110 protein-coding genes (2 of these 110 cut by a window edge) are annotated in these 115343 nt (G+C 41.5%); 73 read left to right on the top strand and 37 right to left on the bottom strand.

Annotated elements, in window-relative coordinates; all coding sequences use genetic code 11:
* From ACTHRG_RS09115 to ACTHRG_RS09100, 4 genes are all read left to right on the top strand, one after another.
* A protein-coding gene (locus tag ACTHRG_RS09115; protein WP_076261093.1) for a metallophosphoesterase family protein crosses the window boundary here: on the top strand, positions 1–835 show its 3' portion. Its footprint begins 386 nt before the window's first position; the window shows 835 of its 1221 coding nt (coding positions 387–1221); its start codon lies off the left edge, out of view; the stop codon is at positions 833–835.
* Positions 836–858: 23 nt separating this feature from the next.
* Complete coding sequence (locus tag ACTHRG_RS09110; RefSeq protein WP_076261096.1) at positions 859–3852, top strand: ATP-binding protein; 2994 nt, start codon at positions 859–861, stop codon at positions 3850–3852.
* A 244-nt stretch (positions 3853–4096) separates the two neighbouring features.
* The gene (gene yhaM, locus ACTHRG_RS09105) at positions 4097–5041 is read left to right on the top strand and encodes a 3'-5' exoribonuclease YhaM (RefSeq protein WP_048010717.1); all 945 of its coding nucleotides are present in this window, start codon (positions 4097–4099) and stop codon (positions 5039–5041) included.
* A gap of 273 nt (positions 5042–5314) precedes the next feature.
* The gene (locus ACTHRG_RS09100) at positions 5315–5500 is read left to right on the top strand and encodes a sporulation YhaL family protein (RefSeq protein WP_061794339.1); all 186 of its coding nucleotides are present in this window, start codon (positions 5315–5317) and stop codon (positions 5498–5500) included.
* 55 nt (positions 5501–5555) lie between these two features.
* Here ACTHRG_RS09100 and ACTHRG_RS09095 read toward each other — a convergent pair whose 3' ends face one another.
* Positions 5556–6446 carry a peptidylprolyl isomerase gene (locus ACTHRG_RS09095; protein ID WP_076261099.1) on the bottom strand — a complete coding sequence of 297 codons (891 nt, stop codon included), beginning with the start codon at positions 6444–6446 and terminating at the stop codon, positions 5556–5558.
* A gap of 378 nt (positions 6447–6824) precedes the next feature.
* Here ACTHRG_RS09095 and ACTHRG_RS09090 point away from each other — a divergent pair, with 378 nt between their 5' ends.
* A complete protein-coding gene (locus ACTHRG_RS09090; RefSeq protein ID WP_064503397.1) occupies positions 6825–6908 on the top strand; it encodes a YjcZ family sporulation protein in 84 nt (27 codons plus the stop codon).
* A gap of 64 nt (positions 6909–6972) precedes the next feature.
* On the top strand, positions 6973–7065 hold the full coding sequence (locus ACTHRG_RS09085) for a YjcZ family sporulation protein (RefSeq protein ID WP_076261102.1): 93 nt from the start codon (positions 6973–6975) through the stop codon (positions 7063–7065).
* A gap of 77 nt (positions 7066–7142) precedes the next feature.
* Here the strand turns inward: ACTHRG_RS09085 and ACTHRG_RS09080 are convergent, their stop codons facing one another.
* The 4 genes from ACTHRG_RS09080 to ACTHRG_RS09065 all read right to left on the bottom strand — a co-directional run bounded on the left by ACTHRG_RS09080 (position 7143) and on the right by ACTHRG_RS09065 (position 9460).
* Complete coding sequence (locus tag ACTHRG_RS09080) at positions 7143–7322, bottom strand: hypothetical protein (RefSeq protein ID WP_009331432.1); 180 nt, start codon at positions 7320–7322, stop codon at positions 7143–7145.
* Between the two features lie 150 nt (positions 7323–7472).
* Positions 7473–8021: a DUF3267 domain-containing protein gene (locus ACTHRG_RS09075; RefSeq protein WP_076261104.1), complete on the bottom strand. Its 549-nt coding sequence runs from the start codon at positions 8019–8021 to the stop codon at positions 7473–7475.
* 228 nt (positions 8022–8249) lie between these two features.
* Positions 8250–8822 carry an HTH-type transcriptional regulator Hpr gene (locus tag ACTHRG_RS09070; protein ID WP_076261107.1) on the bottom strand — a complete coding sequence of 191 codons (573 nt, stop codon included), beginning with the start codon at positions 8820–8822 and terminating at the stop codon, positions 8250–8252.
* 287 nt (positions 8823–9109) lie between these two features.
* Positions 9110–9460, bottom strand: a complete 351-nt coding sequence (locus tag ACTHRG_RS09065; protein ID WP_076261109.1) for a YtxH domain-containing protein — start codon at positions 9458–9460, stop codon at positions 9110–9112.
* Between the two features lie 188 nt (positions 9461–9648).
* Between ACTHRG_RS09065 and ACTHRG_RS09060 the strand changes: the two genes are divergently transcribed.
* On the top strand, positions 9649–9837 hold the full coding sequence (locus ACTHRG_RS09060; protein WP_076261112.1) for a hypothetical protein: 189 nt from the start codon (positions 9649–9651) through the stop codon (positions 9835–9837).
* A gap of 47 nt (positions 9838–9884) precedes the next feature.
* On the opposite strand, the gene ACTHRG_RS09055 is transcribed toward ACTHRG_RS09060, so the two are convergent.
* From ACTHRG_RS09055 to ACTHRG_RS09045, 3 genes are all read right to left on the bottom strand, one after another.
* Positions 9885–10412 (bottom strand): tryptophan transporter, encoded by a 528-nt coding sequence (locus ACTHRG_RS09055; protein WP_076261114.1) that lies wholly within the window; start codon positions 10410–10412, stop codon positions 9885–9887.
* 128 nt (positions 10413–10540) lie between these two features.
* A complete protein-coding gene (gene serC / locus ACTHRG_RS09050; protein WP_076261117.1) occupies positions 10541–11623 on the bottom strand; it encodes a 3-phosphoserine/phosphohydroxythreonine transaminase in 1083 nt (360 codons plus the stop codon).
* Positions 11624–11786: 163 nt separating this feature from the next.
* On the bottom strand, positions 11787–12206 hold the full coding sequence (locus tag ACTHRG_RS09045; RefSeq protein ID WP_076261119.1) for an HIT family protein: 420 nt from the start codon (positions 12204–12206) through the stop codon (positions 11787–11789).
* 625 nt (positions 12207–12831) lie between these two features.
* Between ACTHRG_RS09045 and ACTHRG_RS09040 the strand changes: the two genes are divergently transcribed.
* The 3 genes from ACTHRG_RS09040 (at position 12832) to ACTHRG_RS09030 (ending at position 15572) form a co-directional block, all read left to right on the top strand.
* Entirely contained in the window at positions 12832–13572 is a 741-nt protein-coding gene (locus ACTHRG_RS09040; RefSeq protein WP_076261122.1) for an ABC transporter ATP-binding protein, read from the top strand.
* The gene (locus ACTHRG_RS09035) at positions 13565–14785 is read left to right on the top strand and encodes an ABC transporter permease (protein ID WP_076261125.1); all 1221 of its coding nucleotides are present in this window, start codon (positions 13565–13567) and stop codon (positions 14783–14785) included. Before ACTHRG_RS09040 ends, ACTHRG_RS09035 begins: the two co-directional genes overlap by 8 nt.
* Before the next feature lie 64 nt (positions 14786–14849).
* Positions 14850–15572: an EcsC family protein gene (locus ACTHRG_RS09030; RefSeq protein WP_076261128.1), complete on the top strand. Its 723-nt coding sequence runs from the start codon at positions 14850–14852 to the stop codon at positions 15570–15572.
* A 37-nt stretch (positions 15573–15609) separates the two neighbouring features.
* Here ACTHRG_RS09030 and ACTHRG_RS09025 read toward each other — a convergent pair whose 3' ends face one another.
* The gene (locus ACTHRG_RS09025) at positions 15610–16818 is read right to left on the bottom strand and encodes a M20 family metallopeptidase (RefSeq protein WP_076261131.1); all 1209 of its coding nucleotides are present in this window, start codon (positions 16816–16818) and stop codon (positions 15610–15612) included.
* A gap of 157 nt (positions 16819–16975) precedes the next feature.
* Here ACTHRG_RS09025 and ACTHRG_RS09020 point away from each other — a divergent pair, with 157 nt between their 5' ends.
* Positions 16976–17632, top strand: coding sequence for a phosphatase PAP2 family protein (locus ACTHRG_RS09020; RefSeq protein ID WP_286149048.1), 657 nt, complete (start codon positions 16976–16978; stop codon positions 17630–17632).
* Between the two features lie 38 nt (positions 17633–17670).
* Here ACTHRG_RS09020 and ACTHRG_RS09015 read toward each other — a convergent pair whose 3' ends face one another.
* Positions 17671–19077: a hypothetical protein gene (locus ACTHRG_RS09015; protein WP_076261136.1), complete on the bottom strand. Its 1407-nt coding sequence runs from the start codon at positions 19075–19077 to the stop codon at positions 17671–17673.
* Positions 19078–19326: 249 nt separating this feature from the next.
* Here ACTHRG_RS09015 and liaF point away from each other — a divergent pair, with 249 nt between their 5' ends.
* The 3 genes from liaF to ACTHRG_RS09000 are packed head-to-tail and all read left to right on the top strand — an operon-like array spanning position 19327 to position 21848.
* Positions 19327–20151, top strand: a complete 825-nt coding sequence (liaF, locus tag ACTHRG_RS09010; protein WP_076261138.1) for a cell wall-active antibiotics response protein LiaF — start codon at positions 19327–19329, stop codon at positions 20149–20151.
* Between the two features lie 9 nt (positions 20152–20160).
* On the top strand, positions 20161–21204 hold the full coding sequence (locus ACTHRG_RS09005; protein ID WP_076261140.1) for a sensor histidine kinase: 1044 nt from the start codon (positions 20161–20163) through the stop codon (positions 21202–21204).
* Entirely contained in the window at positions 21201–21848 is a 648-nt protein-coding gene (locus ACTHRG_RS09000) for a response regulator transcription factor (protein WP_076261142.1), read from the top strand. The genes ACTHRG_RS09005 and ACTHRG_RS09000 overlap by 4 nt, the downstream gene beginning before the upstream one ends.
* A 73-nt stretch (positions 21849–21921) precedes the next feature.
* Here ACTHRG_RS09000 and ACTHRG_RS08995 read toward each other — a convergent pair whose 3' ends face one another.
* Positions 21922–22431 carry an antibiotic biosynthesis monooxygenase family protein gene (locus ACTHRG_RS08995; RefSeq protein ID WP_076261144.1) on the bottom strand — a complete coding sequence of 170 codons (510 nt, stop codon included), beginning with the start codon at positions 22429–22431 and terminating at the stop codon, positions 21922–21924.
* Positions 22432–22714: 283 nt separating this feature from the next.
* Here ACTHRG_RS08995 and hemE point away from each other — a divergent pair, with 283 nt between their 5' ends.
* From hemE to ACTHRG_RS08970, 5 genes are all read left to right on the top strand, one after another.
* Positions 22715–23761, top strand: a complete 1047-nt coding sequence (gene hemE / locus ACTHRG_RS08990) for a uroporphyrinogen decarboxylase (RefSeq protein WP_048010698.1) — start codon at positions 22715–22717, stop codon at positions 23759–23761.
* 120 nt (positions 23762–23881) lie between these two features.
* On the top strand, positions 23882–24814 hold the full coding sequence (gene hemH, locus ACTHRG_RS08985) for a ferrochelatase (RefSeq protein ID WP_076261147.1): 933 nt from the start codon (positions 23882–23884) through the stop codon (positions 24812–24814).
* 79 nt (positions 24815–24893) lie between these two features.
* Positions 24894–26333: a protoporphyrinogen oxidase gene (hemY, locus tag ACTHRG_RS08980; protein ID WP_076261149.1), complete on the top strand. Its 1440-nt coding sequence runs from the start codon at positions 24894–24896 to the stop codon at positions 26331–26333.
* A gap of 113 nt (positions 26334–26446) precedes the next feature.
* Positions 26447–27019, top strand: coding sequence for a TetR/AcrR family transcriptional regulator (locus tag ACTHRG_RS08975; RefSeq protein ID WP_035327005.1), 573 nt, complete (start codon positions 26447–26449; stop codon positions 27017–27019).
* A gap of 72 nt (positions 27020–27091) precedes the next feature.
* Complete coding sequence (locus tag ACTHRG_RS08970) at positions 27092–29260, top strand: YhgE/Pip family protein (protein ID WP_076261151.1); 2169 nt, start codon at positions 27092–27094, stop codon at positions 29258–29260.
* Between the two features lie 54 nt (positions 29261–29314).
* Here ACTHRG_RS08970 and yhfH read toward each other — a convergent pair whose 3' ends face one another.
* Positions 29315–29449: a protein YhfH gene (gene yhfH / locus ACTHRG_RS08965; protein WP_076261153.1), complete on the bottom strand. Its 135-nt coding sequence runs from the start codon at positions 29447–29449 to the stop codon at positions 29315–29317.
* Between the two features lie 187 nt (positions 29450–29636).
* Between yhfH and ACTHRG_RS08960 the strand changes: the two genes are divergently transcribed.
* From ACTHRG_RS08960 to ACTHRG_RS08915, 10 genes are all read left to right on the top strand, one after another.
* Positions 29637–30371: an MBL fold metallo-hydrolase gene (locus ACTHRG_RS08960; protein ID WP_076261156.1), complete on the top strand. Its 735-nt coding sequence runs from the start codon at positions 29637–29639 to the stop codon at positions 30369–30371.
* A 12-nt stretch (positions 30372–30383) separates the two neighbouring features.
* Entirely contained in the window at positions 30384–31373 is a 990-nt protein-coding gene (locus ACTHRG_RS08955) for a lipoate--protein ligase (protein WP_076261159.1), read from the top strand.
* A 191-nt stretch (positions 31374–31564) separates the two neighbouring features.
* On the top strand, positions 31565–33121 hold the full coding sequence (locus tag ACTHRG_RS08950; RefSeq protein ID WP_076261162.1) for a fatty acid--CoA ligase family protein: 1557 nt from the start codon (positions 31565–31567) through the stop codon (positions 33119–33121).
* 124 nt (positions 33122–33245) lie between these two features.
* The gene (locus ACTHRG_RS08945; protein WP_076261164.1) at positions 33246–34022 is read left to right on the top strand and encodes an enoyl-CoA hydratase-related protein; all 777 of its coding nucleotides are present in this window, start codon (positions 33246–33248) and stop codon (positions 34020–34022) included.
* A 190-nt stretch (positions 34023–34212) separates the two neighbouring features.
* Positions 34213–35223 carry an ABC transporter substrate-binding protein gene (locus ACTHRG_RS08940; RefSeq protein WP_076261166.1) on the top strand — a complete coding sequence of 337 codons (1011 nt, stop codon included), beginning with the start codon at positions 34213–34215 and terminating at the stop codon, positions 35221–35223.
* 60 nt (positions 35224–35283) lie between these two features.
* Entirely contained in the window at positions 35284–36306 is a 1023-nt protein-coding gene (locus ACTHRG_RS08935; RefSeq protein WP_076261169.1) for an ABC transporter permease, read from the top strand.
* A complete protein-coding gene (locus ACTHRG_RS08930; RefSeq protein WP_076261171.1) occupies positions 36281–37075 on the top strand; it encodes an ABC transporter ATP-binding protein in 795 nt (264 codons plus the stop codon). The genes ACTHRG_RS08935 and ACTHRG_RS08930 overlap by 26 nt, the downstream gene beginning before the upstream one ends.
* Positions 37076–37227: 152 nt before the next feature.
* A complete protein-coding gene (locus tag ACTHRG_RS08925) occupies positions 37228–37956 on the top strand; it encodes an AzlC family ABC transporter permease (RefSeq protein WP_076261173.1) in 729 nt (242 codons plus the stop codon).
* Positions 37949–38254, top strand: a complete 306-nt coding sequence (locus ACTHRG_RS08920) for an AzlD domain-containing protein (RefSeq protein WP_076261176.1) — start codon at positions 37949–37951, stop codon at positions 38252–38254. Before ACTHRG_RS08925 ends, ACTHRG_RS08920 begins: the two co-directional genes overlap by 8 nt.
* Before the next feature lie 163 nt (positions 38255–38417).
* Positions 38418–39710, top strand: a complete 1293-nt coding sequence (locus tag ACTHRG_RS08915) for a M48 family metallopeptidase (protein ID WP_076261178.1) — start codon at positions 38418–38420, stop codon at positions 39708–39710.
* A gap of 44 nt (positions 39711–39754) precedes the next feature.
* Here the strand turns inward: ACTHRG_RS08915 and ACTHRG_RS08910 are convergent, their stop codons facing one another.
* On the bottom strand, positions 39755–40399 hold the full coding sequence (locus tag ACTHRG_RS08910) for a Type 1 glutamine amidotransferase-like domain-containing protein (RefSeq protein ID WP_076261179.1): 645 nt from the start codon (positions 40397–40399) through the stop codon (positions 39755–39757).
* A 62-nt stretch (positions 40400–40461) separates the two neighbouring features.
* Positions 40462–40698: an IDEAL domain-containing protein gene (locus tag ACTHRG_RS08905; RefSeq protein WP_076261182.1), complete on the bottom strand. Its 237-nt coding sequence runs from the start codon at positions 40696–40698 to the stop codon at positions 40462–40464.
* Positions 40699–40896: 198 nt separating this feature from the next.
* On the opposite strand from ACTHRG_RS08905, the gene ACTHRG_RS08900 reads away from it, so the two are divergent.
* The gene (locus tag ACTHRG_RS08900) at positions 40897–41451 is read left to right on the top strand and encodes a competence protein ComK (protein ID WP_076261184.1); all 555 of its coding nucleotides are present in this window, start codon (positions 40897–40899) and stop codon (positions 41449–41451) included.
* Between the two features lie 104 nt (positions 41452–41555).
* On the opposite strand, the gene ACTHRG_RS08895 is transcribed toward ACTHRG_RS08900, so the two are convergent.
* The gene (locus tag ACTHRG_RS08895; RefSeq protein WP_076261187.1) at positions 41556–41945 is read right to left on the bottom strand and encodes a hypothetical protein; all 390 of its coding nucleotides are present in this window, start codon (positions 41943–41945) and stop codon (positions 41556–41558) included.
* A gap of 230 nt (positions 41946–42175) precedes the next feature.
* Here ACTHRG_RS08895 and ACTHRG_RS08890 point away from each other — a divergent pair, with 230 nt between their 5' ends.
* From ACTHRG_RS08890 to lepB, 4 genes are all read left to right on the top strand, one after another.
* Positions 42176–44161 (top strand): S9 family peptidase, encoded by a 1986-nt coding sequence (locus ACTHRG_RS08890; protein WP_076261190.1) that lies wholly within the window; start codon positions 42176–42178, stop codon positions 44159–44161.
* A gap of 264 nt (positions 44162–44425) precedes the next feature.
* Complete coding sequence (locus tag ACTHRG_RS08885) at positions 44426–45355, top strand: LCP family protein (protein ID WP_175609148.1); 930 nt, start codon at positions 44426–44428, stop codon at positions 45353–45355.
* Positions 45356–45869: 514 nt separating this feature from the next.
* The gene (locus tag ACTHRG_RS08880; RefSeq protein WP_076261195.1) at positions 45870–46493 is read left to right on the top strand and encodes a TVP38/TMEM64 family protein; all 624 of its coding nucleotides are present in this window, start codon (positions 45870–45872) and stop codon (positions 46491–46493) included.
* Positions 46494–46520: 27 nt separating this feature from the next.
* Positions 46521–47075, top strand: coding sequence for a signal peptidase I (gene lepB, locus ACTHRG_RS08875; RefSeq protein WP_076261283.1), 555 nt, complete (start codon positions 46521–46523; stop codon positions 47073–47075).
* Between the two features lie 63 nt (positions 47076–47138).
* Here the strand turns inward: lepB and ACTHRG_RS08870 are convergent, their stop codons facing one another.
* Positions 47139–47465 carry a hypothetical protein gene (locus tag ACTHRG_RS08870; RefSeq protein ID WP_076261197.1) on the bottom strand — a complete coding sequence of 109 codons (327 nt, stop codon included), beginning with the start codon at positions 47463–47465 and terminating at the stop codon, positions 47139–47141.
* Positions 47466–47711: 246 nt separating this feature from the next.
* Here ACTHRG_RS08870 and fabG point away from each other — a divergent pair, with 246 nt between their 5' ends.
* The 3 genes from fabG to ACTHRG_RS08855 all read left to right on the top strand — a co-directional run bounded on the left by fabG (position 47712) and on the right by ACTHRG_RS08855 (position 50306).
* Positions 47712–48452, top strand: a complete 741-nt coding sequence (gene fabG / locus ACTHRG_RS08865; RefSeq protein WP_076261200.1) for a 3-oxoacyl-ACP reductase FabG — start codon at positions 47712–47714, stop codon at positions 48450–48452.
* 55 nt (positions 48453–48507) lie between these two features.
* Positions 48508–49686 (top strand): thiolase family protein, encoded by a 1179-nt coding sequence (locus tag ACTHRG_RS08860; protein WP_076261202.1) that lies wholly within the window; start codon positions 48508–48510, stop codon positions 49684–49686.
* 80 nt (positions 49687–49766) lie between these two features.
* On the top strand, positions 49767–50306 hold the full coding sequence (locus ACTHRG_RS08855) for a GNAT family N-acetyltransferase (protein ID WP_076261205.1): 540 nt from the start codon (positions 49767–49769) through the stop codon (positions 50304–50306).
* A 33-nt stretch (positions 50307–50339) separates the two neighbouring features.
* On the opposite strand, the gene ACTHRG_RS08850 is transcribed toward ACTHRG_RS08855, so the two are convergent.
* The gene (locus tag ACTHRG_RS08850) at positions 50340–51494 is read right to left on the bottom strand and encodes an MFS transporter (protein WP_076261208.1); all 1155 of its coding nucleotides are present in this window, start codon (positions 51492–51494) and stop codon (positions 50340–50342) included.
* A 149-nt stretch (positions 51495–51643) separates the two neighbouring features.
* Here ACTHRG_RS08850 and addB point away from each other — a divergent pair, with 149 nt between their 5' ends.
* From addB to ACTHRG_RS08835, 3 genes are all read left to right on the top strand, one after another.
* Positions 51644–55150: a helicase-exonuclease AddAB subunit AddB gene (gene addB / locus ACTHRG_RS08845; RefSeq protein WP_076261211.1), complete on the top strand. Its 3507-nt coding sequence runs from the start codon at positions 51644–51646 to the stop codon at positions 55148–55150.
* Entirely contained in the window at positions 55128–58886 is a 3759-nt protein-coding gene (gene addA / locus ACTHRG_RS08840; RefSeq protein ID WP_076261214.1) for a helicase-exonuclease AddAB subunit AddA, read from the top strand. The genes addB and addA overlap by 23 nt, the downstream gene beginning before the upstream one ends.
* Before the next feature lie 154 nt (positions 58887–59040).
* Positions 59041–59352 carry a hypothetical protein gene (locus tag ACTHRG_RS08835; protein WP_076261217.1) on the top strand — a complete coding sequence of 104 codons (312 nt, stop codon included), beginning with the start codon at positions 59041–59043 and terminating at the stop codon, positions 59350–59352.
* Between the two features lie 34 nt (positions 59353–59386).
* On the opposite strand, the gene ACTHRG_RS08830 is transcribed toward ACTHRG_RS08835, so the two are convergent.
* Genes ACTHRG_RS08830 through ACTHRG_RS08805 form a run of 6 tightly spaced genes read right to left on the bottom strand, consistent with a single transcriptional unit; the run spans position 59387 to position 61308 of the window.
* On the bottom strand, positions 59387–59605 hold the full coding sequence (locus ACTHRG_RS08830) for a spore germination protein (protein WP_035327074.1): 219 nt from the start codon (positions 59603–59605) through the stop codon (positions 59387–59389).
* Positions 59606–59630: 25 nt separating this feature from the next.
* Positions 59631–60017 carry a spore germination protein GerPE gene (locus ACTHRG_RS08825; RefSeq protein WP_076261219.1) on the bottom strand — a complete coding sequence of 129 codons (387 nt, stop codon included), beginning with the start codon at positions 60015–60017 and terminating at the stop codon, positions 59631–59633.
* A 7-nt stretch (positions 60018–60024) separates the two neighbouring features.
* Positions 60025–60201 carry a germination protein GerPD gene (locus ACTHRG_RS08820; RefSeq protein WP_009331284.1) on the bottom strand — a complete coding sequence of 59 codons (177 nt, stop codon included), beginning with the start codon at positions 60199–60201 and terminating at the stop codon, positions 60025–60027.
* The gene (gene gerPC / locus ACTHRG_RS08815) at positions 60198–60809 is read right to left on the bottom strand and encodes a spore germination protein GerPC (RefSeq protein WP_440231021.1); all 612 of its coding nucleotides are present in this window, start codon (positions 60807–60809) and stop codon (positions 60198–60200) included. Before gerPC ends, ACTHRG_RS08820 begins: the two co-directional genes overlap by 4 nt.
* 24 nt (positions 60810–60833) lie before the next feature.
* Positions 60834–61073 carry a spore germination protein GerPB gene (locus ACTHRG_RS08810; protein WP_076261285.1) on the bottom strand — a complete coding sequence of 80 codons (240 nt, stop codon included), beginning with the start codon at positions 61071–61073 and terminating at the stop codon, positions 60834–60836.
* 13 nt (positions 61074–61086) lie between these two features.
* The gene (locus ACTHRG_RS08805) at positions 61087–61308 is read right to left on the bottom strand and encodes a spore germination protein (protein ID WP_076261223.1); all 222 of its coding nucleotides are present in this window, start codon (positions 61306–61308) and stop codon (positions 61087–61089) included.
* A 199-nt stretch (positions 61309–61507) separates the two neighbouring features.
* Between ACTHRG_RS08805 and ACTHRG_RS08800 the strand changes: the two genes are divergently transcribed.
* The 5 genes from ACTHRG_RS08800 (at position 61508) to ACTHRG_RS08780 (ending at position 69072) form a co-directional block, all read left to right on the top strand.
* Positions 61508–63100: a long-chain-fatty-acid--CoA ligase gene (locus ACTHRG_RS08800; protein WP_076261225.1), complete on the top strand. Its 1593-nt coding sequence runs from the start codon at positions 61508–61510 to the stop codon at positions 63098–63100.
* Between the two features lie 143 nt (positions 63101–63243).
* On the top strand, positions 63244–64431 hold the full coding sequence (locus ACTHRG_RS08795) for a DUF418 domain-containing protein (RefSeq protein WP_076261228.1): 1188 nt from the start codon (positions 63244–63246) through the stop codon (positions 64429–64431).
* 66 nt (positions 64432–64497) lie between these two features.
* Positions 64498–65406, top strand: coding sequence for a fumarylacetoacetate hydrolase family protein (locus ACTHRG_RS08790; RefSeq protein ID WP_076261230.1), 909 nt, complete (start codon positions 64498–64500; stop codon positions 65404–65406).
* 197 nt (positions 65407–65603) lie between these two features.
* Positions 65604–65960 (top strand): YisL family protein, encoded by a 357-nt coding sequence (locus tag ACTHRG_RS08785; protein ID WP_076261232.1) that lies wholly within the window; start codon positions 65604–65606, stop codon positions 65958–65960.
* Between the two features lie 190 nt (positions 65961–66150).
* Complete coding sequence (locus tag ACTHRG_RS08780; RefSeq protein WP_076261234.1) at positions 66151–69072, top strand: EAL domain-containing protein; 2922 nt, start codon at positions 66151–66153, stop codon at positions 69070–69072.
* A 49-nt stretch (positions 69073–69121) separates the two neighbouring features.
* On the opposite strand, the gene ACTHRG_RS08775 is transcribed toward ACTHRG_RS08780, so the two are convergent.
* A complete protein-coding gene (locus tag ACTHRG_RS08775; protein ID WP_048008486.1) occupies positions 69122–69685 on the bottom strand; it encodes a DUF2777 domain-containing protein in 564 nt (187 codons plus the stop codon).
* Positions 69686–69842: 157 nt separating this feature from the next.
* On the opposite strand from ACTHRG_RS08775, the gene asnB reads away from it, so the two are divergent.
* The gene (asnB, locus tag ACTHRG_RS08770; RefSeq protein ID WP_076261236.1) at positions 69843–71690 is read left to right on the top strand and encodes an asparagine synthase (glutamine-hydrolyzing); all 1848 of its coding nucleotides are present in this window, start codon (positions 69843–69845) and stop codon (positions 71688–71690) included.
* Between the two features lie 346 nt (positions 71691–72036).
* Here the strand turns inward: asnB and ACTHRG_RS08765 are convergent, their stop codons facing one another.
* Together ACTHRG_RS08765 and ACTHRG_RS08760 are read right to left on the bottom strand one after the other, a co-directional pair.
* A complete protein-coding gene (locus tag ACTHRG_RS08765) occupies positions 72037–73386 on the bottom strand; it encodes an MATE family efflux transporter (RefSeq protein WP_076261240.1) in 1350 nt (449 codons plus the stop codon).
* 125 nt (positions 73387–73511) lie between these two features.
* The gene (locus ACTHRG_RS08760; protein WP_076261242.1) at positions 73512–75281 is read right to left on the bottom strand and encodes an alpha-glycosidase; all 1770 of its coding nucleotides are present in this window, start codon (positions 75279–75281) and stop codon (positions 73512–73514) included.
* 311 nt (positions 75282–75592) lie between these two features.
* Between ACTHRG_RS08760 and ACTHRG_RS08755 the strand changes: the two genes are divergently transcribed.
* The 6 genes from ACTHRG_RS08755 (at position 75593) to ACTHRG_RS08730 (ending at position 84289) form a co-directional block, all read left to right on the top strand.
* Entirely contained in the window at positions 75593–76870 is a 1278-nt protein-coding gene (locus ACTHRG_RS08755; RefSeq protein ID WP_076261244.1) for an extracellular solute-binding protein, read from the top strand.
* A 126-nt stretch (positions 76871–76996) separates the two neighbouring features.
* Positions 76997–78301, top strand: a complete 1305-nt coding sequence (locus ACTHRG_RS08750) for an ABC transporter permease subunit (RefSeq protein WP_386852630.1) — start codon at positions 76997–76999, stop codon at positions 78299–78301.
* Complete coding sequence (locus tag ACTHRG_RS08745; protein ID WP_061794119.1) at positions 78302–79144, top strand: sugar ABC transporter permease; 843 nt, start codon at positions 78302–78304, stop codon at positions 79142–79144.
* 76 nt (positions 79145–79220) lie between these two features.
* Positions 79221–80765 (top strand): alpha-amylase family glycosyl hydrolase, encoded by a 1545-nt coding sequence (locus ACTHRG_RS08740; protein WP_076261247.1) that lies wholly within the window; start codon positions 79221–79223, stop codon positions 80763–80765.
* Between the two features lie 71 nt (positions 80766–80836).
* Entirely contained in the window at positions 80837–83200 is a 2364-nt protein-coding gene (locus ACTHRG_RS08735; protein WP_076261249.1) for a glycoside hydrolase family 31 protein, read from the top strand.
* Between the two features lie 42 nt (positions 83201–83242).
* The gene (locus ACTHRG_RS08730) at positions 83243–84289 is read left to right on the top strand and encodes a LacI family DNA-binding transcriptional regulator (RefSeq protein ID WP_076261251.1); all 1047 of its coding nucleotides are present in this window, start codon (positions 83243–83245) and stop codon (positions 84287–84289) included.
* A gap of 493 nt (positions 84290–84782) precedes the next feature.
* Here ACTHRG_RS08730 and ACTHRG_RS08725 read toward each other — a convergent pair whose 3' ends face one another.
* A complete protein-coding gene (locus ACTHRG_RS08725; RefSeq protein ID WP_076261255.1) occupies positions 84783–85652 on the bottom strand; it encodes an SDR family oxidoreductase in 870 nt (289 codons plus the stop codon).
* A 120-nt stretch (positions 85653–85772) separates the two neighbouring features.
* Between ACTHRG_RS08725 and ACTHRG_RS08720 the strand changes: the two genes are divergently transcribed.
* On the top strand, positions 85773–86276 hold the full coding sequence (locus ACTHRG_RS08720; protein WP_083675398.1) for a GNAT family N-acetyltransferase: 504 nt from the start codon (positions 85773–85775) through the stop codon (positions 86274–86276).
* A gap of 63 nt (positions 86277–86339) precedes the next feature.
* On the opposite strand, the gene ACTHRG_RS08715 is transcribed toward ACTHRG_RS08720, so the two are convergent.
* Positions 86340–86831, bottom strand: coding sequence for a YajQ family cyclic di-GMP-binding protein (locus tag ACTHRG_RS08715; protein ID WP_035327116.1), 492 nt, complete (start codon positions 86829–86831; stop codon positions 86340–86342).
* 157 nt (positions 86832–86988) lie between these two features.
* Between ACTHRG_RS08715 and ACTHRG_RS08710 the strand changes: the two genes are divergently transcribed.
* Positions 86989–87852, top strand: a complete 864-nt coding sequence (locus ACTHRG_RS08710; protein WP_076261259.1) for a CvfB family protein — start codon at positions 86989–86991, stop codon at positions 87850–87852.
* A gap of 52 nt (positions 87853–87904) precedes the next feature.
* On the opposite strand, the gene ACTHRG_RS08705 is transcribed toward ACTHRG_RS08710, so the two are convergent.
* The gene (locus ACTHRG_RS08705) at positions 87905–88036 is read right to left on the bottom strand and encodes a DUF3941 domain-containing protein (protein WP_009331260.1); all 132 of its coding nucleotides are present in this window, start codon (positions 88034–88036) and stop codon (positions 87905–87907) included.
* A 109-nt stretch (positions 88037–88145) separates the two neighbouring features.
* Positions 88146–89000 carry a DegV family protein gene (locus ACTHRG_RS08700; protein WP_076261261.1) on the bottom strand — a complete coding sequence of 285 codons (855 nt, stop codon included), beginning with the start codon at positions 88998–89000 and terminating at the stop codon, positions 88146–88148.
* Between the two features lie 125 nt (positions 89001–89125).
* Between ACTHRG_RS08700 and ACTHRG_RS08695 the strand changes: the two genes are divergently transcribed.
* Both ACTHRG_RS08695 and ACTHRG_RS08690 read left to right on the top strand, forming a co-directional pair.
* Positions 89126–89956 carry a YitT family protein gene (locus ACTHRG_RS08695; protein ID WP_440231017.1) on the top strand — a complete coding sequence of 277 codons (831 nt, stop codon included), beginning with the start codon at positions 89126–89128 and terminating at the stop codon, positions 89954–89956.
* Positions 89957–89975: 19 nt separating this feature from the next.
* Complete coding sequence (locus ACTHRG_RS08690; protein WP_076261265.1) at positions 89976–90725, top strand: BsuPI-related putative proteinase inhibitor; 750 nt, start codon at positions 89976–89978, stop codon at positions 90723–90725.
* 35 nt (positions 90726–90760) lie between these two features.
* On the opposite strand, the gene ACTHRG_RS08685 is transcribed toward ACTHRG_RS08690, so the two are convergent.
* The 3 genes from ACTHRG_RS08685 to ACTHRG_RS08675 all read right to left on the bottom strand — a co-directional run bounded on the left by ACTHRG_RS08685 (position 90761) and on the right by ACTHRG_RS08675 (position 92043).
* Complete coding sequence (locus ACTHRG_RS08685; RefSeq protein WP_048011909.1) at positions 90761–90946, bottom strand: DUF3813 domain-containing protein; 186 nt, start codon at positions 90944–90946, stop codon at positions 90761–90763.
* Between the two features lie 2 nt (positions 90947–90948).
* Entirely contained in the window at positions 90949–91101 is a 153-nt protein-coding gene (locus ACTHRG_RS08680) for a hypothetical protein (protein ID WP_174750431.1), read from the bottom strand.
* 123 nt (positions 91102–91224) lie between these two features.
* Entirely contained in the window at positions 91225–92043 is an 819-nt protein-coding gene (locus ACTHRG_RS08675) for a Cof-type HAD-IIB family hydrolase (protein ID WP_076261267.1), read from the bottom strand.
* A 280-nt stretch (positions 92044–92323) separates the two neighbouring features.
* On the opposite strand from ACTHRG_RS08675, the gene ACTHRG_RS08670 reads away from it, so the two are divergent.
* From ACTHRG_RS08670 to ACTHRG_RS08660, 3 genes are all read left to right on the top strand, one after another.
* Positions 92324–93091, top strand: a complete 768-nt coding sequence (locus ACTHRG_RS08670) for an alpha/beta fold hydrolase (RefSeq protein ID WP_076261269.1) — start codon at positions 92324–92326, stop codon at positions 93089–93091.
* A 71-nt stretch (positions 93092–93162) separates the two neighbouring features.
* Positions 93163–93471 carry a metal-sulfur cluster assembly factor gene (locus ACTHRG_RS08665; protein ID WP_048011912.1) on the top strand — a complete coding sequence of 103 codons (309 nt, stop codon included), beginning with the start codon at positions 93163–93165 and terminating at the stop codon, positions 93469–93471.
* Between the two features lie 171 nt (positions 93472–93642).
* Positions 93643–94770, top strand: coding sequence for a TIGR04053 family radical SAM/SPASM domain-containing protein (locus ACTHRG_RS08660; RefSeq protein ID WP_076261271.1), 1128 nt, complete (start codon positions 93643–93645; stop codon positions 94768–94770).
* 30 nt (positions 94771–94800) lie between these two features.
* Here ACTHRG_RS08660 and ACTHRG_RS08655 read toward each other — a convergent pair whose 3' ends face one another.
* On the bottom strand, positions 94801–95502 hold the full coding sequence (locus ACTHRG_RS08655) for a Crp/Fnr family transcriptional regulator (RefSeq protein WP_076261273.1): 702 nt from the start codon (positions 95500–95502) through the stop codon (positions 94801–94803).
* 285 nt (positions 95503–95787) lie between these two features.
* Between ACTHRG_RS08655 and moaA the strand changes: the two genes are divergently transcribed.
* The gene (gene moaA / locus ACTHRG_RS08650; protein ID WP_076261274.1) at positions 95788–96804 is read left to right on the top strand and encodes a GTP 3',8-cyclase MoaA; all 1017 of its coding nucleotides are present in this window, start codon (positions 95788–95790) and stop codon (positions 96802–96804) included.
* 112 nt (positions 96805–96916) lie between these two features.
* On the opposite strand, the gene ric is transcribed toward moaA, so the two are convergent.
* On the bottom strand, positions 96917–97609 hold the full coding sequence (ric, locus tag ACTHRG_RS08645; protein ID WP_076261276.1) for an iron-sulfur cluster repair di-iron protein: 693 nt from the start codon (positions 97607–97609) through the stop codon (positions 96917–96919).
* 226 nt (positions 97610–97835) lie between these two features.
* Here ric and ACTHRG_RS08640 point away from each other — a divergent pair, with 226 nt between their 5' ends.
* The 10 genes from ACTHRG_RS08640 to argF all read left to right on the top strand — a co-directional run bounded on the left by ACTHRG_RS08640 (position 97836) and on the right by argF (position 110391).
* On the top strand, positions 97836–99101 hold the full coding sequence (locus ACTHRG_RS08640) for a molybdopterin molybdotransferase MoeA (protein WP_076261278.1): 1266 nt from the start codon (positions 97836–97838) through the stop codon (positions 99099–99101).
* Entirely contained in the window at positions 99095–99625 is a 531-nt protein-coding gene (gene mobB / locus ACTHRG_RS08635; protein ID WP_286149047.1) for a molybdopterin-guanine dinucleotide biosynthesis protein B, read from the top strand. Before ACTHRG_RS08640 ends, mobB begins: the two co-directional genes overlap by 7 nt.
* Before the next feature lie 418 nt (positions 99626–100043).
* Positions 100044–100763, top strand: a complete 720-nt coding sequence (locus ACTHRG_RS08630) for a YwiC-like family protein (RefSeq protein ID WP_076256644.1) — start codon at positions 100044–100046, stop codon at positions 100761–100763.
* Positions 100764–100948: 185 nt separating this feature from the next.
* The gene (argC, locus tag ACTHRG_RS08625; RefSeq protein WP_076256646.1) at positions 100949–101980 is read left to right on the top strand and encodes an N-acetyl-gamma-glutamyl-phosphate reductase; all 1032 of its coding nucleotides are present in this window, start codon (positions 100949–100951) and stop codon (positions 101978–101980) included.
* 13 nt (positions 101981–101993) lie between these two features.
* On the top strand, positions 101994–103223 hold the full coding sequence (gene argJ / locus ACTHRG_RS08620) for a bifunctional ornithine acetyltransferase/N-acetylglutamate synthase (RefSeq protein ID WP_076256648.1): 1230 nt from the start codon (positions 101994–101996) through the stop codon (positions 103221–103223).
* 12 nt (positions 103224–103235) lie between these two features.
* Positions 103236–104009: an acetylglutamate kinase gene (argB, locus tag ACTHRG_RS08615; RefSeq protein WP_076256650.1), complete on the top strand. Its 774-nt coding sequence runs from the start codon at positions 103236–103238 to the stop codon at positions 104007–104009.
* Positions 104006–105163: an acetylornithine transaminase gene (locus tag ACTHRG_RS08610; RefSeq protein WP_076256651.1), complete on the top strand. Its 1158-nt coding sequence runs from the start codon at positions 104006–104008 to the stop codon at positions 105161–105163. Before argB ends, ACTHRG_RS08610 begins: the two co-directional genes overlap by 4 nt.
* A gap of 77 nt (positions 105164–105240) precedes the next feature.
* On the top strand, positions 105241–106320 hold the full coding sequence (locus tag ACTHRG_RS08605) for a carbamoyl phosphate synthase small subunit (protein ID WP_076256653.1): 1080 nt from the start codon (positions 105241–105243) through the stop codon (positions 106318–106320).
* Complete coding sequence (locus ACTHRG_RS08600; protein ID WP_440231013.1) at positions 106313–109438, top strand: carbamoyl phosphate synthase large subunit; 3126 nt, start codon at positions 106313–106315, stop codon at positions 109436–109438. The genes ACTHRG_RS08605 and ACTHRG_RS08600 overlap by 8 nt, the downstream gene beginning before the upstream one ends.
* Positions 109435–110391 carry an ornithine carbamoyltransferase gene (gene argF / locus ACTHRG_RS08595; protein WP_440231011.1) on the top strand — a complete coding sequence of 319 codons (957 nt, stop codon included), beginning with the start codon at positions 109435–109437 and terminating at the stop codon, positions 110389–110391. The genes ACTHRG_RS08600 and argF overlap by 4 nt, the downstream gene beginning before the upstream one ends.
* 36 nt (positions 110392–110427) lie before the next feature.
* On the opposite strand, the gene ACTHRG_RS08590 is transcribed toward argF, so the two are convergent.
* Positions 110428–111240, bottom strand: coding sequence for an undecaprenyl-diphosphate phosphatase (locus ACTHRG_RS08590; protein ID WP_420485111.1), 813 nt, complete (start codon positions 111238–111240; stop codon positions 110428–110430).
* A 171-nt stretch (positions 111241–111411) separates the two neighbouring features.
* Between ACTHRG_RS08590 and ACTHRG_RS08585 the strand changes: the two genes are divergently transcribed.
* Both ACTHRG_RS08585 and clpB read left to right on the top strand, forming a co-directional pair.
* A complete protein-coding gene (locus ACTHRG_RS08585; RefSeq protein WP_076256660.1) occupies positions 111412–111591 on the top strand; it encodes a YjzC family protein in 180 nt (59 codons plus the stop codon).
* Between the two features lie 152 nt (positions 111592–111743).
* On the top strand, positions 111744–114341 hold the full coding sequence (gene clpB, locus ACTHRG_RS08580; protein WP_440231009.1) for an ATP-dependent chaperone ClpB: 2598 nt from the start codon (positions 111744–111746) through the stop codon (positions 114339–114341).
* Between the two features lie 69 nt (positions 114342–114410).
* Here the strand turns inward: clpB and ACTHRG_RS08575 are convergent, their stop codons facing one another.
* On the bottom strand, positions 114411–114602 hold the full coding sequence (locus ACTHRG_RS08575) for a DUF2929 family protein (protein ID WP_440231008.1): 192 nt from the start codon (positions 114600–114602) through the stop codon (positions 114411–114413).
* A 181-nt stretch (positions 114603–114783) separates the two neighbouring features.
* Here ACTHRG_RS08575 and ACTHRG_RS08570 point away from each other — a divergent pair, with 181 nt between their 5' ends.
* On the top strand, positions 114784–115343 hold the 5' portion of the coding sequence (locus ACTHRG_RS08570; protein ID WP_076256663.1) for a serine aminopeptidase domain-containing protein. Its footprint extends 178 nt past the window's final position; the window shows 560 of its 738 coding nt (coding positions 1–560); the start codon lies at positions 114784–114786; its stop codon lies beyond the right edge, outside the window.

The raw sequence follows: 115343 nt of genomic DNA, 5'->3' as shown, positions 1-115343 counted from the left end.
TACATCTGTTCATCTCTACGGTTTCAGCTATCCTAAGAGACATGTGCTGGAAAGGATGATCGATCAATACAGCAGGGAAGATGGAGCTGATCTGCATATTGGAATACTTCATGGCTCTTTTGAAGGCAGCAGTGATCATGATCCATATGCGCCGTTCCGAATAAATGATTTGCTGGGAAAAGGCTTTGATTATTGGGCTCTTGGACATATACATAAACGGGAAGTCATCATTTCCGAGCCGCCCGTCATATACCCCGGTAATATACAGGGGAGAAACCGGAAAGAAACCGGTCCCAAAGGATGCTATTTAGTTGAGCTTAATACTTCTGGTGCAAAGACGGAGTTTCTGGAAGCTGCTCCTGTAATCTGGGAAAATGCAGAAATAGATGCTTCAGGACTGGAGAACTATCAGGAAGTATATGATATTTGCTTAAATTTGATGGAAGAAAAGCGCCAAAACAGGCGGGGAACAGTCCTGAATCTGACACTTACAGAAACAGGCATGCCTGATCACGAATTAAGAAGCATAACCAATGGCGAGCTCCTCGAAACGCTGCAGGAGGAAGAGGCAGATGAGGAATCATTTGTATGGATTTCAGGTATTACAGTAAACGAAAAAAGAATGTGGAATAAAGAAAAGCTGGCACATGAATCAGATTTTTTCAGTGAGCTTTTTAAAACTGCGGATCAGTTTGCAGAGCGCACTCAAAGTGCCTTGCCCTTGTATTCACATCCCTTGGCAAGAAGATTTATGAATGAACTCACGAAGGATGAAAAACAGAGAATCGCAGAGGAAGCCGAAGCACTGCTGGTGGGCCTATTATACAAAGATTGAGGACAATGAATGGAGGTGGACCCTTGATAATTACAGACATACAAATTTACGGTTATGGAAAGCTTACTGACTTTATACTTGACGATATTCAATCCCTGCAGGTTATTTACGGAGAAAATGAGGCAGGCAAATCTACCATCATGTCTTTTATTCATAGCGTTCTTTTTGGCTTTCCGGCAAAGACCCAATCGGAATTAAGGTATGAGCCTAAGGAAGGTGCAAAATATGGCGGCAGGATTACCGCTGTTTTTCCTGATAGAGGGAAGGCGGTCATAGAGCGGGTTAAAGGCAAAGCGTCAGGTGATGTCAGCGTCCTTCTTGAGGATGGTACCAGGGGAGGAGAAGACCTTTTAAGCGAACTCCTTCACCATATTGACAAAAACTTATACCAATCTGTTTTCTCTTTTAATATTCATGGACTGCAAAATGTGAACCAAATGAAGGGTGAGGATTTGGGCAGGTATTTGTTTTCAGCAGGTTCACTTGGTACGGATCATCTCGTTTCTGCTGAAAATATACTTCAAAAGGAATTGGAAAGCCGCTTTAAGCCAAACGGAAAAAAGCCAACTCTTAATGTAAAGCTGAAAGAGATGAAGCAGCTGCATCGGGATTTGAAAAAAGCGGAGCAGAATAATGAGCATTATTGGATATTGCTGCAGGAAAAAGAAAGTATCGCAAACGATTTACAGAGAATACAGCATGAGTTGGAGCAATACCAGCAGAAGCTATCCCGTCTAAAAGAGTGGAACGAATTCTATCCTTTATTAGCTATGGAGCAGGAGCTGATCAAAGAAAGGGGAAGATTTAAAGACTTGCATTTTCCGGCAAATGGGCTTTCTCTATTGGAGAAGCTTGAAAGCCTGATAAAGCCGCTGGAAGGGCGAAGAGCCAGTCTGGAATCCAGAATAAGCATTTTGGAACAAGAGCTGGAAAGCAGTCAGGCTGATCATTTGCTCCTAAAGCATGAGCCGCAAATCAATGCAGCAGTTGAGGGGCTGCCGCTGCTGGATAGATTAATTCAAGAGGAAAAAGAATTATCAATAAAGCTGGGTAATATCTCAGAGGAAATTATAAATCTTCAGGAAAGACTTCATCTTCAAATTGAAGAACAGCAGCTTGAACAGGCTGATACGAGTGTTTTTATGAAGGAAAAGATTAATGCGGTTAATTCCCGGCGAAATCATCAGCAAGCAATGAAACTGGAGCTGGACGGGCGGTTTAACGATGAAAGGTCGGCGCTGGAGAATACGGAACAGAAAATTGGCGAATTGACTGGGCTGCTTCTTACGGAGGACGAACGTGCGGCCATTGAAGAAACACTGAGCTTCACCGCGAATAAGAATAATATCGAAAAAGAGCTGCAGGATACTCAGGAAAGGCTTCAGTTCCTTCATAAAACAGAAAAAAAGGAACAGGAAAAAAGACAGCAAAAAGCATACCGGGAAAAGAGGCAGCTTTTGTTTTTAGGAGTTCTGTTTGCTGCTTTTGCAGGCTGGGGAATCTTTAGTCAATTATGGGTGATTGCCGGTGCAGGTTTGATAGGCGCAGCCTTTTGTATTGCCAGTGCAAACAAAAAGGAGCCTAAGGGAGAGGTCAGCTTTATTAAAGAGGAGATAAAAGCCCTGAGTGAAAAAGAACAATCACTGCTGGAGAAATTGAAGCATCCTGACATTCAGCATGCTGCGAGCCTGGAGGCGCAGCTGAAGAAAGACAGCGAAAGGCAAAATCAGCTTATCCAATTACAATTTCAGCTTGAACAAACAAATGAAAAATATGAAAAGGTCATTAACTCCTTTGAAAAATGGGAAAAGGAATCTGCCGAACTTGAATGTGAACTCCTGCAGCTGGGGAAACAGCTGCTGCTTCCTTCTGAAATTGCCAAAAACTATTTAAGCGAGGCTTTTAGTCTGATTGAAAAGCTGAAAGTCCTTACCAGGGAAAAAAAATACACCCTTGAAAGAAAGGCATCAGCAGAAAAGGGAATCAATGAGAAGCTCCAAACTTTTCAAAAGCTAAAGACTCTATTAAACAGCGAGCCGGGAAGTATTCAGGAAATCGGCTATCAGCTGAAAAAAAGACTGAAGGAAGAAACGGAAAAACAGATCAAGCAGGGTGAAAGAGAAGCCAAGCTTCAAGAGTTAAAGCTGGAACTCAGCACAGTGCTTGCCGAACTTAGCCACTTTCAAAATGAATGCAAGAACCTGTTCTCAAGCGCAGGCACTGATAATTCGGATGAATACCGGGAAAAAGCAGCTGAAGCACAGAAATTAGCAGAACTTGAAGAACAGATAAAACAGGTCCGCAAGCAAATGAACCATAACTCTTTTTCACAGGAGGAAATCGGAAAATATTCCAATGTGACAAAACCGGAAGCGGAGATCCAAGCCGTTAGCGAAAAAGCTGCTCAGCTCAAGGAAAGAATTCCTGGTCTGCAGAGCAAGCTTGCAGAAGTAAAACATGAAATTGGAATTCTAGAAGAGGGCGGAACATATGCGGAACTTCTGCATAAATTCGCTTTGCTGAAATCTGAGTTTGAAGCAGAAGCAAGGGAGTGGGCAAAATATGCTGCTGCCAAGGATATATTAGATCGAACGATAAGAAGCTTTAAAAATGAGCGCTTGCCAAAAATGCTGGATAAAGCAGAGCACTATCTTTCTTATTTAACCAATGGCCGCTATGTACGGATTTTTCCTAAAGAGGAAGGGAGCGGTTTTCTCATAGAAAGCAGGACAGGAGCAATTTTTGAAGCCAAAGAGCTGAGCCAGGCGACTGCGGAACAGATATACGTATCCTTTAGACTTGCACTCGCCATGACGATTTATGGAAAATACCCATTTCCCATTATTATTGATGATAGCTTTGTAAATTTTGATCATGTCCGAACAGAAAGAATGATTAATCTGTTAAAAAGCCTTACAAATCGGCAAGTTTTATTTTTCACTTGTCATAAACATCTTCTGCCGTATTTTCAGGAAGAGCAGATACAGTCCGTTATAAAGGAAAAGCTGTCTGTCTAATGATGACAGAGGTACCATTCCTTAAAGACATCGAGAGGATTTACTGCATTGTATTAATAGAACCCATTCATGTAAAAGTGAATGGGTTTTAATGGCGGGCAAATGACATGATTATTTAGGAGAGTGCCGTATCAGTATGGTATACTAGGTTAATAGAATTGCATGTTTAAAGAGGCTGCAAAAGATTTATCTGTTTCTGAATGCCCTTTTTAAACAACCTCGTGAAGGGAGCGTCGGCGCGCGTATGTCAAAAGGAATTGTTTATTACGAAGTAGGAGAACAAATCGAGCTTTTTCTGCTCATCAAAAATGCAACTAAGGGAATTGCGAGTAATGGAAAGCCGTTCTTGACCCTTATCTTCCAGGACCAAAGCGGGGAAATTGAAGCAAAGCTTTGGGATGTGTCTGATGAAGATGCCAAAAATTACAGTCCTGAAACTATTGTAAAAGTGGCGGGGGATATTTTAAATTACCGTGGACGCAATCAGTTAAGAATCCGCCAAATACGGCCGGCCTCTCCAACTGATCCGGTGAAGCTGGCAGACTTTCTCGAAACAGCACCCCTAAGTACTGATGAAATGATGAGTAAAATCACTCAATATATATTTGAAATGAAAAATCCAAACATCCAGCGGATCACCCGTCATTTACTGAAGAAGCATCAGAAAGACTTTCTTGAATATCCGGCCGCTACCAAGAATCATCATGAATTCGTTTCCGGTCTTGCCTATCATGTTGTTTCTATGCTGGATTTGGCTAAAGTAATTTCCGGTTTGTACCCAAGCCTGGATAAGGACTTATTGTACGCTGGAGTCATCCTGCACGATTTAGGGAAAATTACTGAGCTGTCCGGACCGATATCAACATCCTACACAATAGAAGGAAACCTGCTAGGGCATATAACCATTATGATCAATGAAATAGGAAAAGCTGCTGAGGAACTGGGAATCAGCGGTGAAGAGATTATGGTCCTTCAGCACCTGGTCTTGTCCCATCACGGTAAAGCAGAATGGGGCAGTCCGAAGCCGCCGCTAATCAAGGAAGCAGAAATACTTCATTATATTGATAATATTGATGCAAAAATGAATATGCTTGATAGAGCTCTTGAAAGGGTAAAACCTGGAGAATTCTCGGAGCGGGTATTTGCTCTGGATAACCGTTCATTCTATAAACCTAGTTTTCATAAATAAAAAATGCCATCCTTCCTAATGGGAAAGGATGGCATTTTTATTGCAGTCTAAAGGGAAGTAAGGACCCCACTTCAAAACTCAGAGAAATCAGAGGAGGATAAGTGGGGGGCAAACTGCCCGTATATGCCCGATTGGTTCAACTAACAATCAGTGGGGGATAAAAAACCCCACTGATTGAAGTTTCACTTTATTGCTTGTCTATCATATTTTACCGGGATTAGCATACATTTTATAGTAAATGGACAACCATATGAAAAGAAAGAGGGGAAACAGATGATTCCAATTTGGGTATATTTTGTTGCAGCCGGAATCGTTATAAGTGCATATATGGCGGTAAGAACAGGCAGGGAAGAGAAAAAAGTGGAGCATGACAGCATAGAACGCGAGGGTGAAATTTATATGAAGCGTCTTGAACGGGAAAAAGAAGAGCGGAAATCCGCTAAAGCATCAGCAGGCTGACTTTAATAACACATAAAAAACGGGACTCCAGCATGCAGCATGGAGCCCCGTTTTTTTATTTTGCTTCAGTTCCAGCTTCACCTTCAGCTTTAGGTTTATCAAGAACTCCTTTTAGTTCCTTATCTTTAATATCAACATCAGCAGCCTTTAGTTCACGATCCATTGCCTGCTGTATTTTCTCGCCATCAAGCTTGGAGACTTTTACTTGATATTCCATTTCCTTCTTCATTTCATCAAAGGACTTCTTCTCTTTTTTCTCAGTTACCTGAATAATATGGAAACCATGTTCTGATTGAACAGGAGCGCTGATTTCATTCACATCAAGGGCATAAGCTGCCTCTTCGAATTCAGGAACCATTTTACCTGGGCCGAACCAGCCTAAATCTCCGCCATTTGCAGCAGATCCAGGATCTTTAGAGTATTCTTTGGCCAGATCTTCAAATTTTCCGCCTTCATCAAGCTTTTTCTTTACTTCGTTCGCCGTTTTTTCATCCTCTACCAGGATATGGCGTGCTTTAATTTCCGGCTTGTAGTTATCGTAGTATTCTTTAACTTCTTTTTCTGTTGCTTCAATATCTTTAATAGCGGCTTTTTCCTGAAGTAAGCCTGTTTTAAAGGTTTCCCTTAAATCTTCTTCATCCTTATAGCCATATTGCATAAGTGCCATCTCGAAGTTAGCGCCAAGCTGCTGTTTTAGTTCATCAATTTTCGCGTTAAGTTCCTTGTCTGTTACTTTGTATTTATCAGAAAGAACTTTTTCATAAATGAGCTCCTGGAGCGCCTGTTCGCCGTATTTTTCCTTCATTGCTTCATAAAGCTCGTCCTTCGTAATGTTTCCGCTCTTTGTTTCAACAACAACATCTCCTGAGTCGCCGCCGGTGCTGCTGCATGCGCTTAATCCAATTACTCCAGCTGCAATGGAGAGCGATAGCATCCATTTTTTCATGTTGAACACTCCTAAATTAATTTTCAAATTTGGCTCTGGAGAGCTTGACTGCTGTCTTCTGCTGAACTTTTAGACTTCTAAAAACCAGCAATTGCCTTCACAGTGCCTTCAATTATCACATTCTCTACTATACCATAAATGAAAAAAATAACAAAAGAAGAAAGTAATGCTTGGTCCATAAACCATTGTTTTTTAAAAAAATTTGGGTGTTCGCCCATCCCATTCAGGACAATTGTACATATGATACATGGAATCCTCTGATGGGAGGTTTCAAATTCAAGCAGCCTAAAAAAGTTTGGATAGCCGGGATAGTAGCCTATCCGACCACAGAGGCAAATGAATAGGATATGGTAGCAGCCTAAAGGGGAGGTGTTATCCATGGGTGCAGGATACGGCGGAGGTTTCGCGTTAATCGTTGTATTGTTTATCTTATTGATAATTGTAGGCGCAGCTTGGCTGTAAGCCTAGTTTGGGTATAGAGTCCATCTGCTGGGCTCTGTGCCGCAAATCGAAAGGAGGATTCCAAATGTCCGGAGGATGCGGATACGGCGGAGGTTTTGCGCTAATTGTCGTGTTATTCATTTTGCTGATCATCATAGGAGCATCTTGGCTTTACTAAGATAAAAACCTTCACAATATAAAAAGCGGCGGAAATTTTCCGCCGCTTTTGCTCATGGTAAGAGCGCTCAGGATATCCTAAGCATACAAGATTTCTACAAATGAAGAGATTAGCAATATGGTGATAAGAATGTTAATGGTTCTGAATACTTTGGGCTGCCGTTCCTCAGGAATCTCTTTTTGGAGACAAAGCGAATTTGTCATCTTGTTGATATAAAATAAAATAAAAACGGCAAAAATAATAAAGATGGAGATCATCCAAGATTCCCTCCTTGGGCAGTCATATGATTGCTGTAACATGTTTTGTCTGTTAATTACAATAACAAAGTTTACAAAAAAAAGATAGTATTTAAGATTGCCTGTCAGGTAAGTAAAAGGTATCCTTTGTCAGGATACCCGGGATTTTTGCTAATAGTTCGAACGAAGTAAAATCTCAAATCCATCTTCATTTTCTTCTACATAAGATTGATTTGGAGCATTAAGGACGTTTTTGGCGCAGACAATGTCAGAAAAAGAAAGGCCTGCATGGAAAGCAAACAGAATGACTAAATAATGTACATAATGAGGAAAAACAAAGCAAGCAGCCAGAATCAGACTGTTTATAATGAACATAGGGGCCAGAGTGGCAGTCAGGAAAAGCCGTTTTGAAATAGGCTCCGTTATTCGGATATATATAATTGGCATAAATCCATATTTAATTATCAGCTGTTTTTTTACGATAATTCCAAGGTGTGCAATCGGAAGGTAGTGAAGCAGCTTATGGACTGGATACATCAGCCATAATCCCGCTGCAAAGAAAATGAAGTAATTATCGTAAAAGGAACCTGGCATAAATACATACGTTGCAGGAACATATGTAAATATGAAAGTAGCCAGCATAGTTAAGGAAGACAAAATAAAAAGTCTCTGCGATCCATATTGCTTCGTGAAGTTAATCGTCTTCCAGCAATTCATCATAAAAATACCTCCACAAGGAGTAAAATAGTAATCTTTCAAACTCACTTATGATACTTTACGATGAATAAATAAAAAAATCAATAGGGAAAACAAACAGATTTTGTCGAAAAAAAACTTTAATAAAATGAAACTAATGTGAAGCAGTGAGCAACCGTTTTCATAAATACAAAGCGAATGCATGTGATTCGCTTTGTAAGGGTTTACATATTGCTGGAGGAACTTTTTTAATTAAACAAGTTCCTTTTCTGCTTGTTTTTTCTTTAATTTGCCATCATCTTCATCAAATTGATTTTCTAGGTTTGCAAAGGATTTTTCAAAAATCTCCATGAAATCGTCACCATATATATTACGGACTATCGCCATGATTTCGATGATGTCAGGAAATTTTCCATAAAGCTCTCTTAGTGGCATTGCACCAGAGAACACGGCGTTTTTTTCAGGTGAATAGGTTTCCATAAGACTTAATAATACCTTTTCGCCATCCTCAGTCAATTTAATGTAGGTATTTCTTTTATCGCTTTCTTTCTTAGAAAATTGAAGAAAACCCCGTTCTTCGAGCTTTTTGGAAAAGTTGAATGCAGTAGAAACATGCATTACACCAAACTTGGCAACATCGGAAATCGATGCTCCGTTTAAATGGTAGGCAATCCATAAAATATGATGTTCATTAATGTTTAAATCGTAGGGTTTTATCCATTGCTGCCAATCCTTTTCTATAGACTTCCACAGGGCTTTACTCAGCTGTGCCACTCTCTGGCTGAAAATCATTGCTTCCTTTATAGAAATTGCTTTGTCCGACATTCAAAAGTTCACCTACTTTGTAAAATTAATTATTCTGGCTATTCGGCCGGAAGTTCATTTTTCTTTTATAGTATCATTATGCCAATAAAACAAAAATTAATAAAGATATAAATTTACAAAATTTTTAGAAATATAATTAAATATTTCTATAAAAGGCTTAAGGTCAAGGGATGAGAGCCCAATTAAAGTTTTAAAAAAATTTGAAGCATTTTAATAATATATTAGTTTTCGTTCAAAAATAAAAAAATCCTTCTTTTTAACTAAAGAAAAAAGAAGGGTTTTTTTATTTACTTTATATTTGTTTCAAGTTCGTGTATGGCTGCTTCAATTTCCTGCAAATCACGCTGCAGCCTGTGCTGATGGGGAAGGATCTCGTTTTTCCAATTGCTGATTGAATATTTGATGTCACTTGAGAATTCCTTAAAGGCTGTTTTACCTTCCTTAGAAGCAAATGAAGCTGAATCCTTTATGGCCATCAATTCGGTTTTTAATTCTAAAAGCTGCTCTTTCAGAAGGTTTGTGTTTTCTTTTAACTGCTGACGGGTATCCCTTCCTGAAGCAGGTGCAGTTAATAAGGTGGATATGCCGGCTGCAGCACCGCCAGCTAATAGTCCAAGCAATAACGATTTGGCTTTCATAACCATCACCTCAGAATCTTATTTATAAGTCTATTTTACTGCAATCTTCATTTTTCTACAGCTGAAAATAAAAGTGTTCTTTCTATATCTATATCACAAAACATATAAGAGTAAACCATATCCTCATAGCTCCCGGCAAATAGGCATACAATTCAATAGAAGAATGTTTTGAGAAAGGGGGAGGCAGGTTGTCCGGAGCAGCGGCGGGAATTTTTGCGTTAAGTGTGGTGCTGTTTTTAGGAGGTATTCATTTTTTCCTTTCAATAAAGAAACCCGGAGTCTATCCTCCGAAGTATGTTTTTAAAAAAAGGGCGGCTGCTTTAGCGGCAGGCGGGGCGTTTTTGTTCCTGCTGGGCCTGATTGTCGGCAGTTTCTAATAGTTTCCAAATAAAAAAGCCCGCTTATTTGCGGGCTTTCTGTATAATTATTGGCTGATCGTCACTTTAGTCAGCTTCGTTCTGTTTGCAATTGATTGTGCTACAGGAAAAAGGATTACCATTGCAGCGGTGTTAACTGCAGCTGCAGGAAGTACAACTGCTGCAAATAATGCTGTGAAAGGTCCCGGCAGTCCGACAATCTGGTATGCCGAAGTTAAAAACACAATTCCGGATACGATGGTTCCTGCTGCTGTTAAGACAGCTGCACTGACGATATTCTTCCTGAATTTCTTTACGATCAGGAACAAGGCGAAAAAGGTAAATGCAGTAACCGGCTTATCAATGATATTCGGGATTAATCCTCCAGGAAAGGTTGTGGTAAATCCGGAAATCAGGCCTGTAACTAAACCTAAAAGCAAAACGCTTCTGGTGTCTGGAAAAAGGATTATGCCTAAAAACATCATGGTAAGCATCATGTCCGGTTTCATTCCGAGAAAGAACCCTGGAACAACGGCATGAAGCACTGCGCCCATCCCGACCAATAGGGATAAGGCTACTAAATTTTTTGTATTCAATTCTCATCTCTCCTCTGCTATTCTCTGACTAGGCTCTGTCGTCTCTCCTGCAGTGCACTCTTTGCCTGCAGCGAAAAACTTTAACTTATTATAACATATTTTACTGTAATTCAAAGGTGTTTTATTTACTAATTATTATTTTTAAAAGCTTTCATAAATGCGGCCAGCTTTTCAACATGGTCCTCTGGCACAGCGTTGTAAATGGATGCGCGGCACCCCCCGATAGAACGGTGTCCGCCAAGCCCGATGAACCCTGCTTCTTTTGCCTGTATCTGAAATTCCCTGGAGAGATCTTCGCTGTGAAGATTAAAAGTAACATTCATACGGGACCTGCTGTTTTTATGGGCATGCCCTATGTAAAAGCCTTCACTTTCATCAATAACATCATAGAGCATTTTTGCCTTCTTCTCATTGGCCTTTTCAATCTGCGCAAGGCCGCCTATCTGCTCTGCCCACTGAAGCACAAGTGACAGTAAATAGATTGAAAGAGTAGGAGGTGTGTTATATAAAGAGTTGTTATTGGCAAATGTATTGTAATTCAGCATTACAGGGAGCGTTTCAGAAGATCTTTTTAATAGTTCTTTTCGGATTATCACTACTGTTACACCGGAAGGGCCGAGATTTTTCTGGGCACCGGCATAGATCAAATCAAATTGGTCTACTTTCAAAGGACGGCTTAAAATATCGCTTGACATATCTGCTGCTACAGGTGTTTTTTTATTTGAAGGAAAGCTTTGCCATTGTGTGCCGTAAATTGTATTGTTGCTGGTAATATGAAGATAGGCAGCATTGTCCGGCATATCATCTTGACTAAATTCGGGGATAAAGCTGTATTTTTGATCCTTGCTGGAGGCAGAAATGACGGTTTCGCCAATTTTATCTGCTTCTTTTAAAGCTTTCTCTGACCAGGAACCACTAAGAACATAATGGGCTGTCTGGTCTTTTCCCAGCATGTTCATCGGCACCATGGAAAACTGGAGACTTGCCCCGCCCTGAATAAAAAGCACTTCAAAGTCATCCGGGATGGCCAGCAGTCTTCTTAAGCGTGTAATTGCCTGATCATGTACTGCCTGATATTCCTTGCTTCTATGGCTCAGCTCCATTATGCCCATTCCTGTATTGCCAAAGTTCAGCAAACTCTTTTCCGCTTCTTTTAATACCTCTTCCGGCAGGGCTGCGGGACCTGCATTAAAATTTAGAGCACGGTACATTTTTCTCCCTCCAAATATAAAATCAATTCACTATAACGCTGTGAAGAAATAAAGATAGTTAATATGTTAACAAATTATATTGATTTGTACAGAGAAAAAAATGAACATTTTGAAAAATTGGAGGAAAAAAAATTCCCCCTGCAGAAACAGGAGGATCAGAGGGTTACAGATGCTTGTTTATAGCATCAGAGATTTCCTTGAGATCTGAAGCTGAGTAATCAGATTGATGTGATTTCCACACAACCCCTAAGCCATCTCCATTACCATAACGGGGAATAAGATGGGAGTGGAAATGGAAAACGGTCTGCCCGGCGTGTTCACCGTTGTTATTAATTAAATTCAGGCCAATTGGATCGAATTCGGCCTTGATGGCTCTGGCAATCTCCGGAATAGATTCGAAATAGTTCCGGGCTGTTTCAGCATCCATTTCATACAAGTTTTCTTTATGTACTTTCGGAATGACAAGTGTATGCCCTTTTGTGACCTGGCTTATATCCAGAAATGCCATAACATGGTCATTTTCAAATACTTTGGCTGAAGGAATCTCGCCATTGATTATTTTACAGAAAATACAATCGTTCATTATGTCAGCTCCTAACCAAATATCTTTTTCACAATTCTACCATATCCTCCAAGAAACAAAAAAGCAGAAGGGGATGGATAGTATAATTCATAAAATAAAAGGCAGGATCCGCTTGGAATCCTGCCTTCGTGAAGGGGAAGCTTCTATTGGTACGTTTCTATTTCAGGTAAATTCTCTTTAACAAACACCTCATTTATGAATGAATTGTGTTCATATCTAGAGAAAATCGATCTTTGTTCAATCGGACCATCCCCTTATTTTCTTTATAAGCTTTTACAGGCGTATAAAGCATGGATGATAGTCTTTAACAAACACCTCATTTGAAAAATGACTTAGTGACCACTTTCGGGTAAAGCGATCAAGTGTTTAAGATCATCAGGTTTCATGTGCAATGCAACCATCCCCTTATTAGGAACGTTTGAAGCTTATACTGAAAGGAAACTGTCTGCGACAGACACCTCATTTCAAGTTTTGATCATCTGAATGATGTTCAAATGATTTGTTTCCCCTTCATAGATTAGAATGTCCCGCCCCGTAATTTATATACAGGAATTTTGCCCAAACTGGACAATTTACTTTGGCTTTTTTTACAATGGACTTATACATAGTAGGAAGGACGTTGAGAATGGCGCTGCTTGAAATTAAAAACGTTACCGGCGGCTATACGAGAAACCCGGTCTTAAAGGATGTCTCCTTTGAAGTGGGTGAAAATGAAATCGTCGGCCTGATTGGCCTTAATGGAGCCGGAAAAAGTACGACCATCAAACATGTAATTGGCTTAATGGAACCGAAGGAGGGCGAAATATCGATCAATGGCATGCAATTCCTTAAGGATAAGGAAGGATATCGCAAGCAATTCACTTTTGTTCCGGAAACCCCGATTTTGTATGATGAACTGACATTAGAAGAGCATTTGCGTATTACAGCCATGGCATACGGTCTGCCTGAAACAGAGTATAAACAAAGAGTGGAAACATTGCTGAAGGAATTCAGAATGGAAAAAAGACTGAAATGGTTTCCGGCTCATTTTTCTAAAGGGATGAAGCAGAAAGTAATGATCATGTGCGCTTTTTTGGTGCAGCCGTCATTATACATTGTTGATGAACCATTTGTAGGCCTGGACCCGCTTGGCATTCAGTCACTTCTTGATTTGATGAAGAAAATGAAAGAGAGCGGTGCCGGCATCCTTATGTCCACCCATATTCTTGCTACCGCTGAAAGATATTGTGATCGTTTTGTGATTTTACATGAAGGAAAAGTAAGAGCGAAGGGGACATTAGCGGAGCTGCAGCAGCAATTTGCAATGCCGGGAGCAACCCTCGATGATTTATATATCCAGCTAACAAAGGAAGAAGATTATGTTTAATGAAAAACAATTATGGAAGGAGAGATTCGGGAGGACGGTCAAAGAGCTTTCCCGCTATCTCCGTTATATTTTTAATGGCCATATTGTCATTGTCATGGTGTTTCTTCTGGGAACTGCAGCTTTTTATTATCAGGAGTGGATAAAAACCCTGCCCGGTGATTTTCCTGCTGCAGTGATTATCGGAATCATCTTAGCTCTCCTGGTTACATACAGCCCCATTTATACATTCTTTTCTGAAGCAGACAAAATTTTCCTGCTTCCGCTTGAAGACAGGCTTTCAGGTTATTTCAGACGTTCGATGGCAGTCAGTTTTTTTGTGCATGCATATCTTCTTGTAATGGGTCTGGGAGTTTTAATGCCGATGTATGCAGCGGTGAATGATGGCAATTTTAAAGTGTTTTTACCCTTTCTGCTGATCCTGCTGACGCTAAAAATGATCAATTTGCTGATACGCTGGAAGATACAATATTATATCGAAACAAGCGTACACCTATTGGATGCATGTGTCCGTTATGCTGTTAACGCTGTGTTTCTATATTTTCTTTTTAGCGGCGCTTCCCCTATTTTCATGCTGGCAGCAGGTGTGCTGCTGATCCTGCTGTATTTGTTCTTTACCATGAAATCCAGGGATAAAGGGCTGAAATGGGAATATTTGATTGATCAGGAAGAGAGAAGAATGACCTCCTTCTACAGGCTGGCCAATATGTTTACAGATGTTCCAAAGCTGAAAGACCGAGTGAAGAGAAGGAAGTGGCTTGATTGGCTGCTTTCAGGTATTCCATTCAAACAGGATGCAACTTTTAAAAATCTATATGTCCGTACATTTCTCCGTTCGGGTGATTACTTCGGTTTATTCATTCGTTTAACTCTTATTGGGGCTGGAGCAATTTATTTGATTTCGTATGGAATGGGACAAATCCTGCTTGTGCCGCTATTCATGTACCTAACCGGATTTCAGCTGCTGCCCTTATGGAATCACCATCAGGATAAGCTGTGGGTGAATTTATATCCGGTTAAAGGGGGTATAAAGGAGAAGTCCTTTAAACAGCTGCTGACAGGAATACTGTATGTTCAGGCACTCTTATTATCGATGGCTGTACTGGCAAATGGCGGCTGGCTGGCTTCGCTTTTGGCTTTAGCCGTGGGAGTTTTATTTGCATATATATATACTCATATCTATATTCAGAAACGGCTGGCAGGCAGCCGGGCTTAAAATGAAACCATTTCTGTCTTTTGTGCGTATATAGAGTCATCCTGAAAAAAAGGCAGGTAGGAAAATGAAGGAGTATGAATTAAAGGCATATTATGAAATTGAAGAGTGGAAGAGACGGATCAACAAGCGCTCCGGTCTGCTGAATCGTCTATCCAAAAAAGCTCAGACAAAGGTAAATAGTATAATACCTGAAAAAGCTCATCAAATTATCACAGACAGCATAAAGAATATGGTAAAGGCCACTTTGGTTGGTTCGAATGCACTCACCAGAAAAAAATCTGCCGGCTGCAGCCTGGAAATGATGGATCACATGCTGGAAGAGAAGATTTCGACATACCGCAAAACAGCTGCTGTCGAGGGTGCCGGAACCGGGGCAGGGGGAATACTCCTTGGCATAGCTGATTTTCCCTTACTGCTGAGCATTAAGATGAAATTTCTTTTTGAATCTGCCTCCATATATGGATTTGATACAAATGATTATGAAGAACGCCTGTTTCTCCTCCACGTTTTTCAGCTCGCATTTTCCAGTGATGATAAAAGGAAAGAAACACTGAAGCTGATTGAAGAATGGGATGACCGGAAGGAAACATTGGCTGATATGGACTGGAAGGTATTTCAGCAGGAATACCGGGATTATATTGACTTTGTTAAAATGCTCCAGCTGGTGCCGGGTATAGGTGCTGCTGTCGGGGCGTATGCGAACTATAATTTGCTTGATCACTTAGGTGAAACCGCTAAAAATGCTTACCGTCTGCGGGTATTGAAAACAGCCCCAAGGCCTGATTAGGCTTGGGGCTGTTTTTTACTTACACTCGAATTTCTTCTTATTGTCCTACTTCAACAGAGTCCTTGCTTTCCTGATAGCTATGATAGTTTAAAGCTGCTGCTCCCAGTGTTTTTGCTGCAATTAGCATGGCTTTTTCATCAATATCAAATTTGGGGTGATGGTGCGGGTAATTTTCTGATGTATTTTCAGGTCTTGCCCCGGTAAAGAAGAAGGTCCCTTTCACATGCTGAAGATAGTATGCGAAATCTTCACCGCCCATTTCAGGGTCTGTCTCTTCTGCCCATTTGACTTCATCAATTTTCCCTGCCAGTTCAGCCAGGTATTCAGTCTCCCTTTTATGATTTACAACTGCAGGGTAGCCTCTGTGGAACCGATACTCATAGCCACTGTCTGCTGTGTAGCATGTTCCTTTGACAATGCGCTCGATTTCCTCTTCGATATTAGTGCGGACGTCCTCGTTAAATGTGCGGACAGTACCAATCAATTTTGCTCTATCTGCAATTACATTAAATGCGTTATCAGCTACGAAAGAACCAACTGTTACAACAGCAGAGTCAATTGGATTTACTTTTCTGCTGACGATTTGCTGAAGATTGACAACCAGCTGGGAGGCAGTTACAATCGCATCTTTCGTTTTGTGAGGCTGTGCTCCGTGCCCGCCTTTTCCTTGGATGGTAACTTCAAACCTGTCTGCTGCCGCCATAAATGGGCCAACCCGATATTGGATCTTCCCTGTTGGTTCTGATGCCCACAGGTGTGTTCCAAAAATGGCATCGACACCCTCAAGGCAGCCATCTTTGATCATCGAAATAGCTCCGCCCGGAGCATATTCCTCGGCGTGCTGGTGAATCATTACATATGTACCTTCTAATTCATCGCGAAGTTCATTTAGTGCCTTCGCCAGTACAAGTAAAGTTGCCGTATGTCCATCATGTCCGCAAGCATGCATTACCCCAGGAACCAATGATTTATATGGGACATCCTTTTCATCCTGGATAGGAAGTGCATCAAAATCGGCTCTTAAAGCGATGGTCTTTCCTGGTTTGCTGCCATGAATCCTGGCAACCACTCCATTTCCCCCTACATGGCTCCGGACTTCGATCCCCAGATTTTCATAAAAGGTTTTGATATAGTGAGCCGTTTTCTCTTCCTTAAAAGATACTTCAGGGTTCTGATGAAGATAGCGCCGGATGGAGACCATTTCATCATAATAGCTTTCCAATTTTTTAAATAGTGTTTCAGACATGATTCCCTCTCCTATCGACGTAATTTTTCCATTATTATAACATTCTTTAATAGGATAAAGAGAAAAATGTTTTTTCTGCAAACATAACATAATAAAATTGAAGAAGAAATGATACTATAAATGAAGACCAATATGGGAGGTATTAGTAAGATTGGAAATGCTTAAATCTAAATGGACCTATTTTTTTCTGGCTGTATCCGCATCCATTTTTCTATATTTTCTTGTTGCCGTTACTAACGGACAACCTCTTGATTTTGACCGTTACTTGTCAAAGTTCTTTACAGAATTATTTTCAGAAAGCACCCATCCTTTTTTTGAAGCCATGGACAATATGGGGAGTAAAATCGGTGTAGGGATTATTACATTGGCTTTCTTATTGTTGCTTTGGCTCAAGTATAGGAATTATGAGGCGATGGCAGCTGTTGTTTTTGCTGTTGCAGCGGGAAATGAAGTAAATAAGTGGCTTAAAGAGGCTGTTGGAAGGCCGCGCCCTGATCAGGAGCATCTTGTTGATGTGGCGAGTCTCAGCTTTCCGAGCGGACACGCGATGATTGGGATGATTCTATATACGTGGATAGGCTATTTTATCATTACCGAGCTGAAGAAAGCGTCAGCGAAATGGATCACGGCAATTATTGCAGGCATTTGGATTTTTCTAATGGGGATCAGCCGGATAGTGATGGGGGTACATTATCCGTCGGATATCACAGCAGGATTTGCAGCAGGCTATATTTGGGTATTCATATCAATTTCCCTTTATGCGGCCTTAAAGTCAATGTTCAGAAGGAAATCATATGAGAGAGAATCAGCTTAACAGCCAAAGAGACTATCGCCGATAGTCTCTTTGTTGTTTTAAATGAGGAACATGGCTGCAATAGTTGTCACGATTAAGCCAATTGTGACAGGAAGCAGGTTCCGTCGGGCCAGTTCAAAAGCATCTACATTGCAGATTGCGGCTGCAGGTATAAGGGCCCAGGGAACCAAAGTGCCACCGCCCACCCAGATGGCAGCTACCTGCCCGAGAGCCGTTAAGGTTGCAGCACCTGTGCCGATAGCTGTCGCAAATAGATTTGCAATGGAGCCGGCAAGTGAGATGCCGGAAAAGCCGGATCCATCAAGCCCTGTTATGGCTCCAACGACAGTCAGTGTAATGGCGCCTACCTCTTTGCTTAAAGGGACAACAGATGCCAGCCCCACTCCAAGATCATTAACAATTCCATGAGAGCCCTTTGGCAAAAAGTCTCCTATCATCTGAGAAAATCCAGCGTCCCCCAGATAAAAGAAAGCTGCAATTGGAATGACAGGGCCAAATACTCTAAATCCAAACTGGAAGCCTTCAACTAAATAGGCTGTTGTTTTTTCAAGACCTTTATTACGATGGGCAGCGAGCGTAATCATCAGGAGGATAAATATTGATGTCCCGCCTACCAAGGCGGTTGCGTCACCGCCCTGAAGATCTAACGCAAACATGGCTGCTACATCAGCAGCAAATAAGATTGGAATTAATAACGCAAAAAAACGTTTTTGTTTAAGTGAAAGCAGATGTTTTTGACTGGAATCAGCCTGCAGTTCAGCTGGTGTATCCCCAGTAAGCCCAGTATCTGCAGTCAGCTTGCCGCTTTTCATATCTCTCTTGATAAGATAAAAAGCAGTTATAGTCGTGACTGCACCCATAATAATAACAAGCGGAACACTGGCTGATATGACCTCGCCTACAGGAAGACCTGCCGCGTCGGCAGTTAACTTCGGGGCAGCCTGGATTATAAAATCTCCGGATAGTGCGATGCCATGACCGAACAGGTTCATGGCCATTGCCACACCCAGAGCAGGTAATCCTACCCGGATGGCTACGGGAAGAAGTACGGCCCCCATTAAGGCAACAGCAGGAGATGGCCAAAAAAACCAGGAGATGACCATCATCAAAATTCCGATCGTCCAATAGGCAAGTGCCGGTGTTCTGATTAACCTGGTAAAAGGAGAGATCATGACATCATTAATTCCGGTTGTGGTCAGTGTCCGGCTCATGGCCACTATAATGGAAATGACCAGTATAGTGGAAAGAAGTTCTGTTATCGCAAATATAAAACTGGTGAAAATACTGCTGACTGAACCGCTTAAGGAGCCGGTAGCTGTAATGGCAATTAAAAAGATGCCCGCAATACAGACCAGCGTTGTATCTCTCTTCATAACCATGAAGCCGATGATGAAGACAATAAAAAGAACATATATCCAATGAATGGCTGTCAGCTCAACTCCCACTTGATTTTCCCCCTTTCAAAATTCCATAAGAGAAGCGCCGGTTTAGGCGAATCACCCGATTCGGAATGTAGTACAGAATATGATGGAATGAAATAAATGGTGATATGAATTAAATCCGTCCAGAGGAGGAGGCTGAAACACACCGGGGGATGTTTCAATAGAATTGCTGACTGATAAAATGAATGCAGAAGGAAAATGTTTTTGCATTAGCGAATACAAGAATAGAAGAAAAGAGGGAAGGGAAAGCCTATGAGATACAGGTCCGTTAATCAAATAATCTTCGCGATAAGTTTATCAGCTATTGGGGTTTTGCTTCTTCTTATGAACATAGGTGTCATTTCCTTGGAAATAAAAGAGGTATTTGTCGTAATTTACCCCTTTATCCTAATGGCTGCCGGGTGTTATTATCTGCTTTCATACATACTGAAGAATAGCCGGAGCGGGATGTTTCCCGGGTTATTTCTAATTGTATTTTCATTACTATTAATCCTTGATCGTCTCGGAGTCATTGCATTCAGGTTTATGGAAATCTGGAAACTCTGGCCCCTGTTTCTTATTTTTATCGGCATTAATATTCTTTTGAAAAAAGATCGTTTAAAGATACATTTTGAACAGGATTTCCCGGCAGATATCTATGGGAAAGACAAAGGTGCAGCGGAGAAAAAAGTTATTAATATCTCAAAATATGAAAGTCCTCAGCCGCTTAAAAATATAAGAGGCTTTTCAATTGGCGATGTGGATTTTAAACAGCCGAATTGGTCTCTCGAGCCGATGGATTTATATACAATGATCGGTGATTATTTTATCGATTTCAGCAAAGCTTTCATCCCGGAGAAAGAGACGCCTGTCATTGTGAGAGGGTGGATTGGCGATGTGAAAATGATCATCCCCGAAAACATTCCGGTGATGATCCAGTCAAATATTAATATAGGAGACATCCGCATTTTTGATCAAAAGACAGGTGACATCAACCGCAGTCTTCACTACAAGTCGCCCGGTTATGATGAGGCCTCAAGAAAGCTGAAAATCGCTGTACAAGTAAAAATTGGATCCATTAGGATCGATAAAGTATAGGGGTATAAGATGAAAAAAAGCGGAATCAGGTATTGGTTTGTGCAGAGCTTTATTATGATGGCCATTATAAGTTCATTAATCTTTTTTGTCGGATTGCAGGTCTATCTATTTTACAATTCTGAATCGCCATTGACTATAAAGAGCACCTTTTGGCTGTTTTTGTATGTTTTAACGGTATTACTCCTTACGGGTGCCTATTTTGGGCTCAAGGGCAGCTACTTAATAAAAGGGCGGCTCGGTGATATCCTGTTATTTGTTTCGACCTTAAGAAGCGGCAAGTATGCTGATCGGATGGAATCGTATGAAAAAGATGAAATAGGATTAATATCAGATGAACTGAATCAGCTGGCCGAAAATATTCAGGAGCAGGTTTATTCTATGCAGCGGCTTGCCGATGAAAAGTCTGCATTGGCACAAACAGCCCATTCAGCAGCTGTAATGGAAGAAAGACAGCGCCTGGCCAGGGATCTCCATGATGTAGTGAGCCAGCAGCTTTTCGCATTAAGTATGATGTCTTCAGCAGCCCTGAGAGTTTTTGATTTGGATAGTGATAAAGCGAGAGAACAGTTAAATGAAATCTCTGAAATCGCTGCGAAAGCCCAGGGGGAAATGAGGGCGCTTCTCCTCCATCTTAGGCCCGTTCAGCTGAGTAATGACAGTCTCTGTGATGGTATTATTAAGCTGATTCAGGAGTTAAAGGCAAAGACAAACATCGAATTCCATGCAAGTATTGATGAGATTGTAAACCTTTCCAAAGCAGCGGAAGAGCATTTATTCCGGATTGTCCAGGAGGCTTTATCTAATGTGCTCCGTCATGCGGATGCAGGAAAGATCAAAGTAACCCTAACGGAAGAGGATGATTACATCTTTCTTTTTATTGCTGATAATGGAAAAGGGTTTAATCCTCATAAAGAGAGAATCACTTCTTACGGGCTGAAAACTATGAGGGAACGCTGCGAGGAGGTTGGCGGAATATTCAAAATACGATCCAAAGAAAACGAAGGAACTTATATAGATATTAAAATTCCGGCAAAAGGGGAGAGGCTGAAATGATCAGGGTAGCAGTTGTGGATGATCATGAAATGGTAAGAAGGGGCATTATTTCTTATTTGGCAACTGAGTCTGGCATAGAGGTCATTGGGGAAGCAGGCAGTGGGAATGAAGCTGTAAAGCTTGTGCTGAAAGAGCGGCCGGAAATTGTTTTGATGGACCTCCTGATGGAAAATGGGAACGGAATAGAAGCGACTAGGGAGATTCTAAAATGCTATCCTGAATGCAAGGTTATCATCATAACCAGCTTTTACGATGATGAACAGGTTTTTCCGGCGATTGAAGCGGGTGCCTTCAGCTATATGCTGAAAACGGCAAATGCTGCCGAAGTTGTAACTGCCATTAAGAAAGCTGTGCAGGGTGAACCTGTCATTGAGTCAAAGGTTGCAGGGAAAATGGTAAGCCGTTTCAGAGAAAAAGAAAAAAAGCCTCATGATGATTTAACTGAAAGGGAGTTTGATGTCCTGCTCTGCATTGGGGAAGGGATGACAAACCAGGAAATCAGCGAGGAATTGTTCATTGGCATCAAAACCGTCAAAACACACGTAAGCAATATCCTCAGTAAACTTGGCGTTACAGACCGTACACAGGCAGCCGTTTATGCCAACCGAAACGGAATTATAAAAAAACAGGCAAAAAAAGGATGAGTCATAATGGCTCATCCTTTTTTTACAAGATAAGAAAGATACAATTGCACTTCCAGGTCCAGCATGCTTCTTGTTACTCTTCTTTAGGGATATAATATTGGGTCACGTATGGAGAGCTGGAAAAAATATTCGGTGTCTTATCAATGCCGCTCTCCGTACCGCGTTTTTCATGTGCTTTTTCATATGCTTTGGAATTCTGCCAGTTTTTAAATGACTTTTCATCCTGCCATAGCGTTAGGGTGACATATGTGTTTGATTCAAGAGGCCGCAGGACACGGATAGCCATAAATCCCGGTTCATTTTCGATAAGCCCTGCCCTGTTTTTCAGCCGGTGCTCAAATAGCGGCCTGCCTTCATCTGTAACTGGTACATTATTCAGAACGGCAAATCCTGCGCCCGAGAAGGTTCCGGAAGAATCGATGACTTCATAGGAACGGGGCTCTTTAAAGATAGAGGCGCCTGATGTTTCATGAATTAATAAGGCAGTATCAGTATTCTGCATTGTAACCATGTTTTCATCGGGGTGCTTTTCCTCAATTTTTTTCAAAAAATCGTAAGTTCCTCTGGCCATATAAAGCTTCATTTTTTTTTTCACTCCACTTGGATAAGTTTTATAGTGTTCTCTCTGGAGTATAAACACTACATTATTTAAAATATATTTATATTGTGCTTATATCCTTACAATCTTCAATTTTCCCTTATTTAAACAGTTAAAAACGTCAATTTTTTGACATTTGACGTTCATATCTATAAAAAACAAAGAAAAAAGGATATAGTCATAAAGGATAGATCTTCGAGATTTCTAATTTGGTTACATATATATTACAATAATACGCAGACAAGTCTTGAAAGGTGGATAAAATTTAATGACGAACTCATTTAATGATACATTTCTGAAGGCAGCAAGAGGAGAACAGACAGAGCATGTTCCTGTTTGGTATATGCGCCAGGCTGGCCGCTCACAGCCGGAGTATAGAGCAATTAAAGAAAAATACTCCCTATTCGAAATTACACACCAGCCTGAACTTTGTGCTTATGTAACAAGGCTGCCCGTAGAGCAGTATAACAATGATGCTGCGATTCTTTATAAAGACATTATGTCACCGCTTCCAGCCATTGGGGTGGATGTGGAAATTAAATCAGGAATCGGCCCTGTTATATCAAATCCAATCCGTTCCAAAGCAGATGTAGAGAAGCTTGGTGAAATCAATCCGGAAGAGGATGTTCCATATGTCCTGGATACCATTAAGCTTCTTACTCAAGAGCAGCTGACTGTTCCTCTTATCGGTTTTGCAGGTGCTCCGTTTACTCTTGCAAGTTATATGATTGAAGGCGGTCCATCAAAGAATTACAACAAAACAAAAGCATTCATGTATGCAGAGCCTGAAGCATGGTTTGCGTTAATGGATAAGCTTGGAGAAATGACTATTACCTACGTGAAGTCCCAAGTCAAAGCAGGTGCAAAAGCCATCCAGATTTTCGATTCATGGGTTGGTGCCTTGAATGTGGAAGATTACCGCTATTTTATTAAGCCGGTAATGAATCGAATTTTCTCTGCCTTGAAAGAAGAGAATGTTCCGCTGATCATGTTCGGTGTAGGCGCAAGCCATCTTGCACTGGAGTGGCATGATCTGCCGCTTGATGTAGTGGGGCTTGATTGGAGACTTCCGATTCAGGAAGCAAGGGCAAAAGGCATCACCAAAACAGTTCAGGGTAATTTAGACCCTGCGATTCTCCTTGCACCTTGGGAGGTTATCGAGGAAAAAGCAAAAGCTATTCTTGATCAGGGAATGGCTCAGCCGGGTTATATTTTCAACCTTGGACACGGTGTATTCCCGGAGGTTAATCCTGACACATTAAAGAAATTAACTGCTTTTATTCACGAATACTCTGCCTCAAAATTAAGCAAGTAGCCTCCGGCTGGCTTAAAGCGATAGCAGGCTGCACTTGCATATTGCTATGAGCATTAGTTTTGGTAATCGATTATTTTTTTGGCACAATAAAAACTGGAGACAGAATTTGAGGTGGATGACATGGGTAAAAAAAGAATGGGTTTACTTGTAATGGCTTATGGAACTCCCTATAAGGAAGAAGACATTGAGCGTTACTATACACATATCCGCAGAGGAAGAAAGCCTTCTGAGGAAATGCTTGAAGATTTAAGAAGCAGGTATGAAGCGATCGGCGGAATATCGCCGCTTGCAGAAATTACTAAAGATCAGGCTGAAAAACTTGAGCAGCATTTAAATGATATTCAGGACGAGTATGAATTCAAAATGTATATTGGGTTGAAGCATATCGAACCTTTCATAGAAGATGCAGTTAAACAAATGCATGAGGATGGGATTGAGGAAGCTGTCAGCATTGTTCTTGCGCCGCATTTCTCAACCTTCAGCGTGAAATCATATAACGGCAGAGCCAAGGAAGAGGCTGAAAAGCTTGGCGGCCTTGAAATAAGGTCAGTTGAAAGCTGGTATAAAGAGCCTAAGTTTATTAAATATTGGGCTGATCGGGTAAAAGAAACCTTCGATAAAATGCCTGCTGACAAAAAAGATTCTGCAGTATTAATTGTTTCTGCACATAGTTTGCCGGAGAAAATCCTGCAATCCGGGGATCCATACCCGCACCAGCTGCAGGAAACAGCTGACCTCATAGCCGAACAGGCTGGTGTCAAAAACTATGCTGTGGGCTGGCAAAGTGCAGGAAACACACCTGAGCCATGGCTTGGGCCTGATGTCCAGGATTTGACAAGAGATCTTTATGAAAATAAAGGCTACAAAGCATTCGTTTACACACCTGTAGGTTTTGTGTCTGATCATCTTGAAGTGCTGTACGATAATGATTATGAATGCAAAGTTGTCACTGATGAGCTGGGAGCAAGCTATTACCGCCCTGAAATGCCGAATTCTCAGCCTGAGTTCATTGATGCAATGTCAGATGCCATTTTTAAATTGCTGAATAGATAAAGCGAAAATTCACTCAGTGGGGGCTTACTGCCTGTTAGACTGCGATAATGCAAAAAATTAGAAAAGAAGGCGATTTACCGTGCAGGGAGAGAGACAGAAAGTTATTGTTGCCGGAGGAGGAATTACGGGTCTTGCTGCAGCTTACTATCTGCAGAAGGAAGCTAAAGAAAAGGGCTTGGCTCTGGACGTTAAGCTCATAGAGGCTTCACATCGCCTTGGCGGCAAGATTCAAACAATAATACGAGACGGTTTTGTGATCGAACGAGGGCCCGACTCCTTTTTGGCCCGTAAGCAAAGTGCAGCGCGCCTTGCCAGGGAAGCGGGCCTTGAAAAGGAACTTGTGAGAAATACTTCTGGCAAGTCCTATGTCCTTGTAAGGCAGCGGCTATATCCAATGCCTGGCGGATCCATCATGGGCATCCCGACACAAGTTGCTCCCTTTATAACAACCGGCTTATTCTCTCCTGCAGGAAAGGCAAGAGCTGCGGCAGATTTTGTGCTGCCTCGCTCCAATCCTTCCACAGATCAGTCTCTGGGTGCCTTTTTCAGAAGAAGGCTTGGTGACGAAGTTGTCGATAATTTGATTGAACCGCTTCTCTCTGGCATATATGCAGGCGATATTGATCAATTGAGCCTTATGGCCACCTTCCCGCAGTTTTATCAGGTTGAGCAGAAGTATAGAAGCTTAATAATGGGAATGAAGAAGGCTGCAGGCTCTCAGCCGAAACAAGCCGGAACCAGCAAAAGCAAAGAAGGAATGTTTCTTACTTTCAAATCAGGGCTTCAATCACTTGTCGATGCCCTCGAAAGCAAGCTTGAACCCGGGACTGTGCTGAAAGGCCATCGCATTGAATCGGTTGTTAAGAATGGCGAAAGCTATACCGTTGAAATAAATGGGGGAGAAAGCCTTAATGCAGATTGCATAGTTATGGCTGTTCCCCACCATGCATTGTGCAGCATCTTCTCCGGCTGGGGACTTTTTGAGCAGTTTAAAGAAATGCCGTCCACTTCAGTGGCAACTGTAGCTCTGGCTTTTCCAGAGGATGCGATTGAAAGGGATATAGACGGAACGGGTTTTGTTGTTTCACGTCATAGTGATTACACCATTACTGCCTGTACCTGGACACATAAAAAATGGCCTCATTCTACCCCAAAAGGAAAAGTGCTTCTGCGCTGTTACGTTGGCAAAGCCGGGGATGAAGCAGTTGTGGATCTGTCAGATGATCAAATTGTTAAAGTTGTGCTCGATGATTTAAATAAAACGATGAATATTAATATGAATCCTGAATTTAGTTATGTAACCAGATGGAAAGATTCCATGCCTCAGTATACCGTTGGACATAAAGAACGCGTCGGACTGGCAAAGAAACAGGCGCAGGATGAGCTGCCGGGCATTTTTCTGGCAGGAAGCTCGTTTGAAGGTCTTGGTGTTCCTGACTGCATAGATCAGGCAGAAGAGGCAGTTCGAAATACAGTAGAATACCTGCAAAGCAACAAGCCAAAAGCTGTCCGTGTGTGACAGCTTTTTAAATTGGCATCATTTCAGGTTGCTTTTTCAAATAGAGTATGATAAATTACTCCTTGTACTAATGACCAAATCGTTCATTTAGTCATTTTCAAAGAGGTGAGTTTATGTCAGCAGATCGGAAACAGCAGATTCTTGAAGCAGCCACAAAATCATTTTCTCTTTTTGGCTATAAAGCAACCACTATGGACCAGGTTGCAAAGCTTGCGAATGTTGGAAAAGGCACTATCTATAATTTCTTTAAAAATAAAGAAGAGCTGTTTGATGAAATTATCCATACGCTCATCACGGAAATGAAAAATGCAGCCGATGAAGCGCTTGATCCTTCTTTGCCCTTTCACAAAAATGTTCATCGGGGATTGTATAAAATACTTGAATTCCGCATGAAGCATCAGCTTACAATCAAGCTTTTCCAGGAAGCAAAGGAAATGGGAACTCCTGCTGTTACAGATGTAATTGGGAAAGTGGAGGATGCGATAATTAAATATGTAAAAGACAAAGTTACACTTGCCATTGAAAGAGGAGAAATCCGGGAATGCGATCCGGAACTGACTTCCTTTGTCATGCTTAAGCTTTATATTGCTCTTATTTTTGATTGGGAGCAGCGTCATGAACCATTGGAAAAAGAAAAAATAGCTCTTCTTTTTGAGCAATATATTATGAAAGGATTATCGAACTAGATAGTCCTCTATTTTTTCAGAAAAATGACCAGATGAGAAAAATAGTCAAAAAGTAATTTGGAGGGATTTAAGGTGAAAAACAAACTTTTCCTTAAGGAGTTTTCAGCCATTATAAAAAACAAGAAGCTGCTGATTCCGATTATAGCAGTTATGTTTATTCCGGTTTTATACAGTGGAATGTTCCTGTGGGCATTCTGGGATCCATACGATCATTTAGATGATCTCCCGGTTGCCATCGTTAATGAAGATGCCGGTGCTGTATTGGAAGGAAATGAATTGCACCTGGGCAATGATCTTGTTGATAATTTAAAGGAAAGCAAGGACTTTAACTTTCAATTTGTTGATAAAGAAGAGGCATACAAGGATCTAAATGATCAGCAATACTATATGCTGGTTGAAATTCCCAAGGATTTTTCCAAGAATGCTACCACTCTGCTGGAAGACAAACCGCAGAAAATGAATCTGATTTACGTTCCCAATGAGAGCTACAATTTCTTATCTGCTCAAATCGGCGGGACAGCTGTTGAAAAAATTAAAGCGTCACTGTCAGAAAAAGTAACTGAAACATATGCAGAAACCATGTTTGATAAGGTAGGGGAACTTGCAGATGGCATTGGACAGGCAAGTGATGGTGCCCTTCAAATCAGTGAAGGAGCAGCTGATCTAAAGGACGGATCCAGAACCTTGCATGAGAAGCTTGAGCTTTTGGCCAATAAATCCATTGAGTTCAATAACGGTGTAAGCACAGCAAGCAAGGGTTCTAAGGAAATGGCAGAAGGAGCTAAATCTCTTTCAGAAGGTTTAGGCAAACTTGCAGGAGGCCAATCGGAATTGAGAAATGCTTCTGATCAGCTAAAGTCAGGTAGTGAAGATCTTTCTGCAGGTGTTACACAAACAAAAGAAGGAATCTTAACGGTAAAAGAAAAACTTCCAGTTATGATCGATGGAACCGAACAGCTTGAAAATGGAGCAAACACATTATCTTCATCTCTGGAGCAATGGCAGACGGAAGCGCAAAAGCTCAGCGGAGGCACTGCTCTTTTAGAACAAAGGCTGCAGGGCATCTTATCGCAGCTTCCAGAAGGTTCTCCTGAAAAGGCTGAGCTTCAGACTGCACTTGCACAGCTGAAGACCGGATCAGCCCAGCTTGCCGAATCAGCCGGCAAACTATCTGGTGGAGGAGCTGAATTGTCCCAAAGAATGGGGCAGTTAAAGGCAGGACAGCAGCAGCTCCAGCAGGGAATAAATCAGCTTGCCCAGGGAACAGCCGAGCTGGAAAATGGCTCCCTTAAGCTGGTACAGGGCCATAAAGATTTCGATGCAGGAATGGAAACATTTGCTCAGAAGTTTGGTGAAGCACAGGCCGGAGCAGACAGGCTGGCAGGCGGTGCAGCAGATTTGTCAGGAGGTCTTGGCAAACTGACACAAGGTTCAGCTGCATTTGCAGACGGCTCGAAGCAGCTTGAAGCTGGTGCAGGCAAAGTTGCTGAGGGTAATTCACGAATTTATGAAGGATCGTCTGAGTTAGCAAATAAATTAGCCGATGGCGCTGATAATGCTTCTTCAGTAAATGCCAGCGATAAAACATATAACATGATGGCAAATCCGGTGGAAATAGATAATGAGAAGATTACAGAAGTACCAAATTATGGTACGGGATTTGCACCTTATTTTCTGTCTCTTGGTCTTTTTGTTGGAGCTCTGCTGCTTTCCATTGTATTCCCGCTCAGGGAACCGGCTGGCGTTCCGCGCTCAGGATTCAGCTGGTTTGCAAGCAAGTTTGGAATTCTTGCAGGAATAGGCATTATTCAGGGTCTTATTGCAGCGATGATTCTATTGCTGGGACTTGGCCTGGAAGTGCAGAGTGTCCCATTGTTTCTTCTTTTTACAATCCTAACCAGCCTGACTTTCATAGCGCTTATTCAATTCTTTGTCACTGTCATGGGTGATCCAGGCCGGTTTGTTGCGATCATTATTTTAATACTCCAGCTGACAACAAGTGCCGGGACTTTTCCACTTGAGCTGATTCCTAATGCACTTCAGCCAATCAGTTCATATTTGCCTATGACCTATTCTGTTTCCGGTTTTAAGGCAGTCATTTCAAGCGGCAATTTTGATTTTATGTGGGAGAATGCGGTAATTCTCCTGAGCTTTGGAGCCTTGTTCATTGCAGGATCTTTTGTTTACTTTACTGCCATGCACAAGAAAAGATTTGCAGCTGCTGCAGAGCAGACTGATTGATTATAAGTAAAAGCAAAGCCAGCCCTGTATGGGGCTGGCTTTAAATATATTATTCTATAAATCTGTCATTCCCATGCACTTTTCACACTTGTTTCCGTAGCATTCATGCTGTTCTTCGATCGACTTCCCGCATTCTGAACATTGTTTTGCCGGCAGGTTTCTGAAAAACTCCATAATGTTTTGAATCATGTTGAAGCCTCCTAATTTGTGTTTTTGTTCTAAATAGTTTGATTATTTAAGTTCATTGTATTATAACAGTGTTTTTGTGTCAACATCTGTTTCAATACAATTTTAAAAAAGTGAAAAAATAGGCATAATCGAGTATATTGGACATAGGAAAGCCAGGTTATCCAGTTATAGTAGGAGGGAATTTGTGATGAAGTTAACTGTAATCGGCAGCTGGGGCGGTTATCCTAAAGCAGATGGGGCCAGTTCCGGGTATTTGCTGGAGCATGAAGGATTTCATTTGCTGGTAGACTGCGGGAGCGGCGTGCTTTCAAAAATGCAGAATTTTTTCCAGCCAGAAGACTTAGATGGGCTGATTATCTCGCATTACCATCCAGATCATATTGCGGATATAGGAGTGCTGCAGCATGCAAGGCTCATTCAGGGCTTCCTGGGCAAGAAAACAGCTGCACTCCCGATTTATGGACATTCTTTCGACCAGCCTGAATTTGCCAAACTTACATATAAGGATATTACTAAAGGAGTTGCCTATGATCCTGAAGGCACTCTCACAGCAGGACCATTTCAAATTCGCTTTATGAAAACCAATCATCCTGTGCCATGCTATGCAATGAGAATTGAAGCAGGCGGCAAATCACTTGTTTACACGGCAGATACTTCTTATAAAGAAGAGCTGGTGGCATTTAGCGAAAATGCTGATCTATTAGTTTGCGAGTGTAATTTTTATGGGCATCAGAACGGGGGAAATGCGGGGCATATGACAAGCCTGGATGCTGGAACATTGGCAAGCCTTGCAAAGGTGAATAATCTGCTGCTGACACATTTGCCTCATTATGGTGAACTTCGAAAGCTGAAGGAGGAGGCATCGGCTAAATATGCCGGTCCTATTTCTATAGCGGATTACCAATGGTCTCATATATTTTAAGGAGGAAAACTGATGCTTTTTATCGACAACCAGGGAATCACAGATCCCAGAATTAATCTTGCCATTGAGGAATATGCACTAAAGAATCTTGATATTGAAGAAACCTATTTGCTGTTTTATATTAATGAACCTTCCATTATTATCGGAAAAAACCAGAATACAGTAGAAGAGATTAATACGGAATACGTTGAGGACAATGGCATCCATGTTGTCAGAAGGCTATCTGGAGGAGGTGCCGTTTATCATGATTTAGGCAATCTCAACTTCAGTTTTATTACAAAAGATGATGGTGATAGCTTTCACAACTTCCAAAAGTTTACCGAACCGGTTACAGAAGCTTTGCAGAAGCTTGGTGTGAATGCTGAATTAAGCGGCCGGAATGATCTGATGGCAGAAGGCAGAAAAATATCCGGGAATGCCCAGTTTTCCACCAAAGGGAGAATGTTTAGCCATGGCACCCTCTTGTTTAACTCCGAAATTGAAAGTGTCGTTTCAGCGCTAAAGGTAAAGAAGGATAAAATTGAATCAAAGGGCATTAAATCAATTCGAAGCCGGGTTGCTAATATCTCGGAGTTCCTGGACAAAAAAATCACGATTGAAGAATTTCGCACTTTGCTTCTAAAGAATATTTTTGGAGATTTAGGTGAAATTCCGGAGTACAAGCTTACGGATGAGGACTGGGAAAGAATTCACCAGCTGTCCAGGGAGCGCTATCAGAACTGGGATTGGAATTATGGAAGATCACCTAAATTTGATCTTCAGCATTCTCATCGCTTCCCAGTTGGTCAAATTGATATCAGACTTAATGTCACAAAAGGAAAAATTGAGGGATGCAAAATATATGGGGACTTCTTTGGGGTTGGCGATGTAAGTGAAATAGAAAACAAGCTAACAGGAATTCGCTATGAAAAGTCAGAGATTGAAAAAGCTCTTGAAGGAATGGAAATCAAGCATTACTTCGGTAATGTGACTAAAGAAGAATTCGTCAACCTGGTGTATTAAAGAGAGAGCTGGCATAATGCCGGCTTTTCTTATTGTTATATAAGTTCTTGCGAGCCAGTCACTCTGAAAAAAAGAAATTGTGAAAGATTCGCTTTCCTACTTGAATACGAAAATTTCTTTCAATATAATATATTTAGAAAATTTATTTAATAAAAATGAATGACTATTCATTCATTATAGGGGGAGTGTAAATGAATTTAACAGAGCAGCTGCATGAAACGGCGATTAAGATGGGCGATAAGACTGCCTATTATTTTATGGATCAGTCCAGTACGTACGCTGAGCTTGATGGTGCTGTAACCAAATTTGCGGATGGGCTTTCAAAGCTGGGAGTGAAAAAAGGGGATCATATTGCTCTTTTACTGGGTAATTCACCGCATTTTGTTATCGGCCTGCATGGAGCACTGCGGCTTGGAGCAACTGTTATACCGATCAACCCAATTTATACACCTGATGAAATCGGCTACATTGTAAATAATGGTGATGTAAAAGCGGTTGTCACGCTTGATCTATTAGTGCCTTTAATTGAAAAGATGCATCAGGCGCTTCCAAAGGTAGAGAACTATATTATTTGTGATACACCCCAGGGACAAGCTTCAGAACAGGATCTCTCTGCATTATCTGCTTTTTCAAAAATGAAATCGTTTACACAATTAATTGCTTTAGGAGATATTGGGTTTAAGGGCCCTGAACTCGAAGAAGATGATACAGCCGTTATCCTGTATACATCCGGTACGACAGGAAAGCCAAAAGGTGCCATGCTTACACATAAAAACCTCTACAGCAATGCAAAGGATGTAAGCGACTATTTACACATGAATGAGAATGACCGGGTTATTACTACTCTGCCTATGTTCCATGTTTTCTGTTTAACGGTTGCTCTCAATGCACCTCTGATGAATGGGGCTACCATTTTAATAGATCCAAAATTCAGCCCGAAAGAGATTTTCAGGCTAGCAAAAAAATATGAACCTACAGTTTTTGCCGGAGTTCCGACCATGTACAATTTCCTTCTTCAGTATGAAGATGGCAGTCCGGAAGATCTGAAATCATTAAGGCTGTGCATATCAGGCGGTGCTGCCATGCCGGTTGCGCTTCTCCATGGTTTTGAGAAAAAATTCAATGTCATTGTATCGGAAGGATACGGTCTTTCAGAAGCTTCTCCGGTTACATGCTTCAATCCGCTTGATAAACCGCGTAAAGCAGGCTCGATCGGGCAATCCATTATGAACGTTGAGAATAAAGTCGTAAATGAATTGGGAGAGGAAGTTTCTGTTGGCGAAGTTGGTGAATTGATCGTACGCGGGCCAAACGTAATGAAGGGGTACTACAAGCTGCCGGAAGAAACCGCGGCCACAATCCGTGACGGCTGGCTTTATACAGGAGACCTTGCAAGAAGGGATGAGGAAGGCTATTTTTATATCGTTGACCGTAAAAAGGACCTTATTTTAGTCGGCGGCTATAATGTGTATCCGCGGGAAGTGGAAGAGGTGCTCTATAATCACCGGGAGGTCGTAGAAGCTGCTGTATTGGGCGTGCCTGACCCGAATCTGGGTGAAGCGGTAAAGTGTTATGTAGTAACAAATAACCCCCAGCTGACAGAAGAATTGCTGCTCGCATACTGTGCAGAGCATCTGGCTAGATATAAAGTGCCATCATCGATCGAATTTTTAGAGGAGCTTCCAAAGAATACAACTGGCAAAATCTTACGAAGGGCATTGAAGAATCAGGTTCTTCAGGCTAAATAGGCTTTAAGGGCAGGCATGGCATGTGTCTGTCCTTTTCTATTCTTCATTTGAATTGCTAAGTTTGAAAGGGTTTTCGCGAAATTTATCGAATTATTAGGTAGCAAAAGAAAGAGGAGAGATACATATGAGTTCTATTGCAGTCGAAAAAAAAGGTCATATTGCGGTAGTAACAATTAACCGCCCTGATGCAATGAATGCTTTTAATTATGAAACTTTGTCGGAGCTCCAGGAATCAGTTGAAAAACTGCGCACCAGTCCTGATGTTCGTGTTGTTATTTTTACAGGGGCTGGAGAAAAAGCATTCAGCGTCGGAGCGGATCTTAAAGAGCGCAGGACATTATCTGATGAGGAAGTACGCAGGAATGTATATAAAATAGGTGAGGTATTCTCCCTGGTGGATCAGCTTCCACAGCCTACTATTGCTGCCATAAACGGTTTTGCGTTCGGAGGCGGGATGGAATTGGCACTATCCTGCGACTTCCGCATTGCAGTTTCCGGCACATCCATGGGACTTACAGAAACAAGCTTAGCCATCATACCGGGTGCAGGAGGCACACAGAGGCTTCCAAGACTGATTGGCCAGGCTAAAGCCCTTGAGTTAATTTTGACGGCAAAGAGGCTCACCTCTGAAGAAGCGCTTAATTACGGCATCCTTACTAAAGTGACTGAAAAGGATAATTTATTAAATGAATGCTTTGAGTTTGCCGGACAAATGCTTAACAACGGGCCAATTGCCCTTCAGCAGGCTAAATTTGCTGTAAAGCATGGCATGGGTGTTGATTTGCAGACTGGGCTGCAGATTGAAAGGAAGGCATACGAAGTTATTATCCCAACGGAAGATAGAGTTGAAGCTCTTTCAGCTTTTGCCGAAAAAAGAAAACCTGAGTTTAAAGGGAAATAAAATAAATTAGTAATATGAGACACCGCAGAATTTATTGCGGTGTTTTTTTATTAATATAATAAATTTTTTGAAAATTATTAAAAAATCACTTGAATCGTACAGCTATTGACTATATAATTTAGTGAATAAAAGCATAAAAGCATAAAAGTGCTGAAGTAAAAAGATAGAGATTAAAGGGGGATCAACCAGTATGTTAGAGAGAGTAAAAACATTTAAAGCTATAGCAGCGGCAGGCCTTATAGGAACTTTACTGCTAAGCGGCTGCGGAAGTGATAGTGCAAACGGGGAAGCCGGCTCTTCGGATAAAGAAAAGGGAGAGTCAATTAATATAGGAGTTACTCAGATTGTCGAACATCCTTCGTTAGATGCGGCGCTGGAGGGCTTTAGAAAGGCATTGGAGGATTCAGGCATTAAAGCAAGCTACGATGTCCAGATTGCCCAGGGGGACCAGAATAATAATCAATCCATTGCCAATAATTTTGCCGGAGATGGAGTGGACCTGATCTTTGCCAACTCTACACCCAGTGCATTAAGTGCACTGAATGCAACGAAGGATATACCAATTGTATTTACTTCAGTAACTGATCCAGTGGGTGCGCAATTAGTAAAATCACTGGATGCACCTGAAGGAAATATTACTGGTACAACAGATACACATCCTGATGCGATACCCAGCATGGTTAAATTTATAGATGAACAATTTGAGGCTGGAACGGTAGGTGTTATTTACAATTCAGGAGAACAAAATTCAGAGGTGCAGATTGATAAGGTGAAGGAAGCACTTTCAGGTACAAATATGAAATTGGCCGAAGCTACCGTATCCAATTCTTCTGAAGTGAAACAGGCTGCAGAATCACTTGTCGGAAAAGCAGATGCCATCTATATTATTACCGATAATACTGTCGTTTCCGCTTTGGAATCTGTCATTCAGGTTTCAAACGACAATGATATCCCGCTTTTTGTGGGAGAGCTGGATTCTGTTAAACGCGGGGGATTTGCTGCATACGGATTTGACTATGAAGATATCGGATATGAAGCCGGGGAAATGGCGGCAAAAATTTTAAAAGAAGGCAAGAAGCCATCCGAACTGCCTGTCCAATATCCGCAGAACCTAAAGCTGGTAATCAATAAAAAGGCTGCAGAAGAAATGGGCATTGACTTAAAAGATGAATGGAACGGGCTTGCTGAGTTTGTGGAATAGAACCAGCACCAGCACTTAACCACCAGTGCTTGCGTTTTTCTAATAGAAAGGAAGATTACTATGCCAACTGCCATCTTTGGCTCCATTGAAGCAGGTGCTATTTATGCCTTAATGGCGCTGGGCGTTTACCTCTCATTCAGAATTTTGGATTTCCCCGATCTGACGGTGGATGGAAGCTTTGTAACGGGTGCATCTGTTGCTGCTGTCATGATAACAGGAGGGTACAATCCATTTTTGGCAACAATGGCAGCTATGCTTGCAGGCTTTGCCGCCGGATGTTTCACTGGGCTGCTTCATACAAAGGGCAAGATAAATGCCCTGCTGTCAGGTATTTTAATGATGATAGCATTATACTCTATAAATCTCAGGATTATGGGTAAGTCAAATGTTCCTCTGCTGTCTGAGGAAACGGCTATCACAAAGATTACAGCATTCTGGCAGGGACTTGGAATTGATCAGACTATCGGAAGCCTGCTCGGAGCGCTGGGAATGAATTTTGTTCCTAAGACCTGGGGGATTCTATTGCTTATGCTGGTTTTGGCATTTGCTGTTAAGGCACTGATTGATCTATTTTTAAAGACAGATATTGGTTTGGCTATACGGGCGACAGGAGACAATGAGACGATGATCCGCAGCTTTTCTGCTGATACAGACCTCCTGAAGATTGCCGGATTGGGTATTTCAAACGCACTGGTGGCATTTTCAGGAGCCTTGGTGGCACAGTATAACGGATTCAGTGATGTCGGAATGGGAATCGGGATGATAATCATCGGACTTGCATCCGTAATCATCGGGGAAGCAATCTTTGGTGCAAAAACGATTGTCCGGGCAACGCTGGCTGTCATCGGAGGAGCCATCTTATATCGTATTATAGTCACTCTTGCATTAAGGGTTGAATTCCTTGAAACAGGAGATATGAAGCTAATCACAGCAGTAATCGTGATTGGCGCGCTGATTCTGCCAAAGATTATTCAGCAGCAAAAAGAAAAGCAGAGAAAGCGGCGGAGATTAGCGGAAGCGAAAAAAACGAATGCTTACGGGAAAAGTGGTGAACATCTTGCTGCAATTAAATCAGATTCATAAAGTGTTTAATGAGGGAACTCCAGACGAAAAAACAGCACTTCAAAGAATTGATCTTCATTTAAAGCCAGGCGACTTCATGACGGTTATCGGCAGTAATGGAGCGGGAAAATCTACTCTCATGAATATGATCTCAGGCAAATTGATTCCTGATATAGGAGAAGTGCTGGTTGATGGCACTGATGTCACTCTTGTGAAGGAACATAAAAGATCCAGGCTGATTGGACGCGTTTTCCAGGATCCGATGGCCGGAACAGCACCTTCCATGACGATAGAGGAAAATCTGGCCATTGCTTATGCGAGAACTATGGCGCGCGGCCTTCGCAAAGGTGTTTCCAAGAAACGCCGCGACTTTTTCCAGGAAAAGCTGGAAATGCTGCATCTTGGATTGGAAAACAGGCTTTCAGCAAAAGTCGGACTGCTGTCAGGCGGGGAGAGGCAGGCATTATCCCTGTTGATGGCGACTTTTACAGAGCCTAAAATATTGCTTTTGGACGAACATACCGCTGCCTTGGACCCGGCTCGTGCTGAATTGATTACCAGCCTTACGAAAGAGATTGTGGAAACATATAAACTTACAACCTTAATGGTGACCCACAATATGCAGCAGGCGCTTGACCTGGGAAATAGGCTGATCATGATGGACAAAGGCCAGATCATTTTTGAAACAAATGAGGACGAGAAGAAAGACTTGACAGTAGAAAAACTGCTGGAGGAATTCCAGAAAATCCGTGGAGAGAAAATGAGCAGCGACAAGGCGATTCTTATTTAGATGTGTGGACCGGACAAGGTTTTTACCTTGTTCGGATTTTTTGTTCAAGCGGCATTATATCCAAAACAATCCGATAACAGTTTCTTCTAATTTTAAGTCTAGTATAGTATAATTTTTAGAACCTTTTATTATATTTTTAGGCGGTGAGCATCATGGCAGAACTTGCAGTCGGCAAGCCTTCCGGTGAAGTTAGAAAGGGGGTGCAGGCGGGAATCAGCATCGCGATAGGATATGCACCCATTGCTTTAACATTTGGACTGCTTGCCAAAACAACCGGTCTTACAATAGGTGAAACAGTTTTAATGAGTTTGCTCGTATTTGCCGGGGCAGCACAGTACATATCCCTGAGCCTGCTTACACTTGGGACAGGCATATTTGAAATTGTTTTAACAACTTTTATCGTGAATATCAGGCACTTTTTGATGTCTACCTCTCTTAATGAAAAGTGGGAAGATGAACAGGCTGCCAACAAGGTGATTTTGTCTTTTGGGATTACGGATGAAACCTTTTCAGTTGCAGCTGTGCGTGAAGAAAAGGTAACAAGCGGGTATATGCTTGGGCTCATATCGGTTTCCTATGCAAGCTGGGTCATTTGTTCGGGACTTGGGCATCTTATTGGGGCGAGCCTTCCGCAAACCTTGCAGGAAAGCATGTCTGTTGCTCTTTATGCCATGTTTGTCGGCCTTCTCGTTCCGTCTATGAAAAAGAGTGCAAAAGTTGTTTTTCTTGCCGCACTTGCAGCGTGTTTTAACACGATTTTCACTTTGACTAATACGCTATCGACAGGATGGGCAATTGTAACGGCAACGCTTTTATCGGCTGTAATAGTTGAATGGATTGAAAGTGTAAAAAACGGGAACAGGGGGCAGGAGCATGAGTAGCCATATTGTGTGGATGATTGTTGGGATGGCAGCAGTTACTTATATCCCAAGGCTGCTGCCTTTTGTGCTTTTTAAGGGGAAGGAGCTTCCCGTCTTTGTTCAGGGGATATTAAAGAATGTGCCTTATGCGACATTAGGGGCACTCATTTTTCCGGGTATTCTGTTTATTAATGAAGATATTTGGTTTGGTCTGCTCGGTGCAGCTGCTGCTTTTCTGGCAGCCTTTTTAGGCGCAAATGTAATTGTCGTTGTGCTGGGATCGATCGCTGTGTTATCTGTATATTCTTTTTTGTTTTAGAAAAGATAATGATGGATGTTCTTTAGCCGGTTCCTTCTTGAACCGGCTTTTTCAATAGAACTGATGGATTAGAAAGAAATGATTGTCCCATCAAATGAGTTCTATTTACAGATTTTTATACTAAACTAAATATAGAAAGGTTGTACCATAGGAGGGGAATTGAATGGCGCGGAAATTAGGTTTTTATGGGGCTCTGGCCTTTTTCGTATACGGTTTATTTTTTTATTGGTATCTATTCTATTTTGCTGACACCAGTCTGCCCTTTGAGTATGAAGGGTCACGGGCAGATCCGGCAACTTTCCTGAACGGCAGGGAATTGATGCTCAGTGAGGAATATTCTAAAATAAGAAACCTGCTGTTTTTTATTTCTACTCCTTTTGAATGGATATTTTATTTATTTATTCTCTTATTTGGCTTTTCAAATGCTTTTAAAAAGTGGGCGGAACAGACAGCGCCATATAAATTCCTGCAAACGGCAATCTATTTGATTTGGCTTTCTTTTTTCGCCTTTATTGCCACGATGCCATTAAGCTATATCAGCTTTTCGCTTTCAAAAACGTATAATATCTCCACTCAGAGCTTTAGTGGGTGGATGAAGGATGAACTCATTGATTTTTGGGTTAATTATGGAATGATGCTTCTTATCGTGTCTGTTCTTTACTGGCTGATTAATAAGAGCAGGAAAAGATGGTGGCTTTACGCATGGCTATTATCAGTTCCATTTACCTTATTTATGATGTTTCTCCAGCCGGTTGTCATTGACCCTCTGTATAATGATTTTTATCCTTTAAAAGATAAGGAACTTGAAACGAAAATTCTTGATTTGGCCAATCAGGCTAAAATACCGGCTGAACATGTCTTTGAGGTCGATATGGCCGAAAAAACGAATGCGCTGAATGCATATGTAACAGGGATCGGCTCAAATTCAAGAATTGTTCTTTGGGACACAACTCTGAATAAATTAACTGAAGATCAAATTCTGTTTATAATGGCACATGAAATGGCCCACTACGTGGAGAAGCATATTTACATCGGAATTGGAGGATACTTGCTGCTTTCTCTGCTGGGGCTGTATTTGACAGCTAAATTAATGGAAAAAGCAGTAGAAAAATGGGGAAGGGCCTTAAAAATCCCTGCAGTAAATGATATACGTTCCCTGCCGCTTTTTTTGATGATTCTTTCAATGCTGCTCTTTATTTCAAGCCCTCTATCCAATCTTGTTTCACGGTATCAGGAAACAAGGGCAGACCGCTATGCCATTGAAATGACAAAGGATTCAAAAGCCGCAATAGAAACATTTCAGGAGCTGACACGTGCCGGTTTAAGCCAGGTAAATCCGCCGCTTCTTGTGAAAGTATTCCGATATGGGCATCCAACGATGCTTGAGCGCATTTCTATGCTGGAAGAATTTGAAATGGAACAGAGGCAGAAAGAACGGAAGCAGGCAGAGGAATGATTTGCTCATTATAACTAAAAAAGCAGGCCAAACGGCTTGCTTTTTTAAATTTCATTTTTATAAATATGTATGTTTCCTTCATCGTCAGCCTGAATTTCATTGTGAAAATAGACGCCTGCATCATCGTCAATTCCATAACCGATCGCTGCATTGACTTTTCCTGCCGCTTCCTTGAGATTTTCCCGTTCATTCCACTTGGTAAAATGGACACTGATGGCGCAATTCCTGATTAACCCGAGCCCTTTCAAAAAGAGGTGCTGTCTTTTAAGGTTATCAATAGGGGGAATGATGCAATGTTCCGGAATGATCAGGGCGCCTGCCGAAAAGCCTGCTACAGGAATACCATTCATGTACATCTTTCTAATGCATTCTCCGGTTTCACTATCCACGATGAATTTTCTGTAATTTTCTGTGTCACCGCCTCCAATAATGATGCCGGAACAGGACATTAATTCTTGAAGATAAGATTCTGCTGGGCCAGAGGAAAGCGGGAGATAGCAGAAATTCCCGGCTCCATTAGGAACTAAGGCAGAAGTATACTTATTCATATACATCTCCCAGCCATCCCTTTCCAAAAAGAGTATAGCTATTTTGCCATCCGAGCCGCAGGCAAGCTCTGTAAACATTTTACCTAACCTTTGCCCGAATGGAGGGCTTCCGCCCATTAAAAATAAATGCCTGCTGTTCATTATTCCCCGCCTTCCTGACTAAAAATAAAATACCCCGCTGATTGGCGGGGGCAAGCTGCTTTTTAAGTGCCAAAACGCTTGGAAAGTTCTTTGTATTGCTTCGAAAAATGCATAAATGCCGGTTTATTTCCTTCATCAATCGCCGAGTCTACTTTTTTCATCAGCTTTTCTTTTTCATTATTCAGCAGTATCTCGGAAATAAGCATATCCAGGTAAAGATCCAATACAAAAGATTCCTTAAGGTTTTTTCGCTTAGATCCACTCGTTTTCATTAAGTCGGTGTATGATTTTTCCTTCATGGAAACCACCCCTGAGCTTTTTAATATTATATGGAATTGCTTCTGAATATTCAACTAATTTTTTAAATTTTTAGAAAATATTTTCAGAATGTCGAAAATGTGAACAATTTCAGAACTATTGAATAAATTAGTAATTTTTAGATAAATTGGTGTTAATATGGAAAAGTGAGCACGAAATAGAAAAGGAGATGAAAATGTATGACCCAAAATATTCAAATAATCGAAGAATATGAAATCAATCCCAATACGATGATTATTAAACCTCTCTCTTATGGGATAAAAGTTTATTCGCAAATCTGGGAGCTTGATGATGAAGTAACTTCTCCCTTTAAGCCGATTGAAATAATTAAAAGCAGCTGCAAATATTTTGGATCAAGCTATGAAGGAAGAAAAGAGGGTACACGCCAATTAACCGGCTTCACCCATAAAGCTCCGATAACGATTGACCCCACAAATTTCATTTATTTTTTCCCGACAGCTTCTCCAAGCAATCCGGAATGTATGTGGATTGCATTGGATCACATCAATTACTTCAAGCGAGCGGAGAACGCACAAACCCAAGTAGTTTTTAAGAACAAGCAAAGCTTTGTAATTCCAGTCTCTTATACGACTCTTAATAACCAGGTGCTCAGAACAGCACTGCTGAAAACGACATTGACAAAAAGGATAGAAGATTCAGAGAGAAAGTCTCTTTACTATGCGAATGGTTCCAAAATAATGAATGCTTCGGAGAGAAAAGGAGCCTACCAATAGAGAAGGGCTGGAATTGAAGGATAACCAAGAAGCATGCGGAGTTTCATGCTTCTATTTTCCGTAGTATATTGCCTTATTAGCTGCAGGCTTTCTTATTGCAAAAATTAATTGGCTTTCCGATTTTTCCCTGGTCCAGGCAAAGGTTTTTTTATAAGATAATAGGTCATTAGCTCCTGAACTTTATTGCGGATCCGGGGATTAAAATAATTATGATGCTCCTCATATCCTTTGTACAGGAACATAAACATAGTAAATGCCTCATCCCTCTTTATTTCCTGTACCTTTAGCTGGTTTTTATTCATATAGCGTTTTACCTCAGAGAGTTCACTTTGAATGACCTTCATTGTTTCTTCAACCAAATCAAGATAAGGCTGTTTTAGTTTAAACGGGCTTTTATTAATGACAATAGAGTCGCGATTTAAAACCGTCAGCACCATTGGCAGATAAATAGCCTGTTCCATGATATTACGGTCTTCCTCAGGAATTCTGGTCATATTGTTCTGCTCCCCTTAAATAATAGTATCCTGCCTTGTTAAAGAACGTATGTTCTTATCTAATTTTACAAAGGAATGTTTTATCTTGCAAGAGCCTATATTTGTCGAAATACTGTTATACTTCATCATTTCCAATAATGAAAAAAAGTTTCAGCCTGAAGCTAATTGGGAAGGGATTTTATTTCTGATGTCGAAATAAGTAGAACACACAGTTAGGAAGGATGAAATAAATGACGCAAAAAAGAACAATTAAACCAGAAGACCTTTATCATTTAAAATCTGCAGCTGATCCGCAGCTTTCCAGGAATGGATATGATTTGGCTTTTGTCGAGACCAGAATGCTTGAAGAAGAAAATACATATAGTTCAAATGTTTTTTACATAAATACTGCAAAAAGCAATAAGCCTGTTCAGTGGACTTATGGCAAACACCGCAATCATTCACCCCGCTGGTCTCCAGATGGGGAGTTAATTGCATTTGTATCAGACAGAGGCGGGAAGTCACAGATTTATGTAATGAGCAAAGCAGGCGGAGAAGCCAGACAGCTGACACATTGTGCAAATGGTGCTTCAAATCCTGTCTGGTCCCCTGATGGAAAGAAACTTGCCTTCAATCTTTCAATAAAACCGGGTGAAAACGCAGAAACACTAGAAAACCAGGAAAAAAAGGAAGAAAAGCCAATACCGATTGAAATTGAAAAAATGAAGCACAAATCTGACGCCCAGGGTTTTTGGAACGGAAGGTACAGCCAGGTCGCATTAATAGATATAGAAACTGGCGAGATGGAGCAGCTGACAACCGGAGAACATGATTTCCAATTGCAGGACTGGTCCCCAGATGGGGAATGGATTGCTGTTACGGCAGATTTGAGTGAAGATAAGGATTTTTCTTTTCTAAGCGATGTGTATATCATCCATCTTGGAACAAAAGACATGAAAAAGATTACAAATGGTAATGGTTATTTCGGAAGCGCTGCATGGTCCCCTGATGGAAAACACATAGGATTGTTCGGGCATGAAAGGGAATACGAAAATGCTACGCATACCAAAGTATGGGTGTATAACCTCGAATTTGAGAATCTGCAGTGCCTGACTGCAGAATCGGACATATTGGCTGGTGATTATGCCATCGGAGATTTCCAGCAGGGTGCAGTAACACCGGGAATTCTTTGGGCAGAGGACAGCAGAAGCTTTTACTTCCTGGCAACTGATCATGGCAATACAGTTGTTTACTATGGCTCTTTAGATGGGGAATTATATCCTGCCCTGCTGGATCAGCAGCATGTATATGGACTGACAACAGGTGGAACTATCAATAAAGCGGTTGTAGCCATCAGCAGGCCGTCTTCTCCCGGAGAGTTATATTTACTTGATGTTCCGACAGGGGAATTAAAACAGCTGACAAAAGTCAATGAAGAGTTCCTGAGCGGAGTGGAGCTGGCAGATGCCGAGCCCATTCAGTTTAAATCCTCAGATGAGTGGGACCTCCATGGCTGGATCATGAAACCAGTCCATTTGAAAGAGGGCCTAAAAGCACCGCTTGTGCTTGAGATCCATGGAGGCCCTCATGCTATGTATGCCAATTCTTATTTCCATGAATTTCAATGCCTCGCTGCAAAAGGCTATGCGGTTTTGTTTATCAATCCACGGGGAAGCCATGGATATGGCCAGCATTTTGTAGATGCTGTCAGAGGGGATTACGGAGGCAAGGATTATGAGGATATTATGGATGCAGTCGATTACGCGCTCGAAAACTTCGATTTCATCGATAAAGAACGGCTAGGCGTAACGGGAGGAAGCTATGGAGGCTTTATGACCAACTGGATTATTGGACACACCAGCCGGTTCAAGGCAGCTGTCACCCAGCGCTCCATTTCCAACTGGATCAGCTTTTATGGAGTAAGTGATATCGGCTACTATTTTACTGATTGGCAAATCAAGAGTGATATGAATGATATAGAAAAACTATGGAAACACTCTCCGCTTGCTTATGTGAATGATATAAATACACCACTCCTGATTCTGCACAGTGAAAAAGACTATCGCTGTCCAATTGAACAGGCAGAGCAATTATTCATTTCCTTAAAGCATCGGAAGAAAACAGCAAAATTTGTCCGGTTCCCTGAAGCCAATCATGAGCTTTCAAGAAGCGGAAAACCGAATTTGCGAATTAGCCGCCTGCACTATATAGCCGGCTGGTTTGATGAATATCTTTGAGATATAACCGCAGGCCATCTGGTTTGCGGTTTTTTTCATAGATCTGTAAAGGGACACAAAACTTGCCGATATATCAATGATGTCATTTTTTTATGCAAGAAACTATTTAAAATAAATTGCAAAGAATCCAATTCATCTGCAAAATATATGTATACAGGATATACCAGCATAGCTTTCGAAACTTTTTATTGAACTCTGCAGTCAAATATAGGTGAAGGTGTTCAAACCCTTCCATAATTCGCTTTAAAGAAAGGACTTATACTTATGAGATCAGATAGATATGAAAAGAAGAAAAAGAAAGGAAAGTGGAAATCTGTCCTCCTAATTCTGCTTCTCTTGATTGCAGGAACCCTTGGCTATTCGTATTTTCAATTTAAGCAAGGTGTTTCCCAGACAGAAGGAGAAGCAAATATACAGACAGAAGAGTTTGAATTCAATGGCGAAAAAGATAAATATGGCGGGACGAATATCCTGATTCTCGGAAGTGATGCAAGGGGAGAGGAGAAATCAAGGGCTGATACCATAATGGTTGCACAGTATCATCCTGAAAAGGGCACATATAAGCTGATTTCTTTTATGAGAGACATGTATGTGGACATACCGGGTCATGGGCAAAACAGAATAAATTCTGCTCTTGCTTATGGAGGTCCTGAGTTATTGAGGCAGACGCTCAAAGAGAACTTTGATTTAGATATTAAATATTACTCTATTGTTGACTTTGAGGGCTTTGTACATTTAATTGATGAAGCTTTTCCCAGAGGGGTAGAAATTGATGTGGAAAAAAGAATGTCTGCCAATATCGGTGTCACACTCGAACCGGGCCTGCAGCGGCTTGATGGAGAGCATCTCCTTGGGTACGTCAGGTTCAGGCAGGATGCAGTAGGGGATTTCGGAAGAGTAGAACGCCAGCAGAAGGTGATGAAAGAAGTAGCAAGCCAGTTTACAAGCCTTCAGACCATTACGAAGCTTCCAAAACTCATCGGGGTGGTAACTCCTTTTGTAAATACCAATATGAACACGGGAGATATTCTGTATATCGGAAAAGATTTCGTATCTAAGGATAACAGGAATGTTGAGACTCTTCGCGTTCCTGTTGATGGAACATTTGAAAACGAGAGAATTAATGGTGCTGCGGTTCTGGGCATAGATAAAGAGGCGAATAAAGCGGCAATCCATGAATTTCTTTCAAAATAAAAAGACAGAAACACTGTTTTTGCCTGATTAGGTGTACAATAAAAGGGGAAATGGTAAAACTAGGGGAAACTTATTTTTTATCGCATTCTAACGGGCAGTAAGACCCCCACTTCAAGACTCAGAGGAATCAAAGGAGGGTAAGTGGGGGTCAAACAGCCCAATCTAGCTGCGGCTCCTAGGGGCTCGAGGTCATAAGCCAATCAGCTGATGGGAAGAAAAGCACTTCCCACCATCTGCTCGTCTTATGCTTGTCACCCCTGGGCAAGTCGCCTCGCTTTATAATGTAAAGGCCCGATTGGTGAGATACAGTGAAACTTGCCGTCGCGCATGCAGAGGCTTAGTTGAACCAATCGGATTCGTAGTGCCGATTGATCGAAGCGCTAGCGGAGATCTTAGCGACACTAGAACGCGACTAACAATCAGTGGGGGAAAATGCCCCCCCCACTGATTGAAGTTTCACTTTATCAAAACGATTCGACTAAGGTATTGCTGCATATTGGACAAGGAGATACTAATGGATTTTGAACTGCTCAAAGATTGGTTTACATTAGAGAATATTATGGATTTAATCCGGGAGTATCGTTCATTTGGACCTCTCCCGGGTATTCTGCTTCCAATGCTAGAAGCATTTTTGCCCTTTCTGCCTCTGTTTTTGTTTGTTATGGCAAATGCGAGTGCATTTGGTCTCTGGCTGGGATTTTTATACTCCTGGGTCGGAGCGGTCGCAGGAGCGCTGATTGTTTTCCTGCTGGTCAGAAAATATGGCCAGAAACGAATACTCCGTTTTTTGAAAAAAAATAAGCAGGTACAGAAGCTTATGAAATGGGTTGAAAAGCATGGATTCGGGCCATTGTTCATCCTGCTTTGTTTTCCGTTTACTCCTTCAGCGGTTGTCAATATTGTAGCCGGGCTTTCAAATATCAGTATTGCTCAATATATGCTGGCAGTCCTGACGGGGAAAATAGTGATGATTTTTACAATAAGCTTTGTCGGATATGATATCAGATCATTAATAACACAGCCAATTCGGACTGCTATTGTGGCACTGGTCATTTTCATTCTTTGGTATGTCGGCAAAATTATTGAAATAAAGATGAATATGAGCGTAGAAAAAGATCGCGGGAATAAAAAGCATTGAATGCATAAGTACTAGGGGAGATGAATGGTGAAGGAAGGATTGAGAAAAGAAGGAGCGGAATGGCTGAAGGCTTTTGCAATAGGCATTATCATCTTTGCTTTTATACGGACTTTTTTCTTCTCCAATTACATTGTCGAAGGTGAATCCATGATGCCTACCCTTCAGGATGGAAATAAGCTGATTGTCAATAAAATCGGCTATCAGGTCAGCGATTTAGAACGCTTTGACGTAATTGTTTTCCATCATAATGATGAAGAGGATTTTGTAAAAAGAATAATTGGAATGCCGGGGGATGAAATTGCATACCGTAATGATGAATTATTTATTAATGGCAGGAAAGTGGATGAACCTTATTTGGATAAGTACCGAAAAGAAATCTCAGGAGGCAAACTGACAGGTGACTTTACACTGCTGGAGATGACGGGCACAGAAACTGTCCCGGAGGGTAAACTTTTTGTTATGGGAGATAATCGTCTCGGGAGCTGGGACAGCCGGCATTTTGGATTTATTTCAGCCGGCCAGGTTGTAGGGAAAGTAAACCTGCGCTATTGGCCGCTTGATGAAATGGATGCGTCATTCTAACAGATCTTATAGTAAAAGGGACTCGAATATTCGAGTCTCTTATTTTTGCAGAAAAGGTTAATCTTAGATAACATGCAAATTAGGATTTTCCCTATATTCAGGTTCGCAGTTTACACACACGTTTTCATCATAATCAGTCATATTCACATCTTCACGATTGTATTCAATTCCACATAGAGAACAGGCAACCATTTTTTCTTCCTCTATTTCTTCCGGGTGAATGGGAATAGCATCATTAATATTAATAGGCTCTACGGTAATTCCGCGTGAATTGGCCATTTCGGCATTTAAGTATTCCTTTGCGGATTCTTCACTTTCCCAAAATCCCAAGTCCCATAACAGCTCCTGGGCGTCTCCGTTTTGTGCCATCAATCCATAAACAACTTTCATGATAAATGCCCCTTTCCAATTTGCTGTCTATTGTTTTATATTTCTTAGCCTTTTTTGGCTGCGGTTAAACCGATTCAAAAAATTCCCAACAGTTTCCTTGAAAGACTGGGATCGTTGTTTAAGAATAATTGCATGGGATACAGGAGAATCTGCGGGCTTTGTCGAATAAAAGCTGGTGTACACGTTACCGGATTAGTTTTAGTTTTTGATGTCGGAATATTTGTATATATAGTGGAGGTGCAATTAATGAGGCTTAAGGATAAAGTCGCCATTATTACAGGTGCAGCCAATGGGATTGGTCTCGCTGCAGCAGAAAGGTTTGCAGGTGAAGGAGCCGCAGTAGCCATGGCAGATTATGACGCGGACATGGGAATAACCAGGGCTCAAGAGCTCAAGGAAAAAGGAATAAATGCACAGTTCTTTCAGGTTAATGTGGCTGACAGGCAAAGCATAGACAGTATGGCGGAAGCTGTAAAAGCGGCATTTGGGAAAATTGACATCCTTATCAATAATGCAGGAATAACCAGGGACGGGATGCTATCAAAGTTATCCCCGGATGATTTTCAGGCGGTTATGGATGTGAATCTGTCAGGTGTTTTCCATTGTACACAAGCAGTGCTTCCATTCATGCTGGAGCAGGGAAGGGGAAAAATTATCAATACATCTTCTGTTTCCGGAATTTATGGGAATGTCGGACAGACAAACTACGCTGCAGCCAAAGCGGGTGTGGTGGGAATGACCAAAACATGGGCAAAAGAACTCGGCCGAAAAGGAATTAACGTTAATGCCGTGGCCCCAGGATTTATCTCTACAGGCATGACAGCAAAAGTGCCGGAAAAGGTGATTGGCCAAATGCAGGGCATGGTTCCGCTGGGCAGACTTGGAAAACCGGAAGATATTGCGAATGCATATCTGTTTCTGGCTTCGGATGAATCTGATTATGTGAATGGCACGGTCCTGCATGTAGATGGCGGTATTATGATGTAATAACCTGACTCTGAGCGATTGCTCGTTAATCTGATAATAAAAGGGGTGGAAAAGTATGAGAAATGTTGTAATAACATCAGCAGTAAGAACACCGGTCGGGACTTTTGGAGGAGCCTTTAAGGATCTTTTGCCGACAGATTTGATTGTTCCAGTATTAAAAGAGGCTGCCGAAAGAAGCGGCTTGCAGAGCAGTGACGTGAATGAAGTAATTTTGGGACACTGCATTCAGCGTACAGATGAACCGAACACAGCGAGGACAGCAGCATTGCTTGCAGGCTTTGACGATACGACAACAGGGTTCACAGTCCAGAGACAGTGTGCATCCGGTATGCAGGCCATTATCTCCGCTGCCCTGCAGATTGCATCAGGTATGTCAGATATCGTTATTGCCGGAGGAGTAGAAGCCATGAGCTCCAGTCCTTATGTATTAAAACAGCATCGCTGGGGCGCCCGCATGCAGCATGGACAGGTAACCGACACAGTATGGGAGATTCTCAAAGATCCAATCCAACATATCATGATGGGGGAAACAGCAGAAAACCTGGCAGAAATTCATTCCATCACAAGGGAAGAGCAAGATGAAGCGGCATTGCTTAGCCATAAGAGAGCCTTGCACGCAATTGAAAACGGTTACTTTGATTCGCAGATCGTTCCAATTACTGTGAAGACCCGGAAAGGAGAAGTAACCGTTGCAAAAGATGAAAACCCGCGTGCGGACTTAACAGCGGAAAAGCTGAGCAGATTGAAGCCGGTCTTTAGAAAGGGCGGAACGGTAACAGCAGGAAACTCATCCAGCCTGAATGACGGCGGAGCAGCACTGGTCCTCATGCCGGAAGAGCTGGCTCTCGAAAGAGGACTGAAGCCGCTGGCAAAGATTGCTGGCTTCTCTGTTGCGGGAGTAGATCCGAAAGTAATGGGAAGAGGACCTGTTCCGGCAGTTAATAATGGTCTTGCCAGTGTCAATTGGTCGCTTGAAGAAGCTGATTTGATTGAAGTTAATGAGGCCTTTGCGGCCCAATATTTGGCGGTTGAGAGAGAACTTGGCTTAAACCGGGAGAAAGTAAATGTAAATGGAAGCGGAATCAGCCTGGGACACCCAATTGGATGTACAGGTGCTCGTCTTGTCGTAAGTCTTGTTCATGAGTTGAAGAGAAGAGGAGACCATAAAGGAATCGCTTCTTTATGTGTCGGTGGCGGAATGGGAGCCGCAGTATTTGTGGAAACGTACGAATAAAGAGTTCCTTCGGGAGCTCTTTATTTATCCAATTAGCGAATCCCATCTCTTGCAGAATTATTTTTTCAGGAGGGAGAAAAGTGATAAGCAGTACGATATTGTCTGGAAGAAAGATCATTCTGGGGGCGTTTCTTGAGGATGATATTCAAAAGATAATCCAGTGGCGTGCAGACGAGAAAATTATGCGAAACCTGGATGCTCTGCCGGTAAAACCCAAACAGGAAACGGAAATTAAGAAATGGCTTGATGAATGTCCGCAAGACACCTTCAGATTTTCGCTCAGGTTAAAAGAAGCAAATGAACTGATAGGCTTTGCGGAGTTAAACGGCATTTTATGGCCACACAGAACAGGCTGGATTACCATTGCCATAGCAGATAAAACCGAATGGGGAAAAGGGTATGGAAAGGACGCCATGCAATGCCTGATTCGCTATGCTTTTATGGAGCTCAATTTGTATAGGCTTCAGCTTACTGTATTTTCCTATAATACTAGAGCAAAGACTCTTTATGAAAGTCTTGGATTCAAGAAAGAAGGCTGCTATAGAGAGTTTCTTGAGCGCGATGGAAAACGGCATGATATGTATTTATACGGGCTGCTGAGAAAGGAGTGGAAAGAGTGAAGAAGCGCGGAATGATACCGCGCTTTACAAGATTTATTCTGGTTGACTGACAAAAGTAATTTCTTTTGACAAGAAATAGCTAAGAACGATATTCGTAAGAAAAAAGGCAAGAAGCAGAAACAGTACATCATGATATTCCAGAATCATAACCGCCGGCGGCGCAAGGCTTGCCCCGGTTAATAGAAAAAAAGAATAGAGAGAAAGCGCTTTTGCCCGATCAGCTCCTGCTATCATGCCAATCAGTGTGATAACTGTGGGAACAAGAATAGATATAGAGGCCACGAACATTATTGAAATAGCCATTAATGCAATAGTGCTGCTGAAGAAAAACATATTAATGATGCTGAAGATTCCTAAAAGTAAACCAAGCTTTAAAGTCAAATGGGCACCAATCCGCTCAATTAATTTTCCCGTAAAGAGCGACAGCAGCGCCCCGATTAGTCCCACAGCTCTTAATGTGAACAGCTCCTCCATGGTTCCCTCGAAATTCCTTCCTATTGCATCGTAAAAAGCTACAAAGGTAAACAGCAAAGTAAAGGTAATAGCATAGCTTTGGAGCAGGCTTCCGTTCATTAATAGTTTTTTCATAATAGAAATAACGGAAACCTCTGATTTGGAAGGAGGAGAAGTGCCTGGAAGTATTTTATACGATGCTAGGAAAAGAATTAAATAACAAGACGCAAAGAAATAAAAAGCATAGTTCCATTTAAAATAAAAAGTAATTGTCGAACTGATCAACTGTCCAAGGATGCCGGCGACAAGGAATCCTGTATTGATAAAAACAAGCAGCAGGGTGCGGCTCCTCGGCTGTAAAAGATCAAAGGAATAAGCGAAGGCAACAGGAGCAAAGCTCCCAAGAGTCAGCCCCTGAATCGACCTAGTTATATAGAGAGCCTCTAAATTAGGAGAGAGCCCGACGGCACAAGTGGACAAAGCAGAAGCAAACAAACCTGTAATAATAATTCTGCGCCTGCCAAATGTATCAGAGGCAGGACCAAAGAACAGCAGGCCGGCTGCATAAAAAAATGCAAACAGGCTTCCTCCGCCAACAATATAATTTTCATTTATTTTAAATGAGTCAGCAATATCCCCGTAAATAGGGATTAGTGTATAAATGTTGCTGGCCACGAAAATTCCTGTAATTGTCAAAATGACTGAAGTTGCAATCAAGACCTGTTTTGAAATCATCCTTATCACCTGCCGATATACTTTATGCAAGAAACCCCGAATAGGAAAGTTGTCATTTCCACAATTTTGAAGAACCCCATACAAAAAATTGAACAGCTTATATGATAAAATAATGATAGAGAGAGAGAGCTTTTTTAAGGAGGAAAATTATGACCGTACGTTTATTGATAGGCCGTTCCGGGAGTGGTAAAACGGAATACTGCCTTAACCAAATCCGTGATGAACTGCGGTTTAATCCGGATGGAGATCCAATCATTTATTTAGTGCCGGAACAAATGACGTTCCTTTCAGAATATAAATTAATAACAACACCTGGCCTTGGCGGAATGATCCGCAGCCAGGTATACTCTTTCACGCGTCTTGCCTGGAGAATTCTTCAGGAAACGGGAGGCATGAGCAGATACCATCTTAATAGTGTAGGCATCAGCATGCTGATCCGCAAAATCATTGAAGATAAAAAGGATGATCTTAAGCTGTTTCAAAGGGCTGCAGACAAAAATGGCTTTATTCAGCAAGTAGAACAAATCATGACCGAATTCAAACGATATTGTGTAGCTCCCGACGAACTGGCGGAAAAGCAAAATCAGCTCTCGGCAAGCGGGAAGTCAAATAAGGCACTTCAGGATAAGCTGCATGATCTTGAAATAATCTATAAAAATTTCGAGGAATCCCTTTCTGGCAAATATACAGATTCAGAGGATTATTTCCGCCTGCTTGCGGAAAAAGCCTCCCATTCAGAGTATCTAAAAAATGCTGAGGTTTATATAGATGGCTTTTACAGCTTTACACCACAGGAATATGCAATTGTTGAACAGCTGATGAAGCAGTGTAAAAACGTCACAATCACATTAACGCTTGACCAGCCGTTAAAGAACAGTGCTTCTGATGAGCTTCATTTATTCAGAATGCCGGGAGAAAGCTATCAGACAATCAAAGAAATGGCTTCCCGCAACAGGCTGGATGTGGAAGAGATGCTCCTTTCCGAGCAAAAAAGGTGGCTCAAGCCTTCACTTAAGCATCTTGAGGCTCATTTTGACAGCAGGCCTGCAGAGGCATTTACAGGTGAAGCGGACATTCACATTGGACAGGCTGTCAGCAGGAGGGCTGAAATTGAAGGCGTTGCCAGGGAAATTAATAAGCTTGTTCGCACAGATGGCTATCGCTACCGTGATATTGCCGTACTGGCAAGAAACGGCAAGGATTATCATGACATGATTGAAACAGTGTTCCGTGACTATGATATCCCATTTTTTATTGATCAGAAAAGAACCATGCTGAATCACCCGCTCGTTGAGTTAATCCGGTCAACACTTGAGATAATCAATGGGAATTGGCGCTATGAACCGATTTTCAGAGCTATAAAAACAGAGCTGATTTTTCCGTCCAGGTTAAACCCCGGAAAGCTTCGTGAGCAAATGGACAGACTTGAGAACTATGTTCTAGCTTATGGCATTCAAGGAGACAAATGGACGAAAAAGAAGAGATGGACATACAGAAGAATCAGGGGGCTGGAGTTTGAAGCAGTTGCCCAGACTGATGCCGAGAAAAAAGTAGAAGATGAGTTAAATGATCTGCGCGAAATGATTACAGGCCCAATATTAAGGCTGCACAGGCGCTTAAGAAAGGCTGCTGATGGCCGCAGCTTGTGTGAAGCTTTATTTTTATACATGGAAGAATTGGATGTTCCTCTGAAGATTGAGAAGTGGAAAACTGCTCAGGAGGATAAAGGGAACCTTGTTAAGTCAAGGGAACATGGACAAGCATGGAATGCCATAATGGAGCTTCTGGATCAATATGTGGAAATGCTTGGTGAAGAAGAAGTAAGCCTTAAGCGTTTTGCATCCATTCTTGATGCCGGACTGGAGTCGCTTCGATTTACGCTTGTTCCGCCTGCCATTGATCAGGTCATGGCTGCCGATTTGGAAAGATCAAGGCTAACCGATATTAAAGCTGCCTTTGTCATTGGGCTGAATGAAGGAGTACTTCCTGCCAAGTTCTCGGAGGATGGTGTGCTGGCGGATGACGACAGGGAAATGCTGAACACGAACGGAATGAAACTGGCGCCGGGAAGCCGCACACGTTTGCTTGATGAGGAATTTATAGCTTATAAAGCGTTTGTTACTCCATCAGAAAAACTTTTTATCAGCTATCCATTGGCAAATGAAGAAGGTAAAGCACTTATGCCGTCTCCTTATATTAAGAGATTGGGAGATTTATTTCCTGATTGCAGGCATCATTCCTTCATGTCTGATCCGGCAGAGCTTAAGGAAACGGAGCAGCTGGAGTATGCTGATAACCTTAATACAGCATTATCGTATTTGACTTCACAGCTTCAGCTCAAAAAACGCAGCTATCCAATCTATGACCTCTGGTGGGATGTTTATAACTATTACCTTAAAAATGAGCAGTGGAGAAGGCCTGCATTGAAGGTGCTTTCCAGTCTTAATTATGAAAACAGGACACTTCAGCTTGGTGAAGACGTCAGTAAGGAATTGTATGGAGATCATATTCAGGCGAGTGTTTCGAGAATGGAATTATTCCATAGCTGCCCATTTTCCCATTTTGCACAGCATGGACTAAGGCTGCGGGAAAGACAGGTGTACCGCCTGGAGGCACCGGATATCGGGGATCTTTTCCATGCTGCTTTAAAATTTATTGCAGAAACAGTTATGACTCAGAAACTTTCATGGACAGATATGACGAGGGAACAGTGTGAGATCCTTGCAAAAGAAGCGGTTGAAATGCTTGCTCCTAAACTTCAAAATGAAATTCTCTTAAGCTCGAACAGGCATCACTATATTAAGAGAAAGCTTGAGCAAATTATCAGCAGAGCTTCCTATGTCATCAGCGAGCATGCCAAATCAAGCGGATTCTCGCCGGTGGGCCTTGAACTGGGGTTTGGGCCGAAAGGAGAGCTTCCTTCGCTTGCTTTTCCTCTTAAAAACGGGGCTAAAATGGAGCTTGTCGGAAGAATTGACAGAGTAGATAAGGCTCAGGATGCCAACGGGACATTTTTACGGGTAATAGACTATAAATCCAGCTCCAAGGATCTGAATGTAAGTGAGGTTTACTATGGCATTGCTCTGCAGATGCTGACGTATCTGGACATCATAATTGCCCATTCCAGCTCTTTAATTGGAACAAAAGCCGACCCGGCAGGAGTCCTTTACTTCCATGTCCATAATCCGATCGTCAGCACTTCAAAAATGCTGACATTGGAGGATATCGAACAGGAACTCTATAAGAAATTCAAAATGAATGGCCTCCTGCTCGGAGAAGAAAATGTAATCAGGTTAATGGACCAGACTATTGAGACAGGCGACTCATCCATTATCTCAGCGGGGTTCAAAAAGGACGGCACCCTTTCGAAGCGGTCTAAAGTGGCAAGCAAGCAGGAGTTTGATTATTTGCGCCGCTATGTAAGAAAGATGTATAGGAATACAGGCAATAAGATTACTGAGGGCAATGTTGAAATTGCTCCATATAAAATGAAGGAAAAAACACCATGTACATTTTGTGCCTATAAATCTGTATGCCAATTTGATGAATCTCTTGAAACAAATGATTACAGATTATTTACTCCTAAGCCAAAAGAAGACATGATTGAAATCATCAAGAAGGAGGTGGAGGGAGATGAAAATGACCATACCGCCTAAGCCGGAAGGTGCAACCTGGACTGATGACCAATGGAAAGCGATTATGGCCAAGGGCCAGGATATCCTGGTGGCTGCAGCAGCCGGATCAGGGAAAACCGCTGTTTTGGTTGAAAGGATCATCAATAAGATTATCGCGGATGAAGATCCTATTAATGTCGATGAACTGCTTGTTGTGACTTTCACAAATGCCTCGGCAGCAGAAATGAGGCACAGAATCGGCGAGGCTCTTGAAAAGGCTATAAATGATAATCCGCGATCTGTTCACCTCAGAAAGCAGGTAAGCTTATTAAACAGGGCATCCATCTCGACTTTGCACTCATTTTGCTTAGAGATGATACGCAAATATTACTATATGACCGATATTGATCCGGGGTTTCGGATCGCTGATGAAACTGAAGCACAGCTTTTGAGGGATGAAGTACTCGAAGAGCTTTTTGAAGATGAATACGGCAAAGAGGAAAATGAAGGATTCTTTGCACTTGTTGACACTTTTACAAATGATAGAAGTGACACTGCCCTTCAGGATATAATAAGGGACTTATACGATTTTGCCCGTTCCAACCCTTCGCCTGATCAATATCTTGATTCAATTGTTGAGATGTACAATGTGGAAGGAGTCAGCAGTCTTGAGCAGCTTCCATTTGTCCGTTCGCTTTTGGAGGATATTGATCTTCAACTGAAAGGAGCCAAACAGCTGCTTCAATTTGGACTTGAGCTGACCAAGCTTCCAGGGGGACCGGCTCCTAGAGCAGAGAACTTTACCGCAGATCTGCATGTTGTAAATACACTAATTGAAGCGAAAAATGATTCATGGACGATGCTGTATGAAGCGATGCAATCATGGTCTTTTGGCAGAGCCAAAACGTGTAAGGGCGATGAATATGATGAAGGACTGGTCGAAAAAGCAAAAAAACTTAGGGATCAGGCCAAGAAAATCATAACCGGCCTGCAGGAAGAACTGTTTCTCCGCAGACAGGAAAGCTTCATGCGTGATATGGCGGAAATGAAGCCCCATATCAAAGAGCTTGTTAGGTTAGTTAAAGCATTTTCCATTCGCTTTAATCAGGTTAAAACTGAAAAAGGGCTTGTTGACTTTGCTGATCTTGAGCATTATTGCCTTGAAATTCTTTCATCACCAGATGAGGAGGGACGGCTTTGGCCTTCAGAAGCGGCTCTTGTCTGCAGAAATCAGTTCAAAGAAGTTCTGGTTGATGAGTATCAGGATACCAACATGGTTCAGGAAGCTATTTTGCAGCTGGTAACGGCAGATTCAGAAGAAAACGGGAATTTATTCATGGTAGGGGATGTTAAGCAGTCGATCTACCGTTTCCGCCTTGCAGAGCCTAATCTGTTTCTGGGCAAGTACACGCGGTTTGACCGGGATGGAGAAAGAGCAGGGCTCAGAATTGATCTGGCGCGAAATTTCAGAAGCCGTAAAGAAGTTCTGCATGGGACCAACTATATCTTTAAGCAGATTATGGGGACGTCTGTCGGTGAAATTGAGTATGACCAGGCAGCTGAACTTATTAAAGGAGCTCCCTTTTCAGAGGATCAGGAGCAGCCTATTGAGGTTGCTATTATTGACCTTGAAGGAAATGAAAAGAGTGAACCGGAACCTGAATCCATGGATGAGGGTTTTGACAGCGAAGATTTAGCCCAATCACAGCTCGAAGCCAGATATATGGCTTCAAAAATAAAAGAAATCATTGGGAATCGGAAAGAAGTATACAACACAAAGACTCATTCCGGACGTCCTGCCAAGTACAGGGATATTGTCATCCTGCTTCGTTCCATGACATGGGCTCCTCAGATTATGGAGGAATTCAAACAGCAGGGAATCCCTGTCTATGCCAATCTTTCCAGCGGTTATTTTGAAGCAACAGAAGTAGCGATTATGATGTCACTTCTAAAAGTGATAGATAATCCGTATCAGGATATTCCGCTGGCATCGGTTCTGAGATCTCCTATTTTGGGTCTGACCGAAGAAGAGCTTGCACAAATCAGAATCCATAATAAAAGGGGTTCATTTTATGAAGCATTAACTTCTTTTTGCCGGAATCACCCAACCCTTGAAACGGGAGAATTATATGAAAAGGTCCGGCCATTTTTTGATGCTCTTGAAGAATGGCGTGTAATGGCGCGGCAGGGTTCCCTTTCAGAGCTGATCTGGCATCTCTATAGACAAACCAGATTTTATGATTTTGTCGGCGGTATGCCTGGCGGAAAACAGAGGCAGGCAAATCTTCGCGCATTGTACGACAGAGCCAGACAGTATGAAGCAACCTCATTCAGAGGATTATTCCGCTTTTTAAGGTTTATTGAACGAATGCGGGACAGAGGCGATGATCTTGGTGCTGCCCGCGCTTTAGGTGAGCAGGAAGATGTTGTACGTCTTATGACGATCCACAGCAGCAAAGGTCTTGAATTTCCCTTTGTTTTTATTGCAGGGCTTGCCCGCAGCTTTAATACGATGGACTTGAAAAAGGCATATATGCTTGATAAGGAATTTGGATTCGCTGCAAAATATGTAAATGCCGAGAAGAGAATTTCGTATCCCTCTCTGCCGCAAATTGCTTTTAAACGAAAAAAGAAAATGGAAATGCTGGCTGAAGAAATGCGGGTTTTATATGTTGCTTTAACGAGGGCGAAGGAAAAACTGTACCTGGTTTCGTCTGTTAAGAGTGCAGAAAAAAAATTAAATAAGTGGCTGCAGGCATCCGAACATAAAGACTGGCTCCTGAATGAGTATGACAGGGCTTCTGCAAACAGTTATCTGGACTGGATTGGCCCGGCTCTTGTCCGGCATCGGGAGTGTGAGGCATTGAGAGGGGAAGTGCTGGTGGATCCTCTCGTCCCGGGTGATATACTTGAACACCCTTCCTGCTGGAATATAACCATAATTAAAAGCGAAGAAGCTGCTGTTCTTCCGGAAGAAGCCAATGAGGGCGAAACGGATTTGCTGAAATTGGTTTATGAAGGAAAAACTGTTCCGGCAGAATCGGCTTATAAGGATAAAGTTGAGGAACAGCTTTCCTGGAAATATTCCTTTAAGCAGGCAGCTCAAGCCAGATCTAAACAATCCGTTTCGGAAGTGAAGAGGCAGCGGGAGATTTTTTCTGAAGAAGACAGCAGTACTGAATTAATCCGTAAAATCAGTAAACCGATGCTCAGCCGGCCTCGCTTTATGCAGGAAAAATCACTTTCTCCTGCTGAACGGGGTACTGCTATGCATGCTGTCATGCAGCATATTGATTTCAGCCGGCCTGTAACAGTGGAAACGATATCCTCCAAAATGGATGAGATGGTCAGGAAAGAATTGCTCACGGAAGAGCAGCGTGCCAGCATTGAGCCACAGCTGATTGTGCAATTTTTCGAAACTGAACTGGGACAAAGAATGGTTCAGGCTAAATCGGTACGCAGAGAAATCCCATTCAGTTTATCTTTCCCTGCCCGGGAAATTTATTCAGATTGGCAGGGTGAAGATGAACCTGTTCTCATTCAGGGGATTGTGGACTGTGTATTCGAAGATGAGCATGGTTTGGTGCTCCTGGATTATAAAACGGATGGAATCAGCGGCCGTTATAAGGGAGGGTTTGCTGAAGCCAAACCCGTTCTTGAAATCAGGTACAAAGTACAAATTGATATGTACACCAGAGCATTGGAACAGATTTTAAAACGGGAAGTCAATGAAAGATACCTGTTTTTCTTTGATGGTGCTCATACAATTAAGTTATAGGAAAAGCCGGCAAGGAGACTTGCCGGCTTTTGTGTATGTGCAGGAGATGTATTTATAACGAACATCAGCTGAAAAGGCTCGCGAAGCCGAAATATCCCCGCAAATTACTACCGTCCCAATATAAAGGGTAATGTAAAGATAAAGGAGGCTTAGCATGGGAAAAAAGCGCACAGAAACCGGAACCTGCGAGTTATGCCTGAGGGAGGATACTGATATAACAGTCCACCATTTAACGCCGAAAGAAATGGAGGGCACCTTCCTGCCGACCGCTAAATTATGCATACCCTGCCATAAGCAGATTCATGCTTTATATACGAATGCAGAGCTGGCTGTACGGCTGAATTCAATCGAGTTATTGCAGCAGGATGATAAAATCCGGAAATATTTGAAATGGATCAGGAAACAGCCATCATCTAAGCTGACAAAAGCAAGGAAGTCGAATGAACGGAAATTAAAAGGACGATAACGAAGGTGCTATCGTCCATAATACGCTCATTCAATTAGTTATTGCCGACATTAGGCTGATCAACCAGACTTGTATCCAGTACGTTACTGGCGCTAAGGCCATTGTTCGTAATGACAAAACCGCCTGTGTTAGCGGCACCCTGTCCGGTTGTTGATTTGGAATTGTTTTTAGGAGAGATATAAAGGGAGTCTCCGAATTGAACAATTCCCCCGCTGACATTAATGATTTGTACCGGTCCGATTATAGCTGGCATGTAAAACATCCTTTATGAAAAATTTTCATCCTTGCGTTCTGCTGTTTTTTGGATAAATCTGACGGATATGCTTGACCCGGGCTTCCATTGAGATGTTTCCACTGTTCCCGATATGGATGACAGATGAGGAGGAAACCCCGATAATATCAATGTTCTGAACCCGAATGATCGGATTGAGCTGTGTTGTCTGCATCGTTATGTTTTCTTCAATAGGGATTAAAGGAATGGGTTCCCTGAATACAGGATAGACTGAAAAATTCCCTTCCTTCGCGTTAAAATACTCAGCTTCACGCTGGTCTGCAATTGCTCTTGAGAATCCTTTAATAAAGCATGAGTCCCCAATTTCAAATACAGAAGAAAAGGCAATGGTGTCAATATTGATCTTATCAACAGATGATGTTCTTTGCAGCATAGGCAGCTTACTCCGGTGTAAGAGGCACAAATGGCCCTATCAGAAGTGACTCAGGGGGTGTATCAAAAGTGGCTGCCAGCTGGATCGTTTGCGTATCCCCAACCATCAGAACAGATGAACTGGATACACCCAGTACTCTTATGCTGCCAACGCACAGATCTCTGTTATATACCTGATAATTCATTCTTTATTCATTCCCTTCATATTCTCCGGCAAATGCGAGATAAAGGCATAGACCCCATTGTGAATCTCCTTCTTTATCAGCTCGATAATCTCTTCGTTATTTTCCTGCCCGGAGCGTTCCGATGCCTGCTGCTGGATATAGAAGTCAATCCGGTTAGGCAGCTGCTTTTTGATATCTTCTTTGATAAACGCAATATACGAGTCATCCACATTGATATTTAATTTCTTCTGAGCAGAGGCTGTAATTTCCGGAAGTTCCCGTTCTAAATACTGATAAATGGCGTCTTCGATTTCCATCGTTCTCTTCATCTGGTTTTTAGGCGAAACAGGTGCTTTAATGTTTTTGTTATCTACGGCAAAATCTTCAATGTTTTGCAGCTCAGAAGGGTTTAAGCCAATATTTAAAGTGCCTTCAAGAGACTCTACCTTAAGCTGGTCAAATTTATACTCAATCCGATCTACCTGCATTGGCGGACGGCTTTTCAGAACTTCAGTCTCTTCCTGAAGTTTTTTAACCGCAGCTTCAAGTCTCTGTATTCGTTTTTCCTGTGCTTCTACAAAAGCATGCAATTGCTGAAGATAGGTATTTAATTGCTGATTCAAGCGCACCACCTCGCTTATAAAAAAATGATTTTATCGTTTCTGCGCACCAGTCAGAGGTACAGAAGGTGACAGAAAAACACTCCCCCCTGCTGGCCCAGCAGGCGCCGGACCTTCTGCTTCAGGCGCAGGCTCGGTAAAGCCGCCAGTGTTATACAAATAAGACGCCGGCTTTATAATGCCTGCACTTCCAATTTGCAAGACGGAAGAGTTTGTAATCCCGCCGATCTTTATGAAATGAATATGAATGGATTGCTGTATATAAAAATTCATAGTATCACCCGTTTTAAGCATTGAAATAATTGCCCTGATCCACGCCATCACAATCATAAGTGTTTGTTGAGCTCCGGTGATTGTAAACATTCAGGCCATCTCCAGTGTTAAATGATCCGGCACCTGAAAAGGTCTTGGCGTTAGAAACTGGCATGATTTTATATACATCCCCGATATTGAAGACAGAACTGCTCCCGATCGATATGACCTGTGCGACTCCCACAATAGCTGGCATACATAACACCCTTTAAATTGATTTCTTGTATATCGTATGTGCCTAATTGCTGAATGTGATTAATCAGCCCAATAATATCTCAGTTGTACGTTAATTTAAGGAGGCGATAAAATGTTATATAACAGACAAAAATAGTATGAAACTGTTTTAATTTTTGTGATAATATAAAATTAACAAAATTTTCTGTGAGGTGCTGTAAATGAATGTTCCATTATTACTTACGCAGTTTTTAGACCGTGCTGTATCCCTTTACGGTTCTAAGAAAGCCATTTTTGCAGATGATCGAACTTTTACATATGAGGAATTGAACACAAGGGTTAATCAGCTCTCTCATGGTTTAAAAGCTTCAGGTATTCAAAAAGGGGACCGTATTGCTTACCTGGCACCCAATTCAGTTGAAATGCTGGAGGGGTTTTATGGAGTTTTTCAGCTGGGCGGAATAATGGTTCCACTAAATATCAGGCTGAAGCCGGAAGACTATTTGTTTATATTGAATCACAGCGAATCCAAAATCCTGTTTGTAGATCAGGACCTTTACCATCTTATACTTCCTGTAAAAGATCAGCTGAAAACTGTGGAAAAAATCTTCGTGCACTATAAAGAGGAAGATACAGAAGAAACCGATTATGATTCATGGCTCAGCAGCCAGGACAAAAGCCCATATCAAAGGGAAGTCCTTGACGAGAATGACGTATGCAGCCTTTTATATACAAGCGGTACAACGGGCAATCCTAAAGGTGTCATGCTGACCCACCGCAATAATTACCTGCATGCATTGTCAACTATGCATCATTTGAGGATCAGCGATCAGGATGTATTGCTGCATGTCCTGCCAATGTTCCATGTGAATGGATGGGGTTCGCCTTTTTATTACACGGCAAATGGCGCTGCTCAGGTGTGCATGAGAAAAGCCACGCCGGAAAAGATATTTGACGCCCTCAAGGAGCATAAAGTATCAGTCATGCATATGGCTCCCACTGTACTGAATTCACTGATGCAGCATTATGAACAATTTGCTCCTTCTGTTGAGCAGGATGTCAGGGTGGTTATAGCTGGATCGGCGCCTCCGCCGGCTTTTGTAACAAGAGTGGAAAAGGAGCTTGGATGGGAGTTCATACAGGTATATGGCATGACCGAATCATCTCCGCTAAGCACAGTATCGACGATTCGTTCTCACCTTCAGGAACTTCCGCTTAACCAGCAGTACCGGATGAAAGCGAAGGCAGGGCATCAGATGATTGGCTGTGAAGTCCGGGTAATCAATGAACACGGTGAAGAAGTTGCCCATAATGGCAAAGAAATCGGTGAGGTAGTTGTCCGCAGCAACGGGGTCATGAAAGGCTATTGGAAAAATGAAGAGGCAACAATGGAAGCGATTCGGGACGGCTGGCTTCACACAGGTGATATGGGAAATGTAGATGAATATGGCAATATAGAAATCGTTGACCGAAAAAAAGATATTATTATCAGCGGCGGGGAAAACATCTCATCCATCGAAGTAGAAGGGGTTTTATACGAGCACCCTGCCATTTCAGAAGCAGCTGTCATAGCAGTGCCTCACGAAAAGTGGGGGGAAACGCCTCATGCCTTTATAGTCGTGCGACAAGGGAATACACTGACTGAGCAGGAGATTATCAGTTTTACCAGGGAGAAGCTGGCCCACTTCAAAGCTGTAACAGGAGTGACTTTTGTCGATGAGCTGCCGAAAACGGCTTCAGGGAAAATTCAAAAAATCCACCTTCGGAACAGCTACTGGGAGTCAAAAGGGAAATCAGGCCGTTTTGTTAATTAAATGAAAGCGGGAATGTTTCAATGTTATTTGCCTTCCAGCTCCAGCGCCGAGTAACAAGCGCTGGAGCACTTCTTTTCTGGACAAGCAGAATCCGGCTCTCTATCATTAAGGTTAGATTTTCTTTACATAGAAGGAGGCGCTTTATGGACAGGCAGGTCAGCCCGGTTCCGGAGAAGGATCGGATCATTTCGCTGGATATTATGAGAGGATTTGCCATTCTCGGGATTTTTTTAGTTAATATGCTTTCCTTCCATTCACCATATCTGTACATTGATCCTTTTGAATGGTGGGATAGTCCGGCAGATAAAGGGGCTTATGCGTTTATCGATATCTTTGTGCAGGCAAGCTTCTATCCTTTGTTTTCAATGCTGTTCGGTTATGGGCTAGTCATTCTAAGGGAGAGGGCAATGGCCAAAGGCCTTGGTTTTGGAGGAATGGCTGCAAGGAGATTTTCCCTTTTGCTGCTGATAGGCATCATTCACGCTTTTCTTATTTGGCATGGGGATATTTTAATAAACTATGCAATCTTTGGCTTTATCTTTTTAATGTTTGTAAAAATGTCCGGAAAAAATATGCTATTAACCGGAATATTGCTTTATATCATTCCCAATCTGTTATTTGTTCTATTGTTATTTTCAACAGTTCTGTTTGTTCCGTCTGAAGATCTGTCAATCTATGACAAAGAAGCCGCATTAGCTTCTTTACAGGCCTATCAAAATGGAAGCTTTTCCGAGATTACCTCACAGCGTATCCAGGATTGGTCAGGTGTTAATAATCTTGCTTCACTGCCTATCATGCTGGCATCTATTTTTCCTTTGTTTTTAATAGGGGGAGGAGCAGCCAAGCTGCGATGGCTTGAGGAGCCAGTAAAAAACCGGGCATTCCTCATGAAAATTATGCTAATTTCTTTGGCTGCAGGGCTATTGTTCAAATTGCTGCCTTATATAACGGAAAGCAACCTGGGACTGGATTACATGCAGGACATATTCGGAGGTCCACTGCTGGCAATTGCTTATGGCTTAGGGATAGCGGTGATGATAAACAATAGTCATGGACCAGGATTCCTGCTGCCGCTCTCATATGTGGGGAAAATGTCGCTCTCAAATTATCTTTTCCAGTCGATTATCTCGACTTTTATTTTTTACAGTTATGGTTTAGGCTTCTATGGAAAGGTCTCTGCATCTGGGGGGACACTTTTAGTTATGGTCATCTTCGCTTTCCAGGTCCTTATCAGCCGCTTATGGATTGCCCGCTATTATTATGGACCGGTCGAATGGCTCTGGAGGAGCTTTACTTATTTGAAGATCCCTAATTGGAAGAGAAAAGGTTAAAATTGTCCAAAAAACTGAAAATTTATATTATACTAAAAAAGTGAAAAATAGAATGAGGTGATAAGAATGAAATTTGTAACTTTTAAGGATAGCACAGGAAGCGGCGCTGGTTTACTGGACGAGACCGGAACAAAGGTGCTTCCGATAAAAGCAGCTTTAGAAAAAATGGAAGGCAAAAGTGAGTTGCCGGCGACTTTGAAGGATTGTATTGCTTTAGGGGATAAGTTCATTGATAAAGTACATAGTTTAACAGATTGGCTAAGCAGCAATCCTGCAAGGGAAGAACTCTTTCACCCTCTCGCTTCCGTTGCATTGGAAGCGCCGATTCCCCGTCCGGATAAGAATATCTTTTGTATAGGCAAGAATTATGCAGAGCATGCCATTGAGATGGGGAGCAAAGAAGATATTCCAGAGCACATAATGGTCTTTACGAAATCGCCAACAACGGTCATAGGACCTGATGCAACAGTATTGAATCACAAGAATGTCACTGCAGAGCTTGATTATGAGGGAGAGCTTGCCGTTGTAATCGGAAAAAAAGGACGGGCGATTCCAAAGGAAAAAGCATTGGAACACATTTTTGGCTATACGATCATTAATGATGTGACAGCAAGGGATCTGCAGTCCCGCCATAAGCAATTTTTTATCGGTAAAAGCCTGGATGACACGTGCCCGATGGGTCCATGGATTGTCCATTCCTCGGCTGTTGAAAACCCGAATCAGCTTGACATTCAGACAAAGGTAAACGGAGAGATCAGACAAAGTTCAAATACTGAAAACTTTATCTTTCCAATCGATGAAATCATCTCGGTTCTGTCAAAGGGCATGACACTTGAGCCTGGAGATATTATTGCTACTGGTACTCCCGCAGGGGTAGGCAAGGGCTTTAAGCCTCCGCGCTTTCTTAAGCCGGGAGATAAAGTGGAAATTACAGTAGAAAATATAGGAACTCTGACGAATTTTATAGAGAAATAAAAAGAAAGAAGCCTGTGTAAAAACACAGGCTTCTAAGAATTTATTTTATAATTTCAGAGTGTCAATGATATATATCACACTTTGTCATAAATAGTTCACAAATTTGCCTTTAGATAATCTTTTTCTGCATCTTAACTTTAGGAATTTCAAAGCCAATATGGTATGATGATATCGAATTTACATTAGGAGGCACTGGAATGATACATGCCCATATAACAACATGGTTATTAGCACTTGTTCTATTTATTATTGCCCTTATAATGCATAAAAGCGGCAAACAAAAAGGTTTAAAAGTGGTTCACATGATCTTGAGATTATTTTATCTTCTGATCATTGGAACAGGAGTTTGGATTTTAAGCAGCCTTAACAGCATCGACCTTCTTTATGTGTTGAAGTCATTAGTAGGCGTTTGGGTAATTGCTATGTTTGAAATGATTATCATCCGCACTGTCAAAGGGAAAAAAACCTCTATTTTATGGGGCCAGTTTATTGTTGCATTAATCCTGGTTTTATATTTAGGCTTTGTTAAATTGCCATTAACATTTATGACGTAAATATGGATATTTATAGAAAGGCTGCCGAAAAGGCAGCTTTTTCTAATTTTGTCATGTCATGACTTCACTAAATATGGTAATTTAAAACTATAGCTAACTATATGATAAAAAATTAGAATCCGCAGCCTCAGCTTTATAAGGAGCAATCCTTTCAGCGGGTCTAATGATCTTACTATGATGGTGGGTTTTTATGGCACAGACGATTACATGTTTATATAAGAATATTAGCGAGCTTAATAGTTTTATAGACTTGAATGAATTGACGGAATACCCGAATTTGCTTGTGCAGGTCTTTACAGGGACTCCTGAAAGCCTATTTATCGCAGAAATTCAAAAGGAACTGAAAAATAAGCTTCCACTTGCACATATAGCAGGCTGTTCAACTTCCGGTGAAATTCATGAAGGGCGCATTACTGAAAAACAAACAATCATTTGCTTTACTGTTTTCGAAAAAACGGAATTAAAATCTTTCCTGTTTAACAGGAGCGATTTTAAGGACAGTTATGAAATGGGCAAAACCCTGGCACGGGAACTTGCTCTCTTCAATACAGAAGCTGTAATTATCTTTCCTGCAGGATTTGATGTCGATTCCACTGACCTCCTGGAGGGAATAAATGAAACCCAGCCCGATATGGTGATTTCCGGCGGCCTTGCCGGTGATAATGGTTTATTCCAGGAGGGTTTTTCTTTTACTCAAGAGGGAATCACCAGCGATGGTCTTGCGGCAGTTGCCCTTCAAAGCGGCCATCTGTCAGTGCGTCATTTTGAAAATTATCAGTGGCAGGAGATTGGAAAGAGCTTTACTGTCACAAAGGCCGAAGGATCTATCATCTACTCCCTGGACGATAAGAGGCCTTTAACTATTCTAAAACGCTATTTGGGAGAGGCTTTTATTAAGGAACTGCCGAAATCAGGTACTGAATTCCCGTTCCTTTTACAGTACCACGGAGAAAAAGTATCTGTTTTTATTATAAAATTACTTGAAAATGGTGCAATTAAAGTAAACAGAAGGGTTGAGGCAGGAGATACACTTACGTTTGCTTATGCAAATCTGGAGAACATTATTGACCGGTCTTTAAAGGAATTAAAACAGCTTGACCAGGTTTCTCCTGAAAGCATATTTATATACAATTGCATGGCCAGGAAGCAATTTGCAAGAGACTTTACGGAAAAAGAACTGGCAATGTTCCAGAAAATAGCTCCATCTAACGGCTTCTTCTCTTATGGAGAAATTTCCTGCCGTAAAGGCGGACTTCCACAGATGGTCGGCCATTCTCTTACATACCTTGCTCTATCAGAAAATAGTGCTGAATCAAAGAAGGAACAGCATAATGAATTTGTTTATGAAAAAACCGCCCAATTTAATACGATTACTTCATTAACTCATTTAATGCATGCTTCACAGGATGATATTAAAGCATTAAACAGCAGTCTTAAAATGTCAGAACAATATTATAAATCTCTATTTGATAATAATGCAGACTTTGTTTATTCAACTGATCTGAAGGGGAATTTCACAAGTGTTAACCCGGCATTTGAGAAAACCTTCGGGTACAGCCGGGAAGAAATAATCGGAAAAACAGCTCTTTCCTATGTGAGCGATATAGATGTACAAAGGGTCCGGATGCACTTTTATCGGGCATTAAGAGGAAAGGAGCAATATTATAATGTTTATATTGATTCAAAAACCGGCGAGAAGAATCTCTTTCAGCTGAAAAATATTCCGATTACGGTTAACGGGGAATGTGTAGGCATTTATGGAATCGGCAGAAATATTACAGAACAGAAAAAAATTGAAGAGAAGATAACAGAACTGGCTTTTTTTGACAGGGATACAGGGCTGCCAAACAGAATGAAGTTTACAGAACAATTGGAAATGCAATTAAAGAGAGCCAGGAAGAAACAAAAAAAAATTGCCGTTCTTTCTATTGATATTGACCGCTTTAAAATCATAAATGACAGTCTCGGGCACTTTGCCGGGGATATGGTATTAAAGGAAATTTCCGAAAGAATTGAGAGAGTCTTGCCTTCCGGTTCTTATTTGGGAAGGTTCAGCGGGGATAAGTTTACTCTGGTATTATCGAGGGAAGCAACCATTGAAAAAGTTATGAAAGCATCCCAAAAGATATTAGATGAAATATCTCATCCTTTATTTCAGTCGGATCAGGAGTTTATTGTTACTGCGAGTATTGGTGTAAGTCTATATCCTGACGATGGACCGGACGAGCACATACTGCTGAAAAATGCAGATATTGCCACGAACCGCTCCAAGCTGCAGGGAGGAAACAGGGTCACTTTTTTCTCAATGGAAATGAATGAACAGGCAAAGGTCCGACTTGAGCTTGAAAGCTACTTAAGAAAAGCTTTGCAGAAAAATGAATTTTATTTATGCTATCAGCCATTAATCGACCTTGAAACAGGCAATTTATACGGAAGCGAAGCTCTGATCCGCTGGAATCATCCAAAACTTGGCCTGGTTTCACCCGGTGAATTTATTCCTCTTGCAGAAGAAACTGGACTCATTGGGGATATTGGCGGCTGGGTATTGAGGTCGGCTTGTCAGCAAAATAGGCGCTGGCAAATGCTCGGTTATGAATCTCTCTCCATTTCTGTGAATGTGTCTGCCTATCAATTCCAGCAGCCGGGATTTCTCCAGGAAGTTAAAATGGCATTGGAGCTCTCCGGTATGGAGCCCCAATATTTAACTTTGGAGCTGACGGAAAGCACGATGCTGAGAAATGTTGAGTACAGTATACAAGTTATGCAGTCTCTGCAGGAAATCGGCGTCAAGGTTTCCATTGATGATTTTGGAACCGGATATTCTTCATTAAGTTATTTAAAGGATCTTCCAATCAATACATTAAAAATTGACCGGTCGTTTATCAATAACCTTCGATTAAATACTTCTGATGTTGCTATTGTAAAAGCCATCATCACCATGGGACATGGACTTTCCGTTAAGGTGGTGGCTGAAGGGGTGGAAACACTGGAGCAGATTGAGCTTTTAAAGGAATTGAAATGCCATTATGCACAGGGCTTCTATATACATAAGCCGCTTATGACCAGAGATTTTGAGGAAGGTCTATCAAAATACGTTCAAACGCACAGCTAGCGCCATAAAGAAACAGCAGCACTGCCATTAAAGGCAGGCTGCTGTTTCTTTATGATGAAATCTTTTCAATTACCATTCTTTTTCCGCTGTTTAAGGTGAATTCAAACCGGTCACTCATTTTTTCATAATAGCAAAAATGATGCTGCACATTGCATATATGATCCTGGTTATCAAAAACGATGAAATTAACACCGCTTTTCCTGTCTTTATCATTAAAAAATGCGAGCTGGTTATAGCAGTAAATGCAGTCATAGACCGAAAATTGCATGGAATTTAGAGTGGTTACGAACTGGTAGAAGGCGTCATCATTCATTTCTTCCAATAATCTTTCAAGGGAGAAAACCAGATGCTTTCGAATGCGAATTGAATCCTGGTTCTTCAAGTGAAACGTTTCATCATCAAAAGCCACCTTGCCATCCTCGAATAAAATGCCCTTTTTCCAGCGTTTAAAGCGGAACACTTCCATTTCCTGATGGAGGAATTCGTCCAATATGGATGCTTCATCTGTTTCATGGTCAAAAAATACCCATTGATCGTTGATATACTCTACAGTGCCTTCTGTAAAAGCACGGGATTGATATTCGATAAGCTTTGTTCGCTGCTGTCTATTCATATAAAACCTCCATTAACTTCCTCAACTTCTTTTTAGACAGTTTTGGCGATTTTTATAACCGCATGAATGTGGACAATTAACTTTTTTCTAGGCCCAGCATACAATAGCATCATGAAAAATGTGCCCATGCGATTCCGCTTTGAAAGGATGATGTAATGTGTGTGGAATTACCGGCTGGATTGATTTCCAAAGGGATTTGAGAAAAGAAACGGCTGCAATTGGCAAAATGGCGGATACGCTGGCAAAGCGGGGTCCAGATGAAACAAACATTTGGACAGATGTGCATGCTGGATTGGGCCATAAAAGGTTAATCGTTGTAGACCCGGCAGGCGGAAAACAGCCAATGACTAGGGAAAAACATCAAAACCGCTATACGATTTGCTATAATGGAGAGCTTTATAATACGGAAGATCTCCGTAAAGAACTCCTTATAAAAGGATATTCGTTTGAGGGCCATTCTGACACTGAGGTTTTGCTGACTTCTTATATAGAATGGGGAGAAAGTTGCCTTCAATATTTGAATGGCATCTATGCATTTGCAGTTTGGGATGAGAAGAAAGAACAATTATTTATTGGCAGGGATCGTTTAGGGGTAAAACCATTATTTTATAAAGAAATGAAACAGGGCATATTATTTGGATCTGAATTAAAAGCTATTTTAGCCCACCCTGAAGTTAAAGCAGAAGTAGACAGGGAAGGTTTGGCTGAAGTCTTTGGACTGGGGCCATCACGATCTCCGGGATCGGGTGTTTTCAGAGGCATTGATGAATTAAGGCCTGCTCATGCGCTTATCTTTTCGAGAAATGGACTGAAGGCATGGCGTTATTGGAATGTGAAAAGTGCCCCACATGAGGATAATGTTGAGCAAACGGCTGAGCGAGTCAGAGACCTATTTACGGATGCTGTGACAAGGCAGCTGGTCTCGGATGTTCCGTTATGCACGTTCCTTTCCGGCGGAGTGGATTCCAGTGCGATTACAGCTATCGCTGCAAAAGCTTACGAAAAAGACGGTAAGGGCCAACTCACCACTTATTCGATAGATTATGAGGGAAATGACGAGTTTTTCAAGGCTAATGAGTTTCAGCCTAATTCTGATGGAGCATTTATACAGAAGATGTCCCAGACCTTTAATACGAAACATAACAGCAGTATAATCACCCAGAAGCAGCTGGCAGAGGAATTAATCGAATCTGTGCATGTAAGGGATCTTCCGGGTATGGCTGATGTTGATTCCTCCCTGCTATGGTTTTGCAGGGAAATAAAAAAGGACTTTGTTGTCAGTCTGTCAGGGGAATGTGCAGATGAAATATTTGGCGGGTATCCATGGTTCCATAGAGAGGAAGACTTGAAGAGGAAGGGATTTCCATGGATGAGGTCACTCGAAGCCAGGCAGGACCTGTTGAGAGAAAATTGGAGGAAGAAACTGAACCTTCGAGATTACGCTATGGAAAAATATCTTCAAGCAATCTCCGAAACTCCTGCTTTAGACGGGGAGAGCAGGGAGAATGCGAGCAGGAGAGAGCTTTTCTATATTAATATGATTTACTTTATGACGACCTTATTGGACCGTAAAGACAGAATGAGTATGGGGGCCAGCCTTGAAGTACGGGTGCCTTTTGCCGATCATCGGCTTGTGGAGTATGTATGGAATATTCCGTGGGAGATCAAAATGCATGGAAACCGCGAAAAAGGAATCCTCCGCAAAGCACTTGAAGGCATACTGCCGAATGAAGTGTTATACAGAAAGAAAAGTCCTTATCCTAAAACGCATAATCCAGCATATACGGCTGCAGTCCAGAAGATGCTTAATGGATACCTGGAGGACCGCTCATCCGCACTGTATGAATTCTTTGACAGCAGCCAGCTGAGGGATATTATTGAGTCGGGAGGTGACTCATTCCGGGAACCATGGTTTGGGCAGCTCATGACTGGTCCCCAGCTGTTAGCACACCTTGCACAGATACATGTGTGGTTTAAGGATTATAATATAAATATTGCAGAATGAAAAAAGAAGCGGCAGCCTTGAACTGCCGCTTTTGCTATTGAGTAAGTTTGCAGCAGGCTGCAGAATTTATTGCTAAATATATATAAAATTTTAAACTTCGATAACTGCTCCAGCGCCTACCCCCTCGAGGTCACAAGCCAATCCTCCCATAAAGGCAAAGAACGCCTTTCCGAGAGGCTCGACTTGTGCTTGGGGCCCCCAGGACAAGGAAGGCTTCGTCAGCATAATCATCGCACGACCAAAAGCGACAGCTTTTGGGAGGATGGGGGTCATGCGGACGTTGCCACAGGACGTGGCGTTCTTAGTCTGCGCTCCTTCGTGAGCAAGGCGCTTCCGCTTTTCTTATTTACACTGCTTTTGAAGACACGAACGACTTATTCACCCAGACTCTGGATCTCCAGCGCCATAACATGAGCAATCCTCTAAGCCATTCATCGGCAATAAAGGCGATCCAAATGCCGGCAAGGCCTAGTCCAAAATGAATTCCCAGAACATAGGAAAGGGTAACGCTTACGCCCCACATGGAAAGGATCCCCATATAAACGGGGAACTTTACATCCCCGGCTGCACGCAGGGAGTTGATAACGACTAAATTAAACGATCTGCCTGGCTCCAGGAGGATGGTCAAAAGAATGAGAACACTGCCAACCTTTATGATATCTGGATTAGAAGTGAAAATGCCCATCAATTTTTCTGAGAACAGGGAGAAAAGAACCGCAGTCCCGAATGAAATAATGATGGCTAAGCGCAGGCTTTTCATACATCTTTTATAGGCTCCTTCATAATCCTTTCCGCCTACCATGTGGCCTATCAGGATTTGTGTGCCCTGGCTGATGGCGACACTGAACAGGAATATGAACATCATGATATTCTGCGTATACACCTTTGCAGTTAAAGCCTCTGTTCCGAGAGCAGCGATGAATATCGTAATTACCATTTGCGATCCATTATAGGATAAATGCTCTCCCGCTGAAGGGATCCCGATTTTTAAAAGGTTTTTGATATGTTCCTTTGGAAAGCGGAAAAGTAATCGGAACGGAAGTGCTTTATCCGTTCTTTTAAGCAGGACGGCGACAGCAGCTGCCAATCCGATCAATCTGCTGACGACAGTAGAGATGGCCACTCCTTCTACACCCAATACCGGAAAACCGAATGGACCGAAAATAAAAAAGTAATTGCCAATCACATTTAAAATGTTCATGCCGATAGTAATGTACATAACATCTCTTGTAAATCCGTAACTTCTGATGATGGCTCCAATTGTCATAATCAATGCCTGAACAAAGGAGAAGCCGCCAACAATGACTAAGTAGGCATTTGCCTGGCTCAATAGCTCCTCAGGCAAATCCATCATGCGGAGCAGCGGTTTGCCTGATACGAATAAAATAATACTGAGGAATACCCCAAATACCAGGTTTGCCCCCAGGGAGACAATCGAAATTTCACCAGCCGTTTTATTATTTTTCGCGCCGAGATTTTGGGCAATTAGGATGGATGTCCCGGTCGCTACAAATCCAAACATGACGATTACAAGTGAAAGGATCTGATTTGACACCCCGACGGCAGCCACGGATTCATCCGAATATTGCGAAAGCATAAGCGTATCGGCATTCCCCATGAGCATATGAAGCAATATTTCAATGAAAATCGGCCAGGTTAGAGCAAATAATGTCATTTTTTTCTGGTTTTTAGTCATGGTAATTCTCCCTATTTGTAAATGATTTCATGTAAATAGGAGGGACCCACGACAATATATAAACGAAAAAAGAAAAGCCTTAAGGTCTTGCCCTTAAAAACTTTTCCTTATTTCAATCAGGTTTCCTATTTAGTGAAGCTTGCAGGGAAGGACAGGATTTCAAACCCCCAGCCATCAAGCTGAACTTTAAGGTTTTCCGCTTCAGCTGCAAATTCTTTGTCTGTAAGCATATTCGTTACCTTAACACCCTTAAGCGGATAAGGCAATACAAATTCCGCGCTTTCATCCGCAGGGTTGGCGAGTACTATAATTGTTTTTTCATCATTGTATTTTCGGTAGGCAACTATATTAGGATTTGTCTGAACAAATTCAAATTGTCCTTCATTTGCGAGCAGCTTTTCTTCCTTCCGAACCTTAATAAGTTTTTGAATATGAGAAAACAATTCACGGTCCTGTTTTGCCTCATCCCATTCCATGCATTTTCTGCATCCGGGATCCATTACACCACTTAGTCCAATTTCATCTCCATAATATAGGCATGGTGAACCTATAAAGGTGAATAAAAGTGTGTAAATTAGCTTTACCCTGTCTTTATTTTCTTCACATTCCGTTAAAATCCTCGGTGTATCATGGCTTCCAACCAGATTGAATGCAGATTCATAGACATTGGCAGGATAGCTGTGAATTTCAGCGGTCATATTATTGGCGAACTCACTGCCGGTTATGGATTTTTTTGCAATTAAGTTTAGCAGGTTGGTGGTAAAAGGATAATTCATGACAGCATCAAATTGGTCTCCGCGCAGCCATGGCATTGAATTGTGCCAGACTTCACCCAATATATAGAGGTCTGGTTTGATGTTTTTTACAGTCTGCCTGAATTCACGCCAGAACTCATGGTCAACTTCATTTGCCACATCCAGCCGCCAGCCGTCTATATCAAACTCTTCAATCCAGTATCTGGCCACTTTGAGCAAATATTTTTTTACCTCTGGATTTTTTGTATTCAGTTTTGGCATCTGCTCTACAAAAGCGAAGGTTTCATAATTAGGGTACTCCCCGCCTCTCAGAGGGAAACTATGTGGATGGAACCAATCTTTATAAGGTGATTTTTCTCCCTTCTCAAGCACATCCTGAAATGGGGGGAAATAGTATCCGCTATGGTTAAAAACAGCATCTAGCATCACTTTAATATCCCGATCATGGCATTCTTTTACCAGTCTCTTTAAAGTATCCTTCGAACCAAACTGGGGATCAATTTCCAGATAGTCTATTGTATCATATTTATGGTTGGAAAATGCCTTAAAAACAGGTGTGAAATAGATGCCGGTAATGCCGAGTTCCACGAGATAGTCCAGATGTTCAATAATACCCTCAAAATCTCCGCCAAAAAAATTATTCTTAGAAGGCTCCTCACTTCCCCAGGGGAGAACACCTTTGGGGTCATTGTCCGGATTTCCGTTAGCAAATCTTTCCGGGAAAATTTGATACCAGACCGTATCCTTCACCCAGGATGGGGCTTGAAATACTTCTTCAGGATGCAGGTAGGGAAAGTTGAAATAATAACCTGAATCAGCAGGAGCCTCCTCGTAAAAGCCTTTTTCAGTCAAAATCAATTCTTCTTCACCGGACTTTAAGTGAAATCCGTATCGGGATCTTCTAAATGGCGGGTTCATATAGGCATGCCAATAATCATGAATCCCATCAGAACCTGATTTCTGCATACCTGTTTTTTCATACTGCCATTTACCATCCGCCCATAAGTACTGATCACCGTGCAGTAAAGTGACTTCAGAAATATCATCTTTCTTTGTTTGCAGTCTAATATGTAAGGTTTCCCTGTTGATAGGATAAACAAAATGATCAGCAGGGTAGTGTATGATGGCTGCCTTTTCCATTAAAATTCCCCTTTCAAAGTGCAATCGCTTGCATTATACCATATGAAAGAAGTGGGAATGTATAAATCATTTGCCTGTATGTTAAATTATTATTGTTCCAAAGTAAAAATATTAGAAAAAAATAGTTGTAAAAGCCCAAAAACCTTGTATAATAAAAATTAGAAATTGTGCAATCGTTTTCATTAAGCGGTTTCATTGATTAATAGTTTAGTTGATAGCGCTTGTTTAAGAGAAATAGATTAAGCGTTTACACTTTTGTGCAAACGGTTGTACTTTTTTCAAAAAGGATCACTATTATAGGAGGGTCAAGAATGAAAAGAGCATTATCATTATTTATGATGATCGTCTTGGTATTCGGAGTTTTAGCTGCGTGCGGTCCAAAAGATGAAGAAGAGACTGGCAGCAATGACAGCAAAACTGAAGGGGAATCTTCAAAACCTGAAAAGCTGATTGTCTGGGAAGATACAGATAAAGGATCAGCCTTAAAAGATGCTGCTGAAAAATTTGAAGCAGAGCATGGAATAAAAATTGAGTTTAAAGAATTAAACATTACAAAGATGCAAGAAAACCTTGCTCTTGACGGCAACACTGAAAATGCACCAGACGTTGTAACAATGTCACATGACGGTGTAGGACCGGCAATGGTTAAAGGCTACATTAAAGAACTGGAAGTTGATTCTGAAATCTTAGGACAGTTCACAGATTCTTCTGTAGACGCTCTTAAATATGAAGGAAAACTATACGGGCTTCCAAAAGCTACTGAAACACCAGTGTTTATTTACAATAAAGATCTGCTTCCTGAAGTTCCAGCTACAATGGAAGACTTATACACTAAATCAAAAGAAGTTACTAAAGACGGAAACTACGGTTTCCTTGCAATCTGGGATGATTTCTACCATGCTCACGGGGTGTTCGCTGGATTCGGCGGATATGTATTTGGTGAAAAAGACGGGAAAACAGATGTAACGGATATTGGTTTAAATAACGATTCAGCTGTAGAAGCAGCAGATTACATCAACAAGTGGTACGCAGAAGGCCTTTTCCCGAAAGGAATCATTGGAGAAAAATCTAATGATAATATGAATGGTCTTTTCAAAGAAGGAAAAGCTATTGCTGTGCAAAATGGTCCTTGGGCTTTTAAGGATTACAGTGATGCAGGCGTAAACTATGGGGTTGCGGCAATGCCGAAACTTCCTAATGGCGAGCCTGTTAAAACATTCATGGGTGTTAAAGGGTGGTTTGTAACAAACTTCAGCAAAAGCCCTGACTGGTCCCAAAAGTTTGTTGAATATATTACAAACGAAGAAAATGCAAAGAAACGCTTTGAATTAACTGGAGAAATTCCTCCATTGAAATCACTAATGGAAGATCCTGAATTCGTTAAGAATAACGAAGGTGCAGCTGCTGTAATGGAGCAATCCCAGTATGCAGTGCCAATGCCAAGTGTTCCTGAAATGGCAGAGGTTTGGGATCCTATGAAAAAAGCTGTTGAAACGATTGTAACCGGCAAATCAGAACCAAAACCTGCTCTGGATAACGCAGTTAAAACAATCGAACAGCAGATAGAAGCTAATCACAGCGGAAATTAATCAGCTGTTATTCAGTAAAAACCCAAAGAAGCGGTACTCCCAGTCATCGGGGTACTGCTTCCATTTTATTACCGATATATTTTGGGAATAGTATGATGTTGTAAAAAATATACCCCTTTAAGGGAAATGGCAGAAAGGGGAATCCTTTCAATGGAAGAAGTATACAAGTCTAATCACAGAAAGATCGCTGCTTGGCTATCGATCATCCCTGGTCTCGGCCAGATATACAACAGACAATTTATTAAAGGTATTGCTTTTTTAATATTATCGTTTTCATTTGTCATAGCTTTTAAAGATTTCCTGAATATTGGATTATGGGGTCTGGTAACCCTTGGGGAAAAATTGCCCCGTGATAACTCTATATTTTTACTAGTTTATGGAATCATTTCAGTGATTCTGATTTTCTTTGCAGCAGGGTTTGTTCTTTTCAGCCTGCGTGATGCCTATAAAAATGGAAAAAAACGAGACTTAAACCAGCCTTTAAGCTCGATAAAAGATCAATATCATACATTAATTGATGAAGGTTTCCCTTATCTGATGATTACTCCGGGATTTTTCCTTCTGGTTTTCGTTGTTATTTTACCTATCGTGTTCGTTTTGCTGCTGTCATTTACAAACTATAACCTTTATCACCAATGGCCAGCAAAGCTGATGGACTGGGTAGCTTTAGACAACTTTACACGTTTGGTAACCCTTGATATTTGGAGAGAAACGTTTGTAAGTGTTTTTGCCTGGACTGTCATCTGGACATTTGGCGCAACAACATTCCAAATTGCGCTGGGTATTTTCCTGGCTGTTTTAGTAAATCAAAAAGATCTTAAAGGAAAAGCCATTATCAGAACTATACTGATTCTTCCCTGGGCTGTTCCTGCTTTCGTATCCATTTTGATTTTCTCTGGATTATTTAATGAAACCTTTGGAGCTATAAACAATGTGGTTCTTGATGCAATCGGAATTGGACCTATTCCTTGGATGACAGAAGCTTTTTGGACCAGGGCAGCTTTGATTATGATACAGACATGGCTTGGTTTTCCGTTTATTTTTGCAATGGTTACAGGAGTCCTTCAGGCTATACCGGATGAACTGTATGAGGCTGCAACTGTAGACGGGGCAACAGCGTGGCAGAAGTTCAAAAACATTACGTTCCCTCTGATCATGTTCTCAATTGCACCAATCCTTATCACACAATATACCTTTAACTTTAATAACTTTAATATTATTTATTTGTTCAATATGGGAGGTCCGGCAATTTCGGGTCAAAATGCAGGGGGAACAGATATCTTAATTTCCTGGATTTATAACCTGACAGTTACGAAATCGGAATATGGAATGGCTGCCGCAATCACTATGATTCTCTCAGCTATTGTTATTTCAGTGGCACTGTGGCAATTCAAGAGAACAAAGGCATTCCAAGAGGAGGATATGATGTAAATGAGCACAAAAAGGCAGAAATTCATCAGGCTGTCACTGACTTATTTAGTGATTTTGTTTATGACAGTGATCATCGTCTATCCAATTCTATGGGCAATTGGAGCTTCTTTAACACCAGGAACAAGTTTAACGAACTCCTCTCTAATCCCAAAGAATGCTACATTTGATCATTATCGTACAATCTTTGATCCCGAACAGAGCAGCTACTTAATCTGGTATTGGAATACTTTGAAAATCTCTTTTATTACAATGACATTTTCTGTAATTGTCATTAGCCTGATGGCTTATTCATTTTCAAGGTACAGATTTGTTGGCCGGAAAAACGGCTTGACCACCTTCTTAATTTTACAGATGGTTCCGAACTTTGCTGCGCTTATTGCCATCTTTGTACTGGCTCAGGTTACAGGTCTCTTAGATTCACACTTTGGGCTTATTCTGATCTATGTCGGCGGTGCCATTCCGATGAATACATGGCTAATGAAAGGGTATTTGGACAGCATACCTAAAGAACTGGATGAAAGCGCAAGAATGGATGGAGCCGGCCACTTCCGAATTTTCTGGCAGATCATTATGCCGCTTGCAAAACCCATAGTTGCGGTAATTGCTTTGTTCACATTTATTGCGCCATTTACGGATTTTATTTTAGCAAAAGTAATGCTGAGATCTACGGAGAACTACACATTGGCAGTTGGATTATATGAACTGGTTTCCAGACAATATGGCGCAGAGTTTACCACTTTTGCAGCTGGTTCTGTGTTAATTGCTATCCCAATTTCAATCCTTTTCTTATCATTCCAGAAGTACTTTGTGTCTGGTTTGACGGCAGGGGGAACAAAAGGCTAATCTTAAAGGGCTGAAACTTTACGGGCCCGCTTTTATTTAATTGAAAACGGCCTGAAAATACAAAGGAGGAGCGGCGATGAAAAAAGGAGTATCCATCTTCATCTTAATCCCGTTTCTTCTTTTTTATGCCCTGCCTGTCGGAGCAATTGAAAAAGAAGAGCGTAAATGGCAAGATGAATCAATTTATTTCTTAATGGTGGATCGCTTTAATAATGGTGATTCCAATAATGATTATGAGGTTGATGTTAAAGATCCAAAAGCCTATCATGGCGGTGACTTTAAAGGAATTGCCGATAAGCTGGATTATATTAAGGATATGGGCTTTACTGCCATATGGCTAACGCCAGTCTTTGATAACGAATCTAAAGGCTATCATGGATATTGGATAAAGGATTTTTACAATACTGAAGAACATTTTGGAACCATCGAGGAATTTAAATCCCTTGTAAAAGAAGCGCATAAGAGGGATATGAAAGTGATTCTGGATTTTGTGGTTAATCATGTTGGCTACAATCACGAATGGTTGAACGATCCTGAGAAAAACGAATGGTTTCATGAAAAACAGGATATCCAAAACTGGGAAAACCAAACCGATCTGGAAAATGGGTGGATCTATGGATTGCCTGATTTAAACCAGGAAAATCCTGAGGTTAAAAATTATCTTATTGATGCAGCTAAATGGTGGATTAAAGAAACTGATATTGATGGATTACGGTTAGATACTGTTAAACATGTTTCCAAGGATTTTTGGACTGAATTTTCAAAGGAAGTAAAAAGCGAAAAAGAAGATTTTTATCTGCTGGGGGAAGTGTGGTCTGACAGTCCTGAATATATAGCGCAGTATGAGGAGACAGGTATTGATGGTTTTGTTGATTATCCTCTGAATGATTTTCTGCGTCCTGCTTTTGCCAAACCGGATCAATCATTGAGCTGGCTTTTCACTTCCTGGGATAGGAATAAATCCATCTATGAAAATCCTTATCTAATGGGGACATTTATGGATAACCATGATACTGTACGTTTTACCAGGGATGCAATAAGCCAAAACCAGCACCCGGGACCAAGGTGGAAACTGGCATTAACCTATTTATATACAAGCCCTGGAATTCCGATTATGTACTATGGAAGTGAGATTGCTCTTGACGGCGGCAATGATCCGGATAACAGAAGACAAATGGATTTCCGTACAGATAAAGAATTAATCGACTATATTACTAAGCTAGGTGAAGTCCGGCAGCAGCTTCCTTCTCTGACAAGAGGTACTATGGAATTGATAAAAGAAGACAATGGCTTCGCGGTATATAAACGTCAATTTGAAGATGAAACAGCCATTGTGGCTATCAATAATACAGCCGAATCACAGAAAGCAGTAATTGATAGTGACGTATTGGAAGACGGCAAAGAACTTCAAGGGATGCTTGCAGGAGATCTGGTATCCAGTAAGGATGGCAGTTATACATTGATTCTTGACCGTGAAGAAGCTGAAGTGTATGTCCTCAAGGAAAAGACCGGACTTAACATACCCTATATTGTATCAATTGCTGCTGTCTATACAGCATTTATGATTTTTATATATTTAATATGGAAGCGGTCTAAAAATAGAAATGCCAAGAAAGAATAGTGGTTCTGTATTAAAAGTCAATAAAACATGAACCAATTAGCGTCTTTTTGGTAAATGGAAGGAGCCCTTTTATGCTCGAAGATACAAGTTTTGCGATTCATCCAGATAACGAGAAAAAGATATTGGAGTCGGGGTTTCAGGATATCGGCAAATTCATCTCTTTAAATAAAGAAGAAAATGGAGTAGGGATTTCAACTGATTCAGGGGAATTGAAAGTTTTGATTTACAGGGAAGACATTGTTAGGTTTAACATTAATTTCTTTGGTGAGACACAGCAGGGAAACAGCCCTGCCATCGTCTCCAAACCTGTTAATACTGTGTTTACAGCAGTTGAAGAAGCTGATGTTATTCGAATCACAACTGATGCATTAAATATTATTATTAACAAATCTCCGATCAGAATTAATGTCTTAGACCGGACAGGTCGCTCGCTGGTAAATGAAAGCATAAAAGGGATGGGGTTCAAAAAAGCTTCCAAAGAAGTAATCTGTTTTAAAGAAATGGACGGAGCCGACTTTTTTTATGGTTTTGGTGAAAAAACGGGGTTTTTGAATAAACGGGGAGAAAAGCTTTTCATGTGGAATAGCGATGTTTATGCCCCCCATAACCCTGAGACCGATCCCTTATACCAGTCGGTTCCTTACTTTATGACACTTAGAGACGGCTATGCACATGGTTTATTTTTCAATAATACGTTCAAAAGCACATTCGATATGAAAACAGAAGAAACCGTCTACTCTTTTTCTGCTGAAGGCGGAAATATGGATTACTTTATCATGGCAGGGCCTTCGCCAAAGGATGTTCTGGAGCAATACACTTATCTGACTGGAAAAATGCCTCTGCCTCCGAAATGGGCAATTGGATATCACCAATCAAGATACAGTTATGAAACAGAAGCAGAGGTAAGAGAGCTCGCAAGTTCCTTCCTGGAAAAAGGCATCCCGCTTGATGTTATATATCTTGATATCCATTATATGGATGAATACAGAGTTTTTACATTTGATAAGAATCGTTTTCCTGATCCACAAAAATTAGTGCAGGATTTAAAAGAAAAGGGAATCAGGATAGTGCCTATTGTGGATCCGGGTGTTAAAGAAGATCCTGAATATCATGTATACCAGGAAGGAATCATGCAAGACCATTTCTGCAAGTATATTGAAGGGAATATCTATTTCGGTGATGTTTGGCCAGGCAAGAGTGCCTTCCCGGACTTTACTGATTCCAAAGTGCGCGAGTGGTGGGGTTCTAAGCATAAATTTTACAGTGATTTAGGAATTGAAGGCATCTGGAATGATATGAATGAACCGGCTGTCTTCAACGAGTCAAAGACAATGGATGTAAAAGTGATGCATCGGAATGACGGTGAACCTAAAACTCACCGGGAGCTTCATAATCTATATGGCCAGTATATGGGTGAAGCAACTTATAGCGGGATGAAGGACCTTTTAAATGGGAAGCGGCCATTCCTTTTGACAAGAGCAGGATATTCAGGTGTTCAAAGGTATGCAGCTGTATGGACAGGTGATAATCGTTCATTTTGGGAGCATTTGCAGATGTCACTTCCAATGGTCATGAACTTAGGCTTGTCAGGTATTCCTTTTTCCGGTCCGGATGTTGGAGGTTTTGCCCATGATTCCAATGGAGAACTTCTGGCGCGATGGACTCAGGTGGGAGCTTTCACGCCTTATTTCCGTAATCATAGTGCTCTTGGATTTATACGGCAGGAGCCATGGTCCTTTGGAGAGAAATATGAAAAAATTATTAAGAAATATATCGAAATAAGATATCAATGGCTGCCTCATTTGTACAATCTTTTTGCAGAAGCGAGCCGTAATGGTTTGCCGATTATGCGTCCACTTTTTATGGAGTATCCATACGATAAGAATACTTATAATTTATCAGATCAATTCATGATAGGGGACAATGTAATTTGTGCTCCGATCCTGCAGCCATCTCAAACCCGCAGATCAATCTATTTGCCAAAAGGCAAATGGGTTAATTATTGGACTGGTGAAATACTGGAAGGGCAAAAATATCATTTAATAGAAGCTGAATTGGATATACTTCCACTGTTTATTAAATCAGGATCCTTTATTGTTTTAGGAGAAACTAAGCAGTCCACAAACATACCTGATGCTAAACTATTTCTTCATTATTACTTTGAAGTTGGAGTGGATTCAACTTTTACTCTCTATGATGATGATGGAAATACATTTAATTATGAAGAAGGTGAATTTCTTCTCCACACATTCCATGCCGTTTGCGGCTCTAATCAATTACGTCTGGATATTGAGAAATCAGGAAATTACAAGCCGGATTGGACGCAAATTGAACTGATTGTTCATGGTGCAAATGAAGATTTTTCACTTATTATTAACGGTGAAGAGAAGGAATTGCAGAATAGAAACGGAGAAATTCATACTTTTGTTTTATAATAATAATTAACTATTAAGCGGCTCTGCAGAGAGGGTGATTCTATGGCAGTCACAATTAAAGATGTTGCGAAGATGGCAAAAGTAGCGCCTTCTACTGTTTCAAGGGTTATTGCCAACAATCCTCGCATCAGCGAGAAAACCAAGCAAAAAGTCAGAGAGGCAATGGAACAATTAGGATACCATCCGAATTTTATTGCCCGCAGTCTTGCAAGCCAGTCAACCCGCGCAATTGGACTGATAATGCCCAGTTCCACAGATGTTGTATTTCAGAATCCATTCTTCCCTACTGTACTTAGAGGTCTGAGTGAGGGTGCGCATGAAAGGCATTATGCCCTCCATATGACAACCGGAAAAACGGATGATGAAATCTATGAAGGCGTCATCCAGATGGTACAGGGCGGCCGGGTAGATGGAGTAATTTTGCTTTATTCAAAAGTGGAGGATAAAGTCCTTGCCTTCTTAAAAGAAAGAGATTTCCCGTTTGTGGTTATAGGCAAGCCGTTTTCAGATGAAGAAGAAATCACTTACGTGGATAATAATAATTTCCGTGCAGCCAAAGAGGTAACGGAATACTTGATTAAGCTTGGCCATAAGCAAATCGCATTTGTCGGGGGAAATTTGAATTTAACCGTTACAGTTGAACGCCTTCTTGGCTATGAAAAAGCTTTAAGGGATGCTGGCATTGAACTTGTAAATGAATATATTGTTCATGAGGAGTTCTTAAAAGAAGGAGGCCAGGAGGCTGTCAGAGGCCTCATCTCCCTTGATAAACCTCCAACCGCCCTTGTGGTTGCCGACGACTTAATGGCATTAGGCGTCCTGAATACATTGGATGAATTGGGAATAAAAGTTCCTGAGGATATGTCAATCATCAGCTTTAATAACGTGCTGTTAGCTGAAATGTCCAGACCCCCGCTGACTTCTGTCGATATCAACATTTTCGATTTGGGATTTGAATCTGCCAGAAGTCTCATATACAGAATTGAAAACCCTCGGGAGCCAGTAAAGCGCATTATTATTCCACATAAAATTGTAAAACGCTGTTCATGCAGCAGCCCGCTAACTGAAGATCCAGAGATAGTATCATAAAAAAAGGGAAGCCTGCTGCAGGCTTTCCTTTCATTTTGTTTATCGCAGTCTAACGGGCAGTAAGACCCCCACTTTAAGACTCAGAGTAATCAAAATAGGATAAGTGAGGGTCAAACTGCCCAATCCAGCTGCGGCTCCCAGGGGCTCGAGGTCATAAGCCAATCAGCGGATGGGAAGAAAAGCACTTCCCGCCATCTGCTCGTCTTATGCTTGTCACCCCTGGGCAAGTCGCCTCGCTTTATAATGTAAAGGCCCAAAAAACGAACAAAGACTAAGAAAGCCACGTCCTCGCAAAAGCTGCCGCTTTCGGTCGTGCGGTGTATCGCTACCGTAGTTCCTTGTCCTGTGGCAACGTCTTTGTGACCCACTTCCTCCCAAAAGCTGACGCATTTGGTCGTGCGATGCTCATGCTGACGAAGCCTTCCTTGTCCTGTGGGCCTCAACTAACTATCAGTGGGGGATAAAGAGAACCCCCGCTGATTGAAGTTTCACTTTACCCATTTACAATTGTTCCGCCGTTGACATGGATCATCTGGCCACTCACATAAGATGAATCATCACTGGCCAGATAGACATAGGCCGGAGCCAGTTCATAAGGCTGTCCTGCTCTGCCTATTGGAGTATTTGATCCAAATTTTGATACCTTATCGGCTGTGAATGTAGATGGAATAAGCGGTGTCCAAATAGGTCCTGGAGCCACTCCATTTACGCGAATTCCCTGTCCAGCCAGCGATTTGGCCAATGAGCGTGTGAAGGAGACTATCGCTCCTTTTGTAGAAGAATAGTCGATTAGCTGTTCGTTTCCTTCATAAGCGGTTATTGATGCAGTATTGATGATGGAGCTTCCTTTTTTCAGGTGTGGCAGTACTGCCTTTGTCAGATGGAAAAAAGAAAAGATGTTTGTTCGGAATGTTTTTTCAAGCTGTTCAGCAGTGATATCAAGCAGGCTTTTTTGAGGGTGCTGCTCGGCTGCATTATTCACCAGTACATCGATTTGACCAAATTTATCAAGTGTTTTACTGACTGCATCCTTACAGAATGTTTCGCTTCCGATATCACCGGAGATCAGCAGGCATTCCTGGCCCTCAGCCTGGATGGCCTCTTTAGTCTTTTCTGCGTCTTCTTGTTCTTCCAGATAGACAATCGCGACGCTGGCTCCTTCTTTGGCAAAATAAATGGCGGCTGATTTACCTATGCCGCTGTCTCCGCCTGTTATTAAAACAACTTTTCCTTTTAATTTATCAGACCCTTTATAATTGGGATCCACCGTTTGGGGCTCAGGCTGCATTGGCGCCTCTGTCCCGGGCTGATGATCCTGATGCTGAGGCGGAAATTCCTGTGGTTTGTTTTGAGTATTAGACATTTACAATATCCCTCCAAATCATTAATACTCTTCTAATTCCATTTTATTATGATAAAAAAACATGGAAATTATTTGCATCACTCTTATATAATGGATTTAAAAAGAGTGGGGGAACAGGAATTGGAGATTCGATCAGCTGCCAAAAGTGATGCGGAAGCCATTCTCGCTCATTGCCGGAAGGCTTTTGGAGAAACGGATTTTTTAATGACCGAGGCGGATGAGTTTAATTTAACAATTGAAGAAGAAGAAGCGTGGATTGAGCGGAGTATTAGAACTGGGGATCTTATTTTAGTAGCGGAAGTTGGCAACAAAGTGGTTGGAATGCTGAACTTTCGGCGGTCAAAAAGCAAAAAAGTGAACCATCTGGGTTATTTCGGCATCACAATACAGGAGAAGCATTGCAACCGGGGGCTGGGAAGCAAAATGATGAAACAATTCCTGAAATGGGCGGAGGAAGAACCTGGTCTGGAAAAAATATGCCTTGAGGTTTTTGCATATAATGAGAGGGCTATCCACCTGTACAGGCAATTCGGATTTCAGGAGGAAGGCCGCAAAGTCAAACATATAAAAAGAAAAGATGGGACCTATGCAGATGAATTGCTGATGTATAAATTTGTTAAATAGCTGCAGCATGAATGGATAAACTAAACGAACAAAAAAGCAAACGGAGTTTTCCGTTTGCTTTTTTTAGCGATAGTTAACGAATTGAACATCAACTGTCAAATCTGCCTCTTTAACAGCAGCAATAATCTTCTGCAGGTCATCGCGGTTTTTGCCGGTCACACGTACCTGATCATCCTGAACCTGGCTCTTCACCTTTAATCCGCTGTTTTTAATCAGGGTATTGATCTTCTTGGCATTTTCTTTATCAATGCCTTGGACAAGCTTTGCCCTTTGGCGGACCGTTCCGCCTGATGCTCCCTCAATCTTGCTGTAATCAAGATTTTTTACAGGAATGCCCCGTTTAATTAACTTGCCTAATAAAACATCCTTAAGCTGGTCAAGCTTAAATTCATCATCAGATAGAAGCACAAGCTCCTCTTTATCAAGCTTTATATCACTTTTGCTGCCTTTAAAGTCATAGCGGGTGGAAATTTCCTTCATGGCAATATTAATGGCATTGGTTACTTCAGAAAAGTCAACTTTAGATACAATATCAAATGAGCTTTCTTTAGACATGACAGCCTCCTTGGCGATAACAATTTAAGTTTCACTTCTTGTCCTTATTATAGTAAAATATAGCAGTTCAAACAACTTTAGGAGTTATGTGATCTTTTTTGGGAAAGATTTAATATAATGAATATTTGCTGTTTACTGCTGAGAAGGAGGAAAAGAGATGGCTATAGAAGAGAATTTGGGCCGTGCTGTTAAGCTGATCGTTTCAAGGGAAGCGGCATTTGGCTATTTTTTGACAGATGGAGAGGAGGATGTTCTTCTTCATCAGAATGAGACGGATGAAAAGCTCGAAGAAGGGCAGGAGGTTGAGGCTTTCCTTTACATGGACTCACAGGGAAGAATCGCAGCAACAACTGTCATTCCCGAGGTTCAGGCTGGTACATATGGATGGGCACATGTAAGCGATGTAAAGCCCGGCATCGGTGTATTTATCAATATTGGCATTCAGAAAGACATGCTCCTTGGGGAGGAGGATCTTCCTGTCCACGAAGCTGTGTGGCCGATTGAAGGAGATAGATTATACATTACACTCCGGGTAAATAAGAATAACAGAATTTATGTAAAAATGGCTACTGATCCTGTCATTACCGATATTTCAATTAAAGCAACCAAAAGTGAATATAATAAGAATATTCACGGACATATTTATAGAACCGCAAAGGTGGGAAGCTGGATTTATACAGCTGAGGGCTTTAAAGGCTTTATCCATGAATCCCAGCGAAAAAGAGAGCCCCGTCTTGGAGAGAAAGTGGAAGGCCGCATAGTTGATGTGAAAGAAGATGGGACAGTGAATGTTTCTCTCATTCCAAGAAAGCATGAAGCACTTGATGATGATTCCGAAAAAATCATCTCTTATCTTGAAAGCCGAAGCGGTGCGATGCCATATGGCGATAAAAGTGCCCCGGAAGATATCCAGGAGCGTTTTCAGTTAAGCAAAGCTTCTTTTAAAAGAGCTTTGGGCCGGCTTATGAAGGAAGGCAGGATTTATCAGGAAGAAGGCTGGACATATATTAAGAAAGACTAATCAACTGCAAAAAGTAATAAAACGGACAAGCCAATGCTTGCCCGTTTTATTATTAAAGATGATCTGTCTTTTTGGAATATTGGTTTTTCCCGGCTTTACGGTTTTTCTCGCGCATCATATTTTTTTCGTGGAGAAGTGCATTATTATCTTTCGCTTTCTTATCATTATCGGAAGTATGCGGCATAATAAAAATACTCCTTTCATACTGATGGGTTTAGCCTTCAGGAATATAACTGAAGTACAGTTATATTGTCTGTCAGAATGAAATGGAGTATGTATCCCGCACTTATGGTTTAAATTTGCTTAAAGTAGAATATCGCTATAGACCCTGGGCCTGTATGAGCCCCGATTGCGGAGCCAATGGATGTAATATATACTTCTTTGGCATTAAGCTCGTCCAGTATCAGCTTTTTCATTTCAAGAGCTGTGGCTTCATCATCGGCATGGCTGATGCCGACAGTCTGCATCTCAAAGGAAGTCCCATTTTCTTTCATCAGCTCAATAATGCGGCGAAGCAGCTTTTTCTTGCCGCGCAGTTTCTCAATCGGCACAAGTTTTCCATCTTCTACTGTTAAAAGAGGTTTAATATTCAAAAGTCCGCCAAGAAATGCCGAGGCTTTCGAAACGCGGCCGCCCTTTGCGAGGTATTCAAGATCATTTACCGTAAATAAGCTCTCGAGGTTCCGGCAGTGATATTCGATTACTTTCTGGAGGTCTTCCTTGGATGCGCCTGATTGCGCAGCAGCTGCAGCAGCCTTCACAATTAATCCATATCCCAATGAAGCAGCCTTGGAATCGATGATGGTTAATTGGAAATCGGGGTATTTCTCTTTTACTTGCTCAAGGATCATGACAGCGGTCTGATATGTACCCGAAAGTTCGGAGGAAAAAGCAATATAAATGCCATCTTCATTGTTTTCTGCCATTTTATTGAACGTTTCTTCAAAAAGAAGAGGGGATGCCTGAGATGTTTTAGGCATTTGGCCTTCCCGTATAGCTCTATAAACTTCCTTAGGTTCTATGGTGACTAAATCTTCATATTCTCCATCATTCAGTTGGACTTGTAACGGGAAAAGTGTGACGCCATGTTCTTTATAAAAGCTAAGCGGCAAGTCACACGCACTGTCAGCTAGAATTTTTACTGACATTATCTTTCACCTGCTTTCAAACTATATGAATTCAGTTTATAGAAATCAAGGAGAAAAAACAATGAATTGTGTTGAAAATGCACCTTATTGGGGTAAAGAAACTATAAAAATTCAGGGGGTAAAAAATGGTTTGGCTAGAAACTAAGAAAGTTTTTATTGTTTTGATTGGCGCGATATTGAATGCTGTCGCGATGAATTTTTTTCTGATACCCGCTAATGTATATGCAAGCGGTTTTACAGGGGTGGCACAGCTCTTATCAAGCATTCTGGGTGATTTCGGATCAACAGGGATATTGCTGTTCATTCTGAACATTCCTGTTACCATATTGGCCTGGAAAAAGGTTGGCCGTTCGTTTACGATTTATAGTTTTTTTAGTGTCTTCCTGATGTCTTTCTTCCTTGAAGTGATACCTGTAATCCACGTATCAAAAGATATCTTGCTTAATGCCGTTTTCGGAGGTGTCATAGCAGCTGTAGGTGTAGGGATTACACTTAAATGGGGGGCATCCACAGGAGGAATGGATATCATAGCGATGGTCTTGTCACGTATGAAAGACAAACCAGTCGGTACATATTTCTTCACTCTTAATGCCATTATTATTATTACAGCAGGTTTTTTGTATGGCTGGGAAAAAGCGCTATACACTCTTGTAACCCTTTATGCTTCTACCAGGGTTATTGATGCTATCCACACCAGACATGAAAAACTTACAGCTCTGATCATCACGAAAAAATCCGAAGAAATGAAAAAAGCGATCCATGACCATCTTGTCAGGGGAATAACAACCTTTCCTGCAAAGGGAGCTTTTACAAATGAAAATAAGGAAATGATGATGATTGTCATCACCCGCTATGAGTTATTTGACCTTGAAAGAATCATAAAAGAAGTGGATCCGAATGCTTTTACAAATATTGTTCAAACAACGGGTGTATATGGTTTCTTCCGCAGGGATTAAATGAATGGAGGGATGAAGGATGCTTCGGCTCTTGGCTGCTGCTGTAATTATCTTCACTATGCCTATGCAAAGTTTTGAAGCTTCTGTAAAGGAAATGCCTTTTGATTTTAATGTAAAGCCTCAAGCAGGACAGGAAACACTAAAGATCGATTTGCTTCTGAGGAATAAGGCCAATTATCCGCTGAGCTTTGAGTTTGGATCCTCTCAGTTTTATGAAGTGGAGATTTTCACTCAAAAAGGCGAAAAGGTATATTCCTCCTCAGAAGGAAAAGCATTTTTACAGGCTATCCAAACCATTGCCGTGAACCCGGATGATAGCAAGGTATGGGAAGAGCAGTGGGATTACAGGCATAAAGGGAAAAGAGTTCAGGAGGGAGAGTACATAGTAAAAGCCAGGCTTCTGGCATCAAACTTAAATGGCAAAAAGCTGGAGACAAAACCTGAATCTGAAGCATCTGTTTATATCCCGGGCCCAAATCCTTCCTTTAGCCAGGCAAAGGTTTCAGGCAGGAACGGGGAATATATCATATTATTTAAAGCTCGCCCAAAAAACGGAAAGCTATGGTATACAGTTGAAGACGGCCATAATGAGCTGCAGTCTGAAAAGTCCATAGTGGCTTCATCAAATGATTGGAAGAGTTTTAGGATAAAAATAAGCCTTCCTTCTGAAAACATCCCTGAAAACGGAACAGTGGTCTTGCATTTATTTGAAAAAAATGTAAACGGAGATATCATAAACTCCTTTCCTGTTATCCTGGAAAGCAGTTAAAAAGAGCTGGCAGCCATTGAGGCCGCCAGCTTTTTTTAGCGATACTGCGAATATTGTTCAAGTTCCTGCTGCATCTCCCGGAGCTGTGCCTGTTCAGCTGCAGTGGAGTTGGCAAATGCAGAACTTAAAGCATTTTTCGCTCGGGAAACAGTTTCTTCGCCTGCAGAATTTTTGGCTATTTCCACATATTTTCTGGCTTCCTGAAATAATCTGTTTCCCATCGCTATATTCCTCCGAGGGACGATTCTTTCACATTTGCTAGTTTTTGGGCTTCCGCCTCAGCATAGGTCATGTGGTACGGGATACGCTCATCATGCTTACTAACAGTATCTGCACCCTGTTGAACGAAGCGTTTTGATTTATTACGTTTACCCATTCGAATCCCCTCCATGAAAGAGTTTGAAGCCGCAATTGGGCTGCTTCATCTTTAGTATGCTCTAAAGGAAGCATTTAAAAAGGGGATTTAATGGTTTCAAATTAATTATTCTTGGTCAGCTGCTTAAAGAGCTTTAAGATTTAATAAGTCATTTAGATAAATGCCGATTCCATCTTCCTCATTGGTTAATGTGACCTCTTTGGCAATATTTTTCACCTGGTCGATCGCATTGCCCATGGCAATCCCGTAGCCTGCAAATTCAAGCATTTCGAGATCATTGTCCTCATCGCCAAAAGCAATGATCCGCTCGGGCGGTATTTGGAAATAATCGGCTGCTTTTTTGAGGCCAACAGCTTTATTAAGTCCCGTTTTCACGATTTCAATGACATGCCAGGGAGCCGCCCATCTGCGGTGGTCAATTACTTCTGCATGGACTTCGGAAAGATGATTTCTGATGGATTTTACATGCTCCTCATCAGTATGTATGAGCATGCTTGTCGGATTATCTTTTAAGTAACTGCGCAAATCTCCGGTCGTAATATTCGGATCGCCAAAACCGAAGATGTCGAGAAGCTTCTCATCATGATAGTGCAAATAAACATCATCAATAACTTCTGCCACGATATTATGAATAGTATAGCTATTAACGGCTTCGACAATTTCCTTTGCCACGTTCATTTGCAGTGGTGTGTGGTAAACACCCCAATTATGGTCTTTAGGATGATGTATGTATGCACCATTGAAATTGACAATCGGCGTAGTCAAATCCATTTCACGATAGTAAATTTCACTCGAGCGAAATGGCCTTCCAGTGGCAATCATTACTTCATGCCCTTGTTCACGTGCCTTTTGAATAATCATTTTAGTTTTAGCAGAGATGGTTTTGTCATCTTTTAATAATGTGCCATCAAGGTCCAGTGCAATTAAATGTTTTTCAGCCATAAGATCTCCTTCTAAGCGCTCAGCACTTTTATAATAATAATGTAATTGCAGCCAGCGGACTGCAGCGCATTGCTTATATTGAAGTATGCCCCGCTTTTGTTCTAAGTGTAAAGGTTTTGGAAAAGAAAAGTCCACATGTTAAACTGAAAATATAGAAAGAATTTACATAAAGACAAGAGCTTAAGCTTTTACAAAATCATTTTATACATATATGTTATCAATATTATTATAATTTTGTAAAAAAGTTCATCTTGGTACAACAGGTTTAGGAGGAAAAATTGTGGTTGTTATTGAACATAAGCTAATCAGAGAAATTCCTGTTCTTGAACTTGCCAGACAGGAAATAAAAGGGGAACCCCTGCCTTTTATCATTTTTGTTCATGGTTTTACAAGTGCCAAAGAACATAATCTGCATTATGCCTATCTCCTTGCAGAAAAGGGGTTTAGGGTAGTGCTGGCGGACACCTTATTTCATGGGGAAAGATCAGAGGGCTTATCAGGCAGCGATTTAAACTTCAAGCTTTGGGATATTGTTCTGAATACCATTGCGGAATTGAACATAATCAGGAATGTCTATGAGGATTGGGACCTGATTGATGAGGGAAGAATAGGACTTGTGGGCACCTCCATGGGGGGAATAGTCACTTTGGGCGCCCTGACACAGTATGAATGGGTCAAAACTGCAGTTAGCCTTATGGGTATGCCGTATTATGAAAAGTTTGCTCAGCTTCAGCTCGATGAACTGAAGAAAAATAATATTAAGGTTCCGCTCACAAATGAAGAACTGGCAGATCTTCTGAGAATCCTTAGGGAGCGGGATCTGAGCCTTCAGCCAGAAAAGCTTGGCGGAAGGCCGCTCATGTTCTGGCATGGTAAAAAGGACCCGGTTGTTCCTTATTCCTATACATACCAATTTTATGAGACCATTCAGCCCCTGTATAGTGACTCACCTGAAAACCTCCTGTTTATATCAGATGAACAGGCGGGGCATAAAGTCAGCAGGGAGGGGCTGCTTGAAACAGTTAAATGGTTTGAGGAACATTTATAACCTGTATTTTTTCATTTCATTTAAATTTTTGTTAAGATAAAGATAGTAAATAATGAAGGAGTGCTGCAGATATGGATCAGGATTTAAAAGACAGCATTATGGGTGCACTGGAGCTTGTAGTAGACCCTGAGCTGGGGATAGACATTGTAAACTTAGGCTTGGTATATGATGTGAAAATGGAAGAAGAAGGGAAAGCTATAGTTGATATGACTCTTACTTCCATGGGCTGTCCCTTGGCAGGCACAATTGTTGAACAAGTAAAGTCAGCGCTGGCAGATATCCCTGAAGTAAAAGACACTGAAGTGAATATTGTCTGGAACCCGCCTTGGTCCAAGGACAAAATGTCCCGCTATGCAAAAATTGCACTTGGCGTACGGTAAAATTTAAGCTCAAAACAGCAGGAGTATCTCCTGCTGTTTTTTTTGTGCCCTTGTGAGGTAGTTCACTTATTTCACATGCCGATTATCCTATAATAACAATGGAAAGACAAAATATGGTTTGCTTTGCGTTGACAAATGGCCGGGAGTCAGGCCATCAAGGAGGCATTTCTAATGGGATTTGATAGGGATTTTAATAAAGACCCTTTTATTGTGATATGGGAATTAACAAGGGCATGCCAGCTAAAATGTCTGCATTGCCGTGCGGAAGCACAGTACAGGAGAGATCCGAGAGAACTTTCCTTTGAAGAAGGGAAGGCCCTGATTGACCAAATCAGGGAAATGAATAACCCTATGCTTGTGTTTACGGGTGGAGATCCATTAATGAGGCAGGATGTATTCGACATTGCCGAATATGCGGTAAAAAAGGGCGTTCGTGTTTCCATGACGCCCAGTGCGACACCAAATGTAACAAAAGAAGCTATTGAAAAAGCCAAACAGGTCGGCTTAGCTCGATGGGCGTTCAGTCTTGATGGCCCAAATGCAGAAATTCACGACCACTTTAGAGGGACTTCCGGTTCCTTCGATTTAACGATTGAAAGGATTAAATATCTGCACGAGCTTGAAATTCCAGTCCAGATTAATACAGTGATCTCGCGCTATAATATCGATTACCTGGAGGAGATGGCCAAGGTTGTAGAAGAACTCAAATGTGTTCTATGGAGTGTGTTTTTCCTCGTCCCAACAGGGAGAGGGCAGGAAAAAGATATGATCTCACCGGTTGAGCATGAGAAGGTATTTACATGGCTGTATAACTTAAGCAAAAAGGTTTCCTTCGATATTAAGACAACAGCTGCCCAGCATTATCGCCGAGTAGTCATTCAGCAAAAAATGAAGGAAGCAAAAGCTCAAAATGAAGATATTCAATATCTCGATGCACTTACACAGCAGGGGCTGACGGGTTCTATAGATGGTTTAGGCAGGGCGCCTAAAGGAGTAAATGACGGAAACGGGTTTGTTTTCATTTCACACATTGGGGACGTTTATCCAAGCGGGCTTTTGCCTGTTAAAGCAGGAAATGTAAGGGAACAGCCCCTCGCTGAAATATACAGGGAATCGCCCATTTTTAAAGATCTCAGAAATCCTGATAAATACAAAGGGAAATGCGGTCAATGTGAATTCCGGTATGTGTGCGGAGGATCAAGGTCACGTGCATTTGCCATGACAGGGGATTATATGGAGAGCGAACCGTTTTGTGTATATATTCCTAAGGCACTTAGAAAGAAAGCAGCAAAAGCATAAAGGAATAAGGAGTGCATCATGACTGCACTCCTATTCAATGCTGCAGTATACGGCAGGGCAATTTTCACAGCCTATTTCATTTTTTAAATACTGAAGATCTTTAACTGTAATTTTTCCATTCATAATTGAAATAATTCCTTCCTTCTTCAGTTCGCCGAGTATCCGGTTGGTACTCTCTCTGGAGGTGCCGCAAAAATTTCCAAGTTCCTGATTCGTAAGTGGCAGATCAATGAGTATGCCGCCATTCACCTTTACGCCATAGCTGTTAGTCATTCTGATAAGAGTTGAATACAGGGCACCTTTTTTTCCATTAAGCACAAGGTCTCTGAATTTGGTCTGTGTATTGCGGAAATGGTCGCTCATCCATTTCATAAATTCATAGGCCAGAGTACTATTTTTAAAAATCTCCTTTTCCAGGACATCTTTTTTTATCACAGCTACCTCACCAGCTTCAAGAACTAAAGCATTCAATAAATATTTTGGGTCACTGGTAAATAAGGTCAGCTCACCAATGATTTCATTTTCTCCGCATAACCTGAAGGTGAGTTCCCTGCCATCTGCTGTTATCTTACTGATTTGAATCTTGCCGGAAAGGATGATATATAGCTCATCAGCATCCATGCCTTCCTGAAAAATATAAGCCCCTTTCTGTGTTTTCATATGCCGGTCAGCGAAATGAAGAAGCTCTTTAATCTCAATGGAATGTGTCTGTTTAATGGCTGTATGAGCCATGGTAATCCTCCTTCATAAAACAGCTGTCTTTTCTCACAATAATATCATTTGTATAGTGAAAACATTGCCGGCTTTTGTGTCTTTATTGTGGCATTTTCTATAGAAATGGTCGCTCTTAACTTATAAACAGCAATTCCCTATTAACATTGCAGCGATTGTATGTTCTAATAGTAAAAGCCCTTAATTTGAGATACTGGGTTATTTCTGTTATTTTAAGGGAAAGGCTAAAATATACATCTGTATAGAAAGCTTAATAAAGTCACTCTTTAAATGGAGTTGAACGAAATGGCTAAAACGATTATTAAAGATAAATTGAATAGACCTTTAAGAGACCTGCGCATTTCTGTCATTGACCGCTGTAATTTCCGCTGCCAATATTGCATGCCGGCAGAAATCTTCGGTCCTGATTTTGCTTTTCTTCCAAAAAGCGAGCTGCTCAGCTATGAAGAAATTGAAAGGCTGGCTAAAATTTTCATAAGCCTTGGAGTGGAGAAGATCAGGTTAACAGGCGGGGAGCCCCTTATGAGAAAGGACATGCCTAAACTTGTCAAAATGCTTTCAGATATTGAGGGATTAAAAGATATTGGACTAACCACCAACGGCGTATTGCTTCCCAAACATGCGAAGGACTTAAAGGAAGCAGGACTGCTGAGGGTTAACATCAGTCTTGACAGTCTGGATGATGAGCTTTTCGGACAAATCAACGGACGCAATGTGGGTGTCAAACCAGTCATTAAAGGGATTGAAGCAGCAAAAGAAGCAGGACTTGGGGTGAAGATCAATATGGTCGTCAAAAAAGGCCTGAATGATTCTGAAATTGTCCCTATGGCTAAGTTCTGTAAAGATAACGGCTTACAGCTGCGCTTTATTGAATACATGGATGTCGGCAGCACGAACGGCTGGAAAATGGATGAGGTAGTAACTAAAAAAGAGATTTATGAGCTCTTAAAGGAACACTATTTATTAGAGCCGGTAGATCCGGATTATTTCGGAGAGGTGGCTAAGCGGTACCGCTATAAAGGCACCGATGTAGATGTTGGGTTTATTACATCTGTTTCTGAATCCTTCTGTTCAAGCTGCACTCGTTCAAGATTGTCAGCAAACGGCCAAATTTTCACATGCCTATTTAATGGTGAAGGGCACGATTTAAAGGAATTTATGAGAAAAGGCGCTACTGACGAAGAAATTACCGATCGGATTATTAAGATTTGGAATGGCAGAAAAGACAGGTACTCAGACGAACGGACAGAAGAAACCGCTGCAAACAGGAAAAAGATTGAAATGTCCTATATTGGGGGATGAAAAAGCATGCTTTGCTGTGTCATGAGAAATAGGCACAGCGGGCAGGCTTTTATTTTTGCCGTTTGAATGCACAAAAAATCTGCAGCCGATATTGGCTGCAGATAATGAGTGTTTAAATATATCGAGGAAAAAGAATATTATTTTCCAGGTGAACATGCATAAACGTTTGGCTTTCCAAATCTTCAAGCCGCTTATATACAAGACGGTAAGAACCGCATGCATCAGCTGGAGGAGTAAAATCAGCTGTAATTTCCCTCAATTCCTTTAAGATTGAACCTGCATGATCATGCTCCTTCTCAAGCTCCCGGATATAGCTGATGATTTCTTCGCGATTTTCAACTTTAGGATCTTCAAGCTTCAGCAGAAGTGGAAAAACTGACTCTTCTTCTTTGGAAGTATGTTCAAGAAGTTCGTGCTTCAATTCAAAGAATAATTGATGGACTTTAAGAAGCTCCTCATGGCTTTCTCCATGAACTCTTGATACCTTTGTTACATATGGGCTTAATTGTGATAGTTCTTCTTCAAGAGGACGATGATATCGATTAATGACATGTTCAATAATGTCATCTGTTGTACTATCTGTCCAAACCTCTAAATCATCAGTTTGGTTTTCCTTTTGAATTACTTCGTTTAATTCGCTAATCAGGACGTTCATATCCGCTGACTGGTCTGAAACAGCACGCGCAAGCGGAATATTTCCGCCGCAGCAAAAATCAATGCGATGACGTTTAAAAACATCGCTTGTCTTTGGAAATTCATTTACGATATCTTTTACGAGACGATCTTCTGTAATTTGTATAGTCATTGAATTTTCCTCCTTCTATCTTGTGAACTATCTAAAGAATAAACGAATTTCCTTTTTAATTTGGTGATGGGCATCACACTTGCAGGCTTTTTATAAAGTTTTTTGGGTAAAACTCTGCATAGATGAAAACTGAAAGTGTGATAATTGTCATGTTATGGATTTTCATGTACGTTTATAATAATTGAATTAGAAAATACATTAAGAAAAGTACATAGGAGCTGATATCATGCTGGAAAAAAGAACTCCCATTCCTGTTGCTGAAGCCGTAAAAAAAATCATGGCATATCAATTAAACGGAAGTTCGGAATACGTATCTATTAATGAAAGCAGCGGCCGTTTTCTGGCGGAAGATTTAAAAGCGACACATGATGTCCCTCATTTTGATCGATCACCATATGACGGTTTTGCTGTCCGTTCTGCAGATACAAAGGAAGCTTCAATGGAAAATCCCGTCGTATTTGAGGTGGTAGACCACATTGGGGCGGGGCATGTGACTTCTAAAAACATTGGTCCATTCCAGGCTGTTAGGATTATGACGGGGGCGCAAATGCCTCAGGAATGTGATGCTGTTGTAATGCTTGAACTGGCAAAAGCATATGAAGAAGACGGTAAGAATTATATGTCCATAAAGCGATCCTATAAACCGGGAGACAATGTTTCCTTCAAAGGAGAAGATGCAAAAAAAGGAGATTCATTAGTTAAAAAGGGGACAAAGATCAATCCCGGAATTCAGGCCATTCTCGCAACCTTTGGTTATGCAGAAGTGCCTGTTGCCAAAAAGCCTGTTATTGGATTATTTGCAACAGGAACTGAACTATTGGAAGTCCATGAACCGCTGGAGCCGGGGAAAATTAGAAACAGCAATGCTCATATGATTACAGCGCAAATTGAACGGGCCGGCGCGGAAGTTATTTATTATGGAAAGCTTCCTGACGAATTTGATACATGTTTTAATGCTGTGAAAGAAGCATTGAACAATGTGGATATGCTGATCACTACAGGCGGTGTATCTGTGGGCGATTTTGATTATCTGCCGGGCATTTATGAAAAGCTTGAGGCTGAGGTGCTGTTCAATAAAGTTGCCATGAGGCCAGGCAGTGTGACGACTGTTGCCCAGCATGAAGGAAAGCTTCTGTTTGGGCTTTCGGGAAATCCTTCTGCCTGTTATGTCGGGTTTGAACTTTTTACAAGACCAGTCATCCGAAAAATGCTTTTCTCTGAGAAACCGCATTTAAGGAAAGAAACTGCTGAATTGGTGGCAGAATTTCCAAAAGCAAACCCGTTTACACGATTTGTCAGGACGTCTGTTAATTATTTGTCAGGACGACTGGTGGCAGCACCAAGCGGAGTGGATAAATCAAACATTGTGATGAGTCTTGCCGGTGCGAATTCGCTAATGATTCTGCCAGGCGGAACGAGAGGCTATGGCAAGGGTGACACCGTTGAAGTGCTATTGCTTGAGGACCATGAAGGAAGCGAATGGCCATGGTAAAGGAACCTGTTATCTTTCAGGTATCCGGCTATCAAAACAGCGGAAAAACAACGTTAATAAATAAATTAATTTCCGGATTAAAAGAGAAAGGGCTTTCTGTCATTACCATTAAACATCATGGTCATGGCGGCAAACCTGAAACCCCGGAAGGAAAGGATTCCACAAGCCATATTGAATCAGGGGCTGCAGCTTCACTTGTAGAAGGGGGAGGCAGACTGCTACTGCATGCTGAAAAGAAAAGCTGGAGCCTGGAGGAGCAGGTAAGCATTGTGCTGCAGATGCATCCGGACGTGGTGCTAATTGAAGGTCATAAAAAGGCATCATATTCTAAGGTTCTCTTGCTAAAAAGTAATGAAGATATGCATCTTTTGAAGGAATTGACAAATATATGTGCAGTGATCAGCTGGGATGATAACGTAATAAAACTAAACGATGCAAATTTTGAAGCACCGTTTTTCAGCATTGGTGATCCTAAAGGCCCTGATTGGATCGTTGAGTATTTAGTGAGCGAAAGAATGAAATAAAGTGAAACTTCAATCAGTGGGGGGGTTCCTTATCCCCCACTGATTGTTAGTCGCGTTCTAGTGTCGCTAAGATCTCCGCTAGCGCTTCGATCAATCGACACTACGAGCCCGATTGGTTCAACTAAGCCTCTGCCTGCGCGTCGGCAAGTTTCACTGTATCTCACCAATCGGGCCTTTACGGGCAGTTTGACCCCCACTTATCCTCCTTTGATTCCTCTGAGTCTTGAAGTGGGGGTCTTACTGCCCGTTAGACTGCGATAAAGATTAAAGCAGAACAGCCCAATTCTATTTTGGGCTGTTTTTAATATCCTCAAAATTGAACGTTTTGTGGCGTTGTGTGTATCAGTGATAATCTTCACTTTAAATTTACCGGGAAGATTATATATTATAGGCAGAAAGCAGCGGGGAGGTATTATAGATGAAGTTATTTATGCCAAAACAGCATGGTGCCTGGGCAATGCTGATTCTGCCATTTTGGCTCGGAGCAGCTGCATCTGATATTATTTGGTCTCATATCCCGTTTTTTTTAGGATGGATATTGCTATATCTGGCCACTTATCCGGGCCTTTTGCTGTTTAAAAGAAAAAGAATGCCTTTATATTCTAAATGGACAGCCATTTATCTGGTCCCGGCTATTTTACTCCTTTTAGTTCCTTTACTGGAAAGACCATCGATTATCATTTTCGGACTTCTTATGCTTCCTTTTTTTATTATTAATGCGTTCTATTCTTCCAAAAACAGAGATAGAGCATTGGGCAACGACTTTAGTGCCATTTGTGCATTTTCAATAGCAGGCCTTGCGAGCAGCTACTTGCCGCATGGGGAAATTTCACCGATGGCCTGGACAGTGTTTGCAGCATCTATATTATTTTTTGCAGGAAGCACCTTCTATGTAAAATCAATGATCAGGGAAAAGAAAAATGGTTCTTTTAAATGGGTATCATGGATCTTTCATACTGCGGTACCGATACTTTGGCTGCTGGCGGGCGGATGGATTGTATCTGCTGCGTTTCTTCCAAGCCTTTTCAGGTCCATTGCATTTTATGGGAAGTCATTCACACCTAAAAAAATTGGCGTTTATGAAATTGCTAATGCCTCGATATTCTTCTTAATGTTATTACTTGCCATACACACTTGAGAACCGGCCTGAAGAGGCCGGTTTTTTCAATATATCAAGAAATGCTGAAAATTAATATTAGAAATCTTTAAAACTTCAGTAAAATAGGTTGCAATTTTTCAATCCAGTTTCTATAATAAGAGAAACAAAATTCATAAATATGTATATAAATGATTAAATATACACTTGGAATGAAAGGAGCAACTATGAACGTTTCAATAATCGGAACAACCGGATATGGGGGTGCTGAATTGCTCCGTATCCTCAAGCAGCATCCGGAATTTAACATTAAATCGATTCATTCTACCAAAGAAGACATCCCCATTTGGAATGAATATCCGCATCTATACGGTTTATTAGACAAAAATTTACAGGGAATAGATTCAGATCAAATCGCTGGCCAGTCTGATATTGTTTTTCTGGCTACACCATCCGGGATATCGGGAAAACTTGCTGAAGATTTTTCAGGTAAAGACGTTAAGGTAATTGACCTATCCGGTGACCTTCGAATTCCGGCTCAAGCCTATCAGGAGTGGTATAAGCACACTCCTGCAAACGAATCTCTCGTAGAAAAAGCAGTATATGGTCTTCCTGAATGGCACCGCAGAAAAATAGCCTCCGCAGAAATCATATCTAATCCTGGGTGCTATCCAACAGCTGCTCTGCTAAGTCTTGCACCTGTTGTAAATGAAAATTTAATAAAACCAGATAGTGTTGTCATAGATGCAAAATCCGGAGTGTCCGGGGCAGGAAGGGCGCTTTCAAGAACAACAAGCTATGCGGAAGCAAATGAAAACCTGCGGGTTTATAAGGTAAACAAGCATCAGCATACGCCTGAAATCGAACAGCAGCTGATGAAATGGAATTCCGAAATGAAGCCGATTACCTTCACGACCCATCTTCTTCCGATTACACGGGGCATTATGACAACCAGTTATGTTCAGCTGACCAAGGAATACACTTCTTCTCAAATTCTTGAACTTTATCAAACAGTCTATGAAAACCAGCCATTTGTCCGGATTCGTCCGGAAAATACCTTCCCTTCTGTAAAAGAGGTTGCAGGCTCTAACTTTTGCGACATAGGTACCCACATGGACTCCAGAACAGGCAGACTGACAATCGTTTCAGTGATTGATAATTTAATGAAAGGTGCTGCCGGGCAGGCTGTGCAAAATGCCAATATAATGAGCGGATGTGATGAAACAGCGGGTCTCGGATTTGTTCCGCTATATCCATAAGGAGGAAAGATAAATGCAATTAGTATCTCAAGCTGAAGTAGCTGAACTGCCCGCCGGGAGCATCATCACACCGAAAGGCTTTACAGCAGCGGGTGTTCATGCAGGGCTGCGCTATTCCAAAAAGGACTTAGGGATTATTTTAAGCGATATTCCTGCACATTGTGCAGCAGTCTATACAACCAGCCATTTTCAGGCGGCCCCTCTAAAAGTTACACAGGAAAGCATTGCAGCGGATGGACTCATACAGGCAGTCATTGTAAATAGTGCATGTGCCAATGCTTGTACAGGGGAACAGGGTCTAAAAGATGCTTATCAAATGAGAAAATCAACTGCAGATAAATTCAATTTAAAGGAACAGCATGTGGCGGTTGCCTCTACCGGTGTCATTGGCGAGTATATGCAGATGGATAAGATAGAACAGGGCATAAAGATGCTGAAGCCCGGCAATGAGGCGATACACTCAGACGATTTTCAAACAGCCATATTAACAACAGATTTAGTGATGAAGAAGTGCTGCTACTCTGCAGTCATTGATGGGAAAACAGTCACGATGGGCGGGTCTGCTAAGGGTTCAGGAATGATTCATCCCAATATGGCAACGATGCTTGCGTTTATTACAACAGATGCTAATATAGCCAGCTCTGATTTGCAATTTGCTTTAAAACAGGTTACTGATCGAACGTTCAATCAGATAACCGTTGATGGGGATACCTCAACAAATGATATGGTAATGGTCATGGCCAATGGAGCCAGCGGTACCAATAAACTTTCGCCGGATCATCCAGATTGGGATGTATTTATACAGATGCTTTCCAAAACTTGTGAAAGTCTGGCCAAACAAATCGCAAAAGATGGTGAGGGAGCAACAAAGCTGATCGAGGTGGAGGTATCGGGGACAAAAACCGATGATGATGCAAGAATGATTGCTAAACAGATTGTCGGCTCGAACCTTGTAAAGACTGCTATATATGGAGCAGATGCCAATTGGGGCAGAATTATCGGGGCAATCGGACAGGGCCAGCCGGCCATTGATCCATCTTCGGTAGATATTTCAATCGGACCTATAGTCATGCTGAAAAATAGTGTTCCTCTGACATTTTCTGAAGAAGAAGCAAAAGAATACTTATCCAATACTGCCATTCAGATTACTGTGGATCTTCATCAGGGAGCAGGCATAGGGAAGGCCTGGGGATGTGACTTATCCTATGATTATGTCAAAATCAATGCAAGCTATCGTACCTGAGGGGGATGCTATTTGAAAAGTATAGTCATTAAATGCGGCGGCAGTGTTATGGAAGAACTGGGAAAAGATTTTTTTGATAGTGTTTTATTGTTGAAGAAAGAAGGATACCAGATTGTTTTTGTTCATGGAGGCGGTCCGGCAATTAACAGCATGCTGGAACTTTATAATATCCCTCATGAATTTGTCAATGGGCTTAGAAAGACGACTCCGGCAGTTCTGGAGGTAGCAGAGATGGTCTTGTCAGGACAATCAAACCGCAAACTTACCTCAATGATCGAAATGCATGGTTTGAGTGGTTTTGGCGTAAATGGCAGTGATGCGGGATTACTAAAGGCTGAATGCATCAATCAGGATGAACTTGGACTGGTTGGAGAAATAACGGCTGTTAATCCGTCGTTACTGGAAATGTTATTTAACGAAGACCTGATCCCTGTCATTACTCCTATTGCAGCTTCAGAAGGCGGCACGAAACTGAATATCAATGCTGACTATGCTGCGGCAGCCGTTGCCAATGCCATTAAAGCTGAACAGTGCATTTTTGTAACGGATGTAAAAGGAATTTTCATTGACGGTAACCTCGCTCCCCAGCTTGACGCGTATGAAATTGAACAGCATATAAACGATAAAAAAATAACAGGCGGAATGATTCCAAAAGTTACCTCTGCCTTGAGCCTAATCAGCAAAGGATTAAATAGCGTAATGATTGTATCAGGTAAAGAAAAGTTTTATGAGGATGGCATATGGATCGGGACGAACGTATCTGCCAAGAAGGAGGTCTTAACTTGAGTAACCTATTTCCAACATATGCCCGGTGGGAAGTCGAGCCGGAAAAAGCAGAAGGAAGTTATCTTTTTGATAAAAGCGGGAAGCGCTATTTGGACTTCACCTCAGGAATCGGAGTCTGCAATCTGGGTCACCGTCCAGCAAGTGTCCAAAAATCTATTAACGAACAGCTGAATAAATTCTGGCATGTTTCCAATTTGTTTATACAGGATCAGCAGGAGAATGCAGCAAAGACTCTCTCTGAAGCTGCGGGCATGGACCTTGTATTCTTTGCCAACAGTGGAGCAGAAGCAAATGAAGCAGCGATCAAACTTGCCAGAAAAGCTTCGGGACGGGAAAAAATCATTACTTTTCAGCAATCATTCCACGGGAGGACCTTCGCCACTATGGCTGCAACAGGACAGGATAAAATAAAAAGTGGCTATGGTTCCATGCTGGAAACATTTAAATATGTTCCTTTTAATGATATTAATGCATTAAAGAATGAGATGGATTTGGAAACAGCCGCTGTAATGCTGGAAATTGTCCAGGGTGAAGGCGGGATTCACATTGGGAATCAGGAGTTTCTTGCAGAAACAGAGAAGCTTTGCAGAGAATATGGTGCGCTGCTGATAGTAGATGAAATTCAGACCGGCATTGGCAGGACGGGGAAAGCCTTTGGATTTCAGCATTTTGGCCTTGTGCCCGATATCGTAACCGCAGCTAAAGGCCTGGGAAGCGGAATGCCAATAGGCGCTGTAATTGGAAGAAAAGCATTAGAAGGGGTGTTTGGACCAGGAAGCCATGGATCAACATTTGGCGGGAACCCCATCAGCATTGCTGCAGCTATTGCTACAATGAAGACAATTTTTAATGATGATTTTTTACAAGGTGTTCAGGAGAAAAGTGCATATCTTGTTGACAAATTGACAGAAGCTCTAAAACAGATCGCAGCTGTTAAAGAGATTCGCCAACTTGGTTTGATGGTCGGTATTGAATCAGATATCCCTCTTCCATCTTTGTTAAAGGAATTAAGAGACAAGGGCTTGCTGGCATTGCCTGCAGGGGAAAATGTTTTGAGGCTGCTGCCTCCTTTGACAGCATCCAAATCTGAAATAGATGAAGCGGTACAAATTCTGAAATCCATACTAAAGGAATTTTCAAAATCAGCTGTGTAAGCTGTATTATTTTTCAAATGAGTGAATAAAAATTAACAAAGTTATATAAATATACAGATAGCTTCGAGGTGTTGAGAATGGAAGGATACCTTCATTTAAATAGCGGCAATTCCTATAAGGGCCAATGGCTGACTGATCAGCCTGAAAAGGATGTAGAAGGGGAAATCGTATTTTTTACAGGAATGACAGGCTACCAGGAAGTATTGACAGATCCTTCTTATAAGGACCAAATCATTGTATTTACGTATCCTTTAATCGGAAATTACGGAATAAATGAGTCTGATTTTGAGAGCAAGAAACCTCATGTGGCAGGGGTTATTGTTTATGAAGGGAGCAGAAATCCATCACATTATAAATCGGCTTATTCGCTTCAGGAATACCTTCAGAAATGGAATATTCCATTATTAGGACATATGGACACCCGATCCATTGTAAAGAAAATCCGTTCGGAAGGCAGCATGCCGGCAAAAATGTCTTCTTCGGAAACATCAGCTGACGGAATGCTGCTTCCAAAGGATGAAAAGGTTTGTAAAGTATCTTCACAAGCTAAGGAGTGCTTTGGAGAGGGAAGCGTTCATATAGTTGTTATTGATTTTGGCGCTAAAAAATCAATTGTGGATTCTTTGCTGAAAAGAGCTTGCAAGGTTACGTCTGTTCCATATAATACAAACTTTGAACAGATAAAAAAATTAAATCCGGACGGTGTGGTGCTTTCAAACGGGCCTGGAGATCCAAAAGAATTAAAAAGCATACTCCCTGAATTAAAAAAGGTGCTGGAGCAGTATCCGGCTTTGGGAATTTGCCTTGGCCACCAGCTGGCAGCTTTAGCATTTGGAGGCAATACAAAGAAACTGTCTTTTGGCCATAGGGGTGCCAACCACCCGATTGCGGACATGAAGAAGAGCACTGTCTTCATGTCATCACAAAATCATAGTTATGTGGTTGATGACGAGAGCATAAAAGGTACAGGGTTTAAAACACGTTATATAAACCTTCATGACCAGTCAATTGAGGGACTGATGCATAAGGTCCTTCCAATCCATACGGTGCAATTCCATCCCGAAGCACATCCGGGACCTGCGGATGGCGATTATATTTTTGATGAGTTTATGAACATGATTCAAGAGGAGAATAGGAGAGTTTTCGCTTATGCCTAAAGACACCAGTATCCAATCCATATTAGTAATCGGCTCCGGCCCTATTGTCATCGGGCAGGCAGCAGAATTTGATTATGCAGGAACACAGGCCTGCGCAGCATTAAAGGAAGAAGGCTATAAGGTTATTCTTGTTAATAACAATCCGGCTACCATCATGTCTGACAAAGCTTTTGCTGATAAAGTCTATTTTGAGCCGATGACAGCTGACAGCCTTGAGAAGATTATAAAGAAAGAACGTCCAGATGGCCTGCTTGCCACACTGGGAGGCCAGACAGGATTAAATCTTGCTTTTAAACTGAGTGAATCAGGTGTGCTTGAACGTTATGGAGTGAAGCTTTTGGGCAGCAGTATAGAATCCATTAAGAAAGGTGAAGACCGGGAAGCTTTTCGTAAGCTGATGAACGAGCTTAACGAACCTGTTCCTGAAAGCATCATTGTCCATGAAGTGGAAGAAGCCGTTCAATTTGCCTGTGATATTGGATACCCTATTATCGTCCGTCCAGCCTATACCCTTGGCGGAACAGGCGGGGGTATTGCAGGAGATCTCGAAGAACTGACATCCCTGGTGCAGGGCGGGTTAAAAGAAAGTGCGATTAACCAATGTCTGGTTGAAAAAAGCATAGCGGGATTTAAGGAAATAGAGTATGAGGTTATGCGTGATTCTCAGAATACGTGCATCACGATTTGCAATATGGAAAATATTGATCCCGTAGGGGTGCACACAGGTGATTCTATTGTTGTCGCACCTTCACAGACCTTAACTGATGATGAATATCAGATGCTCCGAACGGCATCTATTAAAATCATTTCGGAGCTGGGCATTATTGGAGGGTGCAACATTCAATTTGCCCTGGATCCGCATAGCAGGAATTATTACTTGATTGAAGTAAATCCGAGAGTCAGCAGGTCATCTGCCCTTGCTTCCAAAGCAACAGGCTATCCAATTGCCAGAATGGCTGCAAAACTTGCAGTCGGGTATAACTTATCAGAGATAATCAACCCTGTAACAGGAGACACATTTGCAAGCTTTGAACCAGCTCTCGATTATGTCATTGTTAAGTTTCCAAAATGGCCTTTTGATAAATTTCCTTCAGCAGACCGCAAGCTCGGAACACAAATGAAAGCCACCGGAGAGGTAATGGGTATTGACCGGAATCTGGAACGGGCTCTTTTAAAAGCAATCCATTCACTTGAAGTGAAAGGAATGGATTTAATATCACCAGTCTTATCATCGAAATCGGCAGATGAACTGGAGGAATTGCTATTAAAGCAGACTGACGAAAGATTTTTTACCGTGATTGAATTGCTGCGGAGAAATCACTCATTAAAAGCATTACACTCTATCACAAAAATAGATTATTTCTACCTCCACATACTCAGTGAAATGGTGAAACTTGAAAAACACATTTCTTCCTTAACACTTGAAGGAGCAACAAAAGAAGAGCTGCAGCTATTTAAGGAAAAGGGCTTCAGTGATAAGTTTCTTGCATTCGAATGGAAAGTAACGGAGAAAGCAGTCAGGGACAAAAGGAAAGAGGCTGGCATTCTTCCTGCCTATAAAATGGTTGACACATGCGCTGCTGAATTTGAAGCACAATCTAATTATTATTACTCCAGTTATTTTGGTGAAAATGAACAGGTGAAGAGTAATAAGAGAAAAGTCCTGATTATCGGAAGCGGCCCCATCAGAATTGGCCAGGGCATTGAATTTGATTATTGCTCTGTTCAGGGAGTGTTTGCGCTGAAAGATGAAGGCGTTGAGACAATCATGATCAATAACAACCCTGAAACGGTAAGTACGGATTATACAACTGCTGACAGACTTTATTTTGAACCGTTAATTCTTGAGGATATCTTGAATGTGATTGAAGCAGAAGGAGTTTCAGAAGTCATTGTGCAGCTTGGCGGGCAAACAGCTCTGAATCTGGCATCCGATCTTGAAGCTTATGGCGTTACCCTGCTTGGAACTGACTCAAATACCATTGATGCATTAGAGGACCGGAAGCTTTTTTATCAGCTATTGGATGATTTAAATATCCCGAGGATTAAAGGAGATGTTGTCCACTCAGAAGCAGAGCTAAAAGCAGCAGCTGAAAACATTGGATACCCCATTCTTGTACGCCCATCTTATGTTATAGGCGGCAGAGGAATGGAACGTATTTCTTCATCAACTGAGCTTGAGAGCTACTTAACGAAAGGTGATGTCCCTTATCCGATTTTGATTGATCAATTCGTGCATGCTATAGAAGCTGAGCTTGATCTGGCTGCAGACGGAAATTATATATGTGCACCGGCAATTATGGAGCATATTGAAAAAACCGGAGTCCATTCAGGAGACAGCATGTCCGTTCTTCCGCCGCAAAATCTTTCAGAGAAAGTCCAGAATAAAATGTTGGCCTATGCAAAAGCGGTTGTGCAAAAGCTCCATTATAAAGGACTTATGAATATTCAATATATCGTGGAGGGTGAAGAGGTATTTATTCTTGAAATTAACCCCCGTGCAAGCAGAACGGTGCCTATTATCAGCAAGGTCACAGGTGTGCAGCTGGTAGAGATTGCGACAAAAATATTGCTTGGGAAATATAATTTGTCGAAAGATGAAATTCCGGCTGATTCGAAACTCCCGTATGTATGTGTAAAATTCCCGGTCTTCTCGAATTATGCTTTAAAGGGGTTGGACAGCAAAGTAGGTCCTGAAATGAAATCAACAGGTGAGGGCATTTCACTGGCGCCAAATTATGAGGAAGCTGTCAGAAAGTCTTTCCACGCTGGTTTAAATGGTGTTAAGGGCAAATGTGTCGTAATAGCAAATACTCCAAAAACAGACGAATTAACACATTATATTAATCAGGCTAAAGCTGTGCCTGTTTTCCTGTCTCAGGACAAAATGGACTGGAATGCCCAGGAAACCTTTGCTTTATATAATCCCGGAACGAGTGAAGAAGATAAAAAAATGAGAGAAATGGGAACCAAAAACAGAATTTTGACTTTCAGTGAAAAGGAAACGCTTATTGCATTATTAAAATCAATGACGGCAGGCGAATGGAATGTTAAATCCATTGAAGATTGGCAGGGCATAAAAAATAATGAGGCAGAAAAGGAAGTGGGCGTCATATGATCTCAACTCAGGCAGCGGATAAGTGCATAAATATTAAAGGGAAGGACTTTCTAACACTTGCAGACTTTTCAGGAGACGAAATAAAGGGGCTTTTGGAAAAAGCAAAGCAATTAAAGGAAGCTCATTTGCAGGGGGCAGAAACATCTATCCTTAAAGGGAAAATTCTTGGCATGATTTTTGAAAAGTCATCTACACGTACAAGGGTTTCCTTTGAAGCAGGGATGCTTCAGCTCGGTGGCCATGCCTTATATCTAAACAGCCAGGACCTGCAGCTCGGAAGAGGAGAAAGCATGGCGGATACAGCTAAAGTGCTTTCCCAGTATGTTGATGCGATTATGATCCGCACGTTCTCACATGAGAAGATCCAGGAACTTGCTTATCATGCGGACATCCCGGTTATTAACGGCCTGACAGATCTTTATCATCCATGCCAGGCTCTTGCAGATCTTCTAACAATTGAAGAAAAAAATGGGGAGTTAAAAGGCCAAAACCTGGCATATATAGGCGATGGCAATAATGTGGCCCATTCATTAATGATTGCTTCTGCCAAGATGGGGGTGAATATCACGATTGCCTGTCCTGCAGGGTATGAACCGGATCAATCTGTTCTCCAGCAATCACAAGAGTTTGCCGAACAAACCGGTTCAAAGGTAATCGTCACATCGGATCCTGAAGAAGCCGCTGCTAATGCCGATGCCATCTATACGGATGTCTGGACGAGCATGGGCCAGGAAGCAGAGAATGACAAGAGGCTCAAAGATTTTGCTGAATATCAGGTTAATCAATATCTTGTCCAAAAAGCCAAAAAAGATTATGTCTTTTTGCATTGTCTGCCTGCCCATCGCGGTGAGGAAGTTACAGCAGAGGTCATTGATGGAAACAATTCCGCTGTGTTTCAGCAGGCTGGGAACAGGCTTCATGTTCAAAAAGCCATTCTTTCAGAGATATTATAATGGAAAAGCCTTCTCATCGCAGAGAAGGCTTTTTCATTAAGATAGGAAATAAACAAGCGGCCCAACAATAAAACAGTAAATCGCAAAATACTTCAGGTTCCCTTTAGCCATAATATTCATGAACCATTTTAGCGAAAAGTAAGATGCGATCAGTGAGGCAAAAAAAGCTATAGTATAGGGCAAAGCCAATTCAGATAAATTGGGATCTGTTAAAATGTCGTTGAAACCCAATATCATTCCGCCTGCACTTACGGGGATATATAAAAGGAAAGAAAACCTTAAGGCTGTTTCCTGTTTCATCCCAAGTCCCATTGCGGCGACAATGGTAGCACCTGAACGGCTGATTCCCGGTATCAGGGCAACTGCCTGGGCAAGACCTACAATGATTGCGTCCTTATAAGATAATTCAGCATCATTTTTCCGTCCTCGTAAATTCCGGATCAGCCACAGGGCAAGTCCAGTTACGATAAGAGTAATACCCACTGTCTTAATATTGGCAAGATGAACATCAATAAAATCCTCAAACAAAATGCCAATAACACCGGCAGGGATGGTACCGATAATCAAGTAAATGATAAAACGAAAATCAGATTCCGCCTGTTTATCTTTGGTTGTAACGTATGCAAGACCATTGCGAATGAGTCTTATAATATCCTCTCTGTATATAAGCAGAACGGCTATTAAAGAGGCGGTATTTACAAGAAGGGCAAAGCTAAGCCCTTTAATGTCCAGATCGAAAAAGTGCTGCGCAATTTCCAGGTGCCCGCTCGATGAAATGGGAATAGGCTCTGTAAATCCCTGAAACAAACCTAAAAACAAGTATTTAAGCAATGTCAGAAAATCAGTCACATTTAAATCCTCCATATTGAAATCTCACACCTTCCCATTTAACAATAAAAAGGATGGCAGAGTAAAGTAATATCCTGTTCATTGCTTTTTGGGAATGCCAATAGTTTCCCTTATGAGAGATGCAGGAGTGGAAATAATAATAAGTGATTTACGATTAAAGGAGGTATTTGGATGGGGCAAAACAGACAATTTAAGCCTGGCCAGAAAGCGCCTAATAATGGAATTTATATAGAAGTTGGCGAAACGGGAAGCAATGTCAATAATCCGCAAATGCTTAAAATGAGAGCTGGAGACCAATTTCCGGAAACATCCAACCATAACCGGATTTGGACATATAAAAGAAAGCCCTGATTAATTAAATGGAAATTGGGGAAATAGGAATTAGAGCCATCCCAATAGCGGATGGCTTTTTAGATATGGAAAAAGCTGAAAACTTTACATATGAAAAGATTGAATTATAATAAAAACAAAAGGTCAAAAAAGGTCAAATAGGAGGTTGCATAATGGATTTAAATCGGATGACAGAGCGGCTTCAGGAAGGGTTATTGAATGCACAGACCATAGCTATTCGAAAGCAGCATCAGGAGGTGGATGAAGCTCATTTATTCCTGGCTTTACTGGAGCAGGAAAACAGCCTTGTTTCATTAATACTGTCAAAAATTCAGATTCCTATAGATTCAGTTTCTAATAAAATGCAGGAAGCGCTTAGAAAGAAACCGCAAGTATCCGGTTCAGGAACAGAACAAGGGAAGCTGTATATTACCGGTAAACTGCAGCGGCTGCTGGCCGAAGCAGAAAATTATATGAAGACATATCAGGACGATTTCATGTCAGTGGAGCATGTACTGCTGGCTGCTGCAGCAGCGGATACCGAAACGGCAGCAATTTTAAAATCATACGGGATAAGTAAAATGCAAGTGGAGCAGGCGATTAAAGAAGTCAGGGGGAATCAGAGAGTGACATCGCAAAATCCTGAATCAACATATGATGCATTAAAAAAGTATGGAAGAGATCTTGTCTCAGAGGTAAAGAAGGGAAAAGTAGATCCTGTAATTGGCCGGGACAGCGAAATCAGGAATGTCATTCGCATCCTTTCAAGAAAAACTAAAAATAATCCAGTTTTAATAGGTGAACCTGGGGTTGGCAAGACAGCTATTGTCGAAGGTTTGGCACAGAGAATTGTCCGTAAAGATGTGCCTGAAGGCCTTAAGGATAAAACCATTTTTGCCCTTGATATGAGCGCTTTAATTGCGGGAGCCAAATTCCGGGGTGAATTTGAGGAAAGACTGAAAGCAGTTTTAAATGAAGTTAAGAAGAGCGAAGGCAGAATTCTTCTTTTTATTGACGAATTACACACCATTGTAGGTGCGGGGAAAACAGAAGGAGCCATGGATGCAGGGAATATGCTGAAACCTATGCTTGCAAGGGGAGAATTGCACTGTATAGGAGCTACCACACTTGAAGAGCACCGCAAATATATCGAAAAAGATCCTGCGCTGGAACGGCGTTTTCAGCAGGTATTAGTGCAGGAGCCGGATGTGGAGGACACAATCTCCATTCTAAGAGGGCTGAAGGAGCGCTTTGAAATTCATCATGGAGTCAACATCCACGATCGTGCTTTAGTGGCTGCCGCAACCTTATCAGACAGGTATATTACAGACCGTTTCCTCCCTGATAAGGCGATTGACTTGGTTGACGAAGCCTGTGCGATGATCAGGACGGAAATTGATTCAATGCCATCTGAGCTGGATGAAGTTACAAGAAGGGTCATGCAGCTGGAAATAGAAGAAGCGGCACTAAGAAAAGAAATTGATGATGCAAGCAAACAGAGACTCGGAGACCTTCAAAAAGAACTGGCTGAACTAAAGGATCAGGCAAATAGCATGAAAGCTAAATGGCAGCTTGAAAAAGAAGGAATCCAAAAAGTCCAGGAAAAGCGGGAGCAGCTTGAGATAATGCGCCGTGAACTGGAGGAGGCCGAAAATAATTATGACTTGAATAAAGCAGCAGAACTCCGCCATGGAAGAATCCCGGCTTTGGAGAAGGAATTGAAAGAGCTTGAAACTGCAGTTAATGAGAATCAAGGGGACCGGCTGCTGAGAGAGGAAGTCACAGAAGAAGAGATTGCTGGCATTGTGGCAAGGTGGACCGGTATTCCCGTGATAAAACTTGTTGAAGGAGAACGTGAAAAGCTGCTTCGTCTTGAAAGTATCCTTCACGAAAGAGTAATTGGCCAGGATGAAGCGGTGCAGCTTGTGTCAGATGCTGTCCTAAGAGCCAGGGCAGGCATTAAAGATCCGAACCGCCCCATTGGCTCTTTCATCTTCCTTGGTCCTACCGGAGTGGGAAAAACAGAATTAGCTAAGGCACTTGCCCAGTCACTGTTTGATAGTGAGGAACAAATAATCAGAATTGATATGTCCGAATATATGGAAAAACATGCTGTATCAAGATTGATTGGCGCTCCTCCGGGGTATGTAGGTTATGAGGAAGGCGGTCAGCTGACAGAAGCTGTCAGAAGGAAGCCATACTCAGTAATCCTGCTTGATGAAATTGAAAAGGCACATCCAGAAGTATTTAATATCCTCCTGCAGATGCTTGATGATGGAAGGATCACTGACTCACAGGGCCGCACGGTTGATTTTAAAAATACGGTTATCATTATGACTTCCAATATTGGCTCCCACATTCTTCTGGAACGCTCTTCCAATGAGTCAGACATAACTGAAGAGAGCAGAGATAATGTACTTGGACAGCTGAGGAGCCATTTCCGTCCGGAGTTTTTAAACAGAGTGGACGAAATTATCTTGTTTAAGCCTTTAGCTCTCAATGAAATAAAGGGCATTGTATTAAAATTAATTACTCAGCTTCAAGCAAGATTATCAGATCAGCATATTAAGTTAAGTATAAATGATGATGCGAGAGAATATATTGCAGAAAACGGATTTGATCCTGTCTATGGCGCCAGGCCGCTCAAACGGTTTATCCAAAGGAACGTTGAAACAGCACTCGCCCGCAAAATAATCGCAGGAGAAATTAAAGATCAAAGTGAAGTTATTATATCAGCAGAAAACGGCAGAATTGAACTGATGGTAAAATAAGGCCACAAATGAAAAGAATCATCCTGAATTAACAGGATGACTCTTTTCATTTACTGCAGAAGCTGCAGATTAATGAATTCCTTCTTTCTCAACAGAACCTTCAGGAATGATGGAAGCGACAACAAAAATTAGAACAGTTGTCCCAACCGCAAGAATAGTGCCGGTTACAAAATCGTATGGCGCTCCAAGCATTGAGGAAACTACGTACGTTAACATTTGAACAAGAAGGAAAGTCCAGAAGAATGTCCAAAAGAATCTCATCTATTTCACCTCTAACATAATTAATCCCTTTTCATATTAGCATAAGCCATTAAAGAAATAAATTTATTTTTTCTCTTTTCAGCCCATTGATGAACTTGTCTAAAACTAGGCTAATCTCCCTTTCATTTTAAGTTTATTTACATACATTATATTATGAACAAACTTGCAAAGGAGTTTTACTATGGAAAGCCGGAACTTCCAGCTGGATACAGAATGGTGCATGATTCATTACCCAGATAAACCAAGTGGTTTCGGTATTCTGATAATTGGGGATGATCGGCACTATGTTGATAGAAACTGCAGTTTTTGGACTCAGAATGAAGGGAAATATTCATTAATAAAGAAACTAAGACAAGATGGCTATACGATCTTTTATTCAAATTTATACGGAAGGCACTGGGGAAGCGATCGGGCTGTTGAGAAGGCTAAGTACTTGTATGAACATATCACGCGTACAGAAATTATAAACGAAAAGATCCATATTATTGCTGAGGGCATGGGAGCGTTGGTTGCCCTTAGGTTATTGCATGAAATGAGTGATTTAATCCGTTCAGCCGTATTAATAAATCCTATTCTTTCACTAAAGCATCATCTCGACCAGGAAAAAGAGCATAAGTTCTTTTATAAGAAACTATTAAGAGAACTGGCAGCTTCCTATGAAATAGAAACGGATAACATAGCAGATCAGCTCAGCAAACATGAAAAAAACCTCACATCCGGCCTTAAAGTCCCCGTTAGAAT

This window comes from Cytobacillus sp. SAFR-174 (assembly GCF_051964675.1).
Classification (GTDB): domain Bacteria; phylum Bacillota; class Bacilli; order Bacillales; family Cytobacillaceae; genus Cytobacillus.
The sequence above is the reverse complement of the archived record's forward strand: the minus strand, read 5'-3'. Positions and strand labels throughout refer to the sequence as shown.

Excerpts from the sequence above, each read along its gene's own strand:
- yhaM (WP_048010717.1), top strand. The coding sequence starts at position 4,097 with ATGTCAAAAGGAATTGTTTATTACGAAGTAGGAGAACAAATCGAGCTT.
- ACTHRG_RS09100 (WP_061794339.1), top strand. The coding sequence starts at position 5,315 with ATGATTCCAATTTGGGTATATTTTGTTGCAGCCGGAATCGTTATAAGT.
- ACTHRG_RS09095 (WP_076261099.1), bottom strand. The coding sequence starts at position 6,446 with ATGAAAAAATGGATGCTATCGCTCTCCATTGCAGCTGGAGTAATTGGA.
- ACTHRG_RS09090 (WP_064503397.1), top strand. The coding sequence starts at position 6,825 with ATGGGTGCAGGATACGGCGGAGGTTTCGCGTTAATCGTTGTATTGTTT.
- ACTHRG_RS09085 (WP_076261102.1), top strand. The coding sequence starts at position 6,973 with ATGTCCGGAGGATGCGGATACGGCGGAGGTTTTGCGCTAATTGTCGTG.
- ACTHRG_RS09080 (WP_009331432.1), bottom strand. The coding sequence starts at position 7,322 with ATGATCTCCATCTTTATTATTTTTGCCGTTTTTATTTTATTTTATATC.
- ACTHRG_RS09075 (WP_076261104.1), bottom strand. The coding sequence starts at position 8,021 with ATGATGAATTGCTGGAAGACGATTAACTTCACGAAGCAATATGGATCG.
- ACTHRG_RS09070 (WP_076261107.1), bottom strand. The coding sequence starts at position 8,822 with ATGTCGGACAAAGCAATTTCTATAAAGGAAGCAATGATTTTCAGCCAG.
- ACTHRG_RS09065 (WP_076261109.1), bottom strand. The coding sequence starts at position 9,460 with ATGAAAGCCAAATCGTTATTGCTTGGACTATTAGCTGGCGGTGCTGCA.
- serC (WP_076261117.1), bottom strand. The coding sequence starts at position 11,623 with ATGTACCGTGCTCTAAATTTTAATGCAGGTCCCGCAGCCCTGCCGGAA.
- ACTHRG_RS09045 (WP_076261119.1), bottom strand. The coding sequence starts at position 12,206 with ATGAACGATTGTATTTTCTGTAAAATAATCAATGGCGAGATTCCTTCA.
- ACTHRG_RS09040 (WP_076261122.1), top strand. The coding sequence starts at position 12,832 with ATGGCGCTGCTTGAAATTAAAAACGTTACCGGCGGCTATACGAGAAAC.
- ACTHRG_RS09035 (WP_076261125.1), top strand. The coding sequence starts at position 13,565 with ATGTTTAATGAAAAACAATTATGGAAGGAGAGATTCGGGAGGACGGTC.
- ACTHRG_RS09030 (WP_076261128.1), top strand. The coding sequence starts at position 14,850 with ATGAAGGAGTATGAATTAAAGGCATATTATGAAATTGAAGAGTGGAAG.
- ACTHRG_RS09025 (WP_076261131.1), bottom strand. The coding sequence starts at position 16,818 with ATGTCTGAAACACTATTTAAAAAATTGGAAAGCTATTATGATGAAATG.
- ACTHRG_RS09020 (WP_286149048.1), top strand. The coding sequence starts at position 16,976 with ATGCTTAAATCTAAATGGACCTATTTTTTTCTGGCTGTATCCGCATCC.
- liaF (WP_076261138.1), top strand. The coding sequence starts at position 19,327 with ATGAGATACAGGTCCGTTAATCAAATAATCTTCGCGATAAGTTTATCA.
- ACTHRG_RS09005 (WP_076261140.1), top strand. The coding sequence starts at position 20,161 with ATGAAAAAAAGCGGAATCAGGTATTGGTTTGTGCAGAGCTTTATTATG.
- ACTHRG_RS09000 (WP_076261142.1), top strand. The coding sequence starts at position 21,201 with ATGATCAGGGTAGCAGTTGTGGATGATCATGAAATGGTAAGAAGGGGC.
- ACTHRG_RS08995 (WP_076261144.1), bottom strand. The coding sequence starts at position 22,431 with ATGAAGCTTTATATGGCCAGAGGAACTTACGATTTTTTGAAAAAAATT.
- hemE (WP_048010698.1), top strand. The coding sequence starts at position 22,715 with ATGACGAACTCATTTAATGATACATTTCTGAAGGCAGCAAGAGGAGAA.
- hemH (WP_076261147.1), top strand. The coding sequence starts at position 23,882 with ATGGGTAAAAAAAGAATGGGTTTACTTGTAATGGCTTATGGAACTCCC.
- ACTHRG_RS08975 (WP_035327005.1), top strand. The coding sequence starts at position 26,447 with ATGTCAGCAGATCGGAAACAGCAGATTCTTGAAGCAGCCACAAAATCA.
- yhfH (WP_076261153.1), bottom strand. The coding sequence starts at position 29,449 with ATGATTCAAAACATTATGGAGTTTTTCAGAAACCTGCCGGCAAAACAA.
- ACTHRG_RS08960 (WP_076261156.1), top strand. The coding sequence starts at position 29,637 with ATGAAGTTAACTGTAATCGGCAGCTGGGGCGGTTATCCTAAAGCAGAT.
- ACTHRG_RS08955 (WP_076261159.1), top strand. The coding sequence starts at position 30,384 with ATGCTTTTTATCGACAACCAGGGAATCACAGATCCCAGAATTAATCTT.
- ACTHRG_RS08950 (WP_076261162.1), top strand. The coding sequence starts at position 31,565 with ATGAATTTAACAGAGCAGCTGCATGAAACGGCGATTAAGATGGGCGAT.
- ACTHRG_RS08945 (WP_076261164.1), top strand. The coding sequence starts at position 33,246 with ATGAGTTCTATTGCAGTCGAAAAAAAAGGTCATATTGCGGTAGTAACA.
- ACTHRG_RS08940 (WP_076261166.1), top strand. The coding sequence starts at position 34,213 with ATGTTAGAGAGAGTAAAAACATTTAAAGCTATAGCAGCGGCAGGCCTT.
- ACTHRG_RS08935 (WP_076261169.1), top strand. The coding sequence starts at position 35,284 with ATGCCAACTGCCATCTTTGGCTCCATTGAAGCAGGTGCTATTTATGCC.
- ACTHRG_RS08925 (WP_076261173.1), top strand. The coding sequence starts at position 37,228 with ATGGCAGAACTTGCAGTCGGCAAGCCTTCCGGTGAAGTTAGAAAGGGG.
- ACTHRG_RS08920 (WP_076261176.1), top strand. The coding sequence starts at position 37,949 with ATGAGTAGCCATATTGTGTGGATGATTGTTGGGATGGCAGCAGTTACT.
- ACTHRG_RS08915 (WP_076261178.1), top strand. The coding sequence starts at position 38,418 with ATGGCGCGGAAATTAGGTTTTTATGGGGCTCTGGCCTTTTTCGTATAC.
- ACTHRG_RS08910 (WP_076261179.1), bottom strand. The coding sequence starts at position 40,399 with ATGAACAGCAGGCATTTATTTTTAATGGGCGGAAGCCCTCCATTCGGG.
- ACTHRG_RS08905 (WP_076261182.1), bottom strand. The coding sequence starts at position 40,698 with ATGAAGGAAAAATCATACACCGACTTAATGAAAACGAGTGGATCTAAG.
- ACTHRG_RS08900 (WP_076261184.1), top strand. The coding sequence starts at position 40,897 with ATGACCCAAAATATTCAAATAATCGAAGAATATGAAATCAATCCCAAT.
- ACTHRG_RS08895 (WP_076261187.1), bottom strand. The coding sequence starts at position 41,945 with ATGACCAGAATTCCTGAGGAAGACCGTAATATCATGGAACAGGCTATT.
- ACTHRG_RS08890 (WP_076261190.1), top strand. The coding sequence starts at position 42,176 with ATGACGCAAAAAAGAACAATTAAACCAGAAGACCTTTATCATTTAAAA.
- ACTHRG_RS08885 (WP_175609148.1), top strand. The coding sequence starts at position 44,426 with ATGAGATCAGATAGATATGAAAAGAAGAAAAAGAAAGGAAAGTGGAAA.
- ACTHRG_RS08880 (WP_076261195.1), top strand. The coding sequence starts at position 45,870 with ATGGATTTTGAACTGCTCAAAGATTGGTTTACATTAGAGAATATTATG.
- ACTHRG_RS08870 (WP_076261197.1), bottom strand. The coding sequence starts at position 47,465 with ATGAAAGTTGTTTATGGATTGATGGCACAAAACGGAGACGCCCAGGAG.
- fabG (WP_076261200.1), top strand. The coding sequence starts at position 47,712 with ATGAGGCTTAAGGATAAAGTCGCCATTATTACAGGTGCAGCCAATGGG.
- ACTHRG_RS08860 (WP_076261202.1), top strand. The coding sequence starts at position 48,508 with ATGAGAAATGTTGTAATAACATCAGCAGTAAGAACACCGGTCGGGACT.
- ACTHRG_RS08850 (WP_076261208.1), bottom strand. The coding sequence starts at position 51,494 with ATGATTTCAAAACAGGTCTTGATTGCAACTTCAGTCATTTTGACAATT.
- addB (WP_076261211.1), top strand. The coding sequence starts at position 51,644 with ATGACCGTACGTTTATTGATAGGCCGTTCCGGGAGTGGTAAAACGGAA.
- addA (WP_076261214.1), top strand. The coding sequence starts at position 55,128 with ATGAAAATGACCATACCGCCTAAGCCGGAAGGTGCAACCTGGACTGAT.
- ACTHRG_RS08835 (WP_076261217.1), top strand. The coding sequence starts at position 59,041 with ATGGGAAAAAAGCGCACAGAAACCGGAACCTGCGAGTTATGCCTGAGG.
- ACTHRG_RS08830 (WP_035327074.1), bottom strand. The coding sequence starts at position 59,605 with ATGCCAGCTATAATCGGACCGGTACAAATCATTAATGTCAGCGGGGGA.
- ACTHRG_RS08825 (WP_076261219.1), bottom strand. The coding sequence starts at position 60,017 with ATGCTGCAAAGAACATCATCTGTTGATAAGATCAATATTGACACCATT.
- ACTHRG_RS08820 (WP_009331284.1), bottom strand. The coding sequence starts at position 60,201 with ATGAATTATCAGGTATATAACAGAGATCTGTGCGTTGGCAGCATAAGA.
- ACTHRG_RS08810 (WP_076261285.1), bottom strand. The coding sequence starts at position 61,073 with ATGAATTTTTATATACAGCAATCCATTCATATTCATTTCATAAAGATC.
- ACTHRG_RS08805 (WP_076261223.1), bottom strand. The coding sequence starts at position 61,308 with ATGCCAGCTATTGTGGGAGTCGCACAGGTCATATCGATCGGGAGCAGT.
- ACTHRG_RS08800 (WP_076261225.1), top strand. The coding sequence starts at position 61,508 with ATGAATGTTCCATTATTACTTACGCAGTTTTTAGACCGTGCTGTATCC.
- ACTHRG_RS08795 (WP_076261228.1), top strand. The coding sequence starts at position 63,244 with ATGGACAGGCAGGTCAGCCCGGTTCCGGAGAAGGATCGGATCATTTCG.
- ACTHRG_RS08790 (WP_076261230.1), top strand. The coding sequence starts at position 64,498 with ATGAAATTTGTAACTTTTAAGGATAGCACAGGAAGCGGCGCTGGTTTA.
- ACTHRG_RS08785 (WP_076261232.1), top strand. The coding sequence starts at position 65,604 with ATGATACATGCCCATATAACAACATGGTTATTAGCACTTGTTCTATTT.
- ACTHRG_RS08780 (WP_076261234.1), top strand. The coding sequence starts at position 66,151 with ATGGCACAGACGATTACATGTTTATATAAGAATATTAGCGAGCTTAAT.
- ACTHRG_RS08775 (WP_048008486.1), bottom strand. The coding sequence starts at position 69,685 with ATGAATAGACAGCAGCGAACAAAGCTTATCGAATATCAATCCCGTGCT.
- ACTHRG_RS08765 (WP_076261240.1), bottom strand. The coding sequence starts at position 73,386 with ATGACTAAAAACCAGAAAAAAATGACATTATTTGCTCTAACCTGGCCG.
- ACTHRG_RS08760 (WP_076261242.1), bottom strand. The coding sequence starts at position 75,281 with ATGGAAAAGGCAGCCATCATACACTACCCTGCTGATCATTTTGTTTAT.
- ACTHRG_RS08755 (WP_076261244.1), top strand. The coding sequence starts at position 75,593 with ATGAAAAGAGCATTATCATTATTTATGATGATCGTCTTGGTATTCGGA.
- ACTHRG_RS08750 (WP_386852630.1), top strand. The coding sequence starts at position 76,997 with ATGGCAGAAAGGGGAATCCTTTCAATGGAAGAAGTATACAAGTCTAAT.
- ACTHRG_RS08745 (WP_061794119.1), top strand. The coding sequence starts at position 78,302 with ATGAGCACAAAAAGGCAGAAATTCATCAGGCTGTCACTGACTTATTTA.
- ACTHRG_RS08740 (WP_076261247.1), top strand. The coding sequence starts at position 79,221 with ATGAAAAAAGGAGTATCCATCTTCATCTTAATCCCGTTTCTTCTTTTT.
- ACTHRG_RS08735 (WP_076261249.1), top strand. The coding sequence starts at position 80,837 with ATGCTCGAAGATACAAGTTTTGCGATTCATCCAGATAACGAGAAAAAG.
- ACTHRG_RS08730 (WP_076261251.1), top strand. The coding sequence starts at position 83,243 with ATGGCAGTCACAATTAAAGATGTTGCGAAGATGGCAAAAGTAGCGCCT.
- ACTHRG_RS08725 (WP_076261255.1), bottom strand. The coding sequence starts at position 85,652 with ATGTCTAATACTCAAAACAAACCACAGGAATTTCCGCCTCAGCATCAG.
- ACTHRG_RS08715 (WP_035327116.1), bottom strand. The coding sequence starts at position 86,831 with ATGTCTAAAGAAAGCTCATTTGATATTGTATCTAAAGTTGACTTTTCT.
- ACTHRG_RS08710 (WP_076261259.1), top strand. The coding sequence starts at position 86,989 with ATGGCTATAGAAGAGAATTTGGGCCGTGCTGTTAAGCTGATCGTTTCA.
- ACTHRG_RS08705 (WP_009331260.1), bottom strand. The coding sequence starts at position 88,036 with ATGCCGCATACTTCCGATAATGATAAGAAAGCGAAAGATAATAATGCA.
- ACTHRG_RS08700 (WP_076261261.1), bottom strand. The coding sequence starts at position 89,000 with ATGTCAGTAAAAATTCTAGCTGACAGTGCGTGTGACTTGCCGCTTAGC.
- ACTHRG_RS08695 (WP_440231017.1), top strand. The coding sequence starts at position 89,126 with ATGGTTTGGCTAGAAACTAAGAAAGTTTTTATTGTTTTGATTGGCGCG.
- ACTHRG_RS08690 (WP_076261265.1), top strand. The coding sequence starts at position 89,976 with ATGCTTCGGCTCTTGGCTGCTGCTGTAATTATCTTCACTATGCCTATG.
- ACTHRG_RS08685 (WP_048011909.1), bottom strand. The coding sequence starts at position 90,946 with ATGGGAAACAGATTATTTCAGGAAGCCAGAAAATATGTGGAAATAGCC.
- ACTHRG_RS08680 (WP_174750431.1), bottom strand. The coding sequence starts at position 91,101 with ATGGGTAAACGTAATAAATCAAAACGCTTCGTTCAACAGGGTGCAGAT.
- ACTHRG_RS08675 (WP_076261267.1), bottom strand. The coding sequence starts at position 92,043 with ATGGCTGAAAAACATTTAATTGCACTGGACCTTGATGGCACATTATTA.
- ACTHRG_RS08665 (WP_048011912.1), top strand. The coding sequence starts at position 93,163 with ATGGATCAGGATTTAAAAGACAGCATTATGGGTGCACTGGAGCTTGTA.
- ACTHRG_RS08660 (WP_076261271.1), top strand. The coding sequence starts at position 93,643 with ATGGGATTTGATAGGGATTTTAATAAAGACCCTTTTATTGTGATATGG.
- ACTHRG_RS08655 (WP_076261273.1), bottom strand. The coding sequence starts at position 95,502 with ATGGCTCATACAGCCATTAAACAGACACATTCCATTGAGATTAAAGAG.
- moaA (WP_076261274.1), top strand. The coding sequence starts at position 95,788 with ATGGCTAAAACGATTATTAAAGATAAATTGAATAGACCTTTAAGAGAC.
- ric (WP_076261276.1), bottom strand. The coding sequence starts at position 97,609 with ATGACTATACAAATTACAGAAGATCGTCTCGTAAAAGATATCGTAAAT.
- ACTHRG_RS08640 (WP_076261278.1), top strand. The coding sequence starts at position 97,836 with ATGCTGGAAAAAAGAACTCCCATTCCTGTTGCTGAAGCCGTAAAAAAA.
- mobB (WP_286149047.1), top strand. The coding sequence starts at position 99,095 with ATGGTAAAGGAACCTGTTATCTTTCAGGTATCCGGCTATCAAAACAGC.
- ACTHRG_RS08630 (WP_076256644.1), top strand. The coding sequence starts at position 100,044 with ATGAAGTTATTTATGCCAAAACAGCATGGTGCCTGGGCAATGCTGATT.
- argC (WP_076256646.1), top strand. The coding sequence starts at position 100,949 with ATGAACGTTTCAATAATCGGAACAACCGGATATGGGGGTGCTGAATTG.
- argJ (WP_076256648.1), top strand. The coding sequence starts at position 101,994 with ATGCAATTAGTATCTCAAGCTGAAGTAGCTGAACTGCCCGCCGGGAGC.
- ACTHRG_RS08605 (WP_076256653.1), top strand. The coding sequence starts at position 105,241 with ATGGAAGGATACCTTCATTTAAATAGCGGCAATTCCTATAAGGGCCAA.
- ACTHRG_RS08600 (WP_440231013.1), top strand. The coding sequence starts at position 106,313 with ATGCCTAAAGACACCAGTATCCAATCCATATTAGTAATCGGCTCCGGC.
- argF (WP_440231011.1), top strand. The coding sequence starts at position 109,435 with ATGATCTCAACTCAGGCAGCGGATAAGTGCATAAATATTAAAGGGAAG.
- ACTHRG_RS08585 (WP_076256660.1), top strand. The coding sequence starts at position 111,412 with ATGGGGCAAAACAGACAATTTAAGCCTGGCCAGAAAGCGCCTAATAAT.
- clpB (WP_440231009.1), top strand. The coding sequence starts at position 111,744 with ATGGATTTAAATCGGATGACAGAGCGGCTTCAGGAAGGGTTATTGAAT.
- ACTHRG_RS08575 (WP_440231008.1), bottom strand. The coding sequence starts at position 114,602 with ATGAGATTCTTTTGGACATTCTTCTGGACTTTCCTTCTTGTTCAAATG.